Origin of the sequence: Halosimplex amylolyticum, from assembly GCF_051414035.1 — an archaeon.
GTDB lineage: Archaea > Halobacteriota > Halobacteria > Halobacteriales > Haloarculaceae > Halosimplex > Halosimplex amylolyticum.
In genome coordinates this window covers 2,082,664-2,193,843 of the sequence record NZ_JBLKNW010000001.1, presented here as the reverse complement: position 1 = coordinate 2,193,843, position 111,180 = coordinate 2,082,664, and the positions used below count along the sequence as shown (strand labels likewise).

Sequence of the window (111,180 nt, the reverse complement as noted above, 5' to 3'; positions counted from 1 at the left end):
GCCGGCTGGCGTAGACGCTCTCGTTGCCCCAGTACTCGATCGGCGCGGCGAACCGCCCCAGCGGGAACTCCTCGACGCGGTGGTCGATCCTCCCCGCGTAGGCGCCTTCGTCGTTCGCGATCCGCCGCGTCCGATTGGTGACCCACATCGTTCCGTTCGGCCCCGCGACCCGCTGGCGGCTGACGAACGTGTAGTTGGTCTCGTTCATCCGGCGCTCGTGCGTCTCGGCGACGACGTCCGCCGCCACGCCGTCTTTCCCGATCCCCGGTGGGTACTGCGCCCCGTCCGTCGGGACCGGCGCCGGCGTCACTGTCCCCCCGTCGGCCGAGTCGCTCCCACCGAGTCCGCCGCAGCCCGCGAGCGAGAGGAGCACCGCCAGTGCGACGGTGCGTGCCAAGCGATAGCACGCCATTACCGGAACTGGGAGCGCCGATAGCATAGTGCTGTCGGGGGTTGCCACGGGAATGCGTGTTCCGCCCCGGAACCGTACCGCCTCGTTGCGAGGTCCGGCCGAATTCCTGCGCGATGGCTCTGAGGTTCCCAAATTCGATAGTTAGACCGAAAGGTTAAGGCGGAATCTCGGATTGCGGGAGGATATGGTAGACGGACGTTACTCCCCCGGGGACGAAGAAGACGACACCCTTTCCAAACTCGAAACGGCACTCGAGGACGCGTCCAGCGTGGACCTGCGTGCAGCGATCGAGTCCGCTATCGACGAACGAAAGCGCGCGATCCGCCAGCAGTCCGAGGCGACGGTCCCCCAGCAGTCCGACTGAACGCTTCCGTCACGACCAGACCCGGTTTTCTCGGTCCAGTCCATCCTCACCGTCGACAGCGACGGTCTCGTCGTTCGGATCCTCGAACAGGCAGCGAATCGCTCACGGGAGTAAGCACATGCTACGCGGTGCTGACCGGGCAGTTCGCGAGAGAAGTGCGACGGGGGAGGGATTTGAACCTCGCCCAGACGTGCTCGCTCCCGCCGGTCGCTGCGCGCGACTGGTCTGGTTCAAATCCCCCTGCTGCATTCAATCTCGCACTGATGCGAGCGGCACGCGAAGCGGCCGCTCGCGGATTAGCGCTCGATAGAAGTGCGACGGGGGGGATTTGAACCACGGTCACTCTGCTTCGCTCCGTTCCCTACTTCAAATCCCCGACGACGATACGCGCCGCTCGCGAGTTTACGAGCGGCGAGAATGCGACGGGGGGGATTTGAACCCCCGTTAGGACCGTGGCAGGGTCCTGTGATACCACTACACCACCGTCGCGTACTAGGTCCGACGCCACCGGGCCGCTCCGGCGCGCCTACATCAATATCGACTGGCGGAAAGGGATAAAAGGCTTCCGAAACAGTCGAAGCGGCGCCCGTGACGGCCGCGCCCCCTGGCGATTTTCCCCGCGAATATCACGACCGACGCGCTCGCCGTTCGGTCCGCACGTCTCAGTCCCAGCACTCGACGACAGTCCCGTTCCGGAACAGGAACCGGTCCGTGAGGTAGTATTCCGCGGATTCGTGCGCGAGGTCCGCGTGCGGGAGCGGCGTCGGCGTATCGGTGCCCGTCGATCCCGGACAGGGAGCCCCGGTATACGAGGCGCGGGTCGTGACCTCCCCGGAGAACCCGTTCTCGACGGCCGCCACCGCGCTCTCGGTGACGGACGCGTCCAGGTATTTGAGGCACTCGCCGTCCGCCGCGAGGTCGGCCAGCCGCCGATTGTACCGATACGCGGCCTCGTATTCCTCCACGAACGTCTTCGCGGACGACTTCTCGATCGCCGCTGGCTTCTCGGGGTACGCCCTCGGATCCGGGAGCCCGTCTCCCGTCGACGGCCGCGGCGGCGCGACTGCCTCACACTCTCCGGGTGCCGGCGTCTCGACGTCGGGAACGGTCGCCGTCTCCGTGGGGGGAGTGCCCGTCGCGGTCGCGGTGTCCGACCGCGGTCCCGACGCCGTTCCGGCCGGGGTGGATTCGCCGTCGTCCGAGAGACAGCCGATGACGCCGGCGCTTGCGACGGTTCCGACGAGCGCGAGGCAGCTGCGCCGATCCATGTCCGGTCCTGTGGGCGCTCGGTATAAATCCCTTCTAGAGGCTCAAAGAGCCGTCACATCGTCCGACCGGTCGGAGTCGGTCGAGCGGAGTGGACACCAGCCTTTTCCGGCTGGCGAACCCTTCTTTCAGGCGTTATGCCCGGCGATCCGATTCAGTGCCCCGTCTGTGGATGGACCGGCCAGCCGAACGACCTCGCCGCCGGGGAGGGACGCGGCGCCTGCCCGGTCTGCGACGAGAGCATCCCCGACCGCGGCTGAGGAACTCGACCGCCGCGGCGCGCGCGACCGTCCAGTTGCGGCGACTGTCACACACTCGATCAGTGGCCGGGAACGAAGCGGTGACCGCTCGACGAGTATCCCGCCGTGACGGACGGTACGTGTGTGAATGGGACGCGTGTGAACGGTTCTCGACGCGCGCGTGAAGCGCGCTATTTTTAAGGGTGGGATGGAGAAGTATCGCTACAGTCTAGTGGCGCGGCGTGGAAGCGTCACGGCATGACCACTAGCGTGCTCGTGCCGGCGTCCCTCACCCGGGAAGCCGAGGACAAACGCGAGGCGACTCGCAAGATCGGTTACGTGGCCAGGGCGGCCACGGTGTTCCGGGTTGACCGTCTCACGGTCTATGCCGACCCAGACGGGGTCGAGAAGCGAGGTGCCGGGTTCGTCGAAACGGTGTTGCGGTACGCCGCCACACCCCCCTATCTCCGAAAGGAGGTATGGGACAGGCGGGACGAACTGGAGTACGCTGGGGTCCTGCCGGCGCTCCGCGTGCGTTCACGGACCGGCTCCGGTTCGGACGAATCGGGGTCGTTAAGACAGGGAATCGTGACCGAGGTCGGTGCTGATGGACGCGTACGGGTCAATTGCGGACTGCAACACCCAATCTCTCTCCCCGTGCCCTCCGACATGGAGGTCGGCGAGGGGGAGCGCGTCTCCGTCAGGGTCTCTTCGCGACGACCGGTTCGGGCGAAACTCGTCGACGAGCCCGCGGCAGGGTTCGTCGTCGACGCCGCGAACCTCGACGACGCGCTCGCGCGGCCCGACGCCGGGCTGACCATCGCGGCCTCTCGCTACGGCGAGGAGCTGACCGTCACGAAGCTCGACCAGCTGGTCGAACGGCTTCGTGGCGGCGATGGTCCCGGCGGCGGGACGGGCGGATCCGACGACACTGATGCATCCGACGACGAATCGGCGCCCCTGGGTGACCTCACGGTCGCCTTCGGCGCGCCGGAGCGGGGACTGCCCGCGATACTCGACGAGGACCCGGACACCGTCGCGGCGGAGACAGGCGACGAAAGGTTCGACCTCTGGCTCAACACGGTCCCAGACCAGGGCAGCGATGTCGTGCGAACGGAGGAAGCGGTGTTCGCCACGCTCGCGCCCCTCAGACTGACGAGGTAAGACAAATGCCAGGAAAGCACAGACCACGCAAAGGCTCGCTGGGCTTCGGCCCGCGTACGCGAGCGGCTAGTGAGACTCCGCGCTTCAACTCGTGGCCCGACGACGAGGGCCAGCCGGGTCTCCAGGGCTTCGCCGGATACAAGGCCGGCATGACACACGTCGTGCTGATCAACGACGAGCCCGACTCCCCCCGCGAGGGGATGGAGACGACCGTCCCGGTGACGGTCGTCGAGACGCCGCCGATGCGCGCGGTCGCGCTCCGAGCCTACGAAGACACGCCGTACGGCCAGCGACCCCTCACGGAAGTGTGGGCCGACGAGTTCCACGACGAACTCGACCGGGCCCTCGACGTGCCGGAGGGACACGACGCTGACGCCGCAGAGGAACAGATCCGACAAGCACACGACGACGGCGACCTCGGGGACGTGCGCGTCATCACGCACACCGTCCCGAGCGAGGTCCCCGGCGTCCCGCGCAAGAAGCCCGACGTCATGGAGACCCGGGTCGGCGGCGGCTCGCTCGACGAGCGCCTCGACTTCGGGCTCGACCTCGTCGCCGACGGCGGCGAGCACGCCATGAACGACGTCTTCCGCGCCGGCGAGTACGCCGACGTGGCCGCCGTCACCAAGGGCAAAGGGACGCAGGGTCCCGTCAAGCGGTGGGGCGTCCAGAAGCGGAAGGGCAAACACGCCCGCCAGGGCTGGCGCCGACGCATCGGCAACCTCGGCCCGTGGAACCCCTCGCGAGTGCGCTCGACGGTCCCCCAGCAGGGGCAGACCGGCTACCACCAGCGCACGGAACTCAACAAACGACTCATCGACATCGGCGAGGGGTCGGAGCCGACCGTCGAGGGCGGCTTCGTCAACTACGGCGAGGTCGACGGGCCGTACACGCTCGTCAAGGGCTCGGTGCCCGGTCCGGACCAGCGCGTCGTGCGCTTCCGACCGGCCGTCCGACCCAACGACCAGCCGCGCCTCGACCCCGAGGTCCGGTACGTCTCGACCCAGTCCAACCAGGGCGGTCGAGGCCGAGCCGCGACATCACAGGAGGACTAACGCATGGAAACGACAGTACTGGACCTGGACGGCGACGACGCCGGGGGCATCGACCTCCCGGAGGTCTTCGAGACGGCCTACCGACCGGACGTGATCCGGCGGGCCGTCCAAGCCGCACAGGCCAACAGAAAGCAGGACTACGGCAGCGACGACTACGCAGGGATGCGCACGCCCGCCGAGTCTCAGGGCAGTGGCCGCGGCATGGCTCACGTGCCCCGAGAGAACGGGCAGGGGCGGCGCGTTCCCCAGACCGTCGGCGGTCGCCGTGCACACCCGCCGAAAGAAGAGAAGGACCGCGGGCTCGACATCAACACGAAAGAGCGCAAGCTCGCCGTCCGCTCGGCCATCGCGGCCACCGCGGACGGAGACGTCGTCGCGGAGCGCGGACACGAGTTCGCGGACGACGTCGTGCTCCCGCTGGTCGTCTCCGACGACTTCGAGGACCTCGTGAAGACCCAGGAGGTCGTCGACGTGCTGGAGACGCTCGGCGTCGACGACGACGTCGAGCGCGCCGAGGAAGCGACGGTCCGAGCCGGTCGCGGGACGACCCGCGGTCGGAAGTACCAGCGCGCCACGTCGATCCTCTTCGTGACGAGCGAGGAGCCGTCGAAGGCCGCTCGGAACCTCGCGGGCGCGGACGTGACGACCGCGCGCGAGGTCAACGCGGAAGACCTGGCGCCCGGCGGCGAAGCCGGTCGCCTCACGGTCTGGACCGAATCCGCCGTCGAGGAGGTGGCCGACCGATGAACTCGGTCATCAAGCACCCGACGATGACGGAGAAGGCGATGGACGACCTGGACTTCCAGAACAAGCTCCAGTTCGTCGTCGACAGTAGCGCGAGCAAGCCGGAGATCGCCGACGCGGTCGCCGAGCAGTTCGACGTGACCGTCGTCGACGTGACGACGCAGGTCCGACCCGACGGCGAGAAGAAGGCGTACGTCAAACTCTCCGAAGACGACGAGGCCGAAGACGTGGCCTCGAGGATCGGGGTGTTCTAACAATGGGACGACGAATCCAGGGGCAGCGACGCGGGCGCGGGACGTCCACGTTCCGAGCGCCGTCGCACCGCTACAAGGCAGAGCTCTCGCACCGCACCGTCGAGGAAGGCGACATGATCGCCGGGACGGTCGTGGACATCGAGCACGACCCCGCTCGCTCGGCGCCCATCGCGGCCATCGAGTTCGAGGACGGCGACCAGCGCCTCGTCCTCGCGCCCGAAGGCGTGGGCGTGGGCGACGAGATCCAGGTCGGCGTCAGCGCCGAGATCGCGCCCGGGAACACGCTCCCGCTCGCCGAGATCCCCGAGGGGATCCCGGTGTGCAACGTCGAGGCCAACCCCGGCGACGGCGGGAAGTTCGCCCGCGCGTCGGGCGTCAACGCGCAGCTGCTCACCCACGACCGCAAGGTCGCGGTCGTGAAGCTGCCGTCGGGCGAGATGAAGCGTCTCGACCCCGAGTGCCGGGCGACGATCGGCGTGGTGGCCGGCGGTGGCCGCACGGAGAAGCCGATGGTCAAGGCCGGCAACAAGCACCACAAGATGAAAGCGCGCGGCACGAAGTGGCCGAACGTTCGCGGTGTGGCCATGAACGCCGTCGACCACCCCTTCGGTGGGGGCGGTCGCCAGCACCCCGGCAAGCCCAAATCCGTCTCGCGGAACGCTCCGCCGGGCCGGAAGGTCGGGGACATCTCCTCGCGCCGCACGGGCCGAGGTGGTAACTGATGAGTTCGGAATACCAGATCGGCCACGAAGGTGAGTTCACCTACCGTGGTCACACGCTCGACGAGCTGCAGGACATGGAGCTCGAAGAAGTCGCGGAACTGCTGCCCGCTCGACAGCGGCGAAGTATCACGCGTGGCCTCTCGGTCGAGAAGCAGAAGCTGCTCGACGAGGCGCGCGAAGCAGGCGAAGAAGAGACGGCCAACGACCCGATCCGGACGCATCTGCGCGACATGCCGATCGTCCCGGAGATGGTCGGGCTGACCTTCGCCGTCTACACCGGTCAGAGCTTCGAGCGCGTCAAGGTCGAGCCGGAGATGCTCGGCCACTACCTGGGCGAGTTCCAGCTGACACGCACGTCCGTCGAACACGGCCAGGCCGGCATCGGGGCCACGCGCTCCTCGAAGTTCGTACCGCTCAAATAACATGGGAATCAGCTACTCAGTCGACGCCGACCCGGAGACCACGGCGAAAGCGATGCTTCGGGAGCGTCAGATGAGCCACAAGCACAGCAAGGCCATCGCCCGCGAGATCAAGGGCAAGACGGCCGCCGACGCCGTCGAGTACCTGCAGGCGGTCATCGACGAGGAGCAGTCGGTGCCGTTCCGCCAGCACAACTCGGGCGTCGGTCATCGAAACGACATCGACGGCTGGGACGCCGGCCGCTACCCGGAGAAGGCCAGCAACGCCTTCCTCGACCTGCTCGAGAACGCCATCGGCAACGCCGACGAGCAGGGCTTCGACGGCGAGAACATGGAGATCATGCACGTCGCCGCCCACAAGGTCGGCGAACAGCAGGGTCGCAAGCCCCGCGCGATGGGTCGTGCGAGCCCCTGGAACACCATGCAGGTCGACGTCGAACTCGTCCTCGAGGAGGTCGAGGAATAATGGCCGACGAACAGCAGTTCATCGAGGACGGGCTCCAGCGGACCCAGATCGACGAGTTCTTCGGCGACGAACTCGGTCGAGCGGGCTACGGCGGCATGGAAGTCGCCAAGACCCCGATGGGTACCCAGATCGTCCTGAAAGCCGAGAAGCCCGGCATGGTCATCGGCAAGGGCGGGAAGAACATCCGCAAGATCACGACGGAACTCGAGGAGCGGTTCGACCTCGAGGACCCGCAGGTCGACGTCCAGGAAGTCGACGAGCCGGACCTCAACGCCCGGATCGTCGCCGACCGCCTGGCCAACGCCCTGGAACGCGGCTGGTACTTCCGCAAGGCCGGTCACACCACGATCGACCGGATCATGGAGGCCGGCGCGAAGGGCGCCGAGATCGTCCTCTCCGGGAAGGTCACCGGTGCGCGCTCGCGCGTGGAGAAGTTCAACCGCGGATACATCAAGCACAACGGCGAGCCCGCCGAGGACATCGTCGACCACGGTATCGGTACCGCGGTCATGAAGCTCGGCACCATCGGCGTGCAGGTGAAGATCATCCCGCCCGAGGCCGAACTCCCCGACGACTTCGAGGTCTACGAGGACATGGAAGTCGAGGACTACGTCGCGGACGTCTCCGACGAGAGCGTCGAAGAGCTCCTCGAAGGCGAACCCGACGAGGCGGAGGCCGAGCCGGTCACCGAGCCGGACGTCGACGACGAGGTCGACGAGGAAGTCGTCGAAGCCGTCGACGAGGCGCACGAAGAAGTCGAGCCCTCGGGCGACGACGCCCAGATGGTCGAAGAGGACGTCGAGGAAGAGCTCGACGACCTCGAAGAGGCCGTCGACGAGGAACTCGACGAGGACACCGAGGCGGAAGCCGAGGAACTCATGGACGAGATGGAGGAGGCCGACGAGGAGTCCGAGGCCGACGCCGACGAGGAGTCCGAGGCTGACGCCGACGAGGAGTCCGAGGCCGACGCCGACGAGGAGTCCGAGGCTGACACCGACGAGGAGTCCGACGCCGACGCGGCCGACGACGAATCGGACGCTGACGCCGACGCGGACGAGGAGGGTGACGACGAATGACCGTCCTCTACACCGAAGAGATCCGCGACATGACGCCCGCAGAGCGCGAGGCCGAGCTCGAAGAGCTCGAGACCGAGCTCCTGAACGACCGCGCGGTGAAGGCGGCCGGTGGCGCCCCGGAGAACCCGGGTCGCATCAAGGAGCTCCGGAAAGCGATCGCGCGGATCAAGACGGTCCAGCGGGAAGAGGGGGACCTCGAATGAGGTCCCGACAGCTGAGCGGCGTCAGCCGCGAAGCAGAAGGCGACCTCGAGGAGTCCGAATAATGCCGCTAACACCCGAGACGCTGCCGCGACACGAACTGGTCGGGCTGGAGGTCCGCGTTCGCGCGGGCGCCAACCCCGACCTGCTCAGTATCGAGGGGACAGTCGTCGCGGAGACGACGAAGACCCTCGGCATCGAGCGCGGGAGCGACGAGCCCCCGGCGGCGGGAGCGAATCGGGTGGCGACAGTCCCCAAGGAGGGGACGACCTTCGAGTTCGAACTCGCATCGGGCGAGGTCGTGACCGTCGAAGGACGCAGGCTGGTCGCACGGCCAGCACGCAGAACGGAGAAATCTGGTGATAGCAAATGGCGCTAGGATTGAACGTACAAGAACCCGACGCGGCCTGTGACGACGAGAACTGCCCGTTCCACGGCACCCTGAGTGTCCGCGGGCAGACGCTGGAAGGCACAGTCGCGTCGACAGACATGGACAAGACCGTCGTCGTCGAGCGAGAGTACGACGTGCCGGTGCCGAAATACGACCGCCTGATGAAACGGCGGAGCCGTGTTCCGGCCCACGCACCCGAGTGTCTCGACCTCGCCGAAGGCGATACTGTCACGATTGCAGAGTGTCGACCGCTCTCGAAGACGAAAAGCCACGTCGTTGTCTCTCGCGAGGGAGGTGACGACTGATGGAGGCGATGAAAGCAGACGTCACGCAGGGTCTGGAGAAGGGCTCGCTGATCACGTGTGCCGACAACACGGGCGCACGCGAGCTCAAGGTCATCTCCATCGCCGGCTACTCGGGAACGAAGAACCGCCACCCGAAGGCGGGTATCGGTGACAAGATCACCGTCTCGGTCACGAAAGGGACCCCGGAGATGCGGCGGCAGGTGCTGGAGGCGGTCGTCGTCCGCCAGCGCAAGCCGATCCGCCGCCCGGACGGCACCCGCGTGAAGTTCGAAGACAACGCGGCGGTCGTCGTCGACGACAACGAAGACCCCCGCGGGACCGAACTGAAAGGACCCATCGCCCGCGAAGTCGCGGAGCGATTCGGATCGGTCGCCTCGACGGCGACGATGATAGTATGAGCAAGCAACCACGCAAACAGCGAAACGACGACGCTTCCGCGGCGCTCCACGAGCGCCACGTGAAGGTTCGTGCCACGCTCGCGCCCGACCTGCGAGACGAGTACGGCCAGCGCAACGTCCGTGTCAACGAAGGCGACACGGTCGAGGTGCTGCGCGGCGACTTCGCCGGCGAGTCCGGCGAGGTCATCGACGTCGACCTGTCGGAGACGGCGGTCCGCGTCGAGGACGTGACGGTCGAGGCGGCCGACGGCGAGGAAGTCCCCCGCCCGGTCGACGCCTCGAACCTGCGCGTCACCGACCTGAACCTCGAGGACGACCTCCGCGAGGAGCGTCTCGAATCCGAGGAGGACAGCGCATGACGAAGCATCAGAAACGACTCTCGGTGCCGAACAGCTGGCCGATCGAACGCAAGACCGAGACGTTCACCGTCAAGGCCGACGCCGGCCCGCACGGCGAGGCGGGGGTTCCCCTGCTCATCGTCCTGCGCGACGTGCTCGGCTACGCGGACACCCGCAAGGAGGCCCGCTACGCCCTCAACCAGGACAGCGTCCTGATCAACGGCAAGGCGGTCTCCGACGAGGAGCGTCCGGTCGGGATGTTCGACATCCTGGCGTTCGTCGAGCGAGACGAGTACTACCGCGTGTTCCCCGGTCAGGGCGGCCGACTCGCCCTGACCCCGATCGACGAGGACGCGGCGGACTCGACGCTCGGCAAGATCGAGAACAAACAGCACGTCCCCGGCGGCGACGTCCAGCTCACGCTCCACGACGGGCAGACGCTGGTCGTCGACGAGGGCGCCCCCTACGACGGCGGCGACTCCGTGGTCGTCTCGAACGACGACGGCGAGATCGTCGCCCACTTCGAGTACGAAGAGGGCGCGCTGGTCACGGCCGTCGACGGCGCCCACGCCGGCGAGATCGGGACGGTCGAGACCATCCAGGTCACGCCCGGCAGCGCCGAGAACAACGTGCTCGTCGAGCAGGACGACGGCGAGGGCTTCGAGACGATCGAGAGCTACGTCGTCGTCATCGACGAGAACTTCACGAGCGACGACGACGAGGCCCCCGAGGACGTGACCGAGGAGGCCTCGGCCGACGTCGACGAGGGAGGTGACGGCGAATGAGCTCCGAGACCGCCGATTCGGAGTTCCACGAGATGCGCGAACCGCGCGTCGAGAAGGTCGTCGTCCACATGGGCGTCGGTGAGGGCGGTCGCGAACTCGCGGACGCCGAGGAGATCCTCGCCGACGTGGCGGGCCAGCAGCCGGTCCGCACGCAGGCGAAGGCGACGGTCGGCGAGTTCGGCCTCCGGCAGGGCGACCCGATCGGTGCGAAGGTCACGCTGCGCGACGAGGACGCCGACGAGTTCCTCCGAACGGCGCTTTCCCTGGCCGACCTGAGTCGGTCGCAGTTCGACGACACCGGCAACTTCAGCTTCGGCGTCGAGGAACACACCGACTTCCCGAGCCAGGAGTACGACCCGAACACCGGTATCTACGGCCTGGACGTGACGGTCAACCTGGTCCGGCCGGGCTACCGCGTGTCCAAGCGAGACAAGGCGTCCCGACAGATCCCGTCGAGTCACCGGCTCGACGTCGACGACGCGGTCGCGTTCGTCGAGGGGACGTTCGACGTGGAGGTCAGCGAATGAGCGAAAGCGAATCAGAGCCCGACGACGCAGAGACAGGCGAGCAGGTTGCAAAGCGGACAGGCCAGCTCGAGACCTGCCGGCGGTGCGGCCGCGAGCAGGGACTGGTCGGCAAGTACGACATCTGGCTGTGTCGACAGTGCTTCCGGGAAGTCTCCCGAAGCATGGGCTTCAGGAAGTATTCATGACAGGAAACGACCCACTCGCCAACGCGCTCTCGGGGATCGACAACGCCGAGAGCGTCGGGCATCTCGACCACGAGGTATCACCCGCCTCGAACGAGATCGGCAGCGTGCTCGAGGTCTTCTACGACCGCGGGTACATCGACGGGTTCACCTTCGTCGACGACGGCAAAGCCGGTCAGTTCGAGGTCGAACTGAAAGGAGCGATCAACGAATGTGGCCCGGTCCTGCCCCGCTATTCGGCGGGCGCCGACGAGTTCGAGAAGTGGGAGAAGCGATTCCTCCCCGCCCGTGACTACGGGACGCTCGTCGTCACGACCAGCCACGGGATCATGAGCCACTACGAGGCCCGCGAGGAGGGCATCGGTGGCCAGGTCATCGCGTACGTCTACTAACAATGCCACGCACAGAACTCGAAATTCCAGACGAGGTAAGCGCCGAGACGGACCACCTCGAACTCACAGTCGAGGGGCCCAACGGCAGCGTGACCCGGCGGCTCTGGTACCCCGACGTCTCGGTGTCGGTCGAGGACGGCTCGGTCGTCATCGAGAGCGACGCCGACGACGCGAAGACGATGTCGACGCTGGGGACCTTCGAGAGTCACGTCCGGAACATGTTCCACGGCGTGACCGACGGCTGGGAGTACGAGATGGAAGTCTTCTACTCCCACTTCCCGATGCAGGTCGACGTCGACGGCGAGGAAGTCGTCATCGAGAACTTCCTCGGCGAGCGCGCGCCGCGCCGCACGGAGATCCACGGCGACACCGAGGTGCAGGTCGAAGAGGAGCAGATCACCCTGCGCGGCCCCGACGTCGAAGCAGTCGGTCAGACCGCCGCGGACATCGAACAGCTCACCCGCGTCCCGGACAAGGACGTTCGCGTCTTCCAGGACGGGGTGTACATCACACAGAAACCGACTCGAGGTGACGCCTGATGGCAGACGACAATCAAGACACCGGCTCCGACGAGGAGCAGGGCGACGAGGAGTTCGAGACGCTCGAGGACATCAGCGGCGTCGGGCCCTCCCGCGCGGAGGACCTCGAGGAGGCCGGCTACGACACGGTCGACGACGTCCGCGGCGCCAGTCAGGAGGAGCTCGCCGACGTGGTGGGCAACGCCCTGGCGGCCCGCATCAAGGCGGACGTCGGCGGTCTCGAAGTCGCCGAAGAGACGGAGGCCGAGGTCGAAGAAGAGGAGACCGAGGCCGCCGAGGAACCGGCCGAAGACGTCGAGACCGAGATGCGCCCGCGCATCGAGGTCGACTTCGAGCCGGACCTCGACGAGAACACCGAGCGGCTGCTCAACCAGCGAGCGAGCACGAGCAAGCCGCAGTTCAACCGGCAGGACCACCACAAGAAAAAGCGCGTCTCCACGTCGTGGCGCAAGCCCCGTGGCCAGCTCTCGAAACAGCGGATCGGTATCAAGGGCAAGGGCGACACCGTCCAGGCGGGCTTCCGCTCGCCGACGGAGGTTCGCGGCCTGCACCCCTCGGGCTTCGAGGAAGTGCACGTGCACAACCTCGACGACCTCGAGGACGTCGACGGCGACACGCAGGCCGTCCGCATCGCCTCGAAAGTCGGCGGTCGCAAGCGCGAGCGCATCGAGGACGAGGCCGAGGACCGAGAGATCCGCGTGCTCAACCCCACCTACGAGGAGGTCGAAGTAGATGACTGACCTGAGCGCACAGAAGCGAATGGCCTCCGACGTCCTCGACGTCGGGAAGAACAAGATCTGGCTCGACCCCGAGCGACAGGGCGAGCTCGCGGACGCGATCACGCGCGAAGACATCCGCCAGCTCGTCGACGAAGGCGCCATCCGCGCCGAAGCGCCGAAGGGTAACTCGCGCGGTCGCGCGCGGGAGCGCCAGGAGAAACGCGCCTACGGTCACCAGAAGGGACAGGGGTCCCGGAAGGGGACGGCCGGCGGGCGCGAGAACGAGAAGGAGAAGTGGCAGTCGAAGATCCGCGCACAGCGGAACAAGCTCCGCGAGCTGCGCGACGACGGGACCATCTCGAAGTCGCGCTACCGCGAGCTCTACGACCGCGCGAGCGGCGGGGAGTTCGACAGCGTCGCGGACATCGAACGAACTTTGGAGGACAACTAATGGCGACAGGACCACGCTACACGGTGCCGATGCGGCGTCGCCGCGAGGCCCGGACCGATTACCATCAGAGGTTGCGCCTGCTGAAATCCGGTAAACCGCGCTTGGTCGCTCGCAAGAGCAACAAGCACGTCACGGCGCAGCTGGTCACGACCGGGACGAACGGCGACGAGACGGCCGCGAGCGCGCACTCCAGCGATCTCGAGGACTACGGCTGGGAAGGCCCGACGGGCAACATGCCCGCGGCCTACCTGACCGGGGTCCTCGCGGGGCTGCGCGCGAAGGAGGCCGGCCTCGACGAGGCCGTCCTCGACATCGGCCTCAACTCGCCGACGCCGGGTAGCAAAGTATTCGCAGTACAGGAAGGCGCAATCGACGCCGGACTCGACATTCCCCACAACGACAGCGTGCTCGCGGACTGGTCGCGCACGCGCGGCGAGCACATCGCCGAGTACGCCGAACAGCTCGACGACGGGCTGTACAGCGGGGAGTTCGACGCAACAGACCTACCGGAACACTTCGACGACATGCGAGAACAACTGCTGGAGGCGGATGAACTATGAGTAGCGGCTGGGAGCCGCGCACACGCCTGGGCAAGGCGGTGGCCGAGGGCGAGATCGACTCGATGCAGGACGCCCTCAACTCCGGCCTGCCCCTGAAAGAGCCCGAGATCGTCGACCAGCTCGTCCCCGGGCTGGAAGACGAGGTGCTGGACATCAACATGGTCCAGCGCATGACCGACTCCGGGCGACGCGTCAAGTTCCGCTGCGTGGTCGTCGTGGGCAACCGCGACGGCCTCGTCGGCTACGCGGAAGGGCGCGACGACCAGGTCGGCGGCGCCATCCAGAAGGCCATCGAGGTGGCGAAGCTGAACCTCATCGACGTCTCGCGGGGCTGCGGGTCCTGGGAGTGTGGCTGTGGGCGCGCCCACACCGTCGCGCTCCGGACGACCGGCAAGGCCGGCAGCGTCGAGGTCGAGCTCCAGCCCGCGCCGCGCGGGCTCGGACTGGCGGGCGGAGAGACCGTCCGGCACGTGCTCGAACTCGCGGGCATCGAGGACATCTGGACGCGCTCGTCGGGCAACACGCGCACGACGGTGAACTTCGCGAAGGCGACGTTCAACGCGCTCCAGAACACCGCGGAAGCCCGCGTCCCCCAGGAGACCTGGGAGAAGCGAGAGGTGATCGAGTGATGCAAGCGCTCGTACAGCTTCGCGGCGAAGTGAACATGAACCAGGACGTTCGGGACACGCTCGAGATGCTCAACGTCCACAGCGTGAACCACGCCACCTTCGTCCCCGAGACGGAGACCTACCGGGGCATGGTCACGAAGGTCAACGACTACGTGGCCTTCGGCGAGCCCAGCGTCGAGACGGTCGCGCTCCTCATCGAGCGCCGCGGCGAGCCCCTCGAGGGCGAGGCCGACATCGACGACTCGTGGGTCGTGGCGAACACCGACTACATGAGCGTCGAGGAACTCGCCGAGGCGCTGGTCGACGAGGAGACGACGCTCAAAGAGCAGGGGCTGGCGCCGACGCTGCGCCTGCACCCCCCGCGTGGCGGTCACGACGGGATCAAACACCCGACCAAGGAGGGCGGGGAGCTCGGGCGACACGACTCCGAGTCCATCGACGACCTCCTGGAGGCGATGCGATGACATCCAAGAAGAAACGACAGCGCGGCTCGCGCACGCACGGCGGCGGTTCCCACAAGAACCGCCGCGGCGCCGGCCACCGCGGCGGACGCGGCAACGCCGGGAGCCGCAAACACGAGATGCACAACCACGGCCCGTGGGACAAACACGGGTTCAAGCGACCGGACGACGTGCAGGACGACGTCGAAGCGATCGACGTTCGTCAGCTCGACGAGGACGCCGCGCTGCTGGCCGCGGAGGGCGTCGCCGACGAGGAAGGCGACGGCTTCCGCATCGACGCGCGCGACGTCGTCGAAGACGGCCACGAGGTCGACGTCGTGAAAGTGCTCGGCGGCGGCCAGGTCCGCAACGAGCTGCACCTGCTCGCCGACGACTTCTCCGAGGCCGCCGAAGAGAAGATCGAGGCGGCGGGCGGCAGCACGGAGCTGACGGTCACCGGGAAGGAGCGCGCCGAGCAAACCGACAAGGATACACCTGACGACGAAGACGACTCATAAACATGGGCTGGAAGGACACCGCCGAACCGGTACTCACCCGCATGCCCACCGTCCAGCGACCGGAGGGGCACGTCCCCTTCAAGCGGAAACTCGGCTGGACGGCCGGCGTGCTGGTGCTGTACTTTTTCCTGACGAACGTCTACCTGTTCGGCCTCGGGGGCGGACAGGGCGGCGACGTCTTCGGACAGTTCCGTTCGATCCTGGCCGGTGGCCAGGGGACGATACTGCAACTCGGTATCGGACCGATCGTCACGGCGAGCATCGTGTTGCAGTTGCTCGGCGGTGCCGACCTACTCGGCCTCGACACGCAGAACAACCCCCGGGATCAGGTGCTCTACCAGGGCCTGCAGAAGTTCCTGGTGCTCGTGATGATCTGCCTGACCGGCCTGCCGATGGTGTTCGCCGGGAGCTTCCTGCCGGCCAGCGAGTCGCTCGCGCGGTCGTTCCCCGGCGGTATCATGGGCGTGAAGTGGCTGATGTTCGCCCAGATCTTCGTCGGCGGTGTCCTCATCCTCTACATGGACGAGGTCATCTCCAAGTGGGGCGTCGGCTCCGGGATCGGCCTGTTCATCATCGCCGGCGTCAGCCAGCGACTGATCGGCGGGCTCGTCTCGACGAGCTTCATCGGCAACGAGCAGAACATCGGCATCATCCCGACGTGGATCGGCATCCTCACCGGCCGCATCGACGTCGGCCCGATCCTCGGTAGCGGTTTCCAGACGCTCATCTTCGGCCAGGGGCAGATCCTCGCGCTGATCACGACGGTGCTGATCTTCGTCGTGGTCGTCTACGCGGAGAGCGTCCGCGTCGAGATCCCCCTGTCGAACACGCGCGTCAAGGGCGCCCGCGGTCGCTTCCCCGTGAAGCTCATCTACGCGAGCGTCCTGCCGATGATCCTCGTCCGCGCGCTGCAGGCGAACCTGCAGTTCCTGGGTCGCATCCTGCACGCGCAGCTGGGGAGTCTCCCGGCGTGGCTGGGAACGTACCAGTCGAGCCAGGGCGGCGTCGCCAACCCGGTCGGCGGCCTGTTCTACTACATGGCGCCGGTCCGCAGTCCCGGCCAGTGGATGTGGTGGCTCGGCCAGACGACCAACGAGCCCTGGCAGATCATGCTCCGCGTCGGCGTCGACCTGACGTTCATGGTCATCGGCGGCGCCATCTTCGCCATCTTCTGGGTCGAGACGACGGACATGGGTCCGGAGGCGACCGCCCAGCAGATCCACAACTCCGGGATGGAGATCCCCGGCTTCCGCCGGAACACCAGCGTCATCGAGAAGGTGCTCGAACGCTACATCCCGCAGGTGACCGTCATCGGCGGTGCGCTGGTCGGCCTGCTGGCCGTCCTCGCGAACATGATGGGCACCATCGGTGAGGTCTCCGGGACGGGCCTGCTGCTGACGGTCTCCATCACCTACAAGATCTACGAGGAGATCGCCGAAGAGCAGCTCATGGAGATGCACCCCATGATGCGCCAGATGTTCGGCTGACGTACCGCAGGGCTTCGTAGATCGGAACTCTCTGTGGCTCTGTCCTTTCTTCCGTGGTCTCGGTCCAGTCCGAGACGAGCGGCGCACGTAGGCGAAATAACTAGCCGGTACCGCCACCACGAACTCCGCGAAGCGTCTGAAAACAGTGCGGTCCCGACCTGGCCAGCGGTCGTCCTGCGGCCGCCCGATCCGTCTTCTCGACTCTTCGCCCAGGCCAATGATAGTTGTCGGCCCAACGTTATTATAGCAAATAGCGTTTAGAACTGTCACTTATGGACGCCGACCAGATAAGCGCATTCGATAACTTGGTCGTGGCCCTCCCCGGCGGAATCTTACTTCTGCTGCTGCTCGCGCTCCCAGAGGTCGCTTCGAGCATCGCCACCGCACTTCCGGCAGTGTTTCTCGAATCGCTGTTCCTCGCTGCAGGGTTCTCGCTCCTCTCGTACGCGCTCGGATACGTCTTGCAGACCATCGGAAGCGCCTTCGAAGACCAGCGAGCTGTGTTCCAGGAGTTGCTGGTCGACGGGTTCAAGCAGGGCAACAGCAACGAGTACAGGTTCGTGAAAGGGGCTGAAAAATACTTCAAGACGTCGTACACTATCGGTACAGGCCCGGACGAAAGTCTCCGAGAGAACAGGCTTCCGTCCCTCTTCTGGTTGGTTCGAAACCGTCTGTATCGGGAAACGAACCTCGCCGAGCGGTGGCTCATGCTCGAACAGTTCTCACGGTCTCTGATCGTCGCGTTCGCACTCGGAACTGCGGCCTATTCAGTCGCATTTCCGGTGTATCTTCTCAGTAACTACACCCGGGCGCTATTCGTCGTCTCTGCGGTTCCGCTCTTGCTGGTCGGGACCCTCGTCGCATACAGGCAGAAGGAAAAGTACGAGACAGCGTACGGTCACGCGCTCATACAGGGGTTCTATTCGAACGTGCTGATAGAAGCCGACGAGATAACGGAAGCGGACGTCAATCGAAATCTCGTTCCAGTGCCAAATCGCGTCGTCAGTTCGGACGGTAACCCGATCGCCCGTCCGCTCGTTCAACTGCGGAGATTACGAACGGCGATCACTCAACGCGTCACGGAACCGTTACGAAACGAGGATCGCCCGACACAAACGGAACTGCTCTTCCTGTATTTCTCCTCGATTTCGGACCTCCTCAGATTCACGATCGACGACATCTTCGTGAAGATACTGGAAGCGGAGCCGCCGCCGCAATCGACTTCCCTCCGCGATTCGACCAACGAAAATCAGTGGAGAACGATAGACGTCGACCTCATTAGACGCGATCTAGTCGATGACGAACAGAGAGCGTCCGACGACATCCGAAAGCGGATCGAGGAGATGGAGGTCGACCGGAAATTACGCGTTCTGGACGAATCGGGAATGATAACGAATAGCGAAAAGGGGCAAATTATCGACGCGATCGAGACGGCGTCCAGCGTATCGTTCGACGTGGACGACGGCCGTTCCACGTCGCAGTCGTACTACGATTTCCCGCCGGAGTTCCTGACGCCCGTAGAATACGAATTCGGATCCGCCAGAGCCATCGAATCGAAGGTCGGAAACGCGTTTACCGCAGCCAGGGTTCTCGTCGACGTCCGCGCTGGTGTGTGGTGAATGAACGTATAGAGGGGGTATTTTTCAAACGCCAGTAGAGCAGTAACCGCGATTAGGGCTCCTTCCAAACGGGCACCCCCCGTATACGTTCGAGAACATTTGGAGAGGTTCGTACAAATCCCTTTGGGCGGCGAGTTACTCCTCGGCGGATTCCGGGCGTCGGTATCGACGAGGGAGCGCCAGCGCGCTCACTCCGACGACGAGGATACCGGCACCGCAAACCACGAGGACGAGACGGTATCCGACACCGGACGCCGCGAAAGCGAACAGCAGTGGTCCGGTCCCGCGGCCGAGGAACGTCGCACTGTTCCGGAGACTGAGTGCGCCGGCTCGATAGCTCGACGGGGCCATGGCGTTGATCGATGCGTCCACAGACGGGAAGACGAGACCGTACCCGCCACCGAAGACCGCGGCTGCGATACCGAAGTGGAGCGGACCGCTGGCGAACCAGGTAGACAGGAGACCGACGGCGATAATGACGAACCCTGCCCCGATGAGTCGCCGCTCCTGTACCCGTGCGGCGAGCCGGCCGTTGTTCGCGGAGACGAACGCACTGACGAGCAGGTTCGCAGTGATGACCGCACCGACGACGACCGGTGCCGTCCTGTACTCCCCCACCAGGACGAACGGGAGGGCGGTCAGGATCGCGCCGAAGGTGGCGAACTCGACGAGTATCGCACTGCCGTAGAGACCGATCGCTGGACCGGTCGGCAACGCGGCGACGGCCCCGCGAATGTAGCCGATTCCCGTTTTCGGGCGCCCGCGAGCCGGTTCGGCGACCGCGTAGAGGGCGAACACGGCGACCGGGAATCCGACGACGTACGCGCCGAACGGAACGGTCCATCCGTATTCGACGAGCACGCCGCCGACGAGCGGGGCGAGAGCGGCTCCGACAAACAGCGTCGCCGCGTTCATCCCGATCACGGCGTTGCGTCGAACGCCATCGAACAGGTCACCGATCAGGGTCACGGTGACGATCAGCACCGCCGCGGCTGCGGCGCCCTGGACGAGTCGAAGGGAGAGGACGATCTCGAAGGCGGGACCGGCGGCGACGGCGGTACCGGCGGCGCTCCATATCACGAGCGCCGCCCCCATCACACGCCGGCGACCAGCGCGGTCGATGAGCACGCCGATGAGGGGGGACAGGATCACGGCGGGGAGGAAATACGCCACCACGACGAGGCTCGCACCGGCGTCACCGACGCCGAAGTGGTCCCGGATCGCCGGAAGAACCGGGCTCAGCATGGGGACGCCCAGCGGCAGGATCGCCGTGCTGGCGAGTATCGCCTGGAGCGGACGCGAACGCCACGGGACGGTGGCGCTGTCCGTCGGACTACTGCGATTCATGTGTTCTCTCCATGCTCGCTCTTCGTTCCTCTCAACGAGGTGAAGGCACTAAGGTATTACACGGAAACGACTCGGAGAAGGCTGCCGGTCTTCGAGGATCGCCCCTCCGACACCATCGACTGACCGGACCGGAGCGATATCACGGCCAATTCGAACTGTCGGGCTTCAGCAGGGGCGGAAGGCGGCGACCAGTGCCGGGACGGCGACCAGTGCCGGGACGGCGACCAGTGCCAGACTGGGAACGCTCTCCGGGCGGGTTGTTACTCGATTACTCAACCGTCGACCTGGCGTGAAATTGTTCACGGTTTTTCCGCCGCGGCGGCGTGGTACGAGTTGCGATGCCACTCTACATGGACATTCATAGAGACGTCGACGCGAGCGTCGAAGACGTCGTTGAGTCCCACAAGAAAGACGTCGAGACCCAGGAGGAACACGGGGTCGAATACCTGAACTACTGGGTAGACGAGGACGAAGGTGCCGTGTTCTGTCTGTTCGAAGGCCCGAGCAAAGAAGCAGGCGAGGCGGTGCACCGCGAAGCCCACGGGCTCGCCGCAGACGAGATCTTCGAAGTCGAACAGGGGTAGAACCGCCCCCCTCGCTCGAGGCCGACGCTCGCGTCGTTCGACGAGTGTCGGCAGGCGCTGCGACGATACAGACGACGACCACAGGTCGTCAGGGAACCCGGTAATCATCCGTTACGTCTCCGGTACCGTCTTTCTAGCTGTCCGCGAACGACTGTGGTCGCGAACTGGGAGGGAAGCTGGTATCCGGATACTGCGTATAACCTCCGTGTAACGAGTTCCACGCCGAGATTTCGAAGAAACACCGTCACGTGTTTACAAGTGGGCTCGTACTGACGCTCCTCGTTGTGAACTGGCACATTTCCTCTCGGTGTGACTCCAGTCCGACAGGTCGGGGAGTTCCTGGGCCGAAACGGGGGGCGCGATGAGGCGACCGACGGTCGTGGTCTTCGTTCTCGTCTCGCTGGTGTTGCTGCCGATGTGGTTCGTCGCCATCCAGGGCGAACCCCCCACTGAAGAGATAGAGATCGACCACAGCGCCAGCGAGATCCGGCCGCTGGACGGCTTCGTCGACACGCCGAACAAGCTCTCGCCGAGCCAGGTCGGCGTCATCGTCTGGGTCGCACTGTTCGCTCTCTTCGGCGTGCTCGCGGCGGCACACCGGTTCGTGAACGCGGCCGTGCGACCGCCGGACGCGGGACCCACGGCTCGCGACGACGAGGCGGCCGCCACCGACGGGGGCGTGGCGACCCCAACGTGGATGCAGACGAGGGATCGCTGGGTGGTCGAGTACCACGACGCGTCGGAAGGCGTCGAGGGGATCGTGGCGATGGGCGGACTGACGGTCCTCTCGATCGTCTTCGCCGCGCTGTTCACCGGCGAGTACTTCACGCTCGCGCGAACCCAGTACTTCGGGATCTACGCCGCCGGGATGTTCCTGTCGCTGACGGGACTCACGGTCGCCTACTACGCCTGGTTCATGCCGCACATCGAAGTCGCCGAACGAAGGGGGCACTCGTGATGACGGGGCCAGGCGACGACCGGAACGACGAGTCCAGCCACGGGTGCCCGTGTGCTAGATCGAACGACCCGGTGCCCGGCGCGGAGTTCGGCGACCTGGACGTCGCCCGAGCGGAGCCAGAGGGGGATGGCGATTCCGACGGCGGCGGGCGAGTCGTTCGGACGAGGTCCCTCGCGTCGGACGACCGGGGCGAGATAGAGCGCCGCGACGTCGCGAAGGGGCTCGCGACCGTCGGGGGGCTGACGGTGGTCGCGAGCCTGGCCGCGCCACTCGCGGGGCTCACGCGGGTGTTCGAACGCGGCTACTCCGGACCGGTGTACAGCGACGACGTGGCGCTCGTCGACGCCGAGGGCGAGCCGATCACGGAGGACTCCCTGGCGTTCGGTGACTTCACCACGGTGTTCCCGGAGACGAACCCCGGGATCGAAGACGCGCCGACGCTGCTGGTCAGGTTCGAGGAGGGGGAGTACGGCGACGGGACGAACGCCGACTGGATCGTCAGCGGCTACGCGGCGTACTCGAAGGTCTGCACGCACGCGGGATGTATGGTGTCGAACATCGACGACACCACGCTCGTCTGCCCCTGCCACGCGGGGAAGTTCGACCCGCTCTCGGGGGCCAGCGTCGTTGGCGGGCCGCCGCCGCGACCGCTGCCGCAACTCCCGATCCGGCTCTCGGAGGAGGGAACGCTCGTCGCCACGGGCGACTTCGAGGGGCCGATCGGTGCCGGGGGTGAGTGACCGTGGGCGACCGACTGGACCGGCTCTACCGGTGGTTCGACGGGCGCCTCGAACTCGACAGCCAGATCCCCATCCTCGGCAAGGCGTTCCCCGCCGAGGACTCGTACCTGCTCGGGGAGATCGCGCTGTTTTGCTTCCTCGTCCTCGTGCTCACGGGGATGTTCCTCGGGTTCTTCTTCGAGCCGTCGACGTCGGACGTCGAGTACGAGGGTAGCGTCGCGCAGTACCAGGGCGAGCAGTTGCCGGAGGCGTTCGTGAGCGTCCTGAACATCACCTACGAGGTGCCCTACGGGATGTTCCTGCGGCGGATGCACCACTGGGCGGCCCACCTCTTCGTCGCCGCCCTGTCGCTGCACATGCTCCGGGTGTTCTTCACCGGCGCCTACCAGAACCCCCGCGAGCCGAACTGGGTCGTCGGGTCGGGGCTGGCCGTCGCCTCGATGTTCGCGGCGTACACCGGCTACGCGCTGCCGTTCGACGAGTTCGCCAGCACCGCGACCGGGATCGGCTACAGCATCGCGAATTCCGTCCCGATAGTGGGGGATATCCTCGGCGCGATCGTCTTCGGCGGCGAGTACCCCTCGAGCGCGACGGTGCCGCGGTTTTACTTCATCCACGTCTTCCTCTTGCCGGCCGTCATCGCGGGGCTGATCGCCGTCCACATGGCGATCCTCGTCAGGCAGAAACACACGGAGGCGCCGCGGGAGGACGACCTCGTGGGCGAGGGCAGGCGAATCAACCGCGACGACGACAGCGTCGTGGTCGGCCTGCCGGCGTTCCCGAACCAGGCCGCCATCAGCGCGATCGTGTTCTTCCTGACGATGGCGACGTTGTCACTGCTGGCCGCGTTCCTGCCGGTCCACAACGTCGCCGAGTACGGGCCGAACGACCCGGCGTCGACGCCCGAACTCATCATGCCCGACTGGTTCCTGATGTGGGTGTTCGGCTTCCTGAAGCTGCTGCCCGGGTGGTTGAGCTTCGACCTGCTCGGCGTCCACGTCAGCACGGAGTTCATCGGCGGGATGATGCTACCGGGGATCGTCTTCGGCCTCCTGTTCGTCTGGCCGTTCATCGACTCCCGGGACGAGCCCCGCCACTTCTCGGTGGACCCGCTCGCCCGCGCCTGGCAGACCGCGGTCGGCGTCGCCGGCGTCGTGTTCATCATGATCGCCTCCATCGCGGGGATGAACACTATCGTCGCCGACATCACCGGCCTCTCGACGGGGGTCATCAACCCGATACTGCTGGCCGCGACGATCCTCGGGCCGATCGTCGCCGGCGCGATCACGTACCTCGCCATCGACCGGTACGACGGCCCGCTGTACGGGACCCGCCCGGAGGTCACCCCGGACGGCGGCGAGCGAGCCGCCTCGGGCGAAACCAGCGGGGAGCGGTCGGGGGACGACCCCGGCGGCAAGGCGTCGGGAGGAGACGGCGACGAGCCACCGGGAGGGGGCGGCGACGAGCCGCCGGGAAGGGACGACGACGAGCCGCCGGGAAGGGACGACAGTGAGCCAGCGGGGGGTGACGACGGTGCGTGACGCCGGCGGGCGGTTCGCGCTCGACCCGCGGACCTACCGGTGGGCCGACCGGCTGAGTAAGCTCGGCGGGGTGGCGCTCGTGGCAGCCGGCCTCGAAGTCGGAGGGGGCTCTGTGGTGGGAGTCGCGCTCGGCGCGAGCGGTGCGGCGCTCGCGCTCAGTACCGTGTTCGTCGAACGAACGGCCGATCCGGCACGCGACGATACAGATGAGTGACCACAGATCCAACGACGACAGAGACAGCCAGCGAACCGACTCCGGAACGAGGACCGTCGACCGTCGCTCGTTCCTGAAGGGAGCGGGCGTCGCGGCGGCCCTCGGTGCGAGCGGCACGGGCCTCGCCCAGGAGTTCTTCCAGCTCGACGGGCTCCAGACGGTCCCCGACGGCGACTACATCGGGGACTACCAGTACCGCGACTGGGAAGACCTCTACCGCGAGGAGTGGGACTGGGACTCGGTCTCCCGGAGCACCCACGGCGTCAACTGCACGGGTTCCTGCTCGTGGAACGTCTACGTCAAGAACGGCCAGGTCTGGCGCGAGGAGCAGGCCGCCGACTATCCGCAGTTCGACGAGGACGTCCCCGACCCCAACCCCCGCGGCTGCCAGAAGGGCGCCTGCTACACCGACTACGTCAACGCCGACCACCGGGTGACCACCCCGTTGCGGCGGGTCGGCGAGCGCGGCGAAGGCCAGTGGCAACAGATCTCCTGGGACGAAGCGCTCACCGAGATCGCCGAGAAGGTCATCGAGGAGGTGCAGGCCGAGCGCTACGACGGTGTCTCGGGGTTCACCCCGATCCCGGCGATGAGCCCGGTCTCCTTCGCCAGCGGGTCGCGACTCATCCGCCTCCTGGGCGGGGTCTCGCACTCCTTCTACGACTGGTACTCGGACCTGCCCCCCGGCGAGCCGCTGACGTGGGGCGTCCAGACGGACAACGCCGAGAGCGCCGACTGGTACAACGCCGACTACATCATCGCCTGGGGGTCGAACGTCAACGTGACGCGCATCCCCGACGCGAAGTACTTCCTGGAGGCGGCCTACGAGGGGACCAAGCGCGTCGGCGTCTTCCCCGATTACTCCCAGACCGCCATCCACTGCGACGAGTGGCTCGCCCCGGACCCGGGGTCGGACATCGCCCTCGCGCTGGGGATGGCCCGGACGATCGTCGACGAGGACATGTACGACGAGGCCCACCTCAAAGAGCAGTCGGACATGCCGCTGCTCGTCCGCGAGGACACTGGCAAGTTCCTGCGCGCGAGCGAGGTCCCGGGCCTCGGAGGCGACGCGGGCGACCCCGAGAAGGTGTTCGTCCTCGCAGACGGAGAGGGCGGACTGCGGACCGCGCCGGGGTCGCTCGGCAACCGCGCCGGTGAGTACGACCCCGAAGCCAGCATCGAACTCGACTTCGACCCCCGGCTCGACGTCGACGACTCCGTCGACGCGGCCGACGGGTCTGTGCGGGTCCGGACGGTCTGGAACCGGCTCCAGGACGAGCTCTCGCAGTACGATCCGGAGTTCGTCTACGACGAGACCGGCGTCGGCACGGAGACCTACCAGCGGATCGCTCGCGAGTTCGCCGACGTCGAGCGCGCGAAGGTCATCCACGGCAAGGGCGTCAACGACTGGTACCACAACGACCTGGGCAACCGCTCCATCCAGTTGCTCCTCACGCTGACCGGGAACCTCGGTCGTCAGGGCACCGGTTTCGACCACTACGTCGGCCAGGAGAAGATCTGGACGTTCCACGGCTGGTCGGAACTGGCCTTCCCCGTCCCGGGACGATCGGTCGCCACGGCGCTGTGGACCTACTACCACGGCGGTATCCTCGGCGAGGTCGACGACGACACCCGCGAACGCATCCAGGAATCGATCGACCGGGGGTGGATGCCGGTGTACCCCGAACGCCGCGAGGACGGGACCCGTCCCGACCCCTCGGTCATGTTCATCTGGCGGGGGAACTACTTCAACCAGTCCAAGGGCGGGGTCTCCATCAAACAGAACCTGTGGCCGAAGCTGGACCTCGTCGTCGACATCAACTTCCGGATGGACTCCTCGGCGCTGTACTCGGACATCGTGCTCCCCGCGGCGAGCCACTACGAGAAGTACGACCTGAACATGACGGACATGCACACGTACGTGCACCCGTTCACGCCCGCGGTCGAACCGCTGGGCGAGTCGAAGACCGACTGGCAGATCTTCCGGGAGCTCGCCCAGAAGATCCAGGAACTCGCGAGCGAACGGGACCTCGAACCGGTCGACGACCGGTCGTTCGACCGCCAGATCGACCTGACGACGGTCCACGACGACTACGTCCGCGACCAGTTGACCGGCGAGGCCGGCGCGCTGGCCGAAGACCGCGCCGCCTGCGAGTTCATCCTCGAACACTCCGAGGAGACGAACCCGGGGAGCGTGTCGGGGGACGACGAGGAGGCGCCCGCGAGAGACGGTGCGGAAGAAGACGCGGCCGCCGCCGACTCGGAGGGTAACGAGACGTCGTCGGGCGGCGACGACACTGGCGGCGCTGGCGACGAAACCGCTGCGCAGACCGGGCAAGGCCAGCAGATCACGTTCGACGACATCGACGAGCAGCCCCGTCGGTTCCTGGCCTCGGGCGACCACTGGACATCGCCGATCGAGGACGGGGAGGCGTACACGCCGTGGAAACGCTTCGTTCAGGACAAGGAGCCGTGGCCGACGTTCACCGGGCGCCAGCAGTACTACATCGACCACGACTGGTTCCTCGATTTCGACGAGGAGCTCCCGACGCACAAGCGCCCGTACGAACCGCAGGACCCCGAAGAGTACACCCTGCGATACAACACGCCGCACGGCCGGTGGTCGATCCACTCGACGTGGCGGGACAACGAGACGATGCTCCGGCTGCAGCGCGGCGAACCGCTCGTCTATCTCCACCCCGACGACGCCGCAGCGCGGGACATCGAGGACGGCGACGTCGTGCGGGTGTACAACGACACCGACGAACTACAGCTCCAGGCGAAGGTGTACCCGAGCAGCGAGCCGGGGACTGCGCGGATGTACTTCGCCTGGGAGCGATTCCAGTTCGAGAGCCGCGGCAACTTCAACACCCTCGTGGACATGTACATGAAACCCACGCAGCTCGTCCAGTACCCGGAGGACAGCGGCGAACACCTCTCGTTCCGGCCCAACTACTGGGGCCCGACCGGCGTCAACAGCGACGTCAACGTCGAGGTCGAACTCGTCGAGTCGATGGACCGGAGCTGGCTGGAGACCGACGACGCGGACAACGTCAGCGGCGACACCGACGACACCGTGGACGGAGCCGACGGGGAGACGGAGACCCCGACCGCGACGGACGGCGGTTCCAGCGACGAGGACGGGGGTGACGGCCAGTGAGTCTCCAGGAGGATGACGGCGCGACCGTCGAACTGGCCGACGGCGTCGACCACCAGGTCGCGATGGTGATGGACCTCAACAAGTGCATCGGTTGCCAGACCTGCACGGTCGCGTGCAAGACCCTCTGGACGGAGGGCGGCGGCCGGGAGTACATGTACTGGAACAACGTCGAGACCAAGCCCGGTCGCGGCTACCCGCGCGACTGGGAGGAGAAGGGCGGCGGGTTCGAGTCCGCCGAGCAGGCCGACATGGAAGACACCCACGGCGAGCGCGAGGTCGGCGAACTCCCCAGCCAGGAAGACTGGGGGCGCCCCTGGGAGTTCAACCACGACGAGATCTTCTACGACGGCAGCGACGAGTCGCTCCGGCCGAAGGGGGAGACGCCCGAGTGGGGCCCGAACTGGGACGAGGACCAGGGCGCCGGCGAGTACCCCAACAGCTACTACTTCTACCTGCCGCGGATCTGCAACCACTGCACGCACCCCTCCTGCGCCGAGGCCTGCCCGCGGAAGGCATTATACAAGCGCGAGGAGGACGGTATCGTCCTCGTCGACCAGGAGCGCTGCCGGGGGTATCGCTACTGCGTCGAGGGCTGTCCGTACAACAAGGTCCACTTCAACGTCCTGAAGAAGAAATCGGAGAAGTGCATCTTCTGTTATCCCCGCAAGGAGGCGGAGGGACCCGACGACGAGGTGCGCCCGCCGGCCTGCGCGACGGAGTGTCCGCCGCAGCTCCGGCTGGTCGGCTTCCTCGACGACGAGGACGGCCCCATCTACAAGCTCGTCGAGGAGTACGAGGTCGCGCTGCGACTCCACCCCGAGTTCCACACGGAGCCGAACGTCTACTACATCCCGCCGTTCGCCCCGCCCCAACACACGGAAGACGGCGAGTCGGTCGACATCGAACGGATCCCGCGGCCGTACCTGGAGGAGCTGTTCGGCGACGACGTCCACGACGCGCTCGACACCATCGAGCGCCACCGCGACCGGGTCCGCCGCGGCGAGGACAGCGAGCTGATGGACCTGCTCACCACGAAAGACATGGCGAAACAGTACCGTCTGGAGGTCTTCGAAGATGGGTGAGGGGGAGGGACGGCGGGATCGATCGCTGCTGCCCGTCGCGGTCGCGGTCACGCTCGTGGCGCTGGCCGCGGTCGCACCGACGCTCGTCGGCGCGCGGCCGGCCAACGAGGTGCCCGTGACGGAACTCCAGGACGCTCGCGCCTCGCTGTCGGACCCGACCGGCGACGCGTGGGGCCAGACGCCCTCGAAGGAGGTCTCGCTGGCGAGCGCGCCGAGCGGCGCGCCCAACGCCGACGACACGACCATCGAGGTGATCCGGGTCCGCGCCGCGGAGACCGACGACCAGCTGTTCGTCCGGCTCGACTGGGAGGACCCGTCCGCCGACGCGAACCTCACGGGCAGTCGCTACGAGACGCCGCGGGTGAACTCCTTCGGGGACGCGGTCGCGGTCCAGCTCCCCGCCAACGAGAGCGCCAACCCGGGGATCGCGATGGGGAGCGACCGCACGCCGGTCAACCTCTGGTACTGGGGAGCGTCGACCGGCGGACAGGAACTGCTCGCCGGCGGCCCGGGCACGACGACGCGGGTGAACCCGTCTGTCGCGAGCAACGCCACCTACGAGGACGGGCACTGGCACGTGGTGTTCGCCCGCAACGTCACCGTCGACCGGGAGAACCGCACGAACTTCGACGTGGACCAGGACGTCCAGGTCGCCTTCGCGGTCTGGAACGGCAACAACTCCGAACGGGCGGGCCAGAAGGCCGTCAGCGAGTGGCAGTACTTCCCGCTCGGTCCCGGCCCGGAGGGACCGCCCTACGAGGCGATCCTGTGGGTGGTCGCGGGGATCGCGGTCCTGATCGTGATCGTCGCGACGGTGGTCGGCGTGCGGTCGTAGCGACCCAGGATTTTCCATGACAACGAACCCGACACGCGATACGGACGTCGAATCGGACGGTCGATCGAGCCCCGCGGTCCCAGTCGCGGAGATAGATGCGGACGCTGGCGCGCGCGGCGCCGTCTACGCCCTGCTCGCGCGGGCGTTCGTCCACCCCGACGAGTCGTTCCACCGGGCGCTGGCCGGCGGCGACGTCGCCGCGGAGATCGACGCGCTGCTCGACGACGCGTCGGTGACGGTCGACGCGCCCCGGCCGACGACCGACGACGACTACGAGACGCTCTGTGCCAGGTACAACGACCTCTTCGTCGTCGGGTACGCCGAGTACGAGGACCGCACCGACGGGAGCCTGAACGCCATGGGACCGCCGGTCCCGCTGTACGAATCGGCGTACCGCTCGGACGTCTCGTGGACCGACGTCAACCTCGATCTGGCCCGCGCCTACGACTACTACGACCTGAGCGTCGACACCGACCAGCGGGACCACCACGACCACCTGCGACTGCAACTGGAGTTCGCCGGCTACCTCGCCCGCTGGGAATCGCTCGCAGACAGCGGCGCCGACGCCGCGCGGCTGGACTTCCTCGACCGCCACCTCCGGATCGTCGCGGAGGGGGTCGCAGAGCGGGTCGACGAGGAGCCGGGCACGGGCGCGTACGGCGAGTTCGCCGCGCTGCTGGACGCGTTCACCGCCGCCGATCGGGCCGACCTGATGGCCCGCGTGGAGGGTGAGTGACCGTGTCCGGCGACGCGCTAACGGGCGGCCGACTCGCGGACGTCCGCGCGGCGGTCGCGCGGTATCGGCTCCCGCCCGCCGACGACGTCAGGGCGGTCGGCGGCGTCCTGGCGGCGGCGGCCGTCTGTCTGCTGGTCGCCGCGAGAGTCGCGATCAACGCCCCGCTCGGGCGATCTCCCGCGGGTATCCAGTCCGTCCACACCGTCGCGAGCGCGGGCGCGGTCGTCGTGCCCGCGGCCGCAGCGGTCGCGCTCGGGGCGGTCGCGGACGCGGACCGGGCGGTCGTCGGGCTGGTCGCCGCGGGCGTGTTCTCGCTGCTCGCGCCGCTCGCCTCCCCCGCCGGACTCCCGGCGGTCGGCGTCCTGCCCGTGGCCGCGCTCCTGGTGACGGTTCCGGCCGGGGACGGCGACGTTCGCAGCGCGCCGGACCGCTGGCTGTTCGCGGGGCTGGTGACCGCCGGCGTCGCCGCCGCGCTCGGCGCGACGACGGGTGTGCTCGGGCCGGACGCTCGCTCGATCGGGACGCTCGCGGCGTTCCTCGCCCTCGCCGCCGCCCCCGCGGTCGTCGGCGTCTCGCGGCGCGCCCTGTCCGTCGGCGCGGTCGTCGCGGTCGCCGTCGCGGCCGGGAGTCTCGCGGCGCCGTTTGTCGCCGGAGCGACGCTGCTGGCGGTCGGCGCGGCCGTCGATCCCGGCGTCGCCGTCGCGGCGCTCGGTCTCGGCGGCGGTGGCGCGGTCGTCGCCGACGGCGCGTTCCGACGGCAGCGGCAACGCTGGTCCGGTGGCCTGCTGCTGGTCGCCGCCGGGGTCCCGGCCACGGTCCCGCGGGCGCTCGCGGTCGTGCTCGGGGCGCACCTCCTGCTCGTCACCACCGCGCGGTCCGGCGACGAGGCGGACGGGGGTGACCCGTCGTGAGTCCCGATCGCGAGCGCGGCGACGGCGCCGGCCGCGAACACGGCGACGGCCCTGACGGAACGGGCCAGGACTGCGGCTGCGGGTCGGGTGGCGGGCACGACCACGGCGACGCCTGTGGGTGCGGATCCAGTGGAGGTCACGACCACGGAGACGCTTGCGGGTGCGGCTCGGGAGGAGGCCACGGCCACGGCGGCGATTGCGGGTGCGGATCAGGCAGAGGGAACGGTTCCGGTGGGGGTCACGGTCACAGCGACGGCCACGGACACGAGCAGGACCCCGAGGAGGGACCGCCGGACCCCCAGCTCGACCCCGAGGCGAGCCCGGGGTTCGGCGTCGAGCCGGAAGGCCTCTCGGACATCGAGGTCAGCCGCGACGTCGAGATCGGGGAAGCGACCCCGGAAGAGCTGATGGCCAGCGACACCGACCCGGTGGACGGCGAGCCGGCCGGGGTGCTCCTCGAACGGGTGCGTTCGGGGACGAAGATACAGCGGCGGCGGGCCGCCCTGGCGCTGGCCGACGCGGACGACCCGAGCGACCGCGTCGCGCAGACGCTCGCCGGCGTCGCCCAGTCCGACGACGACGCGGACGTCCGGCAGTTCGCCGTCGAAGCGCTCGGGAAGATCGGCGGCGAGATCGCCGAGCGCGGCGCCCGGGCGGTGACGCGGGACGCTGACCCGTGGGTCCGGGCCGAGGCGATCGTCACGATCGACCGGCTCGACCGGGCCGCCCACGAGGACCGCCTCGACGACGCGCTCGACGACGACCACCACGCCGTGCGACGCAACGCGCTCATCTCGCTGTTCAAACTGCGCGGCGAGGACGCCCGCGACGACCTGCTGCGGGCGCTCGACGACCCCAGCGAGCGGGTCCGCGAGTGGGCCGCGCACATGCTCGCCGGCGTCGACGACGACGCCGCCCGCGAAGCGCTTAAACGGACTGCGACCCGGGACGAGCAGGGGGTCGTCAGGGCCACTGCGGCCAACGCGATCCAGGAGGACCCCGACCGGTTCCGCCGCTCGTTCAGCGGCGCGCTCTCCGAGAGCGACACGTTGCTCCCCGGCGAAGACCTGCTCAACCGACAGCCAGACCTCTGATACCCATGAGTATGCCAGACACCGAACTCCGGGAACGAGTCGAAGCCGCCCTGCGACGCGTCGAGGACCCGCGGGTGGACATGAACGTCTTCGAGGCCGGCCTCGTCGAGGAGGTCCGCGTCGACGACGGCGCCGTCGCGGTCGAGGCCGCACTGGAGGGGTTCGACGGAACCGCCGTCGAGTCCGTCACCGAAGCGATCGCGACGGCGACGGCCGACGTCGAGGGGGTCGAACGGGCCCACGTCGAACCGGCGGCGCCGGCCGCGGCCGACGACCCGGTCTCCGTGACGGAGATCGAGACGGTCGTCGCCGTCGCGAGCACGAAGGGCGGCGTCGGCAAGACGACCGTCGCGACGCAGCTGGCTTGCGCGCTCGCGGCCGACGAGTCGATCGCGCTGTTCGACGCCGACATCTACGGCCCGAACGTGCCGTCGCTGCTCGGCGTCGACGGCGTGATCCGCGCCGACGAGGACGACCGGCCGATCCCGGTGTCGGTCGGCCCGATCGAACTGATGAGCGCCGATCTGTTGACGGAGGGCGGGCCGCTGGCCTGGCGCGGGGCGATGGCCCACGACGCCCTGACCGAACTGTTCGAGTCGACCGCCTGGAGCGACCCGGAGACGATGGTGATCGACCTGCCGCCGGGGACCGGCGACGTGGCGCTGACGACGCTCCAGGAGGTCCCGGTCGACGGCGTCGTCCTCGTCACCACGCCGTTCCACACGAGCGTCGAGGACACCCGCCGCAGCGTCGAACTCTTCGAGGAGAACGGCGTCCCCGTCCTCGGGACCGTCGTGAACATGGACCGGTTCACCTGCGACTGCGGCCGCGAACACGACCTCTTCCCCAGCGAGGCCGTCGGGGAGGCGATGGACCTCCCGGTGCTGGCCCGCCTCCCCTTCGACCGGGAGATGCAGGCCGATCCCTCGCCGGGGTCGGCGCCCGACGCCGTGCGGGCGCTCGCGGCGGACGTCCGGGAGCGCCTGGACGGCGTCGACCGCATCGCGGTGCCCGACGACGCCGTCGACCTCCGGGGCAGACCGCCGGAGCAGCGCTTCGAGCGGGTCCGGGACGCGTTCGCGTCGCTCGACTCCGGCGAGCGGGTCCACGTCGTCAGCGACCGCGACCCGACGCCCGCCGGCGAGTTCCTCGTCGAGTTACTGGGCGAGTCCGGCGCCCCGTCCGCGGTTCTGGGGGAGTTCGCGGTCGACCGTCGCGGGCCCGACGAGTGGGTGTTCGTGGCCGAGCGCCCCTGACAGGGCGCCCCGACTCGCCGCATCGCAAACCGTTTTGGCGGTTCCGGTCTGAGAATCGACGTACGTGTACCGGAAGGACAGCCCGATCCAGCGTCGCCAGCCCCGGAGGCGCGACGGATGAGCACCTCGGTCGGCATCGTCCGGATCGTCGTCACGATCATGGGCATCGGCGTCGCCGCCCAGGTGCTCGCGGACCGGCTGCAGATCCCGAGCGTCCTCTTCCTGATCGTCGCGGGGGTGCTGGTCGGTCCCGAGGGACTCGGACTGATCGACCCCGAGGTGTTCGGCGAGGCGCTGCCGGCGATCGTCGGACTGAGCGTCGCGATCATCGTCTTCGAGGGGGCCTTCCACCTCCACGTCGACCGCCTGCGCGAGGCGCCGCGGGAGACCCTCCGGCTGGTCACCGTCGGGGCGTTCGTCTCGCTGGTCGGGACGGCGGTCGTCGTCAAGTTCGTCCTCGGGGCGTCGTGGGACGTCGCGCTGCTGGTCGGCGCCCTGCTGGTGGCAACGGGACCGACGGTGATCACGCCGATCATGGACGTCGTTCCCGTCCGGGAGCGGGTCGCCACGACCCTCGAAACCGAGGGCGTCGTCAACGACGTGACGGCGGCGATCCTCGCGCTGGTGATGTTCGAGTACGTCCTGCTCGGGTCCAGCGGGCTGCCGACGCTGATCCAGAAGTTCGCGACGCGGCTCGCGCTCGGCATCGTCGTGGGGTGTCTGGTCGCGGCGGTCGTCTGGTACCTGCTCAACCACGTCGAGCTGTCGGTGGAGAACGCGCCGCAGAACGCCCGGCTGATCGTCCTCATCGCGGCGCTTGGCGCGTACGGGATCGCCGAGATCGTCGCCGCGACGGCCGGCATCGCTGGCGAACTGGGTTCGGAGTCGGGCATCGCCGCGGTCGCGGCCAGCGGGTTCGTCCTCGGGAACGTGTCGCTGCCCTACCGCGACCAGATCGAGCAGTTCAAAGGCGACGTCACGCTCATCGTGCTGACGTTCGTGTTCATCGTGCTCGCCTCGCTGTTGACGCTCGACGACTTCGCCGCGCTCGGCCTCCGCGGCGTCGTCGCGGTCGTCGCCATCGCGGCCGTCGTCCGGCCCGCCTTCGTCCTGCTCTGTACCGTCGGCGGCCGCTTCTCCGTCGCGGAGCGCCTCTACATCAGCGCGATCGGTCCCAGGGGGATCATCCCGGCCAGCGTCGCGACGCTGTTCGCGCTCGAACTCCGTCCGGCGAACCCCGAGGCGGCGACGATGCTCGTCGGCGCCGTCTTCCTGGTCATCTTCGCGACCGTAGTGATTGAAGGCGGTCTGGCCCGTCACATCGCCCAGAGCCTGAACGTGATTCCGATGCGAGCTATCGTCGTCGGCGGCGGCCGCGTGGGTCGCGCCCTCGCCGAACGGCTGGAAGACCGCGGCGAAGAGGTCGTGATCGTCGAGTCAGACGAGCGGGCGGTCCAACGACTCCGCCGGGACGGCTTCTCGACCCACAGGGGCGACGGGACCCAGCGGGAGGTCCTCGAGAACGCCGGCGCCGGGAACGCGAAGGTCATCGCCGCGGCGACGGCCGACGACGACGTGAACTTGCTGATCGGCCAACTCGCCAAGAACACCTTCGGCGTCGACACGGTGGTCTCCAGGGTGAACAGCCCGGACAACGTCATGGCCTTCGAGAACCTCGACATCGAGGCGATATCCAGCGGGATGTCGATCGCGTGGTCGATGGACAACGTCATCGAGCGCCCCGGGATCGCCCGCTGGATGACGGAACTCGACCGGGAAGGCGACGTGCAGGAAGTCGAGGTCACGACGGACGGCATCGTCGGCGAGACGGTGTCGGAACTGCAGGCGGAACTGCCGGACAACTGCCACCTGGCGCTGATCACGAGGGACACGGAGAACCGGCTCCCCGAACCCGACGACACGATCGAACGCGGCGACCACCTGACGTTCATCGGTCGGAAGGAGGCCGTCAGAGAGGCCCGCGACTACTGCGGCGCCTGAGATCTGCTTCGTGGCGTCGCCGGCCCACCGGAGCGACTGTCTATGCGTCCGGTCGGGTGAGCAGCGACCCCGTACGATGGAGACCGGTCGTGGGCGGCGAGTACGGTCCCAGCTTATTAGTGCACCCCCTTCTAACGAGACGTATTATGTCACGGGATATCGACAGACGCAGTTTCCTCAAGCTGACCGGGACGGCCGCGGGAGCGGCGGCGGTCGCGGGGTGTTCGGACAACGGCGGGACGCCAACGGACGGCGGCGACGGTGACGGTGGGGACGGCGGAACCGCGACGGCGACCGGGACCCCGCTGCCGGAGCCCGAGACGCGCGAGGGGTACCTCCAGCGGGCGAACCGCGTACTGCACGACGAGGCGCCGTGGATCTACCTGAACCGCCAGTACTCGGTGTACGGAAAGTCGGCCGACGTCGAGTGGGAGGCCCGCCGCGACGAGCGCATCGACGGGTCGGCCATCGAGCCGACCGGGGACGAGGCGTCCGTCCGGATCACCCAGTCCAACATGGACTCGGGGCTCGACCCGCACGACCACCGCGAGACGCCGACGGACAACATCGTCCTGCAGGCCTACGAGGGACTGCTTGGCCGCGACCGTGAGGGGAAAGTCGTCCAGAAGCTCGCGACCGGCTACGAGCGGGTCGAGGACGGGCGAGTCCGGTTCGAACTCCGCTCGGGCGTCTCGTTCCACAGCGGCGACTCGCTGACCAAAGAGGACGTGGCGTTCTCGATCAACCGGATCGTCCAGTCAGACGTCGGCGGCCTGGAGAGTTCCCAGTCCGACCAGCTGGCGGGCGTCACCGGCGCGCAGCCCGCGGACGACGACAGCGCGGTCGTCGTCAAGTCCGAGGGCCTCAATCCGGTCGTGTTCGCCCTGTTCGCGACGTACTGCGACGTGATGAACAAGTCGTGGGTCGAGGAGAACGACTCGGCGACCATCAACTCCGAGATGAACGGGACGGGCCCGTTCCAGCTCTCGAACTACGAACAGGACGTCGAGGTCGTCTTCGAGCCCTACGGGGACTACTGGGGCGACCAGCCGCCGGCGGACGAACTCACCATCACGGCCGCGAGCGAGGCGAGCACCCGCGTCAACCAGCTGCTCAGCGGTGAGACGGACGTCATCGTGAACGTCCCGCCGCAGAACATCAGTCAGGTCGACGAGGCGGACAACGCGGATATCAGCCCCGTCCCGAGCACGCGGATCATCTACAACGCGATGGTGTACAACCGGGAGCCGTTCGACTCCGTGGAGTTCCGCCGGGCGATGAACTACGCGGTGGACCTGGAGAGCATCATCGCGAACGTCCTCTCGGGGTTCGCCGACCAGACGGCACAGCCGACCCTGGAAGGGTTCACCGGCTACAACCCGGACCTCGACCCGTACCCCTACGACCCCGAGGAGGCCCAGCGGCTCGTCGAGGAGAGCGGGTACGCCGGCGCCGAGATCGAGTTACACACGCCGAGTGGCCGCTACCTGAAGGACCTGGAGATTGCCCAGGCGGTCGTCGGATACATCGACGAACTGGAGAACGTCTCCGCGGAGGTCAACCAGCGCGACTTCGGGAACCTCGCGGAGACGCTGCTCGACGGCGACATGTCGACCAGTCCCGCCTTCTACCTCATCGGCTGGGGCAACGCGACGTTCGACGCGAGCCAGACGATCATCCCGCTTTTGACCTCCGACGGCGCGCTGACCTCGCTGGAGAACGAGCGCGTCGACGAACTGATGGACCAGGCCCAGAGCATGAGCGGCGAAGACAGCTAGATGTCGCCGACGCGGCGAGCGCGACGGAGGGGGCGATAGCGTGGCGTCGATGGGTCGGTTCATGCTGAAGCGGGCGGTGCAGGGGCTGGTCGTCGTCTGGGGAGTCGTGACCGTGGTCTTCCTCCTCCGGTTCGTCACGCCGGGGAGCCCGGTCGACTTCATCGCGCCGCTGGACGCGAGCCAGGCGACCCGCGAGCGGATCGCCGCCGACCTGGGGTTGAACAGGCCGCTGTACGTCCAGTACGTCGAGTACGTCGGCGATCTCTTCACCGGCGACATGGGCTACTCCTACCGGTCGCGGACGGCCGTCCGCCCGCGCGTGTTCGCGAAGCTCCCGGCGACGCTGGAGCTCGCGCTCTCGGCGACGGTCGTCGCCGTCGCGCTGTCGATCCCGCTCGGCGTCCTCAGCGCGACGCGGCGCCACGGTCCGGCCGACTACGGCGCGACCCTGTTCTCGCTTTTGGGCATCTCGACGCCGAACTTCTGGCTCGGGGTGATGCTCGTCATCGTCCTCGCTGTCCAGTTCGAGGTGTTCCCGACGAGCACCCGTCCGGTCGGTCTCCTCGACGTGCTCGGCAACCTCGTCGTGATCGCCGGCCCCCAGCAAGGGTACGCGGTCCCGCTCGACGTGTCGGGGTTTCTCTCGGACGCGCGGGTCTGGCTCGCCTACATCACGCTCCCGGCGATCACGCTGGGGACGTACTTCACGGCGCTCATCACGCGCCTCACCCGCTCGGGCATGCTCGACCAGCTCGGCCAGGGGTACGTCAGAGCGGCCCGCGCGAAGGGGCTGCCGGAGACGCTGGTGCGCTACCGCCACGCGCTACGCAACACGCTTATCCCGGTGATAACCGTCGTCGGGCTCCAGCTCGGGACGCTCATCGGCGGCGCGGTCATCACGGAGGCGGTCTTCGACTGGCCGGGACTGGGCTCGCTCGTCATCGACGCCATCAACAACCGCGACTGGCCGCTCATCCAGGGCTGCCTGGTGGTCATCGGCGCCGGCTTCGTGATCGTGAACATCGTCGTCGACGCCCTGTACGCGATGCTCAACCCGCAGGTGATGGACTGACATGACACCGGATCCGCTCGAGTGGCTGGCTCGGCTTCCGGCGACGTTGCGCTCGTCGGTCTCGCCGCGGACGCTCCGCAACCTCCGGCGGGAGTTCGACCGGAGCTTCCTCGCGAAGCTCGGTCTCGGGCTGGTCGCGTTCGTCCTCGTGCTCGCGGTGTTCGCGCCGCTGGTCGCCCCGTGGAACCCGACGAGCCAGAGCCTGGACGAGAAGCAACAGCCGCCGCTCGGGTTCAGCCGCGCGGAGACCCAGACCGGCCAGGAGATGGTCAACGGCTCGCTGCAGATCACCAACGAGACGGTGCTCGTGAACGCGACGGCCGAACACCCGCTCGGGACCGACGGACTGGGCAGAGACATGCTCTCGCGGACCATCTACGGCGCGCGGACGTCGCTGCTGGTCGGCGTCCTCGGGACGCTGCTGGCGATGGCGCTCGGCGTGCCGACGGGACTGGTCTCGGGCTACTACAGCGGCCGGGTCGACGACGTGCTGATGCGCATCGCGGACGTGAGCCTCGCGTTCCCGTCGCTCGTCCTCGCGATCGCGCTGGTCGGGCTGTGGGGCGAGGCGGGCGTCACGGTCCCGGACCCGTTCGTCGTGACCGGTATCGCGCCGGCGATCCGCGGTGCGCTGTCGCTGCCCGGCGGGCTGGCCTACCCCACCGGGATGCCCAAGCGGTTCACGCTCCCCGGGACGGTCATCGTCGTCGTCGGCCTGGTCAACTGGGTGTGGTTCGCGCGCGTCGCCCGCGGTGAAGCGCTCTCGGTTCGCGAGGAGGAGTACGTCACCGCCGCGGAGTCGCTGGGCGCGCCCGACCGCTTCATCATCCGCAAGCACGTGCTGCCCAACAGCGTCACGCCGATCCTCGTCCTCGCGACCATCCAGGTCGCCGCGATCATCCTCCTGGAGAGCGCCCTCTCGTTCCTCGGGTTCTCGGGGACGACCCTCTCGTGGGGCTTCGACATCGCGCAGGGCCGGCAGTACCAGACCACGTCGTGGTGGATAGCGGCGATGCCCGGCCTCGCCATCGTCCTCACGGTCATCGGCATCAACCTCATCGGTGACTGGCTCCGCGACGCGCTGGACCCCGGCATCGAAGGCGAGGGAGGTGGCGTGTAGATGTCCGATTCGGACGCCACCGACCGGGCCGAGACAGCGGGAGCCGACGCGGAGGCCAGGGACCTCCTGCGCGTCCAGGACCTGTCGACGCGCTTTTTCACGGAACAGGGACAGGTCAACGCCGTCGAGTCGGTCAGCTTCGACGTGCGCGAGGGAGAGATCCTCGGCATCGTCGGCGAGTCGGGGTCTGGCAAGTCGGTGACCGCCCTCTCGCTGGTCGACCTCGTCGAGTCGCCGGGCCGCGTCACGTCGGGCGAACTGTGGTACCGCGACGCCGACCTCGCCGGGGAGTTCCCCGACGCGGCCGACGGCGAGATGGTCGACCTGCGGGAGATCCCCGAGCGCGTCCGCCGTGCCATGCGCGGGCCGTCGTTCAGCATGATCTTCCAGGACCCGATGAGTAGCTTCAACCCCTCGCTGACGGTCGGCGAGCAGATCGCCGAGGCCGTCGAGGTCCAGCGCCGCGCCCGGGCCAACCCGCGCTCGACCCGCTCGCGCACGCAGGGGTACGGTCTGGGTTCGTACCTCCTCGACGGGATCGTGCCCGGCCGTGACTACACCGACCCGGAGAGTCACGATCGGGCCGTCGAGTTGCTCGAACAGGTGGGCATCCCGGACCCCGCCGAGCGGGCCGACCAGCACCCCCACGAGTTCTCGGGCGGGATGCTCCAGCGAGCGATGATCGCCCAGGCGCTTGCAGGTGAGCCGGATCTCTTGATCGCCGACGAGCCGACGACGGCGCTGGACGTGACCATCCAGGCGCAGATCCTCGAACTGCTGCGGGATATCCAGGCCGACCGCGACATGAGCATCGTGCTCATCACCCACGACCTGGGCGTCATCGCGCGGATGAGCGACCGGGTCTGCGTGATGTACGCCGGGGAGGTCGTCGAGCGCGGGACGCTCGCAGACGTGTTCGAGGACTCGGTGCATCCCTACACGCAGGGCCTCGTCGGGTCGATCCCCGATCTGGAAGACCCGGCGCCGCGACTCCAGCCGATCGAGGGGTCGGTCCCGAGCCTGCTCGATTCGGAGATGGGCGACCGCTGTTACTTCGCGGACCGCTGCCCGAAGGCGATGGACGTCTGCCTCGACCACCCGCCGGAGTTCGACGCCGGCGGCGAGGAACACGGCGCGCGCTGCGTCCTCGCCGAACGCGAGTACAGCGAAGCCGCAGCGCTCCCCGACGACTTTTTCGACGAGGACAGGGGTGAGCGCCGTGAGTGACCGCGAGCGCTCCCGCGACGCTTCTGACGGGACTGGAAGCGACCGTCCACTCCTCGAAGTCGACGGCCTCAGGAAGTACTTCGCGGACGACGACTCGCTGCTCGACAGGCTGCTGGGGAGCGACGGCCGGAGCGTGAAGGCCGTCGACGGCGTGAGCTTCGCCATCGAGGAGGGCGAGACGCTCGGGCTCGTCGGCGAGTCCGGCTGCGGGAAGTCGACGACGGGCGAGACACTCCTCGCGCTACAGGACCCCACGGAGGGGGACGTCCGCTTCGACGGCGAGTCGGTGTTCGGCCGCGACGACCTCACCGCGTTCCGCCGCCGCGCGCAGGTCGTCTTCCAGGATCCGTTCTCCAGTCTCGACCCGCGCCAGACCGCCGGCGCCATCGTCACCGAACCGCTCGTGATCCACGGGCTGCCCGACACAGATCCGGAGGTACGGACCGCGGCGGACGTGACGGTCGACGGCCTCGACCCCGACCGCGTCGAGGTGCGCGTCGACGACGACGTGGACCGCGTCGTCGAGCCGGTCGACGGGGTCGCGACGGTCCACGTGACAGTCCGGCGCCGCGGCGGCACTGTCTCTGCCTCCGTCGCCGAGAATCTGACTGCCACGGTCGTCCGGGGTGGCGGAGACGACGGCCGGGGCGGAGACGGCGCGTCCGGATCCGCCGGCGACGGCCCGGTCGTCGTCGAGGTGTCGCTCGACCGCTCGCTCTCGGAGATCCGTCGCGACCGCGCGAAGGAACTGCTGGAGCGGGTGGGCCTCTCGGCCGACCAGGTCGACCGGTACCCCCACGAGTTCTCGGGCGGGCAGCGCCAGCGCATCGGGATCGCCCGCGCGCTCGCGCTCGAACCGGACTTCCTCGTGCTGGACGAGCCCGTCTCCGCGCTGGACGTGAGCGTCCAGGCACAGATCCTCAACCTGCTGTCGGACCTGCAGGAGGAGCTGGGGCTGACGTACCTGTTCATCGCACACGATCTCTCCGTCGTCCGGCACATCTCAGACCGCGTCGCGGTGATGTACCTCGGCGAAATCGTCGAACGCGGGCCCGTCGACGCCATCTTCGAGGACCCGCAGCACCCCTACACGCAGGCGCTCCTGGACAGCGTCCCGAGAGCCGACACCAGCGAGCAGGGCCGCCGCGTCGACGCACTGGCGGGCGACGTGCCCTCGCCGCGGGACCCGCCCGCGGGCTGCCGGTTCCACACGCGGTGTCCGCACGCCCGCGAGGCCTGTCGGGCCGAAGCACCAGACGACTACGAGGCGGGCGCGCCCGGCCAGCAAGCGGCCTGTTTCCGCGTCCTCGACGACCACCCCTACTGGGAGTCGGAACCGATCGACGTCGCCGCGGAGCGGGCCGAACGCGACCGTTCGACCGACGAAAGCGCCGACGACGCTGCGGCGGACGACGACTGACGCTTCAGTCGCCACGCCGCCGGGAGCGACACCTTTTCCGCGGGGCCGCACCCAGTCCGGGGCATGACCGAGGACGACGAGGCCGAGAGCGGGCCGGCCTTCGCGGGGATGGGCGCGGCGGCCGCCGTCCGCGAGCACTGGGACGACCTCATCGGCGACATGGAAGCGACGGCGGGCGAGTTCGAGGCGGCAGGCTGGGACGTACTCGAACTTCACCCCGGCGACGTGACCGCCGTGACCGGCGAGCGCTGGGGGTTCGACGTGCTCGTCCCCGACGACGAGTTCGAGCGACTGCGCGAGTGGGTCGACGCGGGGAGCTTCGACGAACACGACGTCTACCGCGTCGAGAGCGGGATCGTCTTCGCGCTCGTCGTCCTGAAGGACGAGGGCGACGAGCGGGCGGTCTGCTGCCCGCTCTACTACGACGACGCCGCGGTCGAGGGACTCGGCGAACTCGCCGCCCGCGAGGGCCGGATCTACACGCACGTGCGCAACCTCGCCGAGGAGTACATCACACTGACCCACGAGGAGCCGGCGCTGTTCTTCCCGGACGACGGCTGAGCGAGAGGGGACGCCTCCGGCCGACCGAGTCGCGGCGAGCGGATGCCCACCGCTTAAGAGCCTGTCCGACCACCGTCCGGTGAATGGCACAGCCGGTACTGAAGTGGGCGGGCGGCAAGCGCCAGTTACTCGACGCGCTGTACGCGCGCTTTCCCGCGTCGTTCGACCGCTACCACGAGCCTTTCTTCGGCGGCGGCGCCGTCTTCTTCGACCTCGAACCGGCCGCTGCGTCGGTCAACGACACCAACCCCAGGCTGGTCAACTTCTACGAGCAGGTCCGGGACCGTCCGGAGGCGCTTATCGAGCGCCTCCGCGAGTTTCGCGATCCCGAGAGCGATCCCGATCCCGAGCTGGCCTTCGCCGCGGAGACGCGCCGCGGCGACGCCGTCGAGCAGTACTACTACCAGCAGCGCGCGCGGTTCAACGAGCGCGCCTACGGCGAGGACTGGCCGGAGAGCGACGACGACCGCCTCGAAGAGGCCGCCCTGCTGCTGTACCTCAACCGGACCTGCTACAACGGGCTCTACCGCGAGAACAGCGACGGGGGGTTCAACGTCCCCATCGGTCGCTACGCCGACCCGGACTGGGTGCAGGCCGAGCGGATACGGGAGGCCGCCCGGGCGCTCCGCGGGACCGAGGTCCGCAACGGGGACTTCGGGTACGTCCTCGACGCCGCCGATCCCGGCGACCTGGTGTACTTCGACCCGCCGTACGAACCGATGAGCCCGACCGCCGACTTCGCGGAGTACAGCGCCGAGGGGTTCGGCCGGGCGGACCAGGAGCGCTTGCTGGAAGTCGCTCGCGAACTGGACGAACGGGGCGTCTCGGTGGTTCTCTCGAACAGCGGCGTCACGTACGACCGCTACGACGAGGCGGGCTTTTCCGTCGAGCGCGAGGGGGCGACGCGGGCGATAAACAGCGACGCGAGTTCCCGCGGCGAGGTCGACGAGATCGTCGCGACGAACGTCCCGTCCGGGGAGCGCCACGGCCCGGACCAGTCGTCGCTCGGCGAGTTCTGACGGGGCCACCCTGCCACCGAACCCGACGATCTACGGCGTTTCGAATGCGCTAGAAGGGATTCAGTGCAGCCGAACGAATTAATAGAGTCGCTCCGGATCGCCCACGTATGTCAGATGGCACGCTACGCACAGGGGCCGAACGGGACGCGCTCGCCACCGGGCCGGTGGTCTGACGTGACCCGCTCGCCGTTCGGACGGGTGGTCGTTCCGCTGGCCTCCGAGTCCGACGCCGAGGCGACCGCGGAGGCGTTGGCCGCTCACCTCGGCGCCGGGACCGACGCCGTGGTCGCCGTCCACGTCGTCGAGAAGGCCGGCGGCGCTCCGGACAAGGCGTCGGTCGAACAGCGGGAGCGAGAGGCCGAAGACGTCTTCGACGCGTTCGCCGCCGGTCTCGACGGGGTCGACGTGGAGCGGGAGATCCGGTACGGGACCGACGTGGCCGAGACGGTCGTCGAGGCGGCCCACGACCACGACTCCACGGCCATCGTCTTCACGCCCCGCGGCGGGAGCCGCTGGGTGAAACTCCTGACCGGCGACGTCGCGACGACGCTCCTCGAAGAGAGCGACGTCCCGGTCGTCGTGCTGCCCGACGAAGCGGGTGACGAGGGATGAGCGGCGGCGACCAGGAACTCGCCCGCGACCTCGGGTTCCTCGAGGCGTACACGATCGGTCTCGGGACGATGATCGGGGCCGGCATCTTCGTGCTCCCGAGCCTGGCCGCCAAACAGGCGGGACCGGCGAGCATGGTCTCCTTTTTCTTCGGAGGGATGATCTCCCTGCTCGCCGCGCTGTCGCTGTCGGAACTCGCGACGGGGATGCCGAAAGCCGGTGGGAGCTACTACTACGTCAACCGCGCGCTGGGGCCGTTCTTCGGCAGCATCGTCGGCTGGGGGATGTGGGCCGGGCTGACCTTCGCCAGCGCGTTCTACATGATCGGCTTCGGTCAGTACCTGCTCCCGCTGCTGATCGACTACGTCCCCGGATTCGCCGGCTTCGGCGGGACCGGCATCACGGTCGCGGCGCTGGTGATGGCCGCGATCCTGACGGGCGTCAACTACTACGGCGTCAAGGAGACGGGCAGTCTCCAGAACGTCATCGTGATCTCGCTCGTGGGGCTGATCCTCGCCTTCCTCACGATCGGGTTCCTGAGCGGTCCGTCGATCGACGGGTTCCTCCCGCCCGAGGGGTGGCCCGCGGTCGCCGCGACCATCGGGACCGTGTACGTCACGTTCATCGGGTTCGAGGTGATCGCGACGAGCGCCGAGGAGATCAAGGACCCGAGCAGGAACCTACCGCTCGCGATGATCGCGTCGGTCGTGACGCCGACGCTCATGTACGTCGGCGTGATGTACGTCTCGACTGGGACCCTGACCATCGACGCGCTGGCCAACTCTGACATTCCCGTCGCCGACGTGGCCAGGCAGACGTTCCAGCCGCTTGCGTCGACCGTCTCGACGATCCCCTTCGTCTCGGTCGACGGGGGTGCGCTGGCCGCGTTCGGTTCGGTGCTGATGATCGTCGGCGCCGTCCTCGCGACGGTGTCCAGCGCGAACGCGAGCATCCTCTCGGCCGCGCGGGTCAACTTCGCCATGGGCCGGGACCGCATCCTCGTCAACTGGCTCAACGAGGTCCACGAGCGGTTCCGGACGCCCTACCGCTCGATCACCGCGACGGGGATCATCACGCTGGTCCTCATCGCCTTCGGTGTCGGGATCGGAACCCTCGCGGAGACGGCGAGTTTCATGTACCTGATCACCTACTCGCTCGTCCACGTCGGCGTCATCGTGCTCCGGCGCGCGAACCCCGACGACTACGACCCGGCCTTCCGCATCCCGAGCGTCCTCTACCCCGTCGTCCCGATCCTGGGAGTGCTGTCCTGTCTCGGCGTCCTCGTCCAGATGTCGATCCGGTGGACGCCGACGGATCTCGCCGCCCTCGGCGTCGACCTGGGCGTCACGCTCCCGGTGACGCCCACGGTCGTCGGCATCATCGGATCGGTCATCGTGATCGCGGGCGTCGGCTGGTACTACCTCTACGCCCGCGACCGGGCGCCGAGCCAGAGCCTCGTCGGCGAGGCGATCGCCCCCACGGATACCGCCATCGCCGACGGACAGGGTCGCTACCGCGTCGTCGTCCCCGTCGCCAACCCCTCGACCGAGCGCGACCTGCTCCGCATGGCGGCCGCGTCCGCCCACGCCCACGAGGACGAACACGCGGAAGTCATCGCGGTCAACGTCATCGAAGTGCCCCAGCAGACCTCGCTCTCGCAGGACCTCGAGTTCGAGGAGGAGCGCGTCGAGCGACAGCAGGAACTCCTCGACCACGCGCGCGACATCGCGTCGGACCTCGACATCGGCCTCCGGACGCGCGCCATCGTCGGCCGCGACGCCGGGTCCGTGATCCTCGACGTGATCGAGGAGGAGGGCGCCGACCACGTCCTGCTGGGATGGCAGGGCACCCGCAGTCGACGCGAGCACGTCCTCGGGTCGACGATCGACCCGGTGATCGGCCGAGCGGAATGCGACGCGACGCTCGTGAAACTCGGCGACGAGGGCGAGCGCGGCGACGGCGACGTGATGGTCCTCGCCGGGGAGGGGCCCCACGCACCGGTCGCCGCTCGCCGGGCCGCGGAGTTCGTCTCCGCGGGCTCCGCGGACGCGTCGCTGACGCTGTTCAACGTGCAAGAACCGGGTGACGACGACGGGACGACGGCCGAAGAGCGCGGCGAGTCCGTGATCGCCGACCTCGCGGACAGGGCGGGCATCGAGTACGTGGCCTACGAGTCGCGCGTCGACGTGGCCGAGGACGTCGAGGCGGCCATCCTCGACGCGGCCGACGAGTACGACACCGTCTGCGTCGGCGCGACCCGCTCCGGCCCCGTCTCGCAGGCGGTGTTCGGTTCGCTTCCGGAGACGGTCGGCGAGGAAGTCGATCGGACGGTCGTGATGGCTCGCGGCCCGGAGGAGTCTGCCATGTCCATCCGCGAAGCGGTGGCTCGGCGGCTCGAAGTCTGAGGGATTCGGTCCCGCGACGACTGTTATCCGTCGGTCGATTTTTTCAAATCCGTCAGAACGTGGCCGGTCTCACCGCCGCCAGAACGCGCCGGTGAACAGCACGAGGACGGGGATTATCTCCAGCCGACCGATGAGCATGAGGAACGACATCAGGAGCTTCGAGGTCCACGGGAAATCGAGGTAACTGCCGAACGGACCGAGGAAGCCGAAGCCCGGTCCGATGTTCCCGATGGTCGCGATGCTCGCGCTGACCGCTTCCAGGGTCGTCAACTCCATTCCGACGCGGCCTGCGTCGAGGGCGATGAACACCGTGGAGACGCCGAACAGGACCAGGTAAAGGAGCGTGAAGCCGTAGATGGCCTTGATGACCTCTTCGTCGATGACGAAGCCGCCGAGGCGGACCGGCTTGACTGCGTTGGGGTGGGCCGTCGTGAACAGCTGGCGGCGGATGGACTTGAAGACGACCAGCCACCGGACGACTTTCACGCCCCCGCCGGTCGACCCGGCCGAGCCGCCGATGAACATCGCGAACAGGAGCACGGCCTGTGCCGTGGTGTCCCAGTCTGCGAAGTTGCTCGTCGCGTAGCCCGTCGAGTTCAACAGCGAGGCGATCTGGAAGGCGGCTTGCCTGAGCGAGTTCTCCAGCGCGCCCTGGGTCACCCCACCGAGTTCGAGCGTCGGCGCCGACCCCAGGAACAGGAGGACCCACAGGAGCAGGGTCAAGCCGATGTTCGCGCCGATGTACGCCTGGAACTCGCGGTTCTCGAAGAACGAGCCGTACTCCCGCTGGAGCAGGTAGTAGAACAGCGCGAAGTTGGTGCCGGCGACGAGCATGAAGGGGATGACCACCCACTGGACGGCCGGCGAGAACGCGGCGATGCTGTCGGCCTCCGGCGAGAACCCGCCGGTCGGCAGCGTGGTGAAGCCGTGGGCGACGGCGTTGTAGACGCCCATGTTCGGCGCCAGGCCGGCGACGTTCAGCGCGAGGAGGATCAGGACGTACAGGACGGTGAACCCGAGGTAGAACAGCCAGAGCAGCCGCGCCGTCTGGGCGATCCGCGGGGTGAGTCGCTGGAGTTCGGGACCGGGCGCTTCGGACTCGATGAGTTGCGCGCCGTTGACGGCGATCTCCGGGAAGATAGCGACCATCAGGACGATGATCCCCATCCCGCCGAGCCACTGGGTGAGCTGGCGCCAGATCATGATCGCGTGAGAGTGGCGGTCGACAGATATCTTGCCGAGGACGGTCGCTCCGGTCGTCGTGAAACCGCTCACGCTCTCGAAGATGGCGTTGACGGGGTGGGCTATCGTTCCGGTGGCCCCGAAGAGATAGGGGATCGTCCCGATCAGGGGGACGAGGAGCCAGGAGAGACTCACGAACAGCAACGCCTCGCGGGGGCCGAGGTCGCCGACCTCCCCCACCTGTTCGAGCGCGAGACCGATCGCGACCGACACGGCCATCGAGGCGAGGAAGACGACGATGTCCTCCTGGTAGACGAGCGCCACGACCAGCGGGATCAGCATCGCGACGGCGAGGTACTTGACGACGGTCCCCGTCAGCGCGACGCTCTGGCGCCAGCGCACGGTCACCACGGTCGCTCGCCTCCCTCGCGGGGTCGCTGCTCGTCCGCTCGAACACCCGTCGGACGGGCGAACCGACTGCGCGTCCGCTGCTGCCGGGTCCGGTCGCGATACCGACCTCTCCAGAACACAGTTGCTGGCGAATCTGACGGAGAGACACCGGATAATTGCTTTGGTCGGGATCGGTCCGTTCCCGGGGGAAGGAAATCCACTTCCCGGTGGAACGGCAACACCGTGGTATGCACCCGGAGGGTCCCCAGTGCGGATAGTGATCGTCGGCGCCGGCGAGGTCGGGTCGACGACCGCGGAAAGCCTCTCTGACGAGCACGAAGTCGTCGTCGTCGACAGGGACTCCGAGCGGGTCGAGTCGCTGACGTACGAACTCGACGTCCTTCCGATCGAGGGAGACGCCTCGGAGATGGCGACGCTCGAAGAGGCGGGCGTCGGCGAGGCGGATCTGCTCATCGCCAGCACCGACGACGACGAGACGAACATCATCGCCTGCGGCATCGCCAAGGTCTGCGGCGACGTGTTCACCATCGCGCGGACCAAGAGCCCGAAGTACCTGCGGCCGTGGGAGCGCGGCAAGCGCGCGTTCGGCGTCGACTTCATGGTGTGTACGGATCTCCTGGCCGCGGAGGCCATCGTGGGCGTGACCGGTCTCCCGACCGCCCAGGACGTCGACACGTTCGCGGACGGACTCGTCCAGATGACCGAGTTCGAGATCCCCGCCGGCAGTCCCGTCGCCGACCAGACCGTCGCCGAGGCCGACCGGTTCGACTCGCTGACGTTCGCCGGCGTCATCCGGGACGGCGAGGTCATCATCCCCCGCGGCCAGACTGTACTACGCGCCGGCGACGACGTCATCGCCATCGGGAACCCCGAGAGCATGCGGGAGTTCAGCTCTGCTATCGCGCCGGAACAGGACGACCCGAAGAACGTCGTCATCGTGGGCGGCGGCCAGATCGGCTATCAGACCGCGCGTTTGCTCGAAGAGGGCGGGTTCTCGCCGCGACTCATCGAACGCGACAGCGAGCACGCCCGCTGGCTGGCCGAACGGCTCCCGCGGACGACGGTCATCAACGGCGATCCCACGGACCAGGACCTCCTCGCCCAGGAGAACGTCGGCGACGCCGACGTCCTGATCTCGGCGCTCGAAACCGACCAGCAGAACCTGCTGGTGACGCTGCTGAGCAGCCGGCTGGGAGCCAAACGAGCGATCGCCGTGGTCGAGACGGCCGACTTCGTCGACCTGTTCGAGACCGTCGGCGTGGACGTCGCCGTCAGCCCGCGGAACGTCACCGCCGAGGAGATCACCCGGTTCACCCGCTCGCGCCGCGCGGAGAACGTCGCGATCATCGAGGGCGACCAGGCCGAAGTGCTCGAGTTCGAGGTCGAATCCGACAGCGTTCTGGCTAATCGCTCCATCAGAGACGCGGCCGCAGACTTCCCGCAGAGCGCCGTCATCGGCGCCATCGCGCGAGACGGCACACACATCACCCCGCGGGGTGACACGATCGTCCGGGAGGGTGACCACATCATCGTGTTCGCCAGCCGGGACGCGCTGTCGGAAGTCGCCGAACAGATGTAGTCCTGAACCGGGGACTGTCGCTGTCTGCGAGCCGTTGCAATGGGCGGATCGAATCGGTTCGACGCCCAGTCATCGACCGGTCCGCTCACCAACCGGATAAACCGTCTGACGGGCGTTCGCAGCCGGTAATCGTGGATTACCGCTCACTACGATCGCGGGAGACTACCGGGGCGTGCTCGGACTTCGTACTCACCCATTACTTTACTGAGCGACGGCCCGAGGACGGACGATGGTCGAGCACACGCGCACCCTCGATTTCAAGATCGCGTTCGCTATCGGGCTGGGGACGATGATCGCGGCCGGGATCTTCTCGCTGTCGGGGACGGCGGTCGCCGAGATCGGGAGCAGCGCGGTGATCGCGTTCGTGCTCGCGGCCGTCATCGCCGGCATCACTGCGGCCTCCTACTCCGAGTTCGCCTCGATCTACTCGGAGAACGGCGGCGGATACCTGTTCAGTTCCCGCACGTTCGACCACGACTACCTCGTCTACGCTATCGGTGCGATGCTCTTTCTCGGTTACACCGGGACGACGGCCTTCTACCTTGCGACGATGGACGAGTGGGTCGTCCGGTTCATCTACCCGGAGTGGCTGCACTTTTTGCCCCACGGGACGTCAGGCATCGCCGTCGCGGCGCTGCTCGGCGCGCTGAACGCCCGCGGTACGGAGGAGAGCGGGACGTTCCAGTTGATCGTCACCGGCGCGAAGGTGGCCGTCCTGCTCGCGTTCATCGGCGGCGCGTTCGCGTACGAGGGCCCGGGCGCTGCCGTCGGGACGTTCGCCGGCGACTTCCAGACAGAGCCGGTCGGTATCGTCACTATCGCCGCGCTTGCGTTCATCACCTTCTTCGGGTTCTCCGCGATCGCAGCGAGCGCGGGCGAGATCATCGACCCGAAGCGGACGGTACCGCTGGCCATCGGCGCGAGCATCCTCACCGTGACCGTCCTCTACGCGTTCGTGATCGTCGCGATGGTCAACTCGCCGGTGCCCGCGGACATTATCGCCGAAGAAGGGGAGACGGCGATGGGACGGGTGGCGGCGGCGTTCATCGGCCCGATCGGCCAGTCGCTCATCGTGGCGGGGGCGATATTCAGCATGGTCAGCGCATCGAACGCATCGATCCTGGCGGCCAGCGGTATCGGTTCGCTGATGGGTCGGCAGGGACAGGCCCCCCGGCGGTTCTCGCGCATCCACCCTCGCTTCGGGACTCCCTTCTGGAGCGTCACCGCGGCGATCGCGACGATCATCGCCCTCATCGCCCTGTTCATCGGCGTGTTCCCCGCGGAGGGGGGACCGATACCGTTCGATCTCACCGTCCCCGTCCCGGTCGTCGGCGACGTGACGCTGACGGAGCTCGGTCTGACGCCGCTGACCGGCTTCGCGACGCTCAACCTCCTGTTGCCGCTCTCCGTCGTGAACGTCGCGCTGATCTACTCGCGGCGGCGGTTCCCGGACATCGACCGCGGGTTCAGCGTCCCCGGCGTCCCGGTCGTTCCGATCGTCGGCGTGATCGCCAACGTCGCGCTCATCTACAATCTCCCGTTCAAGGGGGTCCTCGTCGGACTGGTGCTCGTCGGTACCGCGTTCGTCGCGTACCTCGCGTGGGGCGGGACGACGGCCGTCACGGAACTCGTCCAACCGGTCGTCGAATCGGAGGCGACGCCGGGGGTCGAGGGCGGGACCGTCGACGAGGATCGGTTCCGGGTGCTCGTCCCCGTCGCCCGACCCGAGCGCGCGGCGTCGCGCGTCCGTCTCGCGAGTTCGCTCACGCGGTTTCACGACGGCGAGCCGTTCGTCGAGGTCCTCACTATCACGCAGATCCCCGACCAGACGCCCTACGAGGTGGTCGGTGACGCGGCCCAGGGCCGTATCGACCGGATCGAGGGCCTCCTCACGGACGCGGACATCGACGTCGAGTACACGGTCTCGGGGCACATCTCCCGGGATATCTCCTTCGACATCGTCCAGACGGCGCGTAGCACGGGCACCGACGCGATCGTCATGGGGTACCCGGAGACCCACCACGAGGTGGCGGAGACCGTCGAATACGAGGCCCCGTGCGACGTATACTTCGCAAACGGGTTCGCCACCGAGAGTCACGACTTCACGACGGTGACCGTCGGGGCCGGCGGCGGGCCCCATCACTGGGAACTCGTCGACGTGGCCTCTCGGATGGCGGAGGAAGGGATCGACGTCCACGTCGTGGCGGTCACCCCGACCGGTGGCGACGCGGGCGCGGGCAGTCCCGAGGAGGTGAGCGAGACGATGGACCGACTCCAGGGCGTTCCCGCCGCACAAATTTCCGAGATAGACGCCCCTTCGGTCGCAGACGGCCTCGTGTCGGCGGCACGTGACCACGGGGGAGTCCTGCTCGTCGGGGCATCTAGGACGCGAGGGCTCCAGCGGTGGATTTTCGGCGGGACCGCGGACCGCGTCATCGAGCTCGCCGAGGACGCGGGAGTGCCAGTCATCGTCTTCGCGACCAGCCGGGGGCTCTCCAGTCGGTTCGAGGATTACACCTATCCGGTCCTCCGACGCCTCAGACGGATGATCTCCGACGAGCACCCCACGCGAGGGACGCCTTCGGACAACGAGTCCTGAGCCGTCGCTCCCGTCTCACCGACGGACGCCGTTGTAAACCACGTACACGGCGAAGGTGGCGACGTAGAGACCGACGAGAGCCCTCGCCACGGGCGACTGTCCGAAGACGATCATCGTGAGGACGACGAGCGGGCCGGCGAGCAGTATCGTGTCGAGCACGCGGTCCTCTGCGCCGAATCTGAACACCGGGCCGATCAGTGGTAAGTTCTCGTAGTCCATGGTTATCGGTAGAATTCGAAGGTGTCGAGCAGGCCCCGCAGCAAGACCAGCACCGGGATGATCTCCAATCGACCGATCCACATGTTGAACAGGAACATCACCTTCGCCGGCGTGGGCATGTCCGGGCCGGTGATGCCCGAGGAGAGGCCCACGTTACCCTGTGCGGAGGCGACCTCGAAGATCGCGTTCTCCAGGGTGAACGACGAATCGACGGTCAGCAACAGGACAGCCAGTCCGACACCGAGGAAGATGATCCAGAGGAACGCGATGATCGCGGCCTCCTCCAGCTCCCGGCTGAGTTCGGTTTCCCCGAGGCGCCGGTCGTCGAGCTTTAGGTATCGAACGGCCGAGTCGGGGTAGAACACGCCGCGGATGCGGAAGGCCGTCCCTTTGACCAGCGTGATCAGTCGGATGAGCTTGATACCGCCGACCGTCGACCCGGCGGCGGCGCCGAGGAACATCGCGAACGACATGGTGAGCTGTGCCTGTGCGGACCACTCGCCGATCCCGGTCGTCCCGAAGCCCGTGCAGGACGCCGCCGAGACGAACTGGAACAGGCCGTACCTGATAGTCTGGAACAGCGTCGCCGAGGAGCCCGTGAGGACGAGCCCGTTCGTGACGGCGACGCGGCTCGTCTCGAAGGTCCCGTCGAGCAACAGCAGTCCGACGAGCACGACGGAGCCGAGCGAGAAGTACCCCCAGAGCCAGCGGGTCTGCGGGTCGGTGTAGAGGTTCTTCAGGTCGCCCTGCAGCATGAGGTAGTGGATCGGGAAGGCGATGCTCCCGAGTACCATCACGGGGATCATCGCGAAGTCGATGAGCGGATTGTTGTACTCGCCGATGCTCCCGTCGGTGACGCTGAACCCGCCCGTCGAGAGCCCGGTCATACCGTGGTTGATCGAGTCCCAGGTCGGCATCCCGGCCAGCCAGAGGATGCTGATCGAGACGAACGTGAAGAGGATGAAGATCCACCAGATGGTCCGCACGGTCGAGACGATGCTCGGGTGGATCTTCTCCGAGCGCGCCTCGCTCTCGTAGAGGGTCAGCGACCCCGACCCGGGGCGAGCGAGGATCGCCGTCGTGAGGACGATCACGCCGACGCCGCCGATCCACTCGGTGAACGTGCGCCACCACTGCAGCGTCCGGGGCAGCACGGACTCGTCGTCGGTCATCGTCAGGCCGGTGCCGGTGAACCCGCTCAGCGACTCGAAGAAGCCGTTCAGCGGGTCGCGAAACGCCGCGAGCGTCGGCGTATCCACGCCGGTGGGGACGGACAGCGGACCGACGAACGGGTCGACCGCGACCGTCCACGCGATCAGGACGAACGGGAGCGTCCCGAACAGGCCGACGAGGAGCCAGCCGGACGCGGCGATCATCATCCCGTGGAGCTTCCCGATCTCTCCGGCGTCGCTGTATCGACTGGTGAGCAGGCGGCCGAGGCCCAGCGGGACCAGCCCGGAGACCAGTAGGGCCGGAACTGCGTAGAACTCCCCCCAGACGAGGGAGACGACGATGGAGGCGAACACGATCGCGGAGAGCGCCACGAGAATCCGACCGAGGTCGCGCGCGAGCGGCTTCAGTCGCTGTCTCATTCGCATGCGTGTTGCCTGGTCCCGAATTTATCGCCAACCGCTCCCGGTCGGGATCCCGGTCCCTGGCGTCTCATCCGCTGGCGGGGACTGCAACGGCGTCGAACCGAAGTCATGCTCAGTGGTCCTCTGGGTGGCCGAAGATGTCCGTGACCTCCGGCGTCGCGCCGACTGCGGAGTACACCGTCACGAGGTCGTCGGTTTCTATGACTGTTCCACCTCTGGGCGTGATCGGCTCGTCGTTCCCGTGGCGTTCGATGGCGACGATGAGTACGTCCTCGGACAGCAATCCCTCGTCGTTGGCCTGCTGGAGCGTCTTGCCGGCTATCGGCGCGTTCGCCTCGACGTCGATCTCGAACACCTCTGCCTGTTCACCGATTCGCATATAATCGACGATAGACGGGCGCTTGACCGCGCGATACAGGTACTCGGCGATGAGTCGCTGGGGGTTCTGCATGACGTTCACGCCGATCCGCTCGAACAGGTCCATGTGCTCGGGCCGGTGGACCACCGAGACGATGTTGGGGACCTGATACTCCTGTGCGAGGAGACACACCATGATGTTCGTCGCGTCCTGATCAGTCGTGCTAATGAGCGCGTCCGCGTCCTCGATCCCCGCGTCTTCGAGCGTCTCGTTGTTGGTCGCGTTGGCGTTGAGGACGAGCGCGTCGTACTCGGAAGCGGCGTAGTCCGCCCGCTCCTCGTCTTTCTCGATGACGACCACCTCGTTCCCACCGTAGGTGGCGATCTCGATCAGCGGCGTCCCGATGTCACCGGCGCCGACGATCACGATGTACATTCTCTCCCGGCGGCTACCGTGTCAGCGACCGAAAGTGTATCGCTCTCTCTTTCGCGGCCCGGGCGTCGGATTAGGGCGGTGAACCTGGTATATCAATACCGCTACCGGCGACGACGACAACGGCAGAACGCGTATTATCGTCCGTCACATAACCACCCCGTGGAGCAGTCGTGGCCACTGCCGCGGGCGGCGACGCTCGCAGCACTCGTCGTCGTCCTCGTCCTCGCAGGGGCGGGCACGCTCGTCCTCTCGTCGGTGTCGGCGGACACCGTCGCGACGGGCACCACCCCGCAGAAGCTCGTCGAGCCCAGGCCGGGCGAGAACGTCTTCTGGCCGTACACCAGCCGCCAGCGCTCGCCGGCGGGGCGGACGCTGGCGATCAACGTCGTCGTCTACGCCGACGCCGAGACGGTCCGCTTCTACCTCAGCGAGCGTCGCGACGCGACCTGGAACGAGACCGAGGAGGCCTGGCAGGACGTCGACCCGGACGACGGCGACCAGAACGAGGTCGACGCGGCCAACCAGACGGTCGTCGAGTGGGCGGCCGCGCGCGGCGCCAGGCGATACCTGTACGTCCACGACCGGGCGCTCACGGAGGAAGGACCGAACCAGACGACGCGACAGCCGTATCGAGCGCTCCCGTTCACGGGCGGCGTGGGCGAGTCCGGGGGGCAGTGGGTCGACGAAACGTACCAGCTCCACGACGGCCAGTACTTCGGGACCAGGTACCACCTGCGCGTCTACGAGTCGCCGTACGAGTCCGACGAGTGGGTCGCCATCCAGGCTCACAGCGACCACTGGGACTGGTTCCGGCTGCGACACACCGTCCACGACACGGAGGACGCCCAGGACTACGTGGAGTCCGAGTTCTGGGACGATCCGGCCGTCGAGACCGTCTGGCGGATGTACCTCGACAACCCGAAGGGCGTCGGGTCGGACGGCTGGGCGACGGTGGTCGACTTCCGCGGCGGGTCGTCGCCACTGCCGGACGCGAAGACCGCCGGGGTCGCGCTCCTGGCCGGGTTCGCCGCCGTCCGGCCCGGTCGCCGCCGGTCGCCCCTGTCTCGACTCGCCGGCACGGACGGTCCTGCGGAGCGCCGCGACGCCGGTGGATCCCTCGACCGACTCCTCGTGTCGAGAGTACGGCTGGCGTCGATCCTGCGCTCGTGGGACCGGCTGGACGGCCGGCAGGTCGCGGTCGTCTCGTGGACGCTGGCGTACCTGCTGCTGTTCGCGTCGCTGTTCGTCCTCTACCTCTCGGTCAGGTTCGGCGGCATCTTCCTCGAAGAGCAGTTCCACGAGACGTCGCCGAAGGTGATCGCCGCCGCGCTCTACCCCGTACTCGCGTTCGGCCTGCCGATCGCCGCGTACTCGTTCGGTCGCGGCCTGGAGCAGGTCAGGTGTTTCGCCGTCGCGGTGGTCGGGATCGGCGCGGCGATGGTGGTCGACTACCAGTTCCTCGGAGTCACGGTCCTCCCCCTCGACGTCGTGCTCCACCGGATCGGCATCGCCGCAGCGCTCGGGCTCGTCGCGGCCGGGTCGGTCCACAGCGAGGCGTCGATGGAGCGGGTCAACCGGTTCCTCGCCGCGGGCGTGTTGCTGTGGGTGTACCTCCTGTTGGCTCCGCTCGTCGGCTGGCAGTGACCGACGGACCGCTCACGCGATGGCGCAGACGGCGACCCAGCCGTCGTTCGTGTCGACGCTTCGGACCGCGAACCCGGCGTCCTCGAACAGGTCGGTGACGGTCTCCGGCTCGTAGCGCTCGAAGTGTCGCTCGTCGCTGTCGTACGGGTTCTCCCGGTCGCGGTCGTCGGCCGCGTCCGATCGCTTCAGGGAGACGAGCACGACCCCTCCGTCGACGAGGACGCGCTCGAACTCCGCGAGCGTCGCCGGGACCTCGGCCTCCGGAACGTGCAACAGCGACGCGCAGGCCCAGAGCCCGTCGAACGAGGCGTCGGCAAAGGGGAGCGCCCGCATGTCGCCGCGGACGACCGTCGCCTCGGGCACGCGCTCGTCCGCCTGTTCGAGGAAGCTCGCGGTGAGGTCGAACGAAACCGGCTCGAAACCGGCCTCGGCGAAGGCGGCCGACTCCCAGCCGGGCCCACACCCCACGTCGAGGACGCGCGGCCGACCGCCAGCGTCGGTCCAGGTCGGGTCGGTTTCGCTCGCGCCGGTTCCACTCGCGCCTGTTCCACTCGCGTCCTCGACGGCGGCGACGAACCGCTCGACGATCTCGGCGACGGCCTCGCGATCTCCGTGGAGGGACTCGTAGGTTCCCGCGACGCGTTCGTACGTCTCGACCGTCCGGCGGACGCGTTCGTCCATTCGCGCGGGAGTGCTCGCGGCGGGGACGTAAGCGTGACGGCGGGCGACCAGAACGACACTAAAAAGAGGTGGTGCGTCGAAGCCGCGGGTATGAACCCGAAGATCCTGATTCTCGGCCCGCCGGGCGCCGGCAAAGGCACGCAGAGCGAACGCCTCGCCGACGAGTTCGACGTCGAACACGTCACCACGGGCGACGCGCTGCGCGCGAACAAGGAGATGGACATCAGCGACATGGGTCTGGAATACGACACGCCCGGCGAGTACATGGACCAGGGCGACCTCGTCCCCGACGTCGTCGTCGACGCGATGGTCGAGGAAGCCCTCTCGGACCTCGACGGGTTCGTCCTCGACGGCTACCCGCGCAACGGCGACCAGGCCGAGGCGCTGCGGGAGATGACCGACCTCGACGTCGTGCTCGTGCTCGACGTGCCCGAGGACGAACTCGTCGAGCGACTCACCGGCCGCCGGGTCTGCGAGGACTGCGGCGCCAACTACCACGTCGAGTTCAGCCCGCCCGAGGAGGAAGGGGTCTGCGACAAGTGCGGCGGCGAACTGTACCAGCGCGAGGACGACAACGAGGAGTCCGTGCGCAACCGGCTGTCGGTGTACCACGACAACACCGAGCCGGTGCTCGAACTGTACGAAGACCACGACGGCTACGTCGAGGTCGACGGCGACCAGACGCCCGACGAGGTCTGGGAAGCCGTCCGCTCGGCCGTCGAATCGAACGCGTGAGCGCCCCCACGACACCCGCCCGGAGAGTAAAAGCTTGATAACAACCAAGCACGGAGATAGGTAGCAATGGCACGGACCGCAGAGAAAGCGGAGTCGCTGGCCGACGAGAGCCAGTCGATGGCCGACGCGCTGGAGCGCGTACTCGCGGTCGCCGACGATAAGGGGACCGTCCAGTGGTCGGACGTCAGCGACGACATCACGAGCGGCGAGTGGGGCCGGCTCATCGAGCAGGGCATCCTCGTCGACGTCGACGGCGAAGGGTTCGTCGTCGACGACCCCGAAGGCGTCCGCGACGCGCTCGGCATCTCCGCTCCCGAACCCGGCGACGCGTCCGGCGGGTCGAGTTCGAGCGACTCCACCGGCTCGACCTCCACGTCCTCCGCGGACAGCGACGACGAGGACGAGGGCTGGTCCCGCTGGGACAAGATGGCCGCCGTCGCGACCATCGCCCTCTTCCTCGGCTACTCGCAGGCGCCGATCCGCAACACCGTCGGCGGCGTCCTCGACATCGCACTCGGGCCGCTTGCGAACGTACTCCCCTTTTACATCATGATCCTCGTGCTCGCGGTGTTCACGGGGCTCAACTCGACGATCCTTCAGGGGAAGCTCATGAACATGGACAAGATGGGCGAGTACCAGGAGCAGATGCAGGACATCCAGGATCGGCGCAAGGCCGCCAAGGAGCGCGGCGACGACGAGGCTCTGGAGGAGATCCAGCAGGAGCAGATGGAGGCCATGGGCGACCAGCTCGGCATGTTCAAAGAGCAGTTCCGCCCGATGGTCTGGATCATGCTCGTCAACATCCCCGTGTTCCTGTGGATCTACTACATGGTCCAGACGGGCGCGATGGTCTCCGGGAGCGGTCCGGTGATGGTCCTGCCGATCATGGGCGAGATCGCCAGCTGGAACGACCGCATCGGTCCGATGTGGGCGTGGATCATCTGGTACTTCGTCTGCTCGATGAGCTTCACCCAGATCGTCCGCAAGGCGCTCAACGTCCAGACGACGCCGAGTTCGTCCTGACGGTCGTCCGCTATCGCACGACCGTTTCTCACACCGGTTCTCCGCTCGTTCACTTCTCCGTCCGTCCGCCGTTCCGACCGTCCACTTCCCCGTCAGACTGCGGACACCGCTTCGCCGTTCGCGGCCGCGCCCAGCCGACGTCCGAGTCACGGAGCGAATCTGATCGCGGACAGCGCGAGGCTGCGGTCGATGCGCGATGGAGGCGACGATGGACGGAGGACACCGCCTCCGCCGGACAGCGAATCCTGTAGACTCGATGTGGCGAGGCGAGGAACTGGGCAACCGAGACGGGGAAGTGTGCACCGTGAGCCAGCGTGTTGGCCCCAGCGATGCGGGAATTGGCCACAGTGAGGTAGTGGCCCCAGAGAGTCAGTGGGTTACGCGCGAGTGATCAGGTTTCGGACCTCTCATCGTACAGTTATAACGATTCCCCCGGATGGATACTATACGTAACCCGGTATCGGTTGGTTACGGTCACGACGGAGGTTAAACGAATGGCACAACTCACCCTACTCGACGGACTCGGAGGCGGAATAGTCGCGACGATCGCCATGACTGGCTTCATGATAACGCTGGGAGACGATTCGCCGCCACCGACGGCGCTGTTCTGGTCGAAGTACGTCGGTGACGGTCAACCGGACGCGTACACGATACAGGGGATGGTCTTACACGTGCTGTACGGGATCCTCGCCGGCGTCGTCTTCGTCGTCGCCGTTCCCCTCGCCGGGCTCGGTATCGGGCCGCTGACGACCGCGGTCCTCCTCGGACTCGCGTACGGGTTCGTCCTGTTCGTCGGGGCCGCTGTCTTCTGGATGAATATCGTTCTCACCGTCGACCCGACGCCGCGGATGGTCGCGATGTTCCTGCTCTTCCACCTGGTCTACGGCGCCGTCCTCGGCGGCTGGCTCCGGCTGGGCGTCCTGTAAACGCGCGGTTTCTCGGCGGGATGAAAGAACGATCCGAGCGGCTCGGAGCGATCTCTTCGATTATTTCGGTGCGTCACTCTCGCCGGGGAAGCGACGCCCCTGATAGAAGTCGCCCCCCGGTTCCCCACCCAGATGGCCTGGTTCGCGAGATACAGCGCCTCGGGCGTCCGGAACGGCCGGTCCGAAACCGACCCGCGTGTCCTCAACAGTCGACGAGCGAGCAATCGAAGACGAACGTCTCCTGGAGCTGGTCGATCTCGTCGGCGAGCGTCTCGACCGCGGGTCGGTCGCCCGGCGACTCCCCTTCGTACGTGTAGACGACCTCCGCTTCGCCTCCCCGGGTATCGAGGATCACGCTCTCGGGCATCCGGCCGATGAGGTCGTGCAGTTCCCCGAGTCGCCCGTACCGGGTGGGCTGGTCGTACTTCTCGGCGACGTCCTTCTCCGGGTCGGCCAGGAGCGGGAACGGGAGGTCGAACTGTTCCTGCCACTCCGCGGCCCGCTCGACCGGTTCAGGGAGCACGGGCAACACGACCGCGTTCAGTTCCGCGAACTGCCGCGCCTCCTCGGCGACCGTCTGCACCTGGGCCTTGCACTTCGGACAGTGGTAGTCGCGCAGCAACAGGAGTACGGCGAAGTCGACGCGCTCGACGACGCGGTCGAGCGAGAGCGGATCGGGTCCGACGCCGACGTTCGGGAGCTCGAAGTCCGGGGCCAACACCTCACTGTCGGGGCGATCGGCAGACATAACTCCACAACGTAGCCCCACACCTATCAAAACTTTGTTACTTTTGGGTAACCAGGGGAGCGCTGGGTCACCGGGATACCGGGACGTAACCGGGGTCGGGCCTCGGTCGACGAGGCGGCCGTCACGACTCGACGAACTCGGTGTCGGGAACGAGGAGGCCGACCAGTCCGAACACGACGCCGAGTTCATTGCGTAGCCAGCGTAGACGGTCCCCTGATAGCCGGCCCCGCCCTGGTAGCCGTCGATCCCACGACCGAACCAGGTCCTGTATAGTTACCCGCTTTCCAACAGTAACTGATTTGGCGGGGGCGCTCGATCGGCCGGTATGGACAGTCCGAACGGGGATCCCTACGAGGAGCTCGAAGTCTGGTGCGCCGGGGAAGCGTGGTGTCCCGTCACGACCACGGCGACGCTGATCGGCAAGAAGTGGCACCCCGTCATCGTCCACCGGCTGCTCGAAGACGGTCCGAGCGGATTCAACGAACTCCAGGAGGACGTCGACGGCATCTCGAGCAAGGTGCTCTCTGACAGCCTGGAAGACCTGGAGGACAATCGTCTCGTCGACCGGGAGATCATCAGCGAGAAGCCCTTCCGAGTGCACTACTCGCTCACCGAACACGGCGAGTCCCTGCAGCCGGTCATCTACGCGATGCGCGACTGGGGGAAACGGTACCTGACCGAACCCGAGGACGAGGAGTCCTCGGCCTGAACGCTCTCCCGGGCGTCGGCCGGCAGTTCGCGGAGCGAGTCGGTGGCGGTCGGGCCCTCACTCCGTCAGCGCGACGCGATACCCGTCGAACGGCGTCGAATACGGGATCTCCAGCGACTCGTAGACCCCGGTCGGGATCGCGATATCGGCGAGCACCAGGTCGGCGTCCAGCCCGGCGAGGCCCGTCTTCGGCAACGCGAGCGTGACGACGCTGTCGGAGTCCGCGACGACCCCCGCTCGCTCGCCCGTCGTCGCATTCAACCCCGATGGCACGTCGAGCGAGACAACTGTCGCGTCCCCGTCGACGGCCCGGAGGAGGGCAGCGGGACCATCGCGAAGCGGGCCGTCGAGGCCGTACCCGACGAGCGCGTCGACGACCACAGCGGGGTCGCTGTCCGCTAGCGCGTCGGGGCCAGTTTCGACCGGCACGTCCATCGCGGCGAGCGTCTCGTACTGTGTCCGCGCCGTGCCGCTGAGGTCGTCGGGGGCCCGGTCGAGAACGACAGCGACGGACACGTCACGATTGGCGAGGTGGCGCGCCGAGCAGAGTCCGCCCCCGCCGTTGCCGCCGCTCCCGGCGAGCAGGACGACGGGTCCCCGGTCCGCGTCGCGTACGTGTGCGGCGAGCGCTCGACCGGCGTTCTCCATCAGTTGCAGGAGATCCAGCCCGAACGTCTCGACCGCGACGCGGTCGACCGCACGCATCTCGTCGGCGGTCACCGCTGTCACCGGCTGTCCGTCGGCCGTCTCGAACTGGGTTCGATCCATCGTCACGAGGGACGAACCGCTGTCTGTTGTACCTTGTCGTGGGTCGTGCTACCGGCTTCCCACGCGGTGAGCGAGCGTTAATCCGCTTCGAGCCCCATGGGACTACATGACATGCTATGAGCGAGACGCAACTCGACCTCACGGCTCCTGAACTGACAGCATCGGACTTGCTCAGGCTCGAAGACCCGTATTTCACCGGCGATACGGTCGCCGTCGTGACCGGTGCGGCCTCCGGCATCGGGCGCGCGACGGCGGTCGCACTCGCGGCGAACGGCCTCACCGTCGTCGGCGCCGACATCGACGGGGACGGGTTGACGGAGACCGCCGACGTGGTCGACGACTTCGGTGTCGACGGGCGGTTCGTGGCCGTCCCGACGGACCTGACCGACGACGACGACGTGGAAGCGGTCGTCGCCGCCGCCGCCGAGGAGGGCGCGCTGCGCTTCGTCGCGAACATCGCGGGCATGCAACACATCGCCGGTATCGCGGAGTTCCCGATGGAGAAGTACGACCTCCTGACCGACGTCATGCTCCGGTCACCGTTCAAGATGGCCCAGGCTGCGATGCCTCACGTCCGCGAGACCGACGACGGCGTCGGCGCGATCGCGAACATGTCCTCCGTCCACGGCCACTACGCGACGAAGGACAAACCCGCGTACATCACGGCGAAACACGGTATCACCGGCCTCACTCGTGCGATCGCCGCCGAAGGCGACGGGACCCTCCGCGGGTTCTCCGTCAGCGTCGGCTACGTCCTGACGCCGCTGATGGTGAACCAGATCGAAGACACCGCCGACGAGCGGGGCATCTCGAAGCGCGAGGTGGTCGAGGACGTGATGCTCGGACAGGCCCGCACGAAGGAGATGATGACCCCCGCGGACGTGGCGAACCTCTTCGTCTTCGGGTTCTCCAGCCACGCCAGCCACCTCAACGGCGCGGACCTGCTGTTCGACGGCGGGTACACGCACACCTATGAGTGAGCGCGGCGAGGCAGCCGCCGATCCGACGCGCGTCGCCATCGCCTGCCAGGGCGGCGGGAGCCACACCGCCTTCACCGCGGGCGTCCTCAGGGAACTGCTCGCCGACTGGGACGACCGGTACGAACTCGTCGGTATCAGCGGGACGTCCGGCGGCGCGTTCAACGCGCTCGCGACGTGGTACGGCCTCGTCACGGAGGGTCCCGAGACGGCCCGTGCCCTCCTCGGGTCCCTCTGGGACGACCTCGCGGTTGACGGAGCGCAGGACCGCTGGACGAACGCCGTGGTAACGCAGCTCTCGCGGATGGAGAGCGCGGGCTTTCCGCTACCCGCCGTCAGCCCCTATCAGGTACCGGGCCCGGAACTGGGCAAACGGCGCATCCGGGACGTACTCGAGCGCCACATCGACTTCGACGCCATCCCGCACCTCTGTCGGCGACGGGCGCCCGAACTCGTGGTGGGGACGGTCGACGTCAACGCCGGCGTCTTCGAGACGTTCGTCGACGAGGAGGTCACCGTCGACGCGGTGCTGGCCTCCGCGGCCGTTCCGAACCTCTTCGAAGCCGTCGAGATCCACGGCCACTACCACTGGGACGGCCTGTTCTCGCAGAATCCGCCGGTGAGCGATCTAATGCATCGACCGCCCGGACGGAAACCCGAGGAGCTGTGGATCGTGCAGATAAATTCCCAGGAGTTCGACGGGGAGCCGTCGACGGCCGAGGTCATCGCCGACCGCCGAAACGAACTCTCCGGAAACATCTCGCTCAATCAGGAACTCGGGTTCATCGAGCAGGTCAACGAGTGGGTCGAAGCCGGGAAACTCCCGGCGGGGGAGTTCCAGCGGACGGACGTCCGTCGGATCGACATGGGCAAGCAGTACCACTCTGCGACGAAAGTCGACCGGGACCCGGAGTTCCTCGGGGAACTCCGCGAACTGGGGAGGCGACGCGCTCGCGAATTCCTGGACGGCGAACTCGACGCCTGAGCGGGAACCCGGTCAGCCGTACGTGTGGAAGTCGACCGCCTGTTCGAGCAGTTCGTCGGGGATCCCCGGGACTTCCTCCGAGCGGACGGGGCCCAGTTCGTCGAGTTCGTCGGGCGCTCGCGGGAAGTCGCGGAGTCGGAAGTGCACGTCGATGCCTGCTTTCGCGCCCTGGCCGAGCGCGACGGGGATCTGGTTGTGCCCGGGCGTGCAGTCCCCGACGGCGTAGACGTCGTCGACCGACGTTTTCCCGTGGTCGCCGACCGCGATGGTCCCGTCGTCGTTGATCTCGCACCCGAGTTCGCGGGCCAGTCCGTTGTTGTACTCGGCGCCGTACATCGCGAACCCGCCCCTGTACGCTCGAATCGTTCCGTCCTCGAACTCGAGGGCTTTCAGCCAGCCGTCCTCGCCGTTCTGGACGCCCGTCACGTCCTCGTGGATCACGTCGATCGGATGGCGCTCCAGCACGCCCGCCGTCTCGTCGCTCCACTCGGGGTCGTCCCCGCGGGTGAGGAGGTCGACCTCGTCGGTGAAGTTCAGCATGATCATCGCGACGTGTGCGGCGCTCTCGGAGTGTCCCATGACGTAGACTGACTCGTCGACGAAGGCGTGGGCGTCACAGTGCAGACAGTAGTGAAGACCGCGGCCGGTTCGCGGGAGCGGCGGCTCCGGGCGGACGTCGTTGAATCCCGTCGCGAGCACGACGATCTCCGCCTCGTAGTCGTCGCTGTCACCGGACAGCCGGATCCGTTCGTCCGCATCGCCGTCGTCGCCGTCCCGGGAACACGACGTGACCATGTCACGGTGGACGTCGCAGCCGTACCCCTCGAGCTGTTCCTGACCGACCGTGAGGAACTCGCCGCCACTAGTCGTCTCGGGGACGCCCAGCAGGTTGTGCGTCTCCCGCATCATCGCCGCGCGACCGCCGCCGCGGCTCACGACCGCCGTCCGATGCCCCAGCCGGGTGCTGTACAGCGCGGCCGTCATCCCCCCCGGGCCGCCGCCCACGACGACGACTTCGTACTCGTGACTCTCGGTCGTCTCACTCATGCGCTCGAAATACTCCATCGATCGACAAATAGCTGCGGCCGGCACCTCCAGCGTCCGAGTCCCGCTCTCGCCTGTCTGGGGGTGAGACTGACGGAGAACGGGAACCGGAACGTGAAACGGTGCCGTCCGGAACGGACCACCGCTTCCTGCAGAGGGGTCGGACGTCCGAACGTCGGGGGGACGGCCTGTCGTCGAACGCTGCGGGCAGCCGGGGGAACAGCAGTCGCGAGCGCCGACACGTCGTCGCGTCCGTAGATCGGTCGGCGGCCGCAATATATCCCCGCTGGTCGTGTGTCCGTCTCGCATCGGCGCACGACCGTCGGCCAGCGTCGCCGCGGGCCCGACGAGCGGCCGCTCGGAGCGTTGAGTCGAACGTCCGACAGGGTCACGCGATACCGAGTCCGCCGAGCACGAGCCGGACCCCGATCAGCGTGAGGAGAGTCAGAACTGCCGTTCTTCGGTGGCGGTCCGCAACTGCGACCCGGAGGCGCCCGCCGAACGCCACGCCAGCGACCGCCGGGACAGCGGCGGCGGCCGACAGGAGCGCGACCGTCGCGCTCGGGTAGAGCCCGAGTGCGCCCGCCGCGACGACCCGAACGCCGTTGAGGCCGAGAAACGCCATCGCGACGACGCCGACGAAGACGCCGTGAGAGAGGTCGCAGCTCCGCAGGTAGGCGACGAGCTGGACGCCGACGTTCGTCCCGCCGAACAGCGCCCCGGAGACGGCGCCGACGCCGACCATCGCGGGCGTCGTCTCGACGAAACAGCCGGCCTTCGCGCGGTCCAGCCCGGGAACCCGAACCACCTCCTGGACGCTGAGCACGAACGCCAGCGAGACCGCGCCGAGACCGACCTTGAGTGGGCCCGTCGGGACGCGTTCGAGGACGAGGAGACCGACGACGGTGCCGACGAGCGCCGAGGAAAACAGCGGCGAGAACCGTTTCCCGCACGTTCGCAGTTCGGCGGGCGAGAGTTCACGGATCAGCGAGAGGTTCACGCCGAGGATCGGTACGATCATGAACACGACCGCCGCCGCCGGGTCGATAGCCGTCGCCAGCGCCATCGTCCCGACGAGCGCGAAGCCGAATCCCGCGAGCCCGTTGACCGCCCCGGCGACGAACACCACGGCGACCATCCCGACGAGGAGTGGCACCCCGAGTCCGGATAGCACGCTCGAACCACTGTGGTCAGGTAGCTAAATTCTACCGGGGGATTCCGTGGCCGCGCACAGCCGCCTCGCGAGGACGCGAACCGGGAGTAGCCACCCCGTGTACTGGGGCGTGCGAACTCCCTGAACGCCCCGGTTTCACCGAAAAACCCGGCCGAAGAACGAGACGGCCCGACGGATCGGCGACTTACACGTCCATGTCGTGTTCCTCTCTCGCGTGAATCTCGAGGTCTTCCGCGGTTTCGAAGGTCCGGCCGCACTTCCCGCACTCGTGGGTCCCCTCGGCCCCGTGATCGTCGTCGTGAGATGTGTGTTACCATACCTGTTCCGGGCGTTTATATCTGACCCGCGGGTCTCGGTACCGGGTTACTGACGACTGTCCTGGCGGGTCCGCCGGTTCCACGCCGTTCGATCGCTTCCGCCGGGGACTCGGCGTTCTTTACTGTGGCGCCCGTACGGGGGAACATGGAGGAATTCGACTTCCTGGTCATCGGCACGGGCTCCGGACTCGACGTCGCGAACGTCGCAGCGGAACAGGGGCAGTCGGTCGCCGTGGTCGAGAAGGGACGGTTGGGCGGGACCTGCCTCAACCGGGGCTGTATCCCCTCGAAGCTGTTGCTGTACCACGCGGACGTGCTGGAGACGATCGAACGCGCCGACGAGTTCAAGATCGACGCGACGGTCGAGGACGTCGACTTCGCCGGGATCGTTCGCGAAGTCACCGAGGAGGTCCACGACGACTCGGAGTCGATCCGGAGGGGGCTCAGTTCGTCGCCACAGCACAGCCTGTTCGACGGCGAGGCGCGGTTCGTCGACGAACGGACCGTCGAGATCTCCGGCGGGGAGGACGACGGCGTCCGCCTGCGCGCCGAGACGGTGCTCGTCGCGGCCGGGTCGCGACCCGCGATCCCGGACATCGACGGGATCGAGGCCGTCGACTACATGACGAGCACGGATGCGCTGCAACTGGAGACGCCGCCCGACCACCTCGTGATCGTCGGCGGCGGGTACATCGCGGCCGAACTCGCCCACTTTTTCGGGACGTTCGGGAGCGACGTGACCATCGTCGGACGGCGGCCGAACCTCCTGCCCGAGGCCGACGAGGAGGTCGCCGCGGCCTTCACCGAGCGGTACGCCGACCGGTTCACCGTCCACACCGGTCACGCGGCCACGTCCGTCACCGAGTCAGACGGCGAGTTCACCATCGAAGCCCACCCCTACGAGTACGGCGAGGGCGCGGGGCTCGCTGACGGCGCCGACACCGTCAGCGTGACCGGCGACGAACTGCTGGTCGCCGCCGGACGCGTGTCGAACGCAGACACGCTCAACCTAGACGCGACGAGTGTCGAGACGGACGACCGCGGGTTCGTCGAGACCGACGAGTACCTCCGGACCGACGCGGAGGGCGTCTGGGCGCTCGGCGACGTCGTCGGCGAGTACCTGCTGAAACACAACGCCAACCACGAGGCCCAGACGGTGGTCTGGAACATCTTCGGCGACGACCTCCAGCCGGTCGACTACAGCGCGATGCCCTTCGCGGTGTTCGCCTCGCCGGAGGTCGCCGGCGTCGGGGCTCGCGAGGAGGAACTCAGGGCCGAGAGCCGCGAGTACGCCACTAACACGCATCGTTACGGCGACACCGCCCGCGGCGACGCGATGAAAGCCGAGGGGTTCGTGAAGGTCCTCGTCGACCTCGAGGGGCAGATCCTGGGGTGTCACATCATCGGCCCCGACGCCTCGACGCTGATCCAGGAGGTCGTCGTCGCGATGAAGTCCGGGTCCGGGACGGTCACGGACGTCAGGGAGTCCGTCCACATCCACCCCGCGCTCCCCGAGGTCGTCCAGCGGGCGTTCTCCGGGCAGTTCACCCGTGGCGGCGCCGAACATCACGAGCATCACGATCATCACCACCATCACCACGACTGAGGCGGACCACCGCCCTCCCAGACCGCCGCGGCCCCGGTGAATCGAGCGGTACCGAGTCGATCTGCCGCTCTCGCGGCCGTTTTCGGGGCGCTACGCTGTTCGGATCCGGAATGGCGAAAGCAACAGGAATCGTCTAGCCGGGACCGGCTCGCACGCGGACGTGGGGCGCTTCATCGACAGACGAGAGCGGGCGAAGGGTTCCCACAGACCGAAGGCGACGACGACTGCGGAGTCAGCACGTTCTGAGACGGGTGTCGTGGACCCCGTTCCCGAGCCCACCGGGGAGTCTCAATCCCGCCGTCGCGCCCCGTCCCACGGCGATCTACTGGTACTCAGGCACGCGACGACCGCGGGGCATCGTAGAGGGACCGCAGCAACAGGACGAACCCCGGCGCGACGAGGAGCCCCTGGACGAGTAACGTCCCTTCGGCGTCCAGTCCGAACATCACGGCGCCGAGGGCGCCCAGAAGCAACCCGAGTGTGATCGCGCCGAAGCCGTAGCTGAACAGTCGGAGCGCGCGCGATTCTCTCCGATTCGCGGCCCGGTGCGCGAAATACGAGATGGTGCTGCCGAAGACGAGCGTCGCGGTCGTCACCGCGACGATGACGATCGACAGCGAGGGGTTTGGTAACATGGTCACTGTGGCTGTTGGAGCAGGCGGATTCTCTCGGCGCCCGAACGACCGACGCGCTCGGGAACTCGCCGGTTCGATCGCGGCTTCTACCTGTAACTACCGGGACGAACATCTTCAAACGCGGTCGCGGTTCCCAGTCGGCGAGAACGGGGACCCCGGGCGGATCGACCGTTTCGTTCCGCCGCGAGCCCCCGTTTCGCGGGGTTCTCTCCCAGTCGATGGGAACCACATCACGGCTTATTGAGCCAGTGGCGGAATGTAAAGCCGGACAGATGGCTACCAGAGAACTCGAATCCAAGGTGTTCGGCTGGGACGTGCAGTTCACGTACTCCGAGACGTGGATCGGCTACGCGCTGTTCTCGCTGCGCGTGATCATGGGCTGGACGTTCTTCTACGCCGGGATCACGAAGGTCCTCGATCCGGAGTGGAGCGTCCGCGGATTCCTCCTGCACGCGATCCCCGAGGGCAACCCGTTTACCGGCCTGTGGACCGTCATGGCCAACGACTGGGCGTGGCTGCTGACGCCGATGAACCAGGTGGGGCTGACGCTCATCGGACTCGCGCTGATACTCGGCGCGTTCGTTCGCTTCAGCGCCTTCTGGGGCGCCGTGATGATGCTGTTCTACTGGGCGGCCGCGCTGCCGCTGGAGAACGGCCTGGTGATCGACGACCACATCGTCTACGCGCTGTTGCTGTTCGGACTCGGCGCGTTCGGCGCCGGCCGGATCCTCGGCCTCGACGACCGCATCGAGGAACTGGACATCGTCGAAGAGAACCCCCGTCTGCGCCTGTTCCTCGGCTGACGGCGCCCTCGCCGCTCTTTCCGCAGACTGATCCCGTTCCAGTGCGATCTGCGGCCCGGCCGCGCAGCCCTTCCAGTCCCGACGCCACCGAGTCGGAGCGCGAGGAACCGGCGCCGTCTCACGGCAGTCGAGTTCTCCTTAAGTCTTGCCGTGTCCACCGTCAGCGTAAAATCCGGGGTGGACGTATTCGAGGGGGGACCGAACGGTCGCACATGGACGACGAGACTGGAGTGTCCGGCAACCTCAGGGAGACCCTCGAACGCCACCGGCGCGGCAGCGGGTCGGACGGGACGCTGGTACTGAGCGACCAGGAGGGGTACGTCGGCGACACGATCACGCTCAAGGGCCGGAACTTCCCGGCCGGCGAGGAGTACGAGGTGCGCTGGAACTCGACCGAGGGGCGCTGGGGGGTGCTCGAGGCCAATGAGATCGTGGGGCCACAGTACCAGCCCCGCACCGACACGATCGCCACGGTGCGAACGGACGGGTCCGGCGAGTTCGACGAGGAGTGGACGGTTCCGGAGGACTACGGCGGGGCCCACCGGATCCAGGTGCAAGACGGCGACGGGAACACCGTGGCGCGCTCGGAGTTCTCGATCACGCCGTGGTTCGAGATCGACCGCACCGAGGCCCCGCTGGGCGAGGCGTTCACGATCACCGGCTACGGTATCGGCCCGAACGTCGTCACCAACAACTACCAGGTGTCGTGGGACAACGGCAACGTCGGGTTCATGACCGGCGTGATGAACCGCGGGACCGCGACCGCGGAGATCCGGGCGGTCGGTCCGCCGGGCGAACACGTGATCCAGGTGTGGCGCAACTACAAGGGCGTCCCGTACCTCCAGAACAACACCCAGTCGCCGTACGGCCCGGTCGCCGGCGGCCGGCAGTCGGTCTGGACGGTCGAGGTGACCGAACCCGACGAGTCGCCGCGGACCGCCTGGGTCGACCCCCTGCTGGACGAGCAGCCGATGAGCGTCCACTACCCGGAACTCGACGAGAACACCGAGGCTCAGCTGGAGATCTCCCCGACCTCCGGACGCGCGGGCACGACCGCGTTTCTCACCGGCACGAACTTCCCGCCCGAGACCGAGGTCGACCTGATCTGGTACCGCCACGAGGGCCACCGGGTCAAGGGGATCCCGATCACGCCGGAGCCGAAACCCGACGTGCTCCCCACCGTGACGACCGACGAGGACGGGGAGTTCCAGGTCGAGGTCGCCATCCCGCGAGCAGAAGGGTCGAGCCGACCCATCACGGCCGCCGTCGACGGCCGCGAGGTCGCCGTGACCGGCTTCATGATGCAGCCCTCGATCGAGACGTTCGCGCCCGTTCGGGGACCCGTCGGCACGGAGATCGAGATCGAACTCTCCGGCATCGGCTGGACCATCTACGAGAACGCGCCCTTCTTCGTCTACGACAACACGCCGCTGGGCTACGTCTGCGGGACCGCCGGCGACGACAAGCAGGGGACCGTCCGCGCGAAGCTACGGGCCGCCGGCGAACCCGGCTACCACTTCATCGACATCTACCCGAGCCTCTTCGACATGCAGGAGGACCAGCCGGAGTTCGACGTCAAGCCGCACCTGTCGTATCTCGACAACCACCCGGTCCGACCGCTCCCGGCCCTGCACATGGCCTTCGAGGTCACCGAGGAGTGACTCGATGACGCTCGATCTCAGCCTCGCCTGCCACGACTACGCGTGGACACAGCCCCTGTGGGACGGTCGCGTCGAACCGGAGGGCGTCGCCCTCTCGACGGTCAACTACCCGAACCCGGTGCGGTTCTCGCGGATGGTGCGCAACCGCGAGTTCGACGCCTGCGAGCTGTCGATGGGGACCTACCTCGCCACGCGGGCGAACACCGACCGGTTTCCGTTCACGGCGATCCCGGTCTTCCCGTTTCGGAAGTTCAGACACGCGTACATGTACGCCCGGCGCGGGTCCGGGATCGAAGACGTGTCGGACCTGGCCGGGAAGCGCGTCGGGATCGTCAACTGGCAGACGACGACCGGTATCTGGCAGCGAGGGACCCTCCGCGACCGGTACGGTCTCGACACGACCGAGATCGAGTGGGTCGCCGGCGGGTCGGAGATCGTCGACGTCGAGGTGCCAGACGCCTACGACGTGACCTACCTCGACCACCAGGGGTCGACGATCGGGCTGCTCGAAGACCTGATCGAGCGCGGGGAGATCGACGGGATCTTCCACCCCGTCGACTCGGGCGTGGCGAACGCCGACCGACTGTTCGACGACGCGAAGACCGTCGAGCAGACCTACTACCGCGAGACCGGGATCTTCCCGATCATGCACGCGATCGTCCTCAGAGACGATGTCCTCGAGGACCACCCGTGGGTCGTCCAGCCGCTGTTCGACGCCTTCGAGCGGGCGAAGGAGATCGGGCTGACGGCGCTCGACCGCCCACGCGAGCTACCGCTCGTCTGGGCCGACGTGTACGCCGACGAACAGCGGGAGGTGCTGGGCGAAGACCCGTGGGAGTACGGGCTCACCGAGGACAACGTCGCGACGATAGAGACCCTCGCCGAGTACGCTCACGAACAGGGTGTCGCCGCCGAGCGATACGGCGTCGACGAGCTGTTCGCCACCGATCACCTCGACACCGACTACTACGCGTAGCTCGGTTCCCGGCGCTTCGCGTGACTCGTTTTCGACGCTCTCGATAGCGTCCATCCTGCCCGGTCTGCCGTCGCGAGAGGTTCGGGAAGCGACCGTGGAAAAGCGACCGTGGAAATGCGCTCTATCCGGTCAGTTGCGCGGTGCTCTCGGTGAACAGTTCCTCGACGTCGTACTCCCGCGGGATCAGACCCTGGTCGTGAGCGTACTCGACGAACTTCGCGAGCCCGCGGCGGTTGCGGTCGGTCAATCCGTACTCCCAGGCATCCTCTCCGAGGATCCGACGCTGTTCCAGGAGGTGGAGGTGCGCCCACGTGAGGGAGGCCTTCGCGCTCGGGCTGGTGTTGCGCTCCAGACAGCGGTCCCGGGCCTCGCAGAAGGCGTCGAAGACGTTGGCTGCGACCCATGCATGGTCGTCGAGGACCTCGTCCCTGATTGCGATGGCGTGCATCGGCGGATGGATCCCGGTCTCGGCGAAGTACTCCCGCTCGGCCGCCAGCGGGTCCTCGAAGACGAACTCCGCCCGCTCAGAGTCGGCGACGTCCCAGAACAGCGACCCCGCCGGGTCCATCGCGGCCGCTAGGTCGCCCTCGAAGAGCATCTCCCGGAGATCCTTGGGCTGCTCGACCGCGTCGCCCTCCTGTGCACCGGGCACCGGCTGGATGTCGAACCGGTCGGGGACGTCGACGGGGACGTCGTCCTCGCGGCGGCGATACCACTGGACCCGTTCCAGGTCCAGCCCGTGGTGCTCCGCGGCGATCCCCCGCACCCACACGTTGGCCGTCGTCTGCCAGGACTGGACCCCGACCTTCTTCCCGTCGAGGTCGGCGGGCTCGTCCACGTCCGCGTCGGCGTGCCTGTAGAAGAACGAGTGTCGGAACCGCTTGTTCGGGAAGACCGGGATGGCGGTGAACGGGTACTGCTCCGGGTGGGCCCGCGAGGAGAGGTACGACGCCAGCGACACCTCGCAGACGTCGAACGCCAGGTGTTCGAACATGCGGCGGTGGCGCTTCGGTGGGTACTCCGAGAGCACCGTCGCGTCGATCCCCTCCGGTTCCACGTCGCCGGTCAGCAGCGGTTTGTAGATGTCTCTGTCCCCGAGCGCGATCGACAGTTCGACCGTCATGTGTGGGAATTTCGCCCGCATCGGGGGTATGCCTTCCCCGGATTCCAGCGCAGTGGGAGGGACGGTCGCGACGGCCAGCGCGTCCGGACGACTGGGCCGGATACCGGGCGGCGGCCAGTGCGCCGGCCCCGCCGCGAGTCAGGGGAGCGCGTCGACCCCTCTGTGACTCACGCGAACCCGTCGACGAACAGCGCCTCGACGTCGTACTCCCGCGGGATCAGGCCCTGGTCGTGGGCGTACTCGACGAACTTCGCGAGCCCTCGCCGGTTGCGGTCGGTGAGGCCGTACGCCCAGGCGTCCTCGCCGAGGATCCGCCGCTGTTCGAGGAGGTGGAGGTGCGCCCACGTGAGCGACGCGTTCGCGCTCGGACTCGCGTTCCGTTCGAGGCACGCGTCGCGTGATTCACAGAAGGCGTCGAATATCTCGGTCGCGACCCAGGGATGGTCGTCGAGGACGTCGTCCATGATGGCGACGGCGTGCATCGGTGGGTGGATGCCGGTCTCGGCGAAGTACTCCCGTTCGGCCGCCAGCGGGTCCTCGAAGACGAACTCCGCCCGCTCCGACTCCGCCACGTCCCAGAACAGCGACCCCGCCGGGTCCATCGCTGCCGCCAGTTCTCCCTCGAACAGCGCCCGCTTGAGGTCCTCGCGTTCGGCAACGGCGTCGCCGCCGTGTTTCCCGGGTACCGGGCGGACGTCGAACCGGTCGGGGACGTCGATCGGGACGTCGTCGCCCTTCCGCCGGAACCACGTCACCGATTCGAGGTCGAGCCCGTAGAAGTCACCCGCGATCCCCCGCATCCAGACGTTGGCCGTCGTCTGCCAGGACGAGACGCCGACGTTCTTGCCTTCGAGGGCGGCCGGTCCGTCCACGTCGGCGTCGGCGTGCCTGTAAAAAAACGAGTGCCGGAAGCGTTTGGCCGGGAAGACCGGGATAGCGGTGAACGGGTACTGCTCCGGGTGGGCCCGCGAGGAGAGGTACGACGCCAGCGACACCTCGCAGACGTCGAACTCGCGGTCGGCGAAGAAGCGACGGTGGCGGTTGGACGGGTAGACCGGGATCGGCGTCGCGTCGACCCCGTCCGGTTCCACGTCGCCGGTCAGGAGCGCTCGGTTCAGGTCTCGGTCGCCGCAGGCGATGGTCAGTTCGATGGTCATGGGTCCGGTGGATCGTTGTCGGTCTGTGAGTCGTCGGTGGGTTTCAGCTCGCGTTCATGTCGTGGAAGGAGACGCCGAACAGTCGCAGCGAGAGCAGTACGAGGAACGTCATGCCGACGAACAGCGTCGAGATGGCCGAGACGAGCTCGACGTTGGCGGTGTTCATGTAGACGTTGAACACCGTGACGGGGATCACCATCGTGTCCGACGAGTAGACCATCAGCGGGATGGTGATCAGCTGGAAGATGTGGATCAGGAGGTAGAACCAGATGATCGCCGACGTGTTCCGGAACAGCGGGAGGAACACCTCGCGCATCTGCTGGACCCAGGTGGCGCCGGCGATCCGGGCCGACTCCTCCAGTTCCGTGTGTATCTGGACGATGTTGCCGATCGCGAGCCGCGAGGACATCGGGATGTACGCGATGACACAGCCGATGACGACGATCCAGAGCGTCCCGTAGAGGTCGACGAGCGGGTGGACCTTCCCGACCCACAGCGCGGTGAACAGGACGCTGACGCCCGTGATCACGCCGGGGATCGCGACCGACGACAGCGAGAGGAAGTCGACGACGCCCCGGAACGGGTAGGTCGTCCGCTCGGTGTAGTACGAGAGGCCGACGACGAGCACCGTCCCGATGGTCGCCCCGGCGAGGCTGACGAGGACGCTGTTGACGAACGCGTCGCGCAACCGCGGGTTCGCCAGCGCCTCGGCGTAGTGGGCGAGCGTGATGCTCGACGCGTCGAAGTGGCCGAACCAGACCGAGTGGACCGACACGAGGACCATCACGGCGACCGGCAACACCCAGACGACGAACATGAACGCCCAGAGCGCCCCCGCGATCGGCCACCGCCACTTCCCCAGATCCCAGGTGTTGGGCTGGTAGCCCTGTCCGGTCACCGTCATGTAGTCCTCTTTGCGGCTGGTCACCTTGCGGTGGTACCACACCAGCACGGCCGCGAGGACCAATAGGCTGATCGACAGCGCCGCGGCCTGCCCGTACTCCGGCGGCGCTCGCAGTCGGACGGCCTTCCAGATGGCGGTCGCGTACACCTCGTACTGCTCGCGTGCACCGAGGATCGCCACGACGGAGAACTCGCCGAGGCCGAGCAGGAACCGGATGATGAGCGCCGTGAGGATCGCCGGGAGGATCACCGGGAACGTAACCGACCGGACGGTCTGGCGGATGTTCGCGCCGTGGATCCGCGCGACCTCTTCGAGGGAGGCGTCCATGTTCTGGAGCGCCGGCGCGGTGAGCAGGTACACCGACGTCACGGCGTCGACGCCGGCGACGACGACGATTCCGGTCGGGCTGAAGATATCGAACGGGGGGGCCTCGAGACCAAGCGCGCCCACGAGCGTCGTGGTCACGAGCCCGTGGTCGGGACCGTACGTCGTGATGTACATGATCGCGTAGATGTATCCCGGGACCGCGTACGGCGAGATCAGCACGAGTTCCATCGCGTCCTTCGTCGGGACGTTCGTCCGGACGAGCAGCCAGGCGAACCCGAGTCCGACGCACATCGAGACGAGCGTCGTCCCGCCGGCGACGAACAGCGAGTTCGTCACGAGTCCGGTGACGTCGAAGGCGTCCGCGACGTACACCGCGAGGAAGTTCCCGACGGTGACGGCCCCGGAGAACTGCCCGGGGTAACCGTCCCAGAGACTCGTCCAGAGCAGGAAGACGAGCGGGATCAGCGTCAGGAGGACGGTCGCGACCGCGAAGCTCCCGAGGACGACCCGCCTCGCCAGCCCGTCGGTCCCGGTCGTCGCAGAGACGACGCTGACCGTCGAGTCGCGGGCCGCCTGTGCGGTCTCGGTCAATCGCGTTCGGACGCTCACGGCGCCCCTCCGGGCCTGGTATCACTCATCTGTGATCGGGTACACCTGTATCGACTCCGGCCTGACGTTGAGCCGTATCTCCTCGCCCCTGGCGCGGTCGCGAACGGTCTCCGTGTGGACGACCAGGTCGGCCTCCGTCCCGTCGAACGCGACCGTGATCTCGTAGGTGTCGCCGAGGATGCCTTCCGCGACGACGGTCCCGGACAGTTCGAGCCGGCCGTCCGGTCGGCCGTCGAAGCCCCCGATCCCGACGTCCGCCGGCCGGAGGAAACAGGTGACCGAGCCGGTGTCGACCCCGTCGGAGACGTAGTCGACGTTGTCGAGCGGGAACTCCACCAGGTCCGTCCGGACGACGCGGTCCCCGTCGGCGTCCACGTCGACGGTGCCCCCGAACCGGTTGTGGACGCCGACGAACCGGCGGGTGAACGGCGACGACGGTCGCCGGTGGAGTTCGCCCGGTCGCCCCCGCTCGACCGTCTCGCCGTCTCGCATCAGCACGACTCTGTCGGCCAGGTAGAACGCCTCCTCCTGGTCGTGGGTCACGTAGAGGACGCTGACGCCGAGTTCGTGCTGGAGCCGCTGGAGTTCGTCGCGCATCTCCTTTCGAAGCTCGCGGTCGAGGTTGCTCAGCGGCTCGTCCATCAGCAGGAGGTCGGGGTCGTGGACGAGCGAGCGCGCGAGCGAGGTCCGCTGTTGCTGGCCGCCGCTCAGGTCGGTCGCGGGCGCGTCTTTCAGTTCGCCGATCTGCACGAGGTCGAGGATCTCCTCGACGCGGTCCTCGTAGTCCGCTTTCGGAACGGGGTTGTCGGCGTACTTGAGCGGGAACACGACGTTCTCGTAGACGGTCTTGTGCGGCCAGATGGCGTAGTTCTGGAAGACCATGCCGAGGTCGCGGTCTTCCGGCGGCCGGGAGACGGTCGCGCTCTGGACCGTCTCGCCGCCGATCCGTATCTCGCCGCTGTCGGGTACCTCGACGCCCGCGATACACCGCAGGAGCGTCGTCTTCCCGCACCCGCTGGGGCCGAGCAGCGCGACGATCTCGTCGCGGTCGACGGTCAGGTCGACGTTCCGGTGGGCGTACTCGGGCCCGAACCGCTTGTCGAGCCCCCTCACGGCCAACTGTGAATGAGTCGTCATCTGTAGTCCTGTCCGGGTTCGGTGATTCGGTTCGCGTGCGAAAGGCGAGGCGAGGGTGAGACCGATCCCGCCGCCCAGCGGTCAGAAATCGATCGCTTCCTCGACCGCTCGCTGCCCGATCTCGGTGTACTCCTGTCCCTCCCAGAACCCGACGGGCGTAGTCTGGGTCGTGAGCCGCTCGCGGGCGTAGTCGCTCATCTCCACGTCGGAGAGGTCCAGTTCGGTGCGCGCCGCCGTCACGTTCGGGACCTCGTCGATCATCCGCCGCTGGACGGGCGCTTCCAGCATCGCGCTGAGGACGAGCCGTGCGGCCCACGGGTGGGGCGCCTCGCTGTTGATCGAGAACAGCCCCTCGAAGGTGTTCCACTTGACCGGCTCGACGAAGTTACCCACCAGCGGGAACTCCTCGACGAGTTCGGCGATCGTCCACGGGAAGTTGTAGAACATGATCGGGACCTTCCCCTGGCCCACGGCGCGCCCACCGTCGGAGTGGGAGTTGTAGCCGGTGACGTCGAAGTGGTCGACGATTGCCCGCATCCACTCCATGTCGTCCATGTCGGTCTGATCGGCGTGATACCCGATGATCCACCCGATCTGGCTGGTGACGGGGCCCGTGGGGATGATCATCTCCATGCCCTCGTACTGGTCGTCGAAGAGGTCGTTGTAGCTCGTCGGCACGTCGAGGCCGCGTTCCTCGAAGATGTCCGCGTTGATCGGCATGACGGACGAGGCCCCGCCGTTGAACGCCGAGGCGCCCCACGGCAGGGTCATGTACTCCTCCAGGTCCTCGCTGAACCAGAAGTTCCCGTCGACGTCCCACTCGTAGTAGCGCTCGGCCACCGAGTCGCCCTCCTCGTAGATCTGGTTCCTGATGTCGGTCGCACTGGCGACCAGGTCGGCCTGGTCCTCCTCGGCCTGGCGCTCCTGGATGATCCGCTGGGAGATCTGGGACCCGCCGGCCGTCACGACGTCCGCCTCGAGTCCGGCGTCGAACTCGTCGTTGATCACGTCGACGAGACTGTTCCAGGTCGGCTGCTCGCCCGACCCGGCGTAGATGGTCACCGTCGTTCCGTCGTCGACGTAGTCGACCAGTTCGTCGGTCGTCCACGGGGTATCCGGTTCGCTCCCGGTCGTCGGCGTCCCGGCCGACCCCGCGCTGGATCCGCCGAGACAGCCGACGAGCGACGCGGTCGAGACGACCGCCCCGGTCGCGAGAAACGCCCGGCGCGAAGTCGCGCGCCGCGCGCTACGCCGCTGACCGGTCGTTCCCTCCTCGTTCGTCGTCGGACCGCCGGTCGGTTCGTCTTCGCTCATACACGGATCGCTACCGGACGTGTAGATAAACTGGTTCCGTACATTTTTATGCGATGGGAAGACCTGGGTAGAACGTTCACGTGATTCCACCACCCGTTGGATAGAACGTTCACGTGATCCCGCCGATCGAAAGATCACGTGATATTTTTCCCGGGCCGCGCCGTCGGGGCGAGGTATGCGAGGGCCAGACGAAAAGACGCCCGACCCGGCCGTCTCCCCCCTGTTCGTCAACGCGATCCACGAGGAGGTGCGCGAGTACGCCGGCGAACGGGCCGGGGGGCCGCGTCCGTGTCCGGGGTGCGGCTCGGACGCTCGCCGGAAGAACGGGTACCAGCGCGAACCGAAGACCGTCGCGCGCCTCGTCACGGACGCGGGGATCGAGGACGTCGGCGTGCAGGTCCAGCAGTACGAGTGTACGGACTGCGGGCGGTCGTACCAGGGAGACCTCTCGGCGCTGTTCTACGAGGGCTGCGACTACGCGAAGCCGATCGTCGACCTGTGTCGATTCCACGCGGCCGATCGGTCACCGACCGCCTGCGAGCGCCTGCTTCGCCGGCAGTACGGACTCCAGGTCAACCGCGACACGGTCGAACGGTACGCCGAGCGGTTCGAGGGGGCGCCGGAGCCCGCGCACGCGATCGACATCGCCGGGCACACGTACTCGCTGGCGTTCCTCTCGGTCCTGTTCGGGGACGGCGACGCCGAGGCGCCGCAGTTCGTCCTCACGGGGCACCGAGGACTGTGGTAACCAGACCGCTGCCGGTCGTGCTGTCACCGGGGGTCGAACGCCGGACCCCCGGGGACCGACGGGACTGACGCTACCGACTCCCGTCAGTCGGCGTCGGTCGAAACTGTCGTCGAGAGGTTCTCGAAGTAGGCGTCGACGTCCCGGCTGACGATGGGCCGGAGGATCGACGGACTGAGCGCGGCGACGCCGCCGCTGTAGGTCACTTCGGCCCGGTACACCAGACGCGATCCGTCCCTGTGGCCGTCGTCGATCTCCATGGCCGCGAGGACGTCGAAGTCGCTCCCGGTCTTCTCGTCGAACGCGGTCGCGCTGGTGACGACGTACTCCGGCGGATTCAGCTCGACGAACTCGGCCTCGCCCGACAGCGAGACGGTGAGGTGGCTCACGCCCCGCGTGATCTCGACGGCGTACGTCCGCTCGGAGACGCGTTCGATCGACTCGGCGCCCGGGACGCACTCGGTCAGCGTCTCGGGGTCCGACAGGCAGGCCCAGAGTTCGTCGGGGTCGGCGTCGATGTACACCGCGTCGGAGAACTCCAGGCGCTCGGCGTCGCCGTCCGACGCGGTGTCGCCCGTCGCCGACTCCGCTTCGGCGGTGCTCTCGTCGCTGGTAGTCCGGTCGGTCGGTCGCGTGTCGTCTGGGTGGCTCATTTGTGATCGGAAACCCGGGGGTGGCCCGGAGCGCCGCGCCGTTACACTTCGATGATGGTGAACTGGTTCGATGCGATGCCGACGTCGTAGTAGTTCGCGTCGCCGTTCGTGACGACCACTTCGTAGCCGTAACTACCGGGTTCGAGCGACTCGGTCTCGAGCGTCCCGGTCCACTGGGCGGTCGACTCCTCGCCGCCTTCCTGCCACTCGAGTTCGACTGAGTCGAACGCGCCGTCGGTGGACTCGACGGTCACCGAGTCGAGCGTGTCGCCGCCGACGAGGTCGCCGCTCGACCCGTCGTAGACGCCGATCGCGAACGTGACGTCCATCTCCCGGCTGAACTGGCGCTCGGGGACGCAGCCGCCGACGAAGCCGTTCGCGGCTTCCTGGGGCGAGCCGTTCCAGAACGTCTCGGTCGTGACGACGTAGTTGGTCGGGTTCGAGTACTCGATGATCTCGATGGCGTCCTCGAGGATGCCGACGGTGTGGAAGTTGGCGTCCCCGTCGGTGACTTCGACCGTGTAGGGGACGGTCCCCGGTTCCATGTCCTCGGGGACCGTCCACGAACCGCCCCACTCGTCGGCCGGGTTCTCCTCGTCGTCGCCAGCCCAGCCGAGTTCGACCTCGGGGCCGCCGTCGACGTTGACGACGACGCTGTCGAGGTCCTCGTCGGTGAGTTGATCGCCCGTCTCGGGGTCGTAGATGCCGACGTAGAAGACGACCATCATCCCCGGAACGAACCGCCGCGTCGCGGAACACGCCGAGGCGAACGCCGCGCCCTCCGGGACCTCGCCGGTCCCCGTCTCGGCGGTCACGACGTAGTTCTCGGGTTCGGGTTCCGGCGTCGCCGTCGGGGTGTCCGTGGGCGTGTCCGTGTCCGCCGGCTGGGCGGTGTCGGTCTCTCCGTCGCCGCCGGGACACCCGGCCAGAGCGACCGTCGCCCAGCTGGCGGCGCCGCCGGCGAGGACGCGACGGCGCGTCGCTCCGTCGCCGTCGTCTGTTGGGTCGGCTCCGTCCTCCTGGTTGGCGAGCGATTCCGCGTCCATCTGGTGGCTACTGTCACGGCTCATTGCACACACGCAACTCTCGGAGGAAGCGACAAAGCCCTCCCCGTAGTTCCAGATTTTTGGGAACTACGTCCGTCGCTTTACTATGGAACTCCCGAAGATGCTAGCGAGATGGCTGAAGACACCTCCGGAGTCGACGACGACGCCGGTCGCAACGGTGAACCGAACAGCGGGTCGGACCCGGCGAACGGCGACGGGTCGGTCACCCGACGGCGACTGCTCGCGTCCGGCGCGGCCACGTGGGCGACCGCGAGTATCTCCGGGTGCCAGTACATCACCGACCCCGGGACCGGTGACTCGGACGACACCGCCACCCCGACCGTGACCACCGAGACGACGACGACCGACGACCCGGTCGACCAGCAGACGCCGACCCCGTCCGAGGACGCGGGCGACACGTCGGCTCCGACCCCCAGCGAGGGGGACGGGACGCCTTCCGGGACGCCCACCGGAACGCCGACCCCCACCGAGACGCCGACGCCGCCCCCCACGACCACCGCGTGCTCGCTCGCCGGTCAGTTCGCCGCCGGGATGGAGGTCGGACTCCACGTCAGCGTCTACGACCCCGAGACCGGCGAGGCGCTGGGAGCCGACGCGCTCGACCGCGTGACCGTCGAGTTCCCCGGCGCCGACTACGGGCCGCTCGAACTGAACTGGGCCGGCGACCACGAGGCCTACGCGGCGGACACCTGGGGGTCGAAGATCGCGACCGACACCGACACCGAACGGGGGACCTACCGGTACGAGGTCTCCGTCGAGGGCGACGACGCGGACGTCGAGACGACCGTCTCCGATCGGTTCATCGTCGTCTGACCGGGACGCCGCGGTTTTCCGACGGGCATCCTCACAGGGACCACCGAGCGACGGCCGAGGAGGTAGCACTGCTCGGTGCGGAAGGAAATCGAGGACGCGAACCTCGGGACGGTGCGCTCGGCCGGGCGTCACTCTCGGACGTCGATGTGCCGTCCCGGCGGTTCGTCGGTCGCTTCCGCCGGGAGTTCGACGTCGAGGACGCCGTCCCGATACGTCGCCGTGATGTCTTCGGCGCGGACCTCCCGGGGAACGCTCACCTGGTGGTGGAACATGCGTGAACTGCCGCTCTCACCGGCCCGTTCTGCCGAGATCGACAGACGGTGGTTCAGCCAGTTCACCTCGATGTCCTCGCGGTCGAACCCCGGCAGGTCGACGAACACCCGGTAGGTCCCGTCGTCGTTGTACAGTTCGACTTCGTGGTCGGGGCGATGTGTCATCTGGGGCTCCCTGGGTGGAGATTGCCGGTACCGGCGCACCTTCCTTTCGGTAATTATCTTTCACTGGGAACTCCACCCGGGGCCCCGACTGCGACCGCAGCCCGCCGGTTCGGGACCGTGGCGACCCGCGGCGCATGGGTCACGCTTTTGCGGGTTCGAACCGTACTCTCAGCGTTGTGAAAGAGGAGCAGCCGCGATCAGACCCCGAACTGGCGGCCGCGAACGACCGGGAGTTCGCGGCCGAGACCGGGACACTGGAATCCGCCCTCGGGTCGACCGCGGCCGGTATCCTCGTCGTCGATGGGACGGAAGTCTCGTTCGCGAACGTCGCGGTCGAGCGACACCTCGGCAGTGAGCCAGACGAGTTGATGGGGGAACCCGTCGACCGCGTCCTCCCCGACCGCGTCGCGAACGCCGTCGAGACTATCCGTGAGACGGGCGAGCGGCGGACCGTCCAGTTGACGACGGACTCGTCCGCTCCCGCCGGGGGTCGGGAACTCACGGCCACGCTCGTCCCCGAGGCGGAGACCGGGCGCGTCGTCCTGACGCTCGGGGCCGACGTGCCAGCGCGTCAGCGGGCAGAGTCACAGACGAACGCTGACTCGCAATCGTCGGTCCCACCGTCGATCGACGACGGCGTCGCGATCGTTTCTCTCGACGCCGAGGGCGAGATCACGGGGCTCAACGAACGAGCCGAGTCGCTCACCGGATGGACCGTATCGGACGCCGTCGGCCGACACCTCTCGTCGCTGTATCCCGACGACGTGCCCGAGGAGGCCCCTGGTCGAACCCTCGAACGCGCACGTGACCGCGGCGGGATCGAGGAGGAAGGGTGGCGCCAGCGGTCGGACGGGTCGAAGTTCTGGGCGGCGACGACGGTCGCCCCTCGCCGGAGTTCCGACGGTCGGGTCGACGGGTTCAGGCTGATACTGCGGGACCGGACCGATCGCAAGCGGGTCGAAGACGAGCGGGAGTTGCTCGCGGCGGTCAACCACGCGGTGTCCGACGCGGACACGTTCCGCGACGGGGTCGAGACGGCGCTCCAGGCCATCTGCCGCCGCACGCAGTGGGCCTACGGCGAAGCGTGGGTTCCCGCCGCCGACGGCGACTACCTGGAGCATCTCGTCGCTCACACCGAGGACGAGAGTCTCGAACCGTTCATGCTGGCCAGTCGGGGGGTCACGTTCCCGTTCGAGGAGGGGTTACCCGGTCGCGTCTGGGTCTCGGCGTCGGCCGAGTGGATCCCCGACGCGTCCGCCGAATCCGAGGACGTCTTCCAGCGGTGCGCCGCGGCCGAGGCCGTCGGACTCCAGGCCGCACTGGGCATCCCCATCGTGACCGACGGCCGGGTCGTCGCGGTGCTGACGTTCTTCCTCCGCGAGCGCCACTCGGCCGACGAAGAGCTGGTCGACGCGGTCACCGACGTCGCCGCCGATCTGGGCGTCCTGATGGCACGCAAACGGGCCGAAGACCGCCTCCAGCGCGAACAGTCGCTGTTGAGCCGGATCTTCGAGACGAGTCCAGTCGGCCTGCTCGTCACCGACGCCGGCGGGCGCGTCGTCCGGGCGAACGCGCGGGCGAGCCGTATCTTCGGCCGGGACAGCGACGCGCTCGTCGGGACCGCGTTCGGAGCGCTCGCCGACTCGTTCGGCGACGCGGACGGCGACGCCGACCCGACCGACGAACTACCCGTCGCCCGGGCGCTCGCGACCGGCAGCGCCGTCACCGACGTCGAACTCGAACTGTCGGCGGACGATGACCGCGCGGACTGGGTCTCCGTCAGCGCCGCGCCCTTCGGGAGCGCGGACGGCCCGGTCGAACGCGTCGTCGTCGTGGTCGAAGACGTCACCGAGCGCCGGGAGCGCGAGCAGTCGCTGCGCACCTTCCGGGAAGCGGTCGAGCAGGCCGGCCACTCCGTCTACGTCACCGATACGGACGGCACTATCGAGTACGTCAACCCGACGTTCGAGCGAGTCACGGGCTACGACGCCGACCGGGCGGTCGGGTCCGATCCCTCGATCCTCAACTCGGGCGAGCACGACGAGGCGTTCTTCGAGGACCTCTGGGAGACGATCTTCGCCGGCGAGATCTGGACCGGCGAAGTGCGCAACCGGCGCAAGTCCGGCGAGACCTACGTCGTCAACCAGACGATCGCGCCGATCGCCGACGAGTCGGGGACCATCGAGCGGTTCGTCGCCATCAACGACGAGATCACGGAGCAGAAACGGCGCGAACGCGAGCTCCGGCGCCAGCGTAACTCCCTCGAACGGATCAAACAGATCATCGAGAGCTTGCGACCGATCAACCGGGAACTCGTGCGCGCAGACACCCGCGAGGCCATCGACAGCCGGCTCTGCGAGCGACTGGCCGGCTCGGAGGCGTACCTGTTCGCCTGGATCGGCGACTACAACTCGGCGGTCGGCGACGTCGACCCCCGCGAGTGGGCCGGCGTCGAGGACGAGTTCCTGGGTGACATCGATCTGTCCCTCACGGCCGACGGCGCCGACGACCTGTTCCGGGACGCGGTCGTCGACGGGACCGTGCAGGTGACCCGGGAGATCCCGACCTCCCCCACGTCCGACGAGCGGCGGACCCGCGCGCTCGCCTACGGTTTCCAGTCCCAGGCCGCGATCCCCGTCGTGTACGGGGATACCGTCCTCGGCGTCGTCGGGGTCTACTCGGCCCGGCCGGACGCGTTCGACGAGTACGAACAGGGACTGTTGCGCGAACTCGGCGAGCGGGTCGGCCACGCCATCAACGCCGCCGAGAACAGACAGCTGCTACACACCGACACCGTCGTCGAACTGGAGTTCGAGGTCGGCGGGACCGACTCGTCCGTCGTGTGCGTCGCCGGCGAACTGGACTGTCGGCTGTCGCTGAACAGCGTCACCCCAGCGGCAGGCGGCGCCTACGCCGGCTACTTCGAGGTGGACGGCGCGGCGCCCGAGGCGGTCGTCGAGGCGCTCGAAGGGCGCGGGGACGTCGACCAGGCACGCGTCGTCAGGGCTCACGGGCGGTCCGGGATCGTGGAGTTGACGGGGCGGCTGGGACCGGTCGCCACCCTCGTCGAGTACGGTGCGACGGTCCGGTCGTTCGAGACGGCCGGCGACGCGGCGACGCTCCGCTGTGAGACCACGCCGCGTTCTGACGTCGAGTCGCTCATCACCGACGTCGAGAACGCCGGTGACGCCACGGTGTTCCTCGCGAAGCGGACCCGCGACCGGGACATGCGGACCCTCGAACTGACGAAGACGGCCGTCGAGGAGCGGCTGACCGACAGACAGCGGGAGGCGCTCGCGCTGGCCTACCACGCCGGCTACTTCGCCTCTCCCCGTCATTCGACCGGTGAGGACCTCGCCGACGTGCTCGGGATCGCCTCGCCGACGTTCTACCAGCACGTTCGCGAGGGGACTCGCAAGATACTCGAACTGGTGGTCGGCGACGACGAACCCGGTTCTGCGGACTCGCCTGACCGCGACCGGTGACCCTCGATAGCTGTCTCCATTCTGACTCTAGTTGACTAGGATCTGCGAGCAGTTACACGTTGGTTGCCACTAGTCCACTAGTTCCCAACGCTATGCGACGGGACGCGCTACGTTCAGGTACCGATGGGCGAGAACAACCAGCGAGCGTTTCTGGACGTGGTGGGCGACGAGGACTGTGCCGCGATTCTGGACGCGATCCGGGAGGAGAGCCAGACCATCCCCGAGCTGTCCGACGGCTGTGACATTCCGCTGTCGACGGCCTACCGGAAGCTCAAGCTGTTACAGGAGGCGGACCTCGTCGAAGAGAAAAACCGGCTCCCCAAGGACTGCCGCCCGAAGAACGTCTACGAGCTGAGTTTCGACGCCGCCGTCGTGACGATGGGCGACGACGGCGGCTTCGAGGTGGAGTACGTGGATTCGCCGCCGAAACGGGCCGCGTACGAACGTGTCGGCGGCCAGCCGCTCTCGCTGGTCGGTGGTGACTGAGCGATGTCCGTGGCGTCGCGCCGAGGCGCGGACGCCCGGGCGACGGTGACGACTGGACCGAACGTTCCCCGCTACGATGTCCCGATACAGGATCACTTGCGAAACGTGTTCGTACGAGGCCGAGGCGGCGTCGATCGCCGAGGCGCTGACGAAAGAGCGAGCGCACAAACGACGGGCCAGGGTCGAACACAGAGTCGCGATCGAACGGTGCGTGGAATCGCGATGAGACGACCGGAGCGGGCCGATCGACGCGGGTCGCGGTCCCGTTCGACCGTGGTGACTCGTACAAAAGTCGTCCCGGCGTTCCCGCGAGGTAAGAATCGCCGATACCGCTTACGGACGGGCCGACGCGGATCTAGACGGATCGGTAGTCCATCGAAATCACCCAGGTATCCATGGTAGACGAACCAACGATAGTCGTCGGCGTCAAGCAGGTCCCCGACGACGACGAAGTACGGATCGACCCCGACACGGGGCACCTCGACAGGGCGAGCGCGCCGGCGGTGATGAACCCGCCGGACAGGAACGCGCTCGAAGCAGCGCTCCGGTTGCGCGACGAAGGGGGCGGGACCGTCGTCGCAGTCACGATGGGACCGCCCACAGCCACGGACGTCCTCGAAGAAGCGGTCGCGGTGGGCTGTGACGACGCCGCGCTGATCACAGACCGGGCGTTCGCGGGCAGCGACACCTGGCCGACGAGCCTCACGCTCGCGGCCGCCGCCGAATCGCTCGGCGCGGACGTGGTCGTCTGCGGCGAAGAGACGACCGACTCCTCGACCGGGCAGGTCCCGCCGGGGATCGCCGCCCACCTCGGGTGGGCACAGCTGACCTACGCGGAGGACCTCGACCCCGAGTTCGACGACGACACGCTCGTCGCGCGTCGCGACGTGGAAGGCGGGTACGAGGTCGTGGCCGCCGAGTTGCCCGTCGTCGTCGCCGTGGCCTACGGCGAGTTCGAACCGCGCCCGGCCGGCCTCCACCGCAAGCTCTACGCCGAGTCCGAGTTCGAACCGATCGAACTGTCCGCCGAGGACATCGGGCTCGACGACGAGGAGGTCGGCATCGACGCCTCGCCGACGGAGGTCGGCGGCATGGAGACCGTCGAGCCCGTCGAACGCGCCCAGGAGGTCGTCGAGAGCGTCGACGAACTGGCCGACGAACTGGCCGAGGCGGAGGTGTTCGGATGAGCGACGGCGACGCGGACGGCGAACCGGTCGACGACGGGACCGTCGACACCGACGCGTACAGCGACGTGTGGGTGTTCGTCGAGGAGCACGACGGCGACGTAATGACCGTCTCGTGGGAGTTGCTCGCCGAGGCGCGCGGGCTGGCCGACGACCTCGGCGAGGACCTCGTCGCGCTCGTGATCGGCGAGGCCGTCGACGACGTGGCAAGGGAGGCCATCGAACGCGGCGCCGACAGGGCGCTCGTCGCCGACGACCCGGTGTTCGAGCCGTACCGGGCGGACCCCTACGGCGAGCAGTTCCGCGCGCTCGTCGAGGAGCGCCAGCCCGCGATCGTCCTCATCGGCGGCACGCACACCGGCCGCGACTTCGCCGGACGGGTCGCCGTCCCGGCCCACGCCGGGCTCACCGCCGACTGCACCGAGCTCGGCGTCGACGACGACGGCCTCCTGGAGGCGCGCCGACCGGCCTTCGGCGGCAACGTCCTCGCGACCATCGTCTGCGAGGACTACCGCCCGCAGATGGCGACGGTCAGGCCGGGCGTCTTCGCGGCGGCGGCGCCGGACCCGGACAGGGACGGCGAGGTCGAAGCCGTCGACGTCGTCGTCGACGAGTCCGACACAGTGACGGAGGTCCGCGAGCGGGTCGTCGGCGACACCGCGGACATCACCGAGGCCGACCGGATCGTGGCCGCCGGCGGCGGTTGTAACGGCGACCTCGCACCGATCGAGGCGCTCGCCGACGCGCTGGACGCCGACCTCGCCGCGAGCCGGAAGGCCGTCGACGAGGGCTGGGTCGACGGTTCGCGGCAGGTCGGCCAGACGGGCAAGACCGTTCGTCCGGATCTGTACGTCGCGGTCGGCATCTCCGGCGCGGTCCAGCACGTCGAAGGCATGAACGACAGCGACGTCGTCGTCGCGATCAACGACGACCCGAACGCGCCGATCTTCGACCACGCCGACTACGGCATCGTCGGCGACCTCTTCGAGGTCTGTCCCGACCTCGCCGAGCGGGCCCGGGACGGTGAGGCCCTCGCCGGGTCGGGGGCAGACATCGAGATGGAGGGACAGCCATGACCGAGACGGAAACCGAAGCGGACGGGGACGGGAGCACCGAGCGGATAGACCTGTCCGACCGGGACACCGCGACGCCGGACTACGACGAGGCGTTCGACGCCGTCGTCGTCGGCGCGGGGCTCGCCGGGAGCACCGCCGCGCTGACGATGGCCGAGGAGGGGCTCGACGTGTTGCTGGTCGAGCGCGGCCGCTATCCCGGGGCGAAGAACGTCTTCGGCGGCGTGCTCTACACGCCGACGCTCCGGCAGCTCGTCGACGTCGACGCGGCGCCGCTGGAGCGGTACATCGCCGAACGCCGCTTCGGGATGCTCACCGACGAGGACGAGACCGCCGTCTCCATCAGCCCGGGCGAGTGGCACGACCCGCCGCACAACGACTCCTACACCGTCCTCCGCGGGGAGTTCGACGAGTGGCTCGCCGAACAGGCCGTCGAGGCCGGCACGACGCTGGTCACCCGGACGACCGTCACGGGCCTGCTCCGCGAGGGCAACCGAGTCGTCGGCATCGAGACCGACCGGCCGGACGGGACGATCCGCGCCCCGTACGTCGTCCTCGCGGAGGGCGGCAACTCCCTGGTGAGCGAGGGCGCCGACCTCAAGGACACCGAGCGCCGCGAGAACGTCGCGGTCGGCGTCAAGGAGGTGCTGGAGTTCCCCGGGCGCGAGCACGCTATCGAGGACCGGTTCCGGCTCACCGGCGACGCGGGCGTCTCCTATCACTACTTCGGCGAGGGCGCCGTCGGCGACGCGTTCGGCGGCGGGTTCGTCTACACCAACGAGGACACCGTCAGCGTCGGGCTGGCCTACCGGCTCTCGGACGCCGCGACCTCCCAGCCAGACCCCGAGGGGACGCTCAACGCCTTCAAGACCCACCCGGCGGTCGCACCGCTGCTGCGCGGCGCCCGCACCGTCGAGTACACGGCAAAGACGATCCCCGAGGGCGGTGCCGACGAGATCCCCGAACTCGTCCACGACGGCGCGGTCATCGTCGGCGACGCCGCCGGGCTCGTCCTCAACAACGGCATCCACCTCGAAGGCACCAACATGGCCGTCGAGAGCGGCTATCACGCCGCGAACGCCGTGGTTTCGGCCGCCCAGCGCGGCCGGACCGACGCGGACGCGCTCGCCGGCTACCGCGAGGCCCTCGAATCGTCGTTCGTCGTCGAGAACCTCGACCGCTACGAGTGGCTGATAGAACGGGTCCAGGAGGACCGCCAGCTCCTCTTCGAGGACATCCCGCGGGCGGTCGCCGACGCCGGCAGCGAGTACTTCAGGATGGACAGAGCGCCGAAAGACCAGCACGCGTCGACGGCCAAGCGGGAGCTCCTGCGGGCCGTCGGTGGGTACACCGGGGCTGCGAAGCTCGCAGTCCGCTACCGTAAACTCATCAAATGAGCGTCGAACCAGGCATCCCAGACGTCGACAACGAATCGCTCGAAGACCGCCTCTACACCGTCAAGTACGAGGACGCCGGGGACTCCCACCTCGACGTGACGATCCCCGGGATCTGCGCCGAGAAGTGCGTCACCGACGACTGCATCAACGTCTGTCCCGCGGACGTGTGGCGCGAAGGCGAGGACGGCGTCCCGCACATCGCCTACGAGAACTGCCTCGAATGTGGCAGCTGTCGGTGGGCCTGCCCCCACGGCAACGTCGAGTGGGAGTACCCCGAGACCGGAGCGGGCGTCACGTACAAGAACGGGTGACACGGCCACGAGGCGCCCGTATCCGACCGCCGATCGACGGCGTCCGTGACCCAGAACTGGTGTCTCCTCGACTGCGAGACGTGTGTCGACCCCCGTGAAACCCGGAGCCGCACCGAAACGGGCCACGGCGTCCGCGGGACGCTCGCACCAGATGCGATCACGCCTGTTGCTAGTTGTATGCGTCGTAACTCGACGAATACGCCCGCGGGATCGTCTCTGAGGCCGTTCTGAACGACGAAACCCCGGTCGAACGCGACGACGGTATCCCGGACGAACTCCGAAGCTGTCACGCGGTCGTCCTCGACGGGTACGTCGTGGGAGGACACGTCCCCGCCTCGGCCATCGCGACGCCCCTCGACGACGGACCCGCGATCGACGGAATCGCCCGTCCGGGAATGCCCCGGAGTCGCCCGGGATGGACCGCTCTCACGTTCTGGGAACAGTCTCCGAACGTATCCCTCCTGTCTCCGTAGTTACAGGCATGACCACGAGCGAGCGAGAGCGGATCGGGATCACCGGCATGGAGGAGGGGGAGATAGACGCGTTCCTGTCGAGCCAGGGCGTCGGCGTCCTCGGACTTCCCGCGGACGGAGTGCCGTACCTCGTACCGTTGTCGTTCGGATTCGACGGCGAGGACGCCATTTACTTCACGTTCGTCGGCGGGACCGACAGCCGGAAGCGGGAACTCGGCGACCGCGCCGACCGGGCCGGGTTCCTCGTGTACAAAGCGTCGACGCCGTACACGTGGCAGAGCGTCGTTCTCTCGGGTCCGATCGCCTCCGTCCCCGAGTCCGAGGTGCCGGACCTGGGTGACGTCATGGGGAACGCGTGGTACCCCGACGCCTTCGACGTCGCCGTCTCGGACGACGGCATCTCGGTGTACCGTCTCGAAATTGAGACGAAGAACGGGCTGAAACAGACGGGACTCCCGCCGCGATTCGAGGCGTGACGTCCGCAACCGTCGGGGGTACAGTTTTCGAACGGGGGGTTCTCCTGAGGGGTCGCCCGCCGTGACACGCGTCGCGCCCCGTCTCAGAGCGACGACCGGAGCGACTCCGCGATGGACTCGGGTCGGGTATCGTCGAGCGACCCTCGTGACAGCGACAGCCGGATGTCGTCGTCGGCGTATCGAGGCAGGAGGTGGAGGTGGGCGTGCTCGACCCGTCCGACCAGTCCGCCGGTCGTGTGGAACGCGCTGAATCCGTCCGGTTCGAGCGCCCGGTCCATCGCGAGCGCGAGCGCCCGCGCCGTCCGGAAGACCGCCGTCGTCGTCGCCTCGTCCGCCAGCAGCAGGTCCTCGACGTGGTCTCTCGGGACGACCAGCGAGTGACCCGCGGTCGCGGGATTCTCGTCCAGGAAGGCGAGGGTCCGTTCGCCCTCGAACAGCGTGTACACGTCTCTCCCGCCGTCGACGATGCGACAGAACGCACAGTCGTCCATACCCGACGATGGCGAGCGTCTCCTAAAGTACTGCCGCCGCCCGCTCCGGTGCGACACTGTCGGTGCTTACTCGGTGCATCCGCGGAGGAGGCCACTGCTGGTCCGACGGCGACTGGATGCGGTGGGTGATCGGCCGCGGGCCGATGGTGACTGCCGCGGCGGAAACCAGCCCGCACTATTAACCATGCCGCTGCCGATCTATCTGTCAATGAGCACCCTTCGTCGCGTGACGCTCGACGTCCTGAAACCGCACGATCCGCCGCTGCTGGAGTTCACGGAGCGCATCGCCGACGTCGAGAGTGTCGACGGCGTCACGTCGTCGCTCATCGAACTCGACCAGGAAGTGCAGAACGTCAAGCTCACGGTCGAGGGGGAACAGCTCGACTACGCGGCCGTCGAGGACGCGATCGGCGGACTCGGCGGGAGCGTCCACTCCGTCGACCAGGTCGCCTACGGGGAGTACGTCGTCGAAGAGCGGCGGACCCCGCAGGACGACTGAGCAGTCGTGTCCTCGAAAGTCCGTCTCCTGCGGTCGCTGCTCGGTCGGGAGGACGTCCGTTCTATCTCCCGCCGATACTTCGTCTCGAACGGGTTCGACGGCACGCTGACGAGCGTCGGCGTCATCGTCGGCGCGGTCCTGTCGGGGATCCCCGACGGGCTCACGGTCGTCAAGATCGGCCTCGGGGCCGCGATCGGGCTCGGGACGTCGGCCGTCTGGAGCGTCTGGGAGATCGAACGCGCCGAGACGAAAGCCGAGATCCTCCGGATAGAAGACGCGATGCTGATCGACCTCGACGACACGCGCATCGAGCGCGAACAGCGGGGTGCGCGCGTGATCCACGCGACCGCGAGCGGCTTCGGTCCGCTCATCGGCGTCATCGTCCCGCTCGTCCCGTTCCTGTTCGAAGGGAGCGTCGTCACGATGGCCGAGGCGGGCGTCGTCGGTGTGGGTCTCGGGATCGGCGTGCTCGCCGTCTTCGGCGCCTACATGGGGTCCATCTCGGGCCAGCGGTGGTACGTCTCGGCGATCCGGATGGGGCTGGCCGGCCTCGTCGTCGCCCTGATCAACCTCTTCCTGCCCGGATAACCGCCGCTCGGCCGGCGAGAGCGCCCGAAACGCCTCAGTCGACGTGCGTTTCCGGGGCGTCGTCGGTCTGCGGCGGACTCGCCGTCGCGGGCTCGCCGCCGCCGTGGCGCCTGACGATCCAGCCGACGAGGACGAGCGCAGGCGTTCCCAGGACGATCACGACGCCGAGTAGCGCCCAGTCGGAGACGCCGAGCGGCACGGTCCCGAAGTACTCGTTCAGCGGCGTGTAGAGGACGGCGAGCTGGAGCGCCAGCGACGCCGCTACGGCGACGGCGAGCCAGGGGTTCGTCAGCAAGGGCGTCTTCCTGGTCCACCGGACGACGTACAGCTTGACGAACTCCAGGACGACGAGCCCGGTGAACACCATCGTCATCGCGTACGGCGTGACGGACGGCGCGCCGTCGAGGAGGTAGAACATCAGCCCGAGCAACAGGGCCGTCGCGGTCAACCCGGCCCCGCCGACGAAGCCGAGCATCTCCCCGTCGATGATCCCGCTGGCCCGATCCCGGGGGTCCCGTTCCATCACGTCACCCCCGGGGTCGGTCCCCAGGGCCAGTGCCGGCAGGCCGTCGGTGAGCAGGTTGATCCACAGGAGCTGGACCGCCGGGAGGATGAGGTAGCCGTACAGCGACGCGACGAAGACGATCGCGACCTCCGCGGCGTTGGCGCTCAGCAGGTAGGCGACGAACTTCCAGATGTTGTCGAAGATTGTCCGTCCGCGCCTGATCGCCGCGCGGATCGACGCGTAGTTGTCGTCCAGCAGGACGATGTCACTGGCCTGCTTGGCGACGTCCGTCCCCCGGACGCCCATCGCGATGCCGACGTCGGCGTTTTTCAGTGCCGGCGCGTCGTTGACCCCGTCGCCCGTCATCGCAACGGCGGCACCGTTCGCCTGCAGCGCCTCGAGGATCCGGACTTTGTGCGTCGGTTCGGCCCGCGCGAACACGTCGATCGCTTCGACGCGCTCGCGGAGCGTCTCGTCGTCCATGCGCTCGATGTCCGAACCGGTCAGGACGTCCGAGTCGATCCCGACCTCCCGGGCGATGGCCCGGGCCGTCACCGCGTTGTCACCGGTGATCATCTTCACGGCGATGCCCGCCCGGTGGGTGTCTCCGATGGCGTCGCGAACCTCCGCGCGCGGCGGGTCGAGCAGCCCCTGCAGTCCGACGAACACCAGGTTCTCCTCCGGTCCGCCCTCGTCGTCCAGTTCCTTGTACGCGAACCCGAGGACGCGTAGTGCGTCCCCGGCGAACTCGTCGACCTGCGCTTCGATATCCGAACGCGTCTTTGCGTCGAGTTCGACCGGGCCGTCCGCTCCGAGCACCCGCGTCGACTGGTCGAGGACGACCGCCGGCGCGCCCTTCACGTAGACGACGTCGTCGTGGATCGTCGCCATGCGTTTGCGCTCGGAGGAGAACGACAGTTCGTCGCGCCGCGGCCGGTTCTCGCGGCAGGCGTCGACGTCCAGCCCGCGGTCGTTCGCGGCGGTGACGAGCGCCCGTTCGGTCGGGTCGCCCTCCTCGGCCGTCGCGTCGTTGCAGACTGCACCGATCTCGAACAGTCGGTCCAGGCGGTCGTCGCTGCCCTCCTCGTCGAGTGCGACGACCCGGTCGTGGATCCACGCCCGCTGGACGCGCATCTCGCCCTCGGTCAGCGTCCCGGTCTTGTCCGTGCAGACGACGTCGACGGCGCCGAGGGCTTCGACCGCCGGGAGCGTCCGGACCAGTGCGTTCTCGTCCGCCATGCGCCGCACGCCCAGCGCGAGCGTCAGGGTGACGACGGCCGGCAACCCCTCGGGAACGGCCGCCACCGCCAGGGAGACGGCGGTCAGGCCGGCCTGTACGAACCCTCGACCGTCGACGACGAGCAGTGCGACGACGAGCGCCGAGAGCGCCACGACGCCGAACCCGAGGCGGCGACCGAGCCGGTCCAGGTCGCGCTGGAGGGGCGTGCGCGGGTCTTCGGCGCCGATCAGCGCCGTCGCGATCTCGCCGACCTCGGTGTCCATGCCGGTCTCGACGACGACGGCGACGGCGCGGCCGCGGGTGACGTTCGTCGCCTTGTACACCGTGTTCGACCGCTCGGCGAGCGCCGTCTCGGGGTCGAGCACTCCAGCCGTCTTCTCGACGGGGACGCTCTCGCCAGTCAGCGCGGCTTCGTCGACCTCGAGCGAGTCCGCCTCGACGAGTCTGGCGTCGGCCGGGACGACGTCGCCCTGCGACAGCAGGAGGACGTCGCCCGGGACTAGCGCCGTCGAATCGACCTCCTGCTCGCTCCCGTCGCGGCGGACGGTGACCTCCGGCGTCGCCATCTCCCGGAGCGCGTCGAGACTCTGTTCCGCCCGATACTCCTGGACGAACCCGAACACCCCGTTCAGCAACAGGATGACCCCGATCAGGACCGCGTCGACGACGTGACCGACCGCGAACGACAGAACCGCCGCGACGATCAGAACCCAGATGAGCGCGCTCGAGAACTGCGAGAGGAAGATGTCGAGCGGCCCCCGTCCGTGGTCGCCGGCGATCTCGTTCGGACCCACCGTTTCGCGGCGCTCGTCGGCCGTCGCCGTCTCCAGTCCCGCCGCCGACGTGTCGAGTTCGTCGTAGACCGATTCGAGGGATCGCGTGTACCAGTCCATTGTGTATCCAGTCAAATCGTCGTCCGTGGGTCGACGGGCCGAGGAACTCGTCTCGTCTCGAATTTCCCCGGCGAGCTATACAGTTGTTTCCCCGTCACCCTCGCGAACGACGCCAGTCTGCCCTCGCTGACGAGGTCGACGTGCCCCTGGACCTCGGCGGAGGTGTCGGCCGTCCGGCGTCCCTTCGACGGCCGAGTGCGCCGGGACACTCGCCGTCTGCGGCGAGCCGCCCGACCGCACCCGTCAGCGACTGTCGTCGAGGTACTCGGCCGCCCGGCGGGCGGAATCTCGCAAGAGCGGGACGTCGTCGGTGAACACCTCGACGGCGACCGTGCCGTCGAACCCGGAGAGGGCGTCGGCGACGAGTCCGTACTCGACCTCGCCCGCGCCGAGCGGGAGATGGGTATCACCGCGCCCCCGGACGTCGTGCACGTGGAGGTGCGAGACGAGGTCGCGATGGTCGCCGAGGAACCGTCGGATCCCGTCGTTGTCGTTCTCCATGTAGGCGTGACCGACGTCGAAACAGACGGCCGTCCCCGTGTCGCGGGCGATATCGCCGAGGACCGAAAGCGGGAGTCCGCGGGCCTGGTGTCCGACGTTTTCGACGACGACCTCGACGCCGGCGTCGTCGCCGGCTGCCGCGATCGCCGACAGCTGCTCCGCGAACACCGGTCGCTGCCCGGTGTCGTGGGGATTTCGCATCGTGGCGTGCAGGACCGCCTTCCGGGCACCGACCGTTCCAGCCCACTCGAGCAACTCCGAGAGGTAGTCGACGATCGCGTCGTTCAGCTGTGTGACCGGGGTCGAGACGACCTGGTCGAAGGGGAGGTGGACACAGAGGTCGGCGTCCACGTCGTCGAGGACGGTGCGGAGCCGGTCGTCCTCCACTTCCGTGGGACGGAGCGACGACTCCCCGATAGAGAGCTCGACGAAGTCGAACCCCTCGGCCGTCGCTTCCAGCCGTTCGAGCGAATCGCCGACCGTGAGCCCGAGGTCCATCGCTCACTCACCACCGCCGGCGTCCGGTCCGTCGTCCGCCGTCGCCAGGAGGTCGTCTTCGTACGCGGCGACTGCCTGGATCACCGTTTCGGCGTCTTCGTCCGGCACGCCGGCCGCGTCGAGACTTTCGGTGAGGTGGGTTATCGCCCGCTGGACGTGCTGTCGGGTGAACGGCACGTCGAGGTGTGCGTCCCGCACCGGCGCCGCGTCGTACGTTTCCGGCCCGCCGGCGGTCTCACAGAGGAACTCGGTCTGGGTCCGACGCAACGTCTCGAGGTCCGCGTCATCGAAAAACGGGCCGAGTTCCTCGTCGGCGAGGAGCCGATCGTAAAAATCGTCGACGACGGTCTGGATGCCCTCCCGCTCTCCCAGCCGCTCGTACAGCGTCGTCCCGGTCATGTGAGAGTCAGCGGCCGTCGCACTAATGGGTTTGTCGCTGGTTGCCAGCGAGCGGGAACGAACTGTCGCGTCCCGGGGAACGCTTTCGAACCCATCTAGACGGGCTCGGCGTATCGCTCGCAGCGGGTCCGCGTCGGCGTCCTCGCGGAGGTGTGGCTACCGAGTCGTCCGACGAGAGCGGTGGCGGTCGAAAGCTATCGCGCTGGAAATCCTCGTTGCCAGCCCCCGTGGCTATTTCACTGGGTTTCGATCGCGTCCACCTCGAAGAGCGAGTCGTCGGCGAGAACGGCCTGGACGCGACTGTGCCAGGCGTCGGCGAAGGCCTCGCGCTGCTGTTCGGTCGCCGACCCGTCGAGAATCCGCTGGAGATTTCCGATCGCTGGCCCGCCGTCGGGGACGTCGCTCACGTGGTAGGTCACCTCGACGGTCTCGCCCGTGTCGGTCCGCCGGAAGCGAACTGTCGGTGCCGAGGTGTCCGGGTCGAAGGCGTCGAACCGCAGGAGATCGCGGCGTCCGCCGTAGCCGCCGGCGAGCCCGCCGAATCCGTCGTCTTCGGCCGCCCCGGTCACGAACGAGAGGAGCCGGCCAGTCACGCCGTACGTCGCGTCGTCTCGCGGGCCGGCCGCGTGGACTTCGACGTCTCCCCGAACGGGGTAGTCGTCGGGGTAGAGCGCGTCGAGCCCGACCTGGGCGATCCGGTAGGCGCCGGCAGCGGTCGGACAGGAGTGCCCCGCCGCTTTCACGACGTCCTCGTACGTGACGACGAACGGTTCGCCGGGGTCGAGGACCGCGAGTGCTTCCGCGACCGGGTCGCGGATCTCGATCGGGTCGACGTCGTAGTCGACGGCCCAGTCGGTGGTAGTGCGGTTCGTGTCGGTCGGAGTCGTGTTCTCTGTCATTGGCTGGTATCGCGTTGGAGTCGGTCGGCTGCGCTGTTCAGTATCGGAGTAGGCGCATCCCGTTGAGGATGACGGCGAGGACGCTGGCCTCGTGGACGAGCATCCCGGTGGCGAGGGTGACGTAGCTGGTGAGCACGCCCGCGAGCAGGACGGCAACGGTCACCACCGCGAGGCCGACGTTCTCGAGGACGTTCCACCGGGTTGCCTTGCTCAACGTGACCGCGTACGGGATGCGTTCGAGGTCGTCGGCCATCAGCGCCATGTCCGCCGTCTCGATGGCTGTGTCCGTGCCCGCCGCGCCCATCGCGATGCCGACGTCGGCGGTCGCCAGCGAGGGGGCGTCGTTGATGCCGTCGCCGACCATCGCGACGACGTGGCCGGCACCCCGGTACTCCTCGATGACGGCCTGCTTGTCTTCGGGGAGGAGTTCGGCGCGGTACTCGTCGATGCCGACCTCTTCGGCGACTGCTGCGGCCGTCCGCTCGTTGTCGCCGGTGAGCATCACCGTCTCGATACCGGCGTTCTGCAATTCGGCGATGACTCCGGGTGCGGCCTCCCGGAGTTCGTCGCGGACGGCGACGACGCCGACGACGGTCCCATCCCCGCTCGCGGGTCGCTCCCGCTCGCCGTTCGCCCGTTCGCCGGTCTCGCTTCCGTCGGTCGCTCCGACCGCCCGCCGAACGACGTAGACAGCCGTCTCGCCGCGTTCCTCGCGGTCGCGGACGTACTCACCGACGCGCTCGGGGACCTCGACGCCGCGCTCGGCGAGCAGCGCCCGGTTCCCCACGACGATCTCGCGCCCGTCGTGGTGGGCGACCACGCCCTTCCCGGCGACGACCTCGAAGTCCTCCGGGTCGGGAATCGACTGCGACCCGGCGTCCGTGTCGTCCGCCTGGGCGATCGTCGCTCCCCCGTCCGTGACAGCCGGACGCTCGCGGGCCGCATCGACGATGGCGTCGGCGAGATGGTGTTCGCTCTTCTTCTCGGCGATCGCCGCGAGTTCGAGCACTTCGTCGCCGTCGATCCCGAACCCTTCGACGTCGGCGACGGTGGCCTCGCCCTTCGTGAGGGTGCCCGTCTTGTCGAAGGCAACGAGGTCGATCTTGCCGGCGCGTTCGAGGTGTTCGCCGCCCTTCATCAGGACCCCCGACCGGGCGGCGTTCCCGATGGCGGAGACGATGCTGACCGGCGGACCGATCACCAGAGCGCCGGGACACCCGATCACCAGCAGCGTGAGCGAGAGGATCGCGTTCTGCGTGACCGCGTACGCGCCGACCGCCAGCGCGACCACGGCGGGCGTGTAGTACCGTGCGAACCGGTCGATCAGGCTCTCCGTGGGTGACTGGGCCTCCTGGGCCTCCTCGACGCGGCGGATGATCCGTTCGAGCGTCGTGTCCGCCCCGGACCCCGTCGTGCGGACTTCGAGCGCCCCCTCCTGGTTGACCGTGCCGGCGTACACCTCGTCGCCGTCGGCCTTGTGGACGGGCGCGCTCTCGCCGGTGACCGGCGCCTGATTGACGGCGCTCTCGCCGTCGACGACGTCGCCGTCGACCGGAACCTTCTCGCCCGGCTTCACGATGACGACCTCGCCCTCCTCGACGTCGCGGGCGGGCACCTCTTCGAGCGTCCCGTCGCGGCGGACAGTCGCCGTATCGGGCGTCAGCTCCAGTAGCTCCTGGAGCGCCGTTCGCGTCTTCCGCATCGTCCGTCCTTCGAGGTAGCTGCCGAGGCTAAACAGGAAGACGACGGCCGCGGCCTCCCAGTACTCACCGATGACGATAGCACCGATGGCAGCCAGCGTCACCAGCGTCTTGATACCGAGCGTTCGGTTAGTGACCTCGTGATAGGCAGTCTTGGCGATGTCGTAGCCACCGACGACGGTCGCGAGGACGAGGATCGCGGCGCTCGCGGCGTCGAGTCCGGTGAGGTAGCCGAGGCCCCACCCGCCGCCGTAGAGCAGGCCGCTCGTCCCGGTGACGATCGCCTTCCGGTGTCTCCGGTAGTACCGTTCGATCGATTCCGTCGCCATGGGTCGTCAGGCGCCCTGGGGCGTGTAGCCCTGGTTTTCGATGGTCCGTTCGAACGAGTCGGGGTCCGCGACTCCCTCGTCGTAGTCGATCTCGACGCGGCCGGTGGTGTAGTGGACCTCGACGTCCTCGACGCCCTCGACGTTCGACAGCGCGCGTTCGACGGTGCTCGCACAGGTCGGACAGTCGAAGTCCATCACGCGAATCTGAGTCGTTTCGCTCATCACAGTTCTCCGTAGCCGCCGTCCGGCAATAAGCATTTTTTAGATGATATGTTTGAACGGCGAGACGAGTCGTCGGAGCGGTCAAACGGGTCGTCTAGAGCTTCGAGAACTCGCCATGCAGCGATTCGAGGATCCGACGTCAGCCGGTCGATAACCGGCCTCGGGCCGGTGCTCGTACGGGATTCTCTCGCGGCGAGAGCGCACACTGCACTTTTCCCGCGCGGTCGCTTCCGTCCTCGTATGACACCGTCCACGGCTGACCAGCAGCTCGAAGACATCGCGGTCAGGGACCCCCGCGTCTCGGACGCCATCGACGAGCCGATGCGGGCGATGATCCTCGACATCCTGTCCGACGAGGCCCGAACGGCCGGCGAAGTCCACGAACAGCTCTCGGACCGGGGCGTCGACCGGACGGAGAACACCGTTCGACACCACATCAACGAGCTCCGGGACGCCGGGCTCGTCGACGTCGTTCGATTCGAGGAAGGCCGCGGGGGCACGACGAAGTACTACCACGCGAACACGATCGTCCTCTCGTACTCCCTCCCCGATTCGGCCGACGAAGCGGTCGCGGAGATGGTCGACGCCGTCCAGCCCCAGATCACCGACGCGCTGGACACCCTCACCGGGGAGTTCGACGACTCGATCGAGGCGATCGTCGCGGACATGCAGCCCTGCGAGCACTGCCGGACGCAGAAATACGAGACGTACGTCCTCCTGACCGTCCTCCGGCGTGCGTTCGTCCGTGCGCATCGCGATTCGTAATCCCACTTCCACGGTACCCTCGCCGTCCTCGCGAATCACCGCCGGCCCGAATTCCCACCGTCGCGAACCACAGTCGTCAGGAGTCGTCGGGCCAGATGCTCGGCGGAAGGTCGACTGTCACTGGTCGCCGTCCCGTGAGACGGATTCCTGGCGGGCAGGATTCGGGGGGAAATTGATAGTGCTGCTCCACTAATTCTAGCGTATTGTGACCGAAACACTACCGTTCGACGCCGTTCGCGAACTCGAAGTCGAGGGGACCACCTACAAGATGGCCGACCTCCGGGCGCTCGAAGCGGAAGGGTTGTGCGACCTCGATACGCTTCCCATGAGCATCCGGATCCTCCTGGAGTCGGTGCTCCGGAACGCTGACGGAGAATCGATCACTGCATCGGACGTGCGGAACGCCGCCGCCTGGGAGCCGGAGGTTCCGGACGCGGAGGTCCCGTTCTCGCCGTCGCGGGTCGTCCTTCAGGACCTCACTGGCGTGCCCGCCGTCGTCGACCTGGCCGCGCTTCGCTCCGAAGTCGACCGCAAGGGCCGGGACCCGACGCTCGTCAAACCGGAGATCCCCTGCGACCTCGTGATCGACCACAGCGTCCAGGTCGACTACTTCGACTCCGAGGACGCCTACGAGAAGAACGTCGAACTGGAGTACGAGCGCAACGCCGAGCGGTACCGGGCGATCAAGTGGGCCCAGAACGCCTTCGAGAACTTCAACGTCGTCCCGCCGGGGACCGGTATCGTCCACCAGGTGAACCTCGAACACCTCGGCCGCGTCGTCCACGCCCGCGAACGTGACGGCGAGAACTGGCTCCTGCCGGACACGCTCGTCGGCACGGACAGTCACACCCCGATGATCGGCGGCATCGGCGTGGTCGGCTGGGGCGTGGGCGGTATCGAGGCGGAGGCTGCGCTGCTCGGCCAGCCGGTCACGATGAAACTCCCGGAAGTCGTCGGGGTCCGCCTCGACGGCGAACTCCCGGAGGGCGCGACGGCCACGGATCTCGTGCTCCACATCACCGAACGGCTCCGCGAGGTCGGCGTCGTCGACCGGTTCGTCGAGTTCTTCGGCCCCGGCGTGGAGAACCTCACCGTCCCCGACCGGGCGACGATCGCCAACATGGCGCCCGAACAGGGCTCGACGATCAGCGTGTTCCCCGTCGACGAGCGAACGCTCGACTACCTCGAACTCACCGGGCGTGACCCCGAACACGTCGAACTCGTCCGCGAGTACCTCGAAGCGCAGGGCCTGTTCGGGGAGCAGGAGCCGGAGTACACCGAGGTCGTCGAGTTCGACCTCTCCACGGTCGAACCGAGCCTCGCCGGCCACAAGCGGCCCCAGGACCGGATCGCGATGGGCGACGTGAAGCGGAGCTTCCGCTCGCTCCTCCACGGCGAGTTCGAAGACGAACTGGACGCGGTCGACGAAGACGCCCTCCAGCGGTGGCTCGGCGAGGGCGGCGCGGCCGGTGCGGAACCCGACGGCGGCACCGTGAGTCGAGCGAAGCCCGACCTGGATCCGCTGACCAAGCGCGTGGAGGTCGACCTCGACGGCGAGACGGTCGAGATCGGACACGGCGACGTCCTCGTCAGCGCGATCACGAGCTGTACGAACACCTCGAACCCGTCGGTGATGATCGCGGCCGGGCTGCTCGCGCGCAACGCGGTCGAGAAGGGTCTCGACGTCCCGTCGTACGTCAAGACGAGCCTCGCACCGGGGAGCCGCGTCGTCACGCAGTACCTCGAGGAGTCGGGACTCCTCCCGTACCTCGAAGACCTCGGGTACGCCGTCGTGGGGTACGGCTGTACGACCTGTATCGGCAACGCCGGGCCGCTTCCGGACGCGATCGAGCGGGCGATCGACGAACACGACCTCTGGACGACGAGCGTCCTCTCGGGGAATCGGAACTTCGAGGCGCGGATCCACCCGAAGATCCGCGCGAACTACCTCGCGAGTCCGCCGCTGGTCGTCGCCTACGGACTCGCGGGACGGATGGACGTCGACCTCGAACACGAGCCGCTGGGGACCGACGAAGACGGAGAACCGGTCTACCTGGCGGACGTCTGGCCGGACGCCGAGGAGGTGCAGGCCGCGATCCACGAGAACGTCTCCCCCGAGATGTTCGAAGCGAAGTACGCCTCCGTCTTCGAGGGCGACGAGCGCTGGGCCGCGCTCGACGCGCCCACCGGCGACGTCTACGAGTGGGACGACGAGTCGACGTACATCCGCGAACCGCCGTTCTTCGAGGACTTCCCCCTGGAGAAGCCCGGCGTCGCCGACGTCGAGGACGCCCGCTGTCTGTTGACGCTCGGCGACACCGTCACGACGGATCACATCAGTCCGGCCGGCCCCTTCGGCCCCGACCTCCCCGCCGGTCAATGGTTGCTCGACCACGGCGTCGACCCGCACGAGTTCAACACCTACGGCGCACGCCGCGGCAACCACGAGGTGATGATGCGGGGGACGTTCGCCAACGTCCGCATCGAGAACGAGATGCTCGACGGCGTCGAGGGCGGGTACACGGTCCACCATCCGACCGACGAGCAGACGACGGTCTTCGAAGCCAGCAGCCGCTACCGCGACGACGGCGTCCCGCTCGTCGTGATGGCCGGCGAGGAGTTCGGTACCGGGTCCAGCCGGGACTGGGCGGCGAAAGGGACGGACCTGCTGGGCGTCCGCGCCACGATCGCGGAGAGTTACGAGCGCATCTACCGCGACAACCTCGTCGGGATGGGGGTGCTCCCGTTGCAGTTCGACGACGGCGACTCGTGGGAGTCCCTCGGACTGGACGGGTCCGAAATCTTCAGCATCCGCGGTCTCGACGACGGCCTCGACGTGATGGACGAACTGACCGTCGTCGCGGAACGTGCGGACGGCTCGACCGTCGAGTTCCCGGTCACCGCACAGGTCGGCACGCCGGCCGCCGTGACGTACGTCGAACACGGCGGGATCTTGCACTACGTCCTCAGACGGCTCCTCACGGAATAGTCCCGTCCTCCCGCCGATTCTACACGTCCACGTGCTCGTCGACGAACCAGTGGACGATATGGCCTTCGGCGCGATGGAGCACGTCGCTACACGTCGCGTTCGCGACGCCGAGCGCGTCGGCCACGTCGCCCAGCGTCGCTTCCCGGGGCGCGCGGTAGTACCCCGCTTCGACCGCGGCGAGCAGTACCTCCTGCTGGCGGTCGGTCAGCAAGCGGTCCGCTTCGCTCGCGTCGATCTCGCGGACGTGTTCGATGGAGAAGGAGATTCCGAGGTCGTCGAGTTGCGTGCGGAGGTTCGAGAGGCGGCTCGTGGACGTCGTCACCTCCCACGTCGCCTGCCCGTTCTGAATGTCGAAGGGCGTCTTGAGCGGGACGCCGGCCCGCCAGACCGGAAGGAGCGGGAGCGGGTTTTCCGTCTGTATCTGCAAGAGCGCCTCGTCGTCGTGTTTCCAGAGCAGTTCGAGGCTCTCGACGTCGTCGCGGGCCTGGATGTCGGTGATGATCGGCAGCGGGTCGGTCGCGACGAGCCGGACGAGCCCGATCCCCGTCCCGTCTCCCGGGATACTGGTGACGACCTGGAACACTAGCTCCGGATGGGCGGCGGAGATGTCGCCGATCCAGGTTTGCTCCGGGATGTCGATGGTGAGTTTCGCGTGTGGCATTCGTGGTAGCTCCTCTAGCGGACCACTCAGAATAACACCAGTGGCGAATATATTAGCCACTCGCTTAATTGTTCGTACCGCCAGCGTCCGCTCCACGTTCGACGAGGTCGACTCGAACGGAGTCGCCGATTCCGCGACGTGAATCCTGCCGCGGTCTGCACCCGGGCGTGATACGGGACGAGGGTCACCACCGGGAGGCCGCTCACGCGACTTCGACGGCCCCGTTCGCATCAGGTCGCTGCCCCCGTCGCCCGTCGATATCCCTCGTACACCGCGGGCAGTCCGAGCGGGAGCGCCAGCATTCCGAACCCGAGGAGGACGTACCCGCTCCCCCGTTCGCGTCGCACGGTGAGGACCGTCGCGACGACCCCGACGAGGGCGACGGCGTAGGCGACGTCGCTCCAGATCGCGTCGTACGAGGAGCAGTACAGCCAGCAGACGAACGTGTACGAGGGGGCGTTCCAGGTCGGTGGGTGGAGCTTCGGCCAGAAGAACCGGCAGTAGGTCGTCCACCCGAACATCGCGAGCGTCGGAAGCCCGGCGAGCCACGTCGCCGATCCGAACGGAACGCCGGTCCCGTAGCGCCGGTAGCCCGCCAGGAACAGCGCCGGGAAGCCGGCGATCCACAGCCAGATCCCGACAGTGTAGGACACCGGCCAGTGTTCGATCCGCGGTTGTTCGACTGGGAGTCGTAGTGACGGCGGAAGCGTGGCCCACGGGAACGAGGGGTCTGGCACTGGGTTCGTGAACAGCGCGAGCAGACAGAGCCCCGTCCCGACGAGGAGTCCGTAGCCACCGAGCGTCGTATACCGGTCGAGCCAGTCGGGGAGGGAGCGTCGCTCCACCGGCCGCGAGCCGTCGACAGCTTGCGTCATCGTTCGGGTCACACGCTCCGGTGGTCAGGAGTCCCGTTCGAGCGACTCCCGTCGCTGTTCGTACTCTTCGTCGGTGAGGTCGCCGCGAGCGTACGCGAGTCTGAGTTCTTCCTGCGCCCGATCCGAACCGCTCTCACTCCCCGCGATCGCCCGGTAGACGAGGTACGCCCCTCCGACGAGTACGGCGAGGAACAGGAGTTGCATCGCGATGCCGACGACGAACAACCAGCCCCCCATCGCTCCGCCGCCTCGCATCCCGTCGCCCCACAGCCCACCCATCATCGGCCCGTATCCCATCATCCCGAATCCGACGAAGAACATCGGGACGACGAGGAGGGCACCGAGGACGGCGAGGACGAGCACGACGAGTCGTGTGCCGTCTGTGGTTTCAGCCATGTGTTCACCCTGAGACTCCGTCTCAATCCGTTCGTACGCGTTCACCATTCATTGCGATTGTCCTTTCCATTCTGGTGCAACGGACCCGGCCCGAAGTTTGGTCTGTCGGTCTGGGGCCGGTAAAACATTAGAATCGAATCCGTCTCTGCCGGGCCTCGGTAGCTTCGTCCGTTCGCGAACCGGCTGGTGCGTTCGAACAGTCGTCCCGACGGCGCGAGCAACGGGCGTCTGGACCGCGTCTCGGTGGCCGTACAGCCGGGGACTGGGGGTTCGACGGGCTCGGATTCGAACCGGGGTCGCGAATGGGGTGAATCGTTTCTCCGTCCGGTTCGATACCGGGCGGTTGCACGTCGCGCGTAGCGCGAACCGCAATTGGTTCGCCGGTGGCGTCCGAAGTGGGGACTATGAACGGGCGGACGTACCACTCGGGGGTCGTCGCATGAATCGACGGCGTGCGGACGCTATCGTCGGCGTCCTCGTCGGAGTAGTCCTCTTGGGCGGAGGGGCGCTCAGTTGGCAGGCCTACCGACAGCGCCGCGCTTTCGACGGATCCATGGGCCCGATGATGGACACGTCGATGGGAGCGATGCACGGTCCGAATCCGCTGTGGTACGTGTTCGGGACGCTCTTCGCCGTGACCGTCGTCGGTGGCGCGTACCTGCTGGCTCGTGGCGAGGTCACGGATCCGGACGCGAGCGGCCGGTTTCAGGACGGGGGTCCCGGTTCTCCGTCCGCTGTCAGTGGCGCGTCGTCGAGCGACGAGGGTCGGGCCGACGGGCCGACCACGCCCGAGTCGGCGCCACGGGATCGCGTCCTCGATCTGTTGCCGGACGACGAGCGACGCGTCCTCGAACCCGTTCTCGACGCTCCCGGTATCACGCAGATCGAACTGCGCGACCGCTCCGAATTCTCGAAGAGCAAGGTGAGCCAGACTGTGAGCGCGCTCGAAAAACGCGGCCTGTTGTACCGGGAACCGCAGGGGCGGACCTACCGGGTCTACCCGAGCGACGACCTCCAGCGACAGTCCGAACCGTAGTCCACTCCCCGACTGTCGGCATCGATCGAATTCGGCCGGGACGAACGATAGTGTCGAAATAAAACGGTTAGCGACCGCTATAGGCGGTCTCGGACGTTCTCCCGAGTGGGTTCACACCCACGGAGATACACCTCGACCCCCCGTAGGGCTACGTGAGGCGAAGGACGATGACCAACAGACAACTCGGCCGCTGGCTGCTCGTGGGGCTCGCGATCGTCGGTCTCGCGATCGCAGCGCCGGCCGTCAGCGCACACGGTGACGAACCGACCCAGGGGAACGAGACGGCAGTCGGCACGTCGTCGACCGGCGATTCGACCGGTTGACCGGCCTGGATGGGAGACCACGTGCCCGACCTCGTGGGCCCGGATGCGGTCCCGTGGATGGGGTCGCACGCGGGCGCGGCAGTCGACGAACCGGCCCGCCACGCGACCGACGGTGACCATCACGCGACCGACGGTGACCATCACGCGACCGATGGCAACCACCACGGTGCCGGCGGGACCCGCCACGCTGACGATGGCACCCACCATGGCATGGACGGCAACCATCACGCGGCCGGACGGGGCGACCGCGCGGGCGGGATGAAGGCTCGGTGACACGGCTGCTAGCTCCGTACCGGACGCGATCGCCCGTTCCGACCGCTGACGACCCGCTGGGCACACGACGCTGACGAGTCGAATCACCCACGCGATCCGCGACCTCGGCGTCGAAATCGAGAGTTCGGTACTAGTGCGACGGAGACACGTCCAGCCGTTCAACCACTTCTTCTTGCAGGGAGGAGAAGAAATCGACGCGCACGGGAAAGCTGTCGATGGAGAAGAACCAGAGACAGCTTTGTAGAGTAATTTCGGAATCCGCAGAGTATCGGGGGTTCTGTAGGTGTTTCCAAACTTCACCATCGTAGAAAAACAGTATCGGGCCCGTATATTGTGGAATCCGGTATTGGTCCGTTAGCGTTCACAACACCGTTATGTGGGGACAATACCACTCTCGCACAGAGGGAGTGAATCCGGCCAGGAGAACTGGCCGGTTCTCGCTTGGGACCCCCCTCGACGTACTGAACGACACACAGACAGCGATGCATCTCAGTCACCTCCCGAAGCGCGTCGGCTACGGGCTCGTCGAGCGGCAGACGGACACACGGGCGATCGCCAAATGGCCTCGGGTAGAGAGGAGATTCGAGCGTGACTCGAATGCAGCAACGAACACACCGAGAGCTAATCGGCCTCGTGGACTACCCGAACAGTAACGGGATTCAGCAGTCGCGCCGAGTAATCGATACGTCCGCGGTGAACTCGCCGACGACGAGTTCGACCGACGGCGGGGACGACTCGACCGCTCGCTTTCCGATCGATTGCACTCCACGTCCGTGTGACTGCCCCTCCGTGGCGATTCATCGCCGCGGACCTGTCCGATGGCACGCAGTTTGATGTCGCTCGCGGACGAATCGAAGCGTATCGACCGATGTTCGACGACATCCTCGTCCCGACGGACGGGAGCGACTGTGCGGAGACCGCTGTGGGATACGCCGAGGACCTCGCTGCCCGCTACGGAGCGACCGTTCACGCGCTCTGCGTCGTCGATTCCCGCCCCCTGGAGAACGCGCCACAGTACGACCGGGTGAAAGAAGCCCACACCGAGATCGCGGAGCGAACCTGTGACAGGATCGCCGAGGCCGGCCTCTCGGTCGAACGGGCGGTTCGCACCGCTGTCCCGCACCGGGCGATTCTGGAGTACGCGACCGACGAGGGGATCGATCTCGTCGTCATGGGTACGCACGGTCGCACCGGGATCGAGCGGTACCTCCTCGGCAGCGTCACCGAGAAAGTAGTCCGGCTGTCGGACGCGCCCGTGTTGACTGTCAAGGCGGGCGACGAGCACGAGGTCACCTATCCGTTCTCCGACGTCCTGGTGCCGACCGACGGAAGCGACGGCGCCGAGGCGGCGATTCCCCCCGCTATCGACGTCGCCAGCACCTACGACGCTCGATTGCACGGGCTCTCCGTCGTCGACACGGTGTCGATGGGCCTCGACGTCGGCTCCAGTGCGATAGTCGACGCGTTCGAAGAGTCGGCACGGACAGCCGTCGACCGCGTCGCGGATCGAGCCCGATCGTCCGTTCCCGGGGTCGAAACCGCTGTCACGTACGGGAGCCCCTATCGCGAGATCCGCTCGTACGTCGACGAGCACGACATCGGTCTCGTCGTGATGGGAACCCACGGACGGAGTGGCATCGAGCGATATCTACTCGGGAGTGTGGCCGAGAAGACGGTTCGAACGTCCTCCGTTCCAGTGATGACGGTTCGGCGATCGGAGTGACTGGGTCGAAGGGCCCTGCAGGTTCCCTCGACACGGAGTCTCGGCGGACGGATCGAGGGGGAGGAGGCCCACACTCGCGGACGCGACGCCGCGATCGAGCCCGAAACCGAGGGTAGACTTTTGGCCGCGGTGGACGTCGTTCGGCCCACGTATGACCCAGGTGGAGATCTGCGACCAGCACGTCTGGGCGGCTCTCGGGATCGTGTCACGAGACGGGTCCGTCAGCCGGGTCTGGGAGTGCGAGGACTGTCCGGTCTGGACGACGGAACCCTTCGATCCGGAATACGAGCGGGACTGGGACGACACCTGGCTGGCCGGCCGTTGACATGCCGGTCCCAGGGGAGATACTGACGCAGGTGTCGATCGGCGCGGTGGCCCTCTACACGCTGGTGACAGCGGCGGGCCGAGCCATCGAACGGTTGGTCGCGCTCGCCGAGTACTACGAGGTCGACGAGGTCCTCGTGGGGATGACTATCCTCGCGCTGGGGACGAGCCTGCCGGAACTCGGTTCGCATCTCGTCGCCTCGCTCGGGATCCTCTCCGGCGTCCTGGACTATCGGGTCACCTCCGCCGTCGTCGTCGGCGGAAACACCGGCTCTTCGACCGTCCAGCAGATCCTCCTGGTCGGGATTCTCCTCATCTCCTACGGCAAGATCCACCTCTCTCGGGAGTTCGTCCGCGAAAGTTATCTGCCGATGCTGGGTGCGCTCTCCGTGACCTTGCTCCTCGCCTGGGACGGGACCGTCAGCCGGTTCGACGGAGTGGTGATGCTGTCGCTCTACCTGCTGTACGTCGGCGTTCGGATCGCCCGTCGGAAACAGCCCCCGACGCTCCGGGAGCGACCGAGCGCAGATCCCCGCCGGGACGCGGTCGTCGCCGCGGGGTTGCTCGTTCTGGTCCTGATCTCCGCCTCACTCTTGCTCACCGTCGTCGAGGTCGTCGTCAGCACACTCGCCCTCGGCGGGTCCACGATCGGTATCGTGACGATCGGGGTCGCCGCCGCGCTCCCGGAACTGACCACCGTGATGGACGCGATACGCCGTCAGTCGCCGAATATCGCGCTCGGGACGCTCGTCGGCAGCAACATCGTCAACCCCCTCGTCGGCATCGGGCTCGGTGGTGCCGTCTCGACGTACTACGTCCCGCCGGCCGTCGTCCGCTGGGACCTCCCGTTCAAGATAACCGTCGGCGCCGCACTGCTCGGCTGGTCGGTGTACCGCCGGGATGGGGACCTCACGCGGACCCAGGGCGCGTATCTACTGGTGCTGTACTTCGTCTTCCTGACGGGGCGACTCCTGTTGTTCCCGGGTCAGTAGACGGGGACGGGGCCACACGCCGAGGCTCACTGACCTCGCGGTTCGACGAAGGCGGAGCGAGGCAGTCCCCGATTCACGCCAAGGCACTCCCTCGTGGTCCGGAGGCGTCGGAGCGCTCTCGGTCGATCACCCTGTCGTGTCCCGCGGCCGGAGATCAGGTACAGATGGAATACCGAGCGAAGTCCTACTCACGTCTCGATCCGGCGGGAACGCGGCGGGTATCGGCCGAATGGGCACAGAATTGGACCGGATGGGAGGGGACAGATCACTCTGTTTGTTTCTCGGCGGGTGCAGGATCTGTCGACACCCGCGAACCCGCCCGGATCGCGAGCACGAACCGGGTCATCAGGGCGAGACCGGCGAGGCTGAAACCGGCGAAAACGGCGATCTGGGGGAGCGGAACGGACTGTCCGCCGCGCAGCATGAAGACGATCATCGCCAGCACCGCCAGCCCGAGTGTCGTCCCCTTCACCAGGAGGACGCCGGTGAAGACGTACCCCCACGGGCGGCGACTCCACAGGAAGTACGCCGAGAGGGCGAACGCCGGGACGACCACGCCGAGGTCCAGCGACTGGATGACCGGAACGGGGAGAGTGGTCTCGGCGATGCTCGGCGGCCTCGTCCCGGCCAGCACCGCCGGCCCGACCTCCGACAGCCACATGAACGCCAGCAGGACCGCTACCAGCGTCTGGAAGAGCACGTACGATCGGACCGGGTGATCGCCGATCGCTCGTTCGAGGCGCGCCGCATCGAACCGCGCGACGGCG

Annotated in this window: 114 protein-coding genes, 1 tRNA gene and 1 pseudogene (2 of these 116 cut by a window edge); 83 read left to right on the top strand and 33 right to left on the bottom strand. The window is 67.8% G+C overall.

Annotated features, from left to right (window positions below):
- Positions 1-412 carry the 5' portion of a hypothetical protein gene (locus tag ACMGFE_RS10615; protein WP_436925125.1) on the bottom strand. It extends 401 nt beyond the left edge of the window, so the window shows 412 of its 813 coding nt (coding positions 1-412); it begins with the start codon at positions 410-412; its stop codon lies off the left edge, out of view.
- A gap of 184 nt (positions 413-596) precedes the next feature.
- Here ACMGFE_RS10615 and ACMGFE_RS10610 point away from each other — a divergent pair, with 184 nt between their 5' ends.
- Entirely contained in the window at positions 597-776 is a 180-nt protein-coding gene (locus tag ACMGFE_RS10610) for a hypothetical protein (protein ID WP_436925124.1), read from the top strand.
- A 418-nt stretch (positions 777-1,194) separates the two neighbouring features.
- Here the strand turns inward: ACMGFE_RS10610 and ACMGFE_RS10605 are convergent.
- Together ACMGFE_RS10605 and ACMGFE_RS10600 are read right to left on the bottom strand one after the other, a co-directional pair.
- Positions 1,195-1,265, bottom strand: a tRNA-Gly gene (locus tag ACMGFE_RS10605).
- Positions 1,266-1,438: 173 nt separating this feature from the next.
- The gene (locus ACMGFE_RS10600; protein WP_436925123.1) at positions 1,439-2,044 is read right to left on the bottom strand and encodes a hypothetical protein; all 606 of its coding nucleotides are present in this window, start codon (positions 2,042-2,044) and stop codon (positions 1,439-1,441) included.
- Positions 2,045-2,179: 135 nt separating this feature from the next.
- Between ACMGFE_RS10600 and ACMGFE_RS10595 the strand changes: the two genes are divergently transcribed.
- The 27 genes from ACMGFE_RS10595 (at position 2,180) to ACMGFE_RS10465 (ending at position 18,661) form a co-directional block, all read left to right on the top strand.
- Entirely contained in the window at positions 2,180-2,302 is a 123-nt protein-coding gene (locus ACMGFE_RS10595; RefSeq protein ID WP_436925122.1) for a hypothetical protein, read from the top strand.
- 237 nt (positions 2,303-2,539) lie between these two features.
- Complete coding sequence (locus ACMGFE_RS10590; protein ID WP_436925121.1) at positions 2,540-3,445, top strand: putative RNA uridine N3 methyltransferase; 906 nt, start codon at positions 2,540-2,542, stop codon at positions 3,443-3,445.
- 5 nt (positions 3,446-3,450) lie between these two features.
- Positions 3,451-4,500: a 50S ribosomal protein L3 gene (gene rpl3p, locus ACMGFE_RS10585; RefSeq protein WP_436925120.1), complete on the top strand. Its 1,050-nt coding sequence runs from the start codon at positions 3,451-3,453 to the stop codon at positions 4,498-4,500.
- A gap of 3 nt (positions 4,501-4,503) precedes the next feature.
- Entirely contained in the window at positions 4,504-5,247 is a 744-nt protein-coding gene (rpl4p, locus tag ACMGFE_RS10580; protein WP_436925119.1) for a 50S ribosomal protein L4, read from the top strand.
- Positions 5,244-5,498 carry a 50S ribosomal protein L23 gene (locus ACMGFE_RS10575; RefSeq protein ID WP_436925118.1) on the top strand — a complete coding sequence of 85 codons (255 nt, stop codon included), beginning with the start codon at positions 5,244-5,246 and terminating at the stop codon, positions 5,496-5,498. Before rpl4p ends, ACMGFE_RS10575 begins: the two co-directional genes overlap by 4 nt.
- Before the next feature lie 2 nt (positions 5,499-5,500).
- On the top strand, positions 5,501-6,220 hold the full coding sequence (locus ACMGFE_RS10570; RefSeq protein WP_436925117.1) for a 50S ribosomal protein L2: 720 nt from the start codon (positions 5,501-5,503) through the stop codon (positions 6,218-6,220).
- Positions 6,220-6,642 carry a 30S ribosomal protein S19 gene (locus ACMGFE_RS10565; protein ID WP_436925116.1) on the top strand — a complete coding sequence of 141 codons (423 nt, stop codon included), beginning with the start codon at positions 6,220-6,222 and terminating at the stop codon, positions 6,640-6,642. The genes ACMGFE_RS10570 and ACMGFE_RS10565 overlap by 1 nt, the downstream gene beginning before the upstream one ends.
- A gap of 1 nt (position 6,643) precedes the next feature.
- Complete coding sequence (locus ACMGFE_RS10560) at positions 6,644-7,105, top strand: 50S ribosomal protein L22 (RefSeq protein WP_436925115.1); 462 nt, start codon at positions 6,644-6,646, stop codon at positions 7,103-7,105.
- The gene (locus tag ACMGFE_RS10555) at positions 7,105-8,181 is read left to right on the top strand and encodes a 30S ribosomal protein S3 (protein WP_436925114.1); all 1,077 of its coding nucleotides are present in this window, start codon (positions 7,105-7,107) and stop codon (positions 8,179-8,181) included. Before ACMGFE_RS10560 ends, ACMGFE_RS10555 begins: the two co-directional genes overlap by 1 nt.
- Entirely contained in the window at positions 8,178-8,384 is a 207-nt protein-coding gene (gene rpmC / locus ACMGFE_RS10550) for a 50S ribosomal protein L29 (RefSeq protein WP_436925113.1), read from the top strand. Before ACMGFE_RS10555 ends, rpmC begins: the two co-directional genes overlap by 4 nt.
- A 61-nt stretch (positions 8,385-8,445) precedes the next feature.
- A complete protein-coding gene (locus tag ACMGFE_RS10545; RefSeq protein ID WP_436925112.1) occupies positions 8,446-8,760 on the top strand; it encodes a ribonuclease P protein component 1 in 315 nt (104 codons plus the stop codon).
- A complete protein-coding gene (locus ACMGFE_RS10540; protein WP_436925111.1) occupies positions 8,751-9,077 on the top strand; it encodes a 30S ribosomal protein S17 in 327 nt (108 codons plus the stop codon). Before ACMGFE_RS10545 ends, ACMGFE_RS10540 begins: the two co-directional genes overlap by 10 nt.
- Complete coding sequence (locus tag ACMGFE_RS10535; protein ID WP_274324812.1) at positions 9,077-9,475, top strand: 50S ribosomal protein L14; 399 nt, start codon at positions 9,077-9,079, stop codon at positions 9,473-9,475. Before ACMGFE_RS10540 ends, ACMGFE_RS10535 begins: the two co-directional genes overlap by 1 nt.
- Entirely contained in the window at positions 9,472-9,834 is a 363-nt protein-coding gene (gene rplX, locus ACMGFE_RS10530) for a 50S ribosomal protein L24 (protein ID WP_436925110.1), read from the top strand. Before ACMGFE_RS10535 ends, rplX begins: the two co-directional genes overlap by 4 nt.
- Positions 9,831-10,598: a 30S ribosomal protein S4e gene (locus ACMGFE_RS10525; RefSeq protein ID WP_436925109.1), complete on the top strand. Its 768-nt coding sequence runs from the start codon at positions 9,831-9,833 to the stop codon at positions 10,596-10,598. Before rplX ends, ACMGFE_RS10525 begins: the two co-directional genes overlap by 4 nt.
- Positions 10,595-11,125 (top strand): 50S ribosomal protein L5, encoded by a 531-nt coding sequence (locus ACMGFE_RS10520; RefSeq protein ID WP_436925108.1) that lies wholly within the window; start codon positions 10,595-10,597, stop codon positions 11,123-11,125. The genes ACMGFE_RS10525 and ACMGFE_RS10520 overlap by 4 nt, the downstream gene beginning before the upstream one ends.
- Entirely contained in the window at positions 11,122-11,310 is a 189-nt protein-coding gene (locus ACMGFE_RS10515; protein ID WP_415381416.1) for a 30S ribosomal protein S14, read from the top strand. Before ACMGFE_RS10520 ends, ACMGFE_RS10515 begins: the two co-directional genes overlap by 4 nt.
- Positions 11,307-11,699 (top strand): 30S ribosomal protein S8, encoded by a 393-nt coding sequence (locus tag ACMGFE_RS10510; protein WP_274324817.1) that lies wholly within the window; start codon positions 11,307-11,309, stop codon positions 11,697-11,699. Before ACMGFE_RS10515 ends, ACMGFE_RS10510 begins: the two co-directional genes overlap by 4 nt.
- A 2-nt stretch (positions 11,700-11,701) precedes the next feature.
- Positions 11,702-12,238 (top strand): 50S ribosomal protein L6, encoded by a 537-nt coding sequence (locus ACMGFE_RS10505; protein WP_436925107.1) that lies wholly within the window; start codon positions 11,702-11,704, stop codon positions 12,236-12,238.
- Positions 12,238-12,978, top strand: coding sequence for a 50S ribosomal protein L32e (locus tag ACMGFE_RS10500; protein WP_436925106.1), 741 nt, complete (start codon positions 12,238-12,240; stop codon positions 12,976-12,978). Before ACMGFE_RS10505 ends, ACMGFE_RS10500 begins: the two co-directional genes overlap by 1 nt.
- Positions 12,971-13,408, top strand: coding sequence for a 50S ribosomal protein L19e (locus ACMGFE_RS10495; protein WP_436925105.1), 438 nt, complete (start codon positions 12,971-12,973; stop codon positions 13,406-13,408). The genes ACMGFE_RS10500 and ACMGFE_RS10495 overlap by 8 nt, the downstream gene beginning before the upstream one ends.
- Positions 13,408-13,968 (top strand): 50S ribosomal protein L18, encoded by a 561-nt coding sequence (locus ACMGFE_RS10490; RefSeq protein ID WP_436925104.1) that lies wholly within the window; start codon positions 13,408-13,410, stop codon positions 13,966-13,968. Before ACMGFE_RS10495 ends, ACMGFE_RS10490 begins: the two co-directional genes overlap by 1 nt.
- Complete coding sequence (locus ACMGFE_RS10485) at positions 13,965-14,597, top strand: 30S ribosomal protein S5 (RefSeq protein ID WP_436925103.1); 633 nt, start codon at positions 13,965-13,967, stop codon at positions 14,595-14,597. Before ACMGFE_RS10490 ends, ACMGFE_RS10485 begins: the two co-directional genes overlap by 4 nt.
- Positions 14,597-15,061: a 50S ribosomal protein L30 gene (gene rpmD, locus ACMGFE_RS10480; RefSeq protein ID WP_436925102.1), complete on the top strand. Its 465-nt coding sequence runs from the start codon at positions 14,597-14,599 to the stop codon at positions 15,059-15,061. Before ACMGFE_RS10485 ends, rpmD begins: the two co-directional genes overlap by 1 nt.
- Complete coding sequence (locus tag ACMGFE_RS10475) at positions 15,058-15,555, top strand: uL15m family ribosomal protein (protein WP_436925101.1); 498 nt, start codon at positions 15,058-15,060, stop codon at positions 15,553-15,555. Before rpmD ends, ACMGFE_RS10475 begins: the two co-directional genes overlap by 4 nt.
- A 2-nt stretch (positions 15,556-15,557) precedes the next feature.
- Complete coding sequence (secY, locus tag ACMGFE_RS10470) at positions 15,558-17,042, top strand: preprotein translocase subunit SecY (RefSeq protein WP_436925100.1); 1,485 nt, start codon at positions 15,558-15,560, stop codon at positions 17,040-17,042.
- A gap of 272 nt (positions 17,043-17,314) precedes the next feature.
- Positions 17,315-18,661: a hypothetical protein gene (locus tag ACMGFE_RS10465; RefSeq protein WP_436925099.1), complete on the top strand. Its 1,347-nt coding sequence runs from the start codon at positions 17,315-17,317 to the stop codon at positions 18,659-18,661.
- A 135-nt stretch (positions 18,662-18,796) separates the two neighbouring features.
- On the opposite strand, the gene ACMGFE_RS10460 is transcribed toward ACMGFE_RS10465, so the two are convergent.
- Entirely contained in the window at positions 18,797-20,008 is a 1,212-nt protein-coding gene (locus ACMGFE_RS10460) for an MFS transporter (RefSeq protein ID WP_436925098.1), read from the bottom strand.
- Positions 20,009-20,346: 338 nt separating this feature from the next.
- Between ACMGFE_RS10460 and ACMGFE_RS10455 the strand changes: the two genes are divergently transcribed.
- From ACMGFE_RS10455 to ACMGFE_RS10350, 22 genes and pseudogenes are all read left to right on the top strand, one after another.
- On the top strand, positions 20,347-20,592 hold the full coding sequence (locus tag ACMGFE_RS10455; RefSeq protein ID WP_436925097.1) for a DUF4242 domain-containing protein: 246 nt from the start codon (positions 20,347-20,349) through the stop codon (positions 20,590-20,592).
- A gap of 361 nt (positions 20,593-20,953) precedes the next feature.
- The gene (locus tag ACMGFE_RS10450) at positions 20,954-21,550 is read left to right on the top strand and encodes a hypothetical protein (RefSeq protein WP_436925096.1); all 597 of its coding nucleotides are present in this window, start codon (positions 20,954-20,956) and stop codon (positions 21,548-21,550) included.
- Positions 21,550-22,290: a Rieske (2Fe-2S) protein gene (locus ACMGFE_RS10445; RefSeq protein WP_436925095.1), complete on the top strand. Its 741-nt coding sequence runs from the start codon at positions 21,550-21,552 to the stop codon at positions 22,288-22,290. Before ACMGFE_RS10450 ends, ACMGFE_RS10445 begins: the two co-directional genes overlap by 1 nt.
- Positions 22,291-22,292: 2 nt before the next feature.
- Positions 22,293-23,831 (top strand): cytochrome b, encoded by a 1,539-nt coding sequence (locus ACMGFE_RS10440; RefSeq protein WP_436925094.1) that lies wholly within the window; start codon positions 22,293-22,295, stop codon positions 23,829-23,831.
- Entirely contained in the window at positions 23,800-24,045 is a 246-nt protein-coding gene (locus ACMGFE_RS10435; RefSeq protein ID WP_436925093.1) for a DUF8120 family protein, read from the top strand. The genes ACMGFE_RS10440 and ACMGFE_RS10435 overlap by 32 nt, the downstream gene beginning before the upstream one ends.
- Positions 24,038-27,205 (top strand): molybdopterin-dependent oxidoreductase, encoded by a 3,168-nt coding sequence (locus tag ACMGFE_RS10430; RefSeq protein ID WP_436925092.1) that lies wholly within the window; start codon positions 24,038-24,040, stop codon positions 27,203-27,205. Before ACMGFE_RS10435 ends, ACMGFE_RS10430 begins: the two co-directional genes overlap by 8 nt.
- The gene (narH, locus tag ACMGFE_RS10425; RefSeq protein WP_436925091.1) at positions 27,202-28,287 is read left to right on the top strand and encodes a nitrate reductase subunit beta; all 1,086 of its coding nucleotides are present in this window, start codon (positions 27,202-27,204) and stop codon (positions 28,285-28,287) included. Before ACMGFE_RS10430 ends, narH begins: the two co-directional genes overlap by 4 nt.
- The gene (locus ACMGFE_RS10420; protein ID WP_436925090.1) at positions 28,280-29,122 is read left to right on the top strand and encodes an ethylbenzene dehydrogenase-related protein; all 843 of its coding nucleotides are present in this window, start codon (positions 28,280-28,282) and stop codon (positions 29,120-29,122) included. The genes narH and ACMGFE_RS10420 overlap by 8 nt, the downstream gene beginning before the upstream one ends.
- Before the next feature lie 16 nt (positions 29,123-29,138).
- Entirely contained in the window at positions 29,139-29,858 is a 720-nt protein-coding gene (locus tag ACMGFE_RS10415) for a molecular chaperone TorD family protein (RefSeq protein ID WP_436925089.1), read from the top strand.
- The gene (locus ACMGFE_RS10410) at positions 29,855-30,769 is read left to right on the top strand and encodes a DUF8068 family protein (RefSeq protein ID WP_436925088.1); all 915 of its coding nucleotides are present in this window, start codon (positions 29,855-29,857) and stop codon (positions 30,767-30,769) included. Before ACMGFE_RS10415 ends, ACMGFE_RS10410 begins: the two co-directional genes overlap by 4 nt.
- A gap of 266 nt (positions 30,770-31,035) precedes the next feature.
- Positions 31,036-31,863, top strand: a pseudogene (locus tag ACMGFE_RS10405) (HEAT repeat domain-containing protein); the annotation flags it as partial.
- A gap of 11 nt (positions 31,864-31,874) precedes the next feature.
- Complete coding sequence (locus ACMGFE_RS10400) at positions 31,875-33,119, top strand: P-loop NTPase (protein ID WP_436925175.1); 1,245 nt, start codon at positions 31,875-31,877, stop codon at positions 33,117-33,119.
- A gap of 117 nt (positions 33,120-33,236) precedes the next feature.
- Positions 33,237-35,120, top strand: coding sequence for a cation:proton antiporter domain-containing protein (locus tag ACMGFE_RS10395; RefSeq protein ID WP_436925087.1), 1,884 nt, complete (start codon positions 33,237-33,239; stop codon positions 35,118-35,120).
- Between the two features lie 146 nt (positions 35,121-35,266).
- On the top strand, positions 35,267-36,898 hold the full coding sequence (locus ACMGFE_RS10390; RefSeq protein ID WP_436925086.1) for an ABC transporter substrate-binding protein: 1,632 nt from the start codon (positions 35,267-35,269) through the stop codon (positions 36,896-36,898).
- 49 nt (positions 36,899-36,947) lie between these two features.
- Complete coding sequence (locus tag ACMGFE_RS10385; protein ID WP_436925174.1) at positions 36,948-37,970, top strand: ABC transporter permease; 1,023 nt, start codon at positions 36,948-36,950, stop codon at positions 37,968-37,970.
- 1 nt (position 37,971) lies between these two features.
- The gene (locus tag ACMGFE_RS10380) at positions 37,972-39,090 is read left to right on the top strand and encodes an ABC transporter permease (RefSeq protein ID WP_436925085.1); all 1,119 of its coding nucleotides are present in this window, start codon (positions 37,972-37,974) and stop codon (positions 39,088-39,090) included.
- The gene (locus ACMGFE_RS10375) at positions 39,091-40,317 is read left to right on the top strand and encodes an ABC transporter ATP-binding protein (protein ID WP_436925084.1); all 1,227 of its coding nucleotides are present in this window, start codon (positions 39,091-39,093) and stop codon (positions 40,315-40,317) included.
- Positions 40,310-41,737 carry an ABC transporter ATP-binding protein gene (locus ACMGFE_RS10370; protein WP_436925083.1) on the top strand — a complete coding sequence of 476 codons (1,428 nt, stop codon included), beginning with the start codon at positions 40,310-40,312 and terminating at the stop codon, positions 41,735-41,737. The genes ACMGFE_RS10375 and ACMGFE_RS10370 overlap by 8 nt, the downstream gene beginning before the upstream one ends.
- Positions 41,738-41,800: 63 nt before the next feature.
- A complete protein-coding gene (locus tag ACMGFE_RS10365; RefSeq protein ID WP_436925082.1) occupies positions 41,801-42,298 on the top strand; it encodes a DUF7529 family protein in 498 nt (165 codons plus the stop codon).
- Between the two features lie 83 nt (positions 42,299-42,381).
- Complete coding sequence (locus ACMGFE_RS10360) at positions 42,382-43,317, top strand: DNA adenine methylase (RefSeq protein WP_436925081.1); 936 nt, start codon at positions 42,382-42,384, stop codon at positions 43,315-43,317.
- Positions 43,318-43,431: 114 nt separating this feature from the next.
- A complete protein-coding gene (locus ACMGFE_RS10355) occupies positions 43,432-43,929 on the top strand; it encodes a universal stress protein (protein WP_436925080.1) in 498 nt (165 codons plus the stop codon).
- Positions 43,926-46,331: an amino acid permease gene (locus ACMGFE_RS10350; RefSeq protein WP_436925079.1), complete on the top strand. Its 2,406-nt coding sequence runs from the start codon at positions 43,926-43,928 to the stop codon at positions 46,329-46,331. The genes ACMGFE_RS10355 and ACMGFE_RS10350 overlap by 4 nt, the downstream gene beginning before the upstream one ends.
- 69 nt (positions 46,332-46,400) lie before the next feature.
- On the opposite strand, the gene ACMGFE_RS10345 is transcribed toward ACMGFE_RS10350, so the two are convergent.
- Positions 46,401-47,924: a TrkH family potassium uptake protein gene (locus ACMGFE_RS10345; RefSeq protein ID WP_436925078.1), complete on the bottom strand. Its 1,524-nt coding sequence runs from the start codon at positions 47,922-47,924 to the stop codon at positions 46,401-46,403.
- 247 nt (positions 47,925-48,171) lie between these two features.
- On the opposite strand from ACMGFE_RS10345, the gene trkA reads away from it, so the two are divergent.
- Positions 48,172-49,503: a Trk system potassium transporter TrkA gene (gene trkA / locus ACMGFE_RS10340; protein WP_436925077.1), complete on the top strand. Its 1,332-nt coding sequence runs from the start codon at positions 48,172-48,174 to the stop codon at positions 49,501-49,503.
- Between the two features lie 229 nt (positions 49,504-49,732).
- A complete protein-coding gene (locus ACMGFE_RS10335; protein WP_436925076.1) occupies positions 49,733-52,102 on the top strand; it encodes an amino acid permease in 2,370 nt (789 codons plus the stop codon).
- 15 nt (positions 52,103-52,117) lie between these two features.
- On the opposite strand, the gene ACMGFE_RS10330 is transcribed toward ACMGFE_RS10335, so the two are convergent.
- From ACMGFE_RS10330 to ACMGFE_RS10320, 3 genes are all read right to left on the bottom strand, one after another.
- A complete protein-coding gene (locus tag ACMGFE_RS10330) occupies positions 52,118-52,321 on the bottom strand; it encodes a hypothetical protein (protein ID WP_436925075.1) in 204 nt (67 codons plus the stop codon).
- 2 nt (positions 52,322-52,323) lie between these two features.
- A complete protein-coding gene (locus tag ACMGFE_RS10325; protein ID WP_436925074.1) occupies positions 52,324-53,913 on the bottom strand; it encodes a TrkH family potassium uptake protein in 1,590 nt (529 codons plus the stop codon).
- A 115-nt stretch (positions 53,914-54,028) separates the two neighbouring features.
- Positions 54,029-54,709 (bottom strand): potassium channel family protein, encoded by a 681-nt coding sequence (locus tag ACMGFE_RS10320; RefSeq protein WP_436925073.1) that lies wholly within the window; start codon positions 54,707-54,709, stop codon positions 54,029-54,031.
- Positions 54,710-54,868: 159 nt separating this feature from the next.
- Between ACMGFE_RS10320 and ACMGFE_RS10315 the strand changes: the two genes are divergently transcribed.
- On the top strand, positions 54,869-56,353 hold the full coding sequence (locus ACMGFE_RS10315) for a hypothetical protein (protein WP_436925072.1): 1,485 nt from the start codon (positions 54,869-54,871) through the stop codon (positions 56,351-56,353).
- Between the two features lie 12 nt (positions 56,354-56,365).
- Here the strand turns inward: ACMGFE_RS10315 and ACMGFE_RS10310 are convergent, their stop codons facing one another.
- On the bottom strand, positions 56,366-57,034 hold the full coding sequence (locus ACMGFE_RS10310) for a class I SAM-dependent methyltransferase (RefSeq protein WP_436925071.1): 669 nt from the start codon (positions 57,032-57,034) through the stop codon (positions 56,366-56,368).
- 90 nt (positions 57,035-57,124) lie between these two features.
- On the opposite strand from ACMGFE_RS10310, the gene ACMGFE_RS10305 reads away from it, so the two are divergent.
- The 3 genes from ACMGFE_RS10305 to ACMGFE_RS10295 all read left to right on the top strand — a co-directional run bounded on the left by ACMGFE_RS10305 (position 57,125) and on the right by ACMGFE_RS10295 (position 59,718).
- Positions 57,125-57,769, top strand: coding sequence for an adenylate kinase (locus ACMGFE_RS10305; protein WP_436925070.1), 645 nt, complete (start codon positions 57,125-57,127; stop codon positions 57,767-57,769).
- Between the two features lie 66 nt (positions 57,770-57,835).
- Positions 57,836-58,792: a DUF106 domain-containing protein gene (locus tag ACMGFE_RS10300; protein ID WP_436925069.1), complete on the top strand. Its 957-nt coding sequence runs from the start codon at positions 57,836-57,838 to the stop codon at positions 58,790-58,792.
- Between the two features lie 494 nt (positions 58,793-59,286).
- Complete coding sequence (locus ACMGFE_RS10295; protein ID WP_436925068.1) at positions 59,287-59,718, top strand: hypothetical protein; 432 nt, start codon at positions 59,287-59,289, stop codon at positions 59,716-59,718.
- A gap of 202 nt (positions 59,719-59,920) precedes the next feature.
- On the opposite strand, the gene ACMGFE_RS10290 is transcribed toward ACMGFE_RS10295, so the two are convergent.
- On the bottom strand, positions 59,921-60,466 hold the full coding sequence (locus ACMGFE_RS10290) for a peroxiredoxin family protein (protein WP_436925067.1): 546 nt from the start codon (positions 60,464-60,466) through the stop codon (positions 59,921-59,923).
- 325 nt (positions 60,467-60,791) lie between these two features.
- Here ACMGFE_RS10290 and ACMGFE_RS10285 point away from each other — a divergent pair, with 325 nt between their 5' ends.
- Positions 60,792-61,175 (top strand): winged helix-turn-helix transcriptional regulator, encoded by a 384-nt coding sequence (locus tag ACMGFE_RS10285; protein WP_436925066.1) that lies wholly within the window; start codon positions 60,792-60,794, stop codon positions 61,173-61,175.
- A gap of 57 nt (positions 61,176-61,232) precedes the next feature.
- Here ACMGFE_RS10285 and ACMGFE_RS10280 read toward each other — a convergent pair whose 3' ends face one another.
- Positions 61,233-61,943 carry an NAD(P)H-hydrate epimerase gene (locus tag ACMGFE_RS10280; protein ID WP_436925065.1) on the bottom strand — a complete coding sequence of 237 codons (711 nt, stop codon included), beginning with the start codon at positions 61,941-61,943 and terminating at the stop codon, positions 61,233-61,235.
- A 116-nt stretch (positions 61,944-62,059) separates the two neighbouring features.
- Between ACMGFE_RS10280 and ACMGFE_RS10275 the strand changes: the two genes are divergently transcribed.
- Both ACMGFE_RS10275 and ACMGFE_RS10270 read left to right on the top strand, forming a co-directional pair.
- A complete protein-coding gene (locus tag ACMGFE_RS10275; protein ID WP_436925064.1) occupies positions 62,060-62,923 on the top strand; it encodes an SDR family oxidoreductase in 864 nt (287 codons plus the stop codon).
- A complete protein-coding gene (locus ACMGFE_RS10270) occupies positions 62,916-63,905 on the top strand; it encodes a patatin-like phospholipase family protein (RefSeq protein WP_436925063.1) in 990 nt (329 codons plus the stop codon). Before ACMGFE_RS10275 ends, ACMGFE_RS10270 begins: the two co-directional genes overlap by 8 nt.
- Positions 63,906-63,917: 12 nt before the next feature.
- On the opposite strand, the gene ACMGFE_RS10265 is transcribed toward ACMGFE_RS10270, so the two are convergent.
- Both ACMGFE_RS10265 and ACMGFE_RS10260 read right to left on the bottom strand, forming a co-directional pair.
- On the bottom strand, positions 63,918-64,952 hold the full coding sequence (locus ACMGFE_RS10265; RefSeq protein ID WP_436925062.1) for an NAD(P)/FAD-dependent oxidoreductase: 1,035 nt from the start codon (positions 64,950-64,952) through the stop codon (positions 63,918-63,920).
- 385 nt (positions 64,953-65,337) lie between these two features.
- The gene (locus tag ACMGFE_RS10260) at positions 65,338-66,087 is read right to left on the bottom strand and encodes a TSUP family transporter (protein WP_436925173.1); all 750 of its coding nucleotides are present in this window, start codon (positions 66,085-66,087) and stop codon (positions 65,338-65,340) included.
- A 498-nt stretch (positions 66,088-66,585) separates the two neighbouring features.
- Here ACMGFE_RS10260 and ACMGFE_RS10255 point away from each other — a divergent pair, with 498 nt between their 5' ends.
- Positions 66,586-68,046: a dihydrolipoyl dehydrogenase gene (locus ACMGFE_RS10255; RefSeq protein ID WP_436925061.1), complete on the top strand. Its 1,461-nt coding sequence runs from the start codon at positions 66,586-66,588 to the stop codon at positions 68,044-68,046.
- Between the two features lie 332 nt (positions 68,047-68,378).
- On the opposite strand, the gene ACMGFE_RS10250 is transcribed toward ACMGFE_RS10255, so the two are convergent.
- On the bottom strand, positions 68,379-68,681 hold the full coding sequence (locus tag ACMGFE_RS10250; protein ID WP_436925060.1) for a DUF7521 family protein: 303 nt from the start codon (positions 68,679-68,681) through the stop codon (positions 68,379-68,381).
- A 272-nt stretch (positions 68,682-68,953) separates the two neighbouring features.
- Between ACMGFE_RS10250 and ACMGFE_RS10245 the strand changes: the two genes are divergently transcribed.
- The 3 genes from ACMGFE_RS10245 (at position 68,954) to ACMGFE_RS10235 (ending at position 72,121) form a co-directional block, all read left to right on the top strand.
- On the top strand, positions 68,954-69,484 hold the full coding sequence (locus tag ACMGFE_RS10245; RefSeq protein WP_436925059.1) for a DoxX family protein: 531 nt from the start codon (positions 68,954-68,956) through the stop codon (positions 69,482-69,484).
- 212 nt (positions 69,485-69,696) lie between these two features.
- Positions 69,697-71,145, top strand: a complete 1,449-nt coding sequence (locus ACMGFE_RS10240; RefSeq protein WP_436925058.1) for a hypothetical protein — start codon at positions 69,697-69,699, stop codon at positions 71,143-71,145.
- Between the two features lie 4 nt (positions 71,146-71,149).
- Positions 71,150-72,121, top strand: coding sequence for a substrate-binding domain-containing protein (locus tag ACMGFE_RS10235; RefSeq protein ID WP_436925057.1), 972 nt, complete (start codon positions 71,150-71,152; stop codon positions 72,119-72,121).
- A 121-nt stretch (positions 72,122-72,242) separates the two neighbouring features.
- On the opposite strand, the gene ACMGFE_RS10230 is transcribed toward ACMGFE_RS10235, so the two are convergent.
- The 5 genes from ACMGFE_RS10230 to ACMGFE_RS10210 all read right to left on the bottom strand — a co-directional run bounded on the left by ACMGFE_RS10230 (position 72,243) and on the right by ACMGFE_RS10210 (position 78,692).
- Positions 72,243-73,244, bottom strand: coding sequence for a substrate-binding domain-containing protein (locus ACMGFE_RS10230; RefSeq protein ID WP_436925056.1), 1,002 nt, complete (start codon positions 73,242-73,244; stop codon positions 72,243-72,245).
- Positions 73,245-73,411: 167 nt separating this feature from the next.
- Positions 73,412-74,401, bottom strand: coding sequence for a substrate-binding domain-containing protein (locus ACMGFE_RS10225; protein ID WP_436925055.1), 990 nt, complete (start codon positions 74,399-74,401; stop codon positions 73,412-73,414).
- Between the two features lie 43 nt (positions 74,402-74,444).
- Entirely contained in the window at positions 74,445-76,241 is a 1,797-nt protein-coding gene (locus tag ACMGFE_RS10220) for an ABC transporter permease (RefSeq protein ID WP_436925054.1), read from the bottom strand.
- Positions 76,242-76,262: 21 nt separating this feature from the next.
- On the bottom strand, positions 76,263-77,378 hold the full coding sequence (locus ACMGFE_RS10215) for an ABC transporter ATP-binding protein (protein ID WP_436925053.1): 1,116 nt from the start codon (positions 77,376-77,378) through the stop codon (positions 76,263-76,265).
- 81 nt (positions 77,379-77,459) lie between these two features.
- Complete coding sequence (locus ACMGFE_RS10210; RefSeq protein WP_436925052.1) at positions 77,460-78,692, bottom strand: transporter; 1,233 nt, start codon at positions 78,690-78,692, stop codon at positions 77,460-77,462.
- Between the two features lie 175 nt (positions 78,693-78,867).
- Between ACMGFE_RS10210 and ACMGFE_RS10205 the strand changes: the two genes are divergently transcribed.
- Entirely contained in the window at positions 78,868-79,440 is a 573-nt protein-coding gene (locus ACMGFE_RS10205) for a hypothetical protein (RefSeq protein ID WP_436925051.1), read from the top strand.
- A gap of 83 nt (positions 79,441-79,523) precedes the next feature.
- Here the strand turns inward: ACMGFE_RS10205 and ACMGFE_RS10200 are convergent, their stop codons facing one another.
- Both ACMGFE_RS10200 and ACMGFE_RS10195 read right to left on the bottom strand, forming a co-directional pair.
- Positions 79,524-80,090 carry an SRPBCC family protein gene (locus ACMGFE_RS10200; RefSeq protein WP_436925050.1) on the bottom strand — a complete coding sequence of 189 codons (567 nt, stop codon included), beginning with the start codon at positions 80,088-80,090 and terminating at the stop codon, positions 79,524-79,526.
- 41 nt (positions 80,091-80,131) lie between these two features.
- A complete protein-coding gene (locus ACMGFE_RS10195) occupies positions 80,132-81,160 on the bottom strand; it encodes a hypothetical protein (RefSeq protein WP_436925049.1) in 1,029 nt (342 codons plus the stop codon).
- Between the two features lie 108 nt (positions 81,161-81,268).
- Here ACMGFE_RS10195 and ACMGFE_RS10190 point away from each other — a divergent pair, with 108 nt between their 5' ends.
- Positions 81,269-81,970: a hypothetical protein gene (locus tag ACMGFE_RS10190; RefSeq protein WP_436925048.1), complete on the top strand. Its 702-nt coding sequence runs from the start codon at positions 81,269-81,271 to the stop codon at positions 81,968-81,970.
- Positions 81,971-82,098: 128 nt separating this feature from the next.
- Here ACMGFE_RS10190 and ACMGFE_RS10185 read toward each other — a convergent pair whose 3' ends face one another.
- Positions 82,099-82,407, bottom strand: coding sequence for an Hsp20/alpha crystallin family protein (locus ACMGFE_RS10185; RefSeq protein ID WP_436925047.1), 309 nt, complete (start codon positions 82,405-82,407; stop codon positions 82,099-82,101).
- Positions 82,408-82,583: 176 nt separating this feature from the next.
- Between ACMGFE_RS10185 and ACMGFE_RS10180 the strand changes: the two genes are divergently transcribed.
- The 8 genes from ACMGFE_RS10180 to ACMGFE_RS10145 all read left to right on the top strand — a co-directional run bounded on the left by ACMGFE_RS10180 (position 82,584) and on the right by ACMGFE_RS10145 (position 91,292).
- The gene (locus ACMGFE_RS10180; RefSeq protein WP_436925046.1) at positions 82,584-85,892 is read left to right on the top strand and encodes a PAS domain S-box protein; all 3,309 of its coding nucleotides are present in this window, start codon (positions 82,584-82,586) and stop codon (positions 85,890-85,892) included.
- A gap of 123 nt (positions 85,893-86,015) precedes the next feature.
- A complete protein-coding gene (locus ACMGFE_RS10175; protein ID WP_436925045.1) occupies positions 86,016-86,378 on the top strand; it encodes an ArsR/SmtB family transcription factor in 363 nt (120 codons plus the stop codon).
- A gap of 395 nt (positions 86,379-86,773) precedes the next feature.
- Positions 86,774-87,565 carry an electron transfer flavoprotein subunit beta/FixA family protein gene (locus ACMGFE_RS10170; protein ID WP_436925044.1) on the top strand — a complete coding sequence of 264 codons (792 nt, stop codon included), beginning with the start codon at positions 86,774-86,776 and terminating at the stop codon, positions 87,563-87,565.
- Positions 87,562-88,638, top strand: coding sequence for an electron transfer flavoprotein subunit alpha/FixB family protein (locus tag ACMGFE_RS10165; protein ID WP_436925043.1), 1,077 nt, complete (start codon positions 87,562-87,564; stop codon positions 88,636-88,638). Before ACMGFE_RS10170 ends, ACMGFE_RS10165 begins: the two co-directional genes overlap by 4 nt.
- Complete coding sequence (locus ACMGFE_RS10160; protein ID WP_436925042.1) at positions 88,635-90,032, top strand: FAD-dependent oxidoreductase; 1,398 nt, start codon at positions 88,635-88,637, stop codon at positions 90,030-90,032. Before ACMGFE_RS10165 ends, ACMGFE_RS10160 begins: the two co-directional genes overlap by 4 nt.
- Positions 90,029-90,343, top strand: coding sequence for a ferredoxin family protein (locus tag ACMGFE_RS10155; protein ID WP_436925041.1), 315 nt, complete (start codon positions 90,029-90,031; stop codon positions 90,341-90,343). The genes ACMGFE_RS10160 and ACMGFE_RS10155 overlap by 4 nt, the downstream gene beginning before the upstream one ends.
- 209 nt (positions 90,344-90,552) lie before the next feature.
- Complete coding sequence (locus tag ACMGFE_RS10150) at positions 90,553-90,816, top strand: DUF411 domain-containing protein (protein WP_436925172.1); 264 nt, start codon at positions 90,553-90,555, stop codon at positions 90,814-90,816.
- Positions 90,817-90,824: 8 nt separating this feature from the next.
- Complete coding sequence (locus ACMGFE_RS10145; protein WP_436925040.1) at positions 90,825-91,292, top strand: pyridoxamine 5'-phosphate oxidase family protein; 468 nt, start codon at positions 90,825-90,827, stop codon at positions 91,290-91,292.
- Between the two features lie 83 nt (positions 91,293-91,375).
- Here the strand turns inward: ACMGFE_RS10145 and ACMGFE_RS10140 are convergent, their stop codons facing one another.
- Positions 91,376-91,783 carry an HIT family protein gene (locus ACMGFE_RS10140; RefSeq protein ID WP_436925039.1) on the bottom strand — a complete coding sequence of 136 codons (408 nt, stop codon included), beginning with the start codon at positions 91,781-91,783 and terminating at the stop codon, positions 91,376-91,378.
- A 208-nt stretch (positions 91,784-91,991) separates the two neighbouring features.
- Between ACMGFE_RS10140 and ACMGFE_RS10135 the strand changes: the two genes are divergently transcribed.
- Positions 91,992-92,282, top strand: a complete 291-nt coding sequence (locus ACMGFE_RS10135) for a DUF211 domain-containing protein (protein ID WP_436925038.1) — start codon at positions 91,992-91,994, stop codon at positions 92,280-92,282.
- Positions 92,283-92,288: 6 nt separating this feature from the next.
- Entirely contained in the window at positions 92,289-92,870 is a 582-nt protein-coding gene (locus ACMGFE_RS10130; RefSeq protein WP_436925037.1) for a VIT1/CCC1 transporter family protein, read from the top strand.
- A gap of 34 nt (positions 92,871-92,904) precedes the next feature.
- On the opposite strand, the gene ACMGFE_RS10125 is transcribed toward ACMGFE_RS10130, so the two are convergent.
- From ACMGFE_RS10125 to ACMGFE_RS10100, 6 genes are all read right to left on the bottom strand, one after another.
- Entirely contained in the window at positions 92,905-95,508 is a 2,604-nt protein-coding gene (locus ACMGFE_RS10125) for a cation-translocating P-type ATPase (protein WP_436925036.1), read from the bottom strand.
- Positions 95,509-95,751: 243 nt separating this feature from the next.
- Positions 95,752-96,507, bottom strand: a complete 756-nt coding sequence (locus ACMGFE_RS10120; protein ID WP_436925035.1) for a sugar phosphate isomerase/epimerase family protein — start codon at positions 96,505-96,507, stop codon at positions 95,752-95,754.
- A gap of 3 nt (positions 96,508-96,510) precedes the next feature.
- The gene (locus ACMGFE_RS10115; protein WP_436925034.1) at positions 96,511-96,906 is read right to left on the bottom strand and encodes a truncated hemoglobin; all 396 of its coding nucleotides are present in this window, start codon (positions 96,904-96,906) and stop codon (positions 96,511-96,513) included.
- 236 nt (positions 96,907-97,142) lie between these two features.
- Positions 97,143-97,805, bottom strand: coding sequence for a hypothetical protein (locus ACMGFE_RS10110; protein WP_436925033.1), 663 nt, complete (start codon positions 97,803-97,805; stop codon positions 97,143-97,145).
- A 37-nt stretch (positions 97,806-97,842) separates the two neighbouring features.
- Positions 97,843-99,834 carry a heavy metal translocating P-type ATPase gene (locus ACMGFE_RS10105; protein ID WP_436925032.1) on the bottom strand — a complete coding sequence of 664 codons (1,992 nt, stop codon included), beginning with the start codon at positions 99,832-99,834 and terminating at the stop codon, positions 97,843-97,845.
- Positions 99,835-99,840: 6 nt separating this feature from the next.
- A complete protein-coding gene (locus ACMGFE_RS10100) occupies positions 99,841-100,056 on the bottom strand; it encodes a heavy-metal-associated domain-containing protein (protein WP_436925031.1) in 216 nt (71 codons plus the stop codon).
- Between the two features lie 240 nt (positions 100,057-100,296).
- On the opposite strand from ACMGFE_RS10100, the gene ACMGFE_RS10095 reads away from it, so the two are divergent.
- Both ACMGFE_RS10095 and acnA read left to right on the top strand, forming a co-directional pair.
- Positions 100,297-100,821, top strand: a complete 525-nt coding sequence (locus ACMGFE_RS10095; RefSeq protein WP_436925030.1) for an ArsR/SmtB family transcription factor — start codon at positions 100,297-100,299, stop codon at positions 100,819-100,821.
- 205 nt (positions 100,822-101,026) lie between these two features.
- Positions 101,027-103,810, top strand: coding sequence for an aconitate hydratase AcnA (acnA, locus tag ACMGFE_RS10090; protein WP_436925029.1), 2,784 nt, complete (start codon positions 101,027-101,029; stop codon positions 103,808-103,810).
- A 19-nt stretch (positions 103,811-103,829) separates the two neighbouring features.
- Here acnA and ACMGFE_RS10085 read toward each other — a convergent pair whose 3' ends face one another.
- From ACMGFE_RS10085 to ACMGFE_RS10075, 3 genes are all read right to left on the bottom strand, one after another.
- On the bottom strand, positions 103,830-104,471 hold the full coding sequence (locus tag ACMGFE_RS10085; RefSeq protein ID WP_436925028.1) for a helix-turn-helix domain-containing protein: 642 nt from the start codon (positions 104,469-104,471) through the stop codon (positions 103,830-103,832).
- A 230-nt stretch (positions 104,472-104,701) separates the two neighbouring features.
- The gene (locus tag ACMGFE_RS10080; RefSeq protein ID WP_436925027.1) at positions 104,702-105,316 is read right to left on the bottom strand and encodes a hypothetical protein; all 615 of its coding nucleotides are present in this window, start codon (positions 105,314-105,316) and stop codon (positions 104,702-104,704) included.
- A 54-nt stretch (positions 105,317-105,370) separates the two neighbouring features.
- Positions 105,371-105,742: an SHOCT domain-containing protein gene (locus ACMGFE_RS10075; protein WP_436925026.1), complete on the bottom strand. Its 372-nt coding sequence runs from the start codon at positions 105,740-105,742 to the stop codon at positions 105,371-105,373.
- 439 nt (positions 105,743-106,181) lie between these two features.
- Between ACMGFE_RS10075 and ACMGFE_RS10070 the strand changes: the two genes are divergently transcribed.
- The 6 genes from ACMGFE_RS10070 (at position 106,182) to ACMGFE_RS10045 (ending at position 110,413) form a co-directional block, all read left to right on the top strand.
- Positions 106,182-106,778, top strand: a complete 597-nt coding sequence (locus tag ACMGFE_RS10070; RefSeq protein ID WP_436925025.1) for a helix-turn-helix transcriptional regulator — start codon at positions 106,182-106,184, stop codon at positions 106,776-106,778.
- A 167-nt stretch (positions 106,779-106,945) separates the two neighbouring features.
- Entirely contained in the window at positions 106,946-107,101 is a 156-nt protein-coding gene (locus ACMGFE_RS10065; RefSeq protein WP_436925024.1) for a hypothetical protein, read from the top strand.
- A 21-nt stretch (positions 107,102-107,122) separates the two neighbouring features.
- Entirely contained in the window at positions 107,123-107,374 is a 252-nt protein-coding gene (locus ACMGFE_RS10060; protein WP_436925023.1) for a hypothetical protein, read from the top strand.
- Between the two features lie 775 nt (positions 107,375-108,149).
- A complete protein-coding gene (locus ACMGFE_RS10055) occupies positions 108,150-109,097 on the top strand; it encodes a universal stress protein (protein WP_436925022.1) in 948 nt (315 codons plus the stop codon).
- Positions 109,098-109,248: 151 nt separating this feature from the next.
- On the top strand, positions 109,249-109,422 hold the full coding sequence (locus ACMGFE_RS10050; RefSeq protein ID WP_436925021.1) for a hypothetical protein: 174 nt from the start codon (positions 109,249-109,251) through the stop codon (positions 109,420-109,422).
- A 1-nt stretch (position 109,423) separates the two neighbouring features.
- Complete coding sequence (locus ACMGFE_RS10045; protein ID WP_436925020.1) at positions 109,424-110,413, top strand: sodium:calcium antiporter; 990 nt, start codon at positions 109,424-109,426, stop codon at positions 110,411-110,413.
- A gap of 265 nt (positions 110,414-110,678) precedes the next feature.
- Here the strand turns inward: ACMGFE_RS10045 and ACMGFE_RS10040 are convergent, their stop codons facing one another.
- On the bottom strand, positions 110,679-111,180 hold the 3' portion of the coding sequence (locus tag ACMGFE_RS10040) for a hypothetical protein (protein ID WP_436925019.1). The gene runs 365 nt beyond the window's last position; 502 of the gene's 867 nt are visible here — the last part of the coding sequence; its start codon lies beyond the right edge, outside the window; the stop codon is at positions 110,679-110,681.

Excerpts from the sequence above, each read along its gene's own strand:
- ACMGFE_RS10350 (WP_436925079.1), top strand. The coding sequence starts at position 43,926 with ATGAGCGGCGGCGACCAGGAACTCGCCCGCGACCTCGGGTTCCTCGAG.
- rpmC (WP_436925113.1), top strand. The coding sequence starts at position 8,178 with ATGACCGTCCTCTACACCGAAGAGATCCGCGACATGACGCCCGCAGAG.
- ACMGFE_RS10490 (WP_436925104.1), top strand. The coding sequence starts at position 13,408 with ATGGCGACAGGACCACGCTACACGGTGCCGATGCGGCGTCGCCGCGAG.
- ACMGFE_RS10100 (WP_436925031.1), bottom strand. The coding sequence starts at position 100,056 with ATGAGCGAAACGACTCAGATTCGCGTGATGGACTTCGACTGTCCGACC.
- ACMGFE_RS10500 (WP_436925106.1), top strand. The coding sequence starts at position 12,238 with ATGGCAGACGACAATCAAGACACCGGCTCCGACGAGGAGCAGGGCGAC.
- secY (WP_436925100.1), top strand. The coding sequence starts at position 15,558 with ATGGGCTGGAAGGACACCGCCGAACCGGTACTCACCCGCATGCCCACC.
- ACMGFE_RS10335 (WP_436925076.1), top strand. The coding sequence starts at position 49,733 with ATGGTCGAGCACACGCGCACCCTCGATTTCAAGATCGCGTTCGCTATC.
- ACMGFE_RS10275 (WP_436925064.1), top strand. The coding sequence starts at position 62,060 with ATGAGCGAGACGCAACTCGACCTCACGGCTCCTGAACTGACAGCATCG.
- ACMGFE_RS10230 (WP_436925056.1), bottom strand. The coding sequence starts at position 73,244 with ATGACGGTCGAACTGTCGATCGCGCTCGGGGACAGAGACATCTACAAA.
- ACMGFE_RS10075 (WP_436925026.1), bottom strand. The coding sequence starts at position 105,742 with ATGGCTGAAACCACAGACGGCACACGACTCGTCGTGCTCGTCCTCGCC.
- ACMGFE_RS10255 (WP_436925061.1), top strand. The coding sequence starts at position 66,586 with ATGGAGGAATTCGACTTCCTGGTCATCGGCACGGGCTCCGGACTCGAC.
- ACMGFE_RS10140 (WP_436925039.1), bottom strand. The coding sequence starts at position 91,783 with ATGGACGACTGTGCGTTCTGTCGCATCGTCGACGGCGGGAGAGACGTG.
- ACMGFE_RS10475 (WP_436925101.1), top strand. The coding sequence starts at position 15,058 with ATGACATCCAAGAAGAAACGACAGCGCGGCTCGCGCACGCACGGCGGC.
- ACMGFE_RS10185 (WP_436925047.1), bottom strand. The coding sequence starts at position 82,407 with ATGACACATCGCCCCGACCACGAAGTCGAACTGTACAACGACGACGGG.
- ACMGFE_RS10170 (WP_436925044.1), top strand. The coding sequence starts at position 86,774 with ATGGTAGACGAACCAACGATAGTCGTCGGCGTCAAGCAGGTCCCCGAC.
- ACMGFE_RS10190 (WP_436925048.1), top strand. The coding sequence starts at position 81,269 with ATGGCTGAAGACACCTCCGGAGTCGACGACGACGCCGGTCGCAACGGT.
- rplX (WP_436925110.1), top strand. The coding sequence starts at position 9,472 with ATGAGCAAGCAACCACGCAAACAGCGAAACGACGACGCTTCCGCGGCG.
- ACMGFE_RS10555 (WP_436925114.1), top strand. The coding sequence starts at position 7,105 with ATGGCCGACGAACAGCAGTTCATCGAGGACGGGCTCCAGCGGACCCAG.
- ACMGFE_RS10245 (WP_436925059.1), top strand. The coding sequence starts at position 68,954 with ATGGCTACCAGAGAACTCGAATCCAAGGTGTTCGGCTGGGACGTGCAG.
- ACMGFE_RS10145 (WP_436925040.1), top strand. The coding sequence starts at position 90,825 with ATGACCACGAGCGAGCGAGAGCGGATCGGGATCACCGGCATGGAGGAG.
- ACMGFE_RS10560 (WP_436925115.1), top strand. The coding sequence starts at position 6,644 with ATGGGAATCAGCTACTCAGTCGACGCCGACCCGGAGACCACGGCGAAA.
- ACMGFE_RS10520 (WP_436925108.1), top strand. The coding sequence starts at position 10,595 with ATGAGCTCCGAGACCGCCGATTCGGAGTTCCACGAGATGCGCGAACCG.
- ACMGFE_RS10225 (WP_436925055.1), bottom strand. The coding sequence starts at position 74,401 with ATGACCATCGAACTGACCATCGCCTGCGGCGACCGAGACCTGAACCGA.
- ACMGFE_RS10330 (WP_436925075.1), bottom strand. The coding sequence starts at position 52,321 with ATGGACTACGAGAACTTACCACTGATCGGCCCGGTGTTCAGATTCGGC.
- ACMGFE_RS10600 (WP_436925123.1), bottom strand. The coding sequence starts at position 2,044 with ATGGATCGGCGCAGCTGCCTCGCGCTCGTCGGAACCGTCGCAAGCGCC.
- ACMGFE_RS10250 (WP_436925060.1), bottom strand. The coding sequence starts at position 68,681 with ATGTTACCAAACCCCTCGCTGTCGATCGTCATCGTCGCGGTGACGACC.
- ACMGFE_RS10260 (WP_436925173.1), bottom strand. The coding sequence starts at position 66,087 with ATGGTCGCCGTGGTGTTCGTCGCCGGGGCGGTCAACGGGCTCGCGGGA.
- ACMGFE_RS10240 (WP_436925058.1), top strand. The coding sequence starts at position 69,697 with ATGGACGACGAGACTGGAGTGTCCGGCAACCTCAGGGAGACCCTCGAA.
- ACMGFE_RS10095 (WP_436925030.1), top strand. The coding sequence starts at position 100,297 with ATGACACCGTCCACGGCTGACCAGCAGCTCGAAGACATCGCGGTCAGG.
- rpmD (WP_436925102.1), top strand. The coding sequence starts at position 14,597 with ATGCAAGCGCTCGTACAGCTTCGCGGCGAAGTGAACATGAACCAGGAC.
- ACMGFE_RS10045 (WP_436925020.1), top strand. The coding sequence starts at position 109,424 with ATGCCGGTCCCAGGGGAGATACTGACGCAGGTGTCGATCGGCGCGGTG.
- ACMGFE_RS10325 (WP_436925074.1), bottom strand. The coding sequence starts at position 53,913 with ATGAGACAGCGACTGAAGCCGCTCGCGCGCGACCTCGGTCGGATTCTC.
- ACMGFE_RS10085 (WP_436925028.1), bottom strand. The coding sequence starts at position 104,471 with ATGCCACACGCGAAACTCACCATCGACATCCCGGAGCAAACCTGGATC.
- ACMGFE_RS10265 (WP_436925062.1), bottom strand. The coding sequence starts at position 64,952 with ATGAGTGAGACGACCGAGAGTCACGAGTACGAAGTCGTCGTCGTGGGC.
- ACMGFE_RS10375 (WP_436925084.1), top strand. The coding sequence starts at position 39,091 with ATGTCCGATTCGGACGCCACCGACCGGGCCGAGACAGCGGGAGCCGAC.
- ACMGFE_RS10510 (WP_274324817.1), top strand. The coding sequence starts at position 11,307 with ATGACAGGAAACGACCCACTCGCCAACGCGCTCTCGGGGATCGACAAC.
- ACMGFE_RS10125 (WP_436925036.1), bottom strand. The coding sequence starts at position 95,508 with ATGGACTGGTACACGCGATCCCTCGAATCGGTCTACGACGAACTCGAC.
- ACMGFE_RS10575 (WP_436925118.1), top strand. The coding sequence starts at position 5,244 with ATGAACTCGGTCATCAAGCACCCGACGATGACGGAGAAGGCGATGGAC.
- ACMGFE_RS10065 (WP_436925024.1), top strand. The coding sequence starts at position 106,946 with ATGACCAACAGACAACTCGGCCGCTGGCTGCTCGTGGGGCTCGCGATC.
- ACMGFE_RS10450 (WP_436925096.1), top strand. The coding sequence starts at position 20,954 with ATGAGGCGACCGACGGTCGTGGTCTTCGTTCTCGTCTCGCTGGTGTTG.
- ACMGFE_RS10460 (WP_436925098.1), bottom strand. The coding sequence starts at position 20,008 with ATGAATCGCAGTAGTCCGACGGACAGCGCCACCGTCCCGTGGCGTTCG.
- ACMGFE_RS10165 (WP_436925043.1), top strand. The coding sequence starts at position 87,562 with ATGAGCGACGGCGACGCGGACGGCGAACCGGTCGACGACGGGACCGTC.
- ACMGFE_RS10535 (WP_274324812.1), top strand. The coding sequence starts at position 9,077 with ATGGAGGCGATGAAAGCAGACGTCACGCAGGGTCTGGAGAAGGGCTCG.
- ACMGFE_RS10270 (WP_436925063.1), top strand. The coding sequence starts at position 62,916 with ATGAGTGAGCGCGGCGAGGCAGCCGCCGATCCGACGCGCGTCGCCATC.
- ACMGFE_RS10235 (WP_436925057.1), top strand. The coding sequence starts at position 71,150 with ATGACGCTCGATCTCAGCCTCGCCTGCCACGACTACGCGTGGACACAG.
- rpl3p (WP_436925120.1), top strand. The coding sequence starts at position 3,451 with ATGCCAGGAAAGCACAGACCACGCAAAGGCTCGCTGGGCTTCGGCCCG.
- ACMGFE_RS10280 (WP_436925065.1), bottom strand. The coding sequence starts at position 61,943 with ATGGATCGAACCCAGTTCGAGACGGCCGACGGACAGCCGGTGACAGCG.
- ACMGFE_RS10390 (WP_436925086.1), top strand. The coding sequence starts at position 35,267 with ATGTCACGGGATATCGACAGACGCAGTTTCCTCAAGCTGACCGGGACG.
- ACMGFE_RS10050 (WP_436925021.1), top strand. The coding sequence starts at position 109,249 with ATGACCCAGGTGGAGATCTGCGACCAGCACGTCTGGGCGGCTCTCGGG.
- ACMGFE_RS10380 (WP_436925085.1), top strand. The coding sequence starts at position 37,972 with ATGACACCGGATCCGCTCGAGTGGCTGGCTCGGCTTCCGGCGACGTTG.
- ACMGFE_RS10310 (WP_436925071.1), bottom strand. The coding sequence starts at position 57,034 with ATGGACGAACGCGTCCGCCGGACGGTCGAGACGTACGAACGCGTCGCG.
- ACMGFE_RS10160 (WP_436925042.1), top strand. The coding sequence starts at position 88,635 with ATGACCGAGACGGAAACCGAAGCGGACGGGGACGGGAGCACCGAGCGG.
- ACMGFE_RS10320 (WP_436925073.1), bottom strand. The coding sequence starts at position 54,709 with ATGTACATCGTGATCGTCGGCGCCGGTGACATCGGGACGCCGCTGATC.
- ACMGFE_RS10455 (WP_436925097.1), top strand. The coding sequence starts at position 20,347 with ATGCCACTCTACATGGACATTCATAGAGACGTCGACGCGAGCGTCGAA.
- ACMGFE_RS10205 (WP_436925051.1), top strand. The coding sequence starts at position 78,868 with ATGCGAGGGCCAGACGAAAAGACGCCCGACCCGGCCGTCTCCCCCCTG.
- ACMGFE_RS10120 (WP_436925035.1), bottom strand. The coding sequence starts at position 96,507 with ATGGACCTCGGGCTCACGGTCGGCGATTCGCTCGAACGGCTGGAAGCG.
- ACMGFE_RS10420 (WP_436925090.1), top strand. The coding sequence starts at position 28,280 with ATGGGTGAGGGGGAGGGACGGCGGGATCGATCGCTGCTGCCCGTCGCG.
- ACMGFE_RS10295 (WP_436925068.1), top strand. The coding sequence starts at position 59,287 with ATGGCACAACTCACCCTACTCGACGGACTCGGAGGCGGAATAGTCGCG.
- ACMGFE_RS10285 (WP_436925066.1), top strand. The coding sequence starts at position 60,792 with ATGGACAGTCCGAACGGGGATCCCTACGAGGAGCTCGAAGTCTGGTGC.
- ACMGFE_RS10515 (WP_415381416.1), top strand. The coding sequence starts at position 11,122 with ATGAGCGAAAGCGAATCAGAGCCCGACGACGCAGAGACAGGCGAGCAG.
- ACMGFE_RS10305 (WP_436925070.1), top strand. The coding sequence starts at position 57,125 with ATGAACCCGAAGATCCTGATTCTCGGCCCGCCGGGCGCCGGCAAAGGC.
- ACMGFE_RS10135 (WP_436925038.1), top strand. The coding sequence starts at position 91,992 with ATGAGCACCCTTCGTCGCGTGACGCTCGACGTCCTGAAACCGCACGAT.
- ACMGFE_RS10360 (WP_436925081.1), top strand. The coding sequence starts at position 42,382 with ATGGCACAGCCGGTACTGAAGTGGGCGGGCGGCAAGCGCCAGTTACTC.
- ACMGFE_RS10465 (WP_436925099.1), top strand. The coding sequence starts at position 17,315 with ATGGACGCCGACCAGATAAGCGCATTCGATAACTTGGTCGTGGCCCTC.
- ACMGFE_RS10290 (WP_436925067.1), bottom strand. The coding sequence starts at position 60,466 with ATGTCTGCCGATCGCCCCGACAGTGAGGTGTTGGCCCCGGACTTCGAG.
- ACMGFE_RS10495 (WP_436925105.1), top strand. The coding sequence starts at position 12,971 with ATGACTGACCTGAGCGCACAGAAGCGAATGGCCTCCGACGTCCTCGAC.
- ACMGFE_RS10595 (WP_436925122.1), top strand. The coding sequence starts at position 2,180 with ATGCCCGGCGATCCGATTCAGTGCCCCGTCTGTGGATGGACCGGCCAG.
- ACMGFE_RS10200 (WP_436925050.1), bottom strand. The coding sequence starts at position 80,090 with ATGAGCCACCCAGACGACACGCGACCGACCGACCGGACTACCAGCGAC.
- ACMGFE_RS10505 (WP_436925107.1), top strand. The coding sequence starts at position 11,702 with ATGCCACGCACAGAACTCGAAATTCCAGACGAGGTAAGCGCCGAGACG.
- ACMGFE_RS10355 (WP_436925080.1), top strand. The coding sequence starts at position 43,432 with ATGGCACGCTACGCACAGGGGCCGAACGGGACGCGCTCGCCACCGGGC.
- ACMGFE_RS10155 (WP_436925041.1), top strand. The coding sequence starts at position 90,029 with ATGAGCGTCGAACCAGGCATCCCAGACGTCGACAACGAATCGCTCGAA.
- ACMGFE_RS10545 (WP_436925112.1), top strand. The coding sequence starts at position 8,446 with ATGCCGCTAACACCCGAGACGCTGCCGCGACACGAACTGGTCGGGCTG.
- ACMGFE_RS10590 (WP_436925121.1), top strand. The coding sequence starts at position 2,540 with ATGACCACTAGCGTGCTCGTGCCGGCGTCCCTCACCCGGGAAGCCGAG.
- ACMGFE_RS10385 (WP_436925174.1), top strand. The coding sequence starts at position 36,948 with ATGGGTCGGTTCATGCTGAAGCGGGCGGTGCAGGGGCTGGTCGTCGTC.
- ACMGFE_RS10430 (WP_436925092.1), top strand. The coding sequence starts at position 24,038 with ATGAGTGACCACAGATCCAACGACGACAGAGACAGCCAGCGAACCGAC.
- rpl4p (WP_436925119.1), top strand. The coding sequence starts at position 4,504 with ATGGAAACGACAGTACTGGACCTGGACGGCGACGACGCCGGGGGCATC.
- ACMGFE_RS10485 (WP_436925103.1), top strand. The coding sequence starts at position 13,965 with ATGAGTAGCGGCTGGGAGCCGCGCACACGCCTGGGCAAGGCGGTGGCC.
- ACMGFE_RS10175 (WP_436925045.1), top strand. The coding sequence starts at position 86,016 with ATGGGCGAGAACAACCAGCGAGCGTTTCTGGACGTGGTGGGCGACGAG.
- ACMGFE_RS10210 (WP_436925052.1), bottom strand. The coding sequence starts at position 78,692 with ATGAGCGAAGACGAACCGACCGGCGGTCCGACGACGAACGAGGAGGGA.
- ACMGFE_RS10070 (WP_436925025.1), top strand. The coding sequence starts at position 106,182 with ATGAATCGACGGCGTGCGGACGCTATCGTCGGCGTCCTCGTCGGAGTA.
- ACMGFE_RS10565 (WP_436925116.1), top strand. The coding sequence starts at position 6,220 with ATGAGTTCGGAATACCAGATCGGCCACGAAGGTGAGTTCACCTACCGT.
- ACMGFE_RS10110 (WP_436925033.1), bottom strand. The coding sequence starts at position 97,805 with ATGACAGAGAACACGACTCCGACCGACACGAACCGCACTACCACCGAC.
- ACMGFE_RS10445 (WP_436925095.1), top strand. The coding sequence starts at position 21,550 with ATGACGGGGCCAGGCGACGACCGGAACGACGAGTCCAGCCACGGGTGC.
- ACMGFE_RS10540 (WP_436925111.1), top strand. The coding sequence starts at position 8,751 with ATGGCGCTAGGATTGAACGTACAAGAACCCGACGCGGCCTGTGACGAC.
- ACMGFE_RS10525 (WP_436925109.1), top strand. The coding sequence starts at position 9,831 with ATGACGAAGCATCAGAAACGACTCTCGGTGCCGAACAGCTGGCCGATC.
- ACMGFE_RS10400 (WP_436925175.1), top strand. The coding sequence starts at position 31,875 with ATGCCAGACACCGAACTCCGGGAACGAGTCGAAGCCGCCCTGCGACGC.
- ACMGFE_RS10215 (WP_436925053.1), bottom strand. The coding sequence starts at position 77,378 with ATGACGACTCATTCACAGTTGGCCGTGAGGGGGCTCGACAAGCGGTTC.
- ACMGFE_RS10115 (WP_436925034.1), bottom strand. The coding sequence starts at position 96,906 with ATGACCGGGACGACGCTGTACGAGCGGCTGGGAGAGCGGGAGGGCATC.
- ACMGFE_RS10395 (WP_436925087.1), top strand. The coding sequence starts at position 33,237 with ATGAGCACCTCGGTCGGCATCGTCCGGATCGTCGTCACGATCATGGGC.
- ACMGFE_RS10610 (WP_436925124.1), top strand. The coding sequence starts at position 597 with ATGGTAGACGGACGTTACTCCCCCGGGGACGAAGAAGACGACACCCTT.
- ACMGFE_RS10105 (WP_436925032.1), bottom strand. The coding sequence starts at position 99,834 with ATGGCGACGGAATCGATCGAACGGTACTACCGGAGACACCGGAAGGCG.
- ACMGFE_RS10415 (WP_436925089.1), top strand. The coding sequence starts at position 29,139 with ATGACAACGAACCCGACACGCGATACGGACGTCGAATCGGACGGTCGA.
- ACMGFE_RS10570 (WP_436925117.1), top strand. The coding sequence starts at position 5,501 with ATGGGACGACGAATCCAGGGGCAGCGACGCGGGCGCGGGACGTCCACG.
- ACMGFE_RS10300 (WP_436925069.1), top strand. The coding sequence starts at position 57,836 with ATGGCACGGACCGCAGAGAAAGCGGAGTCGCTGGCCGACGAGAGCCAG.
- ACMGFE_RS10195 (WP_436925049.1), bottom strand. The coding sequence starts at position 81,160 with ATGAGCCGTGACAGTAGCCACCAGATGGACGCGGAATCGCTCGCCAAC.
- ACMGFE_RS10365 (WP_436925082.1), top strand. The coding sequence starts at position 41,801 with ATGACCGAGGACGACGAGGCCGAGAGCGGGCCGGCCTTCGCGGGGATG.